Source organism: Streptomyces broussonetiae, from assembly GCF_009796285.1.
In the GTDB taxonomy this organism is placed as follows: Bacteria; Actinomycetota; Actinomycetes; order Streptomycetales; family Streptomycetaceae; genus Streptomyces; species Streptomyces broussonetiae.
Genome location: NZ_CP047020.1, coordinates 5,906,177 through 6,020,766, shown reverse-complemented (window position 1 = coordinate 6,020,766; position 114,590 = coordinate 5,906,177). Strand labels below are relative to the sequence as shown.

At 70.5% G+C, this 114,590-nt stretch carries 101 protein-coding genes and 3 pseudogenes (2 of these 104 running past the window's edge); 38 read left to right on the top strand and 66 right to left on the bottom strand.

The window, feature by feature from the left end:
• From GQF42_RS27935 to GQF42_RS27855, 17 genes are all read right to left on the bottom strand, one after another.
• Nucleotides 1-5,458 carry the 5' portion of a non-ribosomal peptide synthetase gene (locus GQF42_RS27935; RefSeq protein ID WP_158924332.1) on the bottom strand. 6,533 nt of this gene lie to the left of the window's left edge, so 5,458 of the gene's 11,991 nt are visible here — the first part of the coding sequence; it begins with the start codon at nucleotides 5,456-5,458; the stop codon falls past the left edge of the window.
• Nucleotides 5,455-10,107 (bottom strand): non-ribosomal peptide synthetase, encoded by a 4,653-nt coding sequence (locus GQF42_RS27930; RefSeq protein ID WP_158924330.1) that lies wholly within the window; start codon nucleotides 10,105-10,107, stop codon nucleotides 5,455-5,457. The genes GQF42_RS27935 and GQF42_RS27930 overlap by 4 nt, the downstream gene beginning before the upstream one ends.
• Nucleotides 10,108-10,337: 230 nt before the next feature.
• Complete coding sequence (locus GQF42_RS27925; RefSeq protein WP_158924328.1) at nucleotides 10,338-11,330, bottom strand: hotdog family protein; 993 nt, start codon at nucleotides 11,328-11,330, stop codon at nucleotides 10,338-10,340.
• Nucleotides 11,327-12,067: a 3-oxoacyl-[acyl-carrier-protein] reductase gene (gene fabG / locus GQF42_RS27920; protein WP_158924326.1), complete on the bottom strand. Its 741-nt coding sequence runs from the start codon at nucleotides 12,065-12,067 to the stop codon at nucleotides 11,327-11,329. The genes GQF42_RS27925 and fabG overlap by 4 nt, the downstream gene beginning before the upstream one ends.
• Nucleotides 12,068-12,158: 91 nt before the next feature.
• Nucleotides 12,159-12,320, bottom strand: a complete 162-nt coding sequence (locus GQF42_RS27915; RefSeq protein WP_158924324.1) for a hypothetical protein — start codon at nucleotides 12,318-12,320, stop codon at nucleotides 12,159-12,161.
• A 6-nt stretch (nucleotides 12,321-12,326) separates the two neighbouring features.
• The gene (locus GQF42_RS27910; protein ID WP_158924322.1) at nucleotides 12,327-12,509 is read right to left on the bottom strand and encodes a hypothetical protein; all 183 of its coding nucleotides are present in this window, start codon (nucleotides 12,507-12,509) and stop codon (nucleotides 12,327-12,329) included.
• A 3-nt stretch (nucleotides 12,510-12,512) separates the two neighbouring features.
• Nucleotides 12,513-13,151 (bottom strand): 2-hydroxychromene-2-carboxylate isomerase, encoded by a 639-nt coding sequence (locus tag GQF42_RS27905; RefSeq protein ID WP_158924320.1) that lies wholly within the window; start codon nucleotides 13,149-13,151, stop codon nucleotides 12,513-12,515.
• Nucleotides 13,148-14,968 carry an alpha/beta fold hydrolase gene (locus GQF42_RS27900; protein WP_158924318.1) on the bottom strand — a complete coding sequence of 607 codons (1,821 nt, stop codon included), beginning with the start codon at nucleotides 14,966-14,968 and terminating at the stop codon, nucleotides 13,148-13,150. Before GQF42_RS27900 ends, GQF42_RS27905 begins: the two co-directional genes overlap by 4 nt.
• Entirely contained in the window at nucleotides 14,965-15,828 is an 864-nt protein-coding gene (locus GQF42_RS27895) for a beta-ketoacyl synthase N-terminal-like domain-containing protein (RefSeq protein ID WP_158924316.1), read from the bottom strand. Before GQF42_RS27895 ends, GQF42_RS27900 begins: the two co-directional genes overlap by 4 nt.
• Entirely contained in the window at nucleotides 15,821-16,954 is a 1,134-nt protein-coding gene (locus GQF42_RS27890) for a beta-ketoacyl synthase N-terminal-like domain-containing protein (protein WP_158924314.1), read from the bottom strand. Before GQF42_RS27890 ends, GQF42_RS27895 begins: the two co-directional genes overlap by 8 nt.
• Nucleotides 16,932-18,104, bottom strand: coding sequence for a beta-ketoacyl synthase N-terminal-like domain-containing protein (locus GQF42_RS27885; protein WP_158924312.1), 1,173 nt, complete (start codon nucleotides 18,102-18,104; stop codon nucleotides 16,932-16,934). Before GQF42_RS27885 ends, GQF42_RS27890 begins: the two co-directional genes overlap by 23 nt.
• Nucleotides 18,101-19,306: a beta-ketoacyl-[acyl-carrier-protein] synthase family protein gene (locus GQF42_RS27880; protein WP_158924310.1), complete on the bottom strand. Its 1,206-nt coding sequence runs from the start codon at nucleotides 19,304-19,306 to the stop codon at nucleotides 18,101-18,103. Before GQF42_RS27880 ends, GQF42_RS27885 begins: the two co-directional genes overlap by 4 nt.
• Nucleotides 19,307-19,310: 4 nt before the next feature.
• A complete protein-coding gene (locus tag GQF42_RS27875; protein ID WP_158924308.1) occupies nucleotides 19,311-19,571 on the bottom strand; it encodes an acyl carrier protein in 261 nt (86 codons plus the stop codon).
• A gap of 229 nt (nucleotides 19,572-19,800) precedes the next feature.
• Entirely contained in the window at nucleotides 19,801-20,289 is a 489-nt protein-coding gene (locus GQF42_RS27870; RefSeq protein WP_158924306.1) for a 3-hydroxyacyl-ACP dehydratase FabZ family protein, read from the bottom strand.
• Nucleotides 20,290-20,338: 49 nt separating this feature from the next.
• Nucleotides 20,339-20,713 carry a 3-hydroxyacyl-ACP dehydratase FabZ family protein gene (locus GQF42_RS27865; protein ID WP_158924304.1) on the bottom strand — a complete coding sequence of 125 codons (375 nt, stop codon included), beginning with the start codon at nucleotides 20,711-20,713 and terminating at the stop codon, nucleotides 20,339-20,341.
• Nucleotides 20,714-20,805: 92 nt separating this feature from the next.
• Nucleotides 20,806-21,690: a recombinase family protein gene (locus tag GQF42_RS27860; protein ID WP_158924302.1), complete on the bottom strand. Its 885-nt coding sequence runs from the start codon at nucleotides 21,688-21,690 to the stop codon at nucleotides 20,806-20,808.
• A 355-nt stretch (nucleotides 21,691-22,045) separates the two neighbouring features.
• Nucleotides 22,046-22,297, bottom strand: coding sequence for a LysR family transcriptional regulator (locus GQF42_RS27855; RefSeq protein ID WP_158924300.1), 252 nt, complete (start codon nucleotides 22,295-22,297; stop codon nucleotides 22,046-22,048).
• 357 nt (nucleotides 22,298-22,654) lie between these two features.
• Here GQF42_RS27855 and GQF42_RS27850 point away from each other — a divergent pair, with 357 nt between their 5' ends.
• The 3 genes from GQF42_RS27850 to GQF42_RS27840 are packed head-to-tail and all read left to right on the top strand — an operon-like array spanning nucleotide 22,655 to nucleotide 24,993.
• Nucleotides 22,655-23,638 carry an ABC transporter ATP-binding protein gene (locus GQF42_RS27850; RefSeq protein ID WP_158924298.1) on the top strand — a complete coding sequence of 328 codons (984 nt, stop codon included), beginning with the start codon at nucleotides 22,655-22,657 and terminating at the stop codon, nucleotides 23,636-23,638.
• Nucleotides 23,635-24,423, top strand: coding sequence for an ABC transporter permease (locus GQF42_RS27845; RefSeq protein ID WP_158924296.1), 789 nt, complete (start codon nucleotides 23,635-23,637; stop codon nucleotides 24,421-24,423). Before GQF42_RS27850 ends, GQF42_RS27845 begins: the two co-directional genes overlap by 4 nt.
• Nucleotides 24,424-24,459: 36 nt before the next feature.
• Entirely contained in the window at nucleotides 24,460-24,993 is a 534-nt protein-coding gene (locus tag GQF42_RS27840; protein WP_158924294.1) for a hypothetical protein, read from the top strand.
• A 54-nt stretch (nucleotides 24,994-25,047) separates the two neighbouring features.
• Here the strand turns inward: GQF42_RS27840 and GQF42_RS27835 are convergent, their stop codons facing one another.
• Genes GQF42_RS27835 through GQF42_RS27825 form a run of 3 tightly spaced genes read right to left on the bottom strand, consistent with a single transcriptional unit; the run spans nucleotide 25,048 to nucleotide 29,292 of the window.
• Entirely contained in the window at nucleotides 25,048-25,467 is a 420-nt protein-coding gene (locus GQF42_RS27835) for a nuclear transport factor 2 family protein (RefSeq protein ID WP_233273489.1), read from the bottom strand.
• Between the two features lie 4 nt (nucleotides 25,468-25,471).
• Complete coding sequence (locus GQF42_RS27830; protein WP_233273488.1) at nucleotides 25,472-26,449, bottom strand: NAD-dependent epimerase/dehydratase family protein; 978 nt, start codon at nucleotides 26,447-26,449, stop codon at nucleotides 25,472-25,474.
• A 44-nt stretch (nucleotides 26,450-26,493) separates the two neighbouring features.
• Nucleotides 26,494-29,292, bottom strand: coding sequence for a non-ribosomal peptide synthetase (locus GQF42_RS27825; protein WP_158924292.1), 2,799 nt, complete (start codon nucleotides 29,290-29,292; stop codon nucleotides 26,494-26,496).
• 761 nt (nucleotides 29,293-30,053) lie between these two features.
• Between GQF42_RS27825 and GQF42_RS27820 the strand changes: the two genes are divergently transcribed.
• Nucleotides 30,054-30,824 (top strand): helix-turn-helix transcriptional regulator, encoded by a 771-nt coding sequence (locus GQF42_RS27820; protein ID WP_158924290.1) that lies wholly within the window; start codon nucleotides 30,054-30,056, stop codon nucleotides 30,822-30,824.
• 79 nt (nucleotides 30,825-30,903) lie between these two features.
• Nucleotides 30,904-31,692, top strand: a complete 789-nt coding sequence (locus tag GQF42_RS27815; RefSeq protein WP_158924288.1) for a helix-turn-helix domain-containing protein — start codon at nucleotides 30,904-30,906, stop codon at nucleotides 31,690-31,692.
• Nucleotides 31,693-31,781: 89 nt separating this feature from the next.
• Here GQF42_RS27815 and GQF42_RS27810 read toward each other — a convergent pair whose 3' ends face one another.
• The 5 genes from GQF42_RS27810 to GQF42_RS27790 form a co-directional block, all read right to left on the bottom strand.
• A complete protein-coding gene (locus GQF42_RS27810; protein WP_158924286.1) occupies nucleotides 31,782-32,000 on the bottom strand; it encodes an MbtH family protein in 219 nt (72 codons plus the stop codon).
• Between the two features lie 21 nt (nucleotides 32,001-32,021).
• The gene (gene sbnA, locus GQF42_RS27805; RefSeq protein ID WP_158924284.1) at nucleotides 32,022-33,008 is read right to left on the bottom strand and encodes a 2,3-diaminopropionate biosynthesis protein SbnA; all 987 of its coding nucleotides are present in this window, start codon (nucleotides 33,006-33,008) and stop codon (nucleotides 32,022-32,024) included.
• A 4-nt stretch (nucleotides 33,009-33,012) separates the two neighbouring features.
• The gene (gene sbnB / locus GQF42_RS27800; RefSeq protein ID WP_158924281.1) at nucleotides 33,013-34,050 is read right to left on the bottom strand and encodes a 2,3-diaminopropionate biosynthesis protein SbnB; all 1,038 of its coding nucleotides are present in this window, start codon (nucleotides 34,048-34,050) and stop codon (nucleotides 33,013-33,015) included.
• Nucleotides 34,051-34,317: 267 nt separating this feature from the next.
• On the bottom strand, nucleotides 34,318-34,851 hold the full coding sequence (locus tag GQF42_RS27795) for a hypothetical protein (RefSeq protein ID WP_158924280.1): 534 nt from the start codon (nucleotides 34,849-34,851) through the stop codon (nucleotides 34,318-34,320).
• A gap of 198 nt (nucleotides 34,852-35,049) precedes the next feature.
• Nucleotides 35,050-36,087 (bottom strand): polyprenyl synthetase family protein, encoded by a 1,038-nt coding sequence (locus GQF42_RS27790; protein WP_158924278.1) that lies wholly within the window; start codon nucleotides 36,085-36,087, stop codon nucleotides 35,050-35,052.
• Nucleotides 36,088-36,506: 419 nt separating this feature from the next.
• Here GQF42_RS27790 and GQF42_RS27785 point away from each other — a divergent pair, with 419 nt between their 5' ends.
• The 4 genes from GQF42_RS27785 (at nucleotide 36,507) to GQF42_RS27770 (ending at nucleotide 44,006) form a co-directional block, all read left to right on the top strand.
• Nucleotides 36,507-38,681 carry an MMPL family transporter gene (locus GQF42_RS27785; protein WP_158924276.1) on the top strand — a complete coding sequence of 725 codons (2,175 nt, stop codon included), beginning with the start codon at nucleotides 36,507-36,509 and terminating at the stop codon, nucleotides 38,679-38,681.
• Nucleotides 38,682-39,438: 757 nt separating this feature from the next.
• A complete protein-coding gene (locus tag GQF42_RS27780) occupies nucleotides 39,439-40,161 on the top strand; it encodes a helix-turn-helix transcriptional regulator (protein ID WP_158924274.1) in 723 nt (240 codons plus the stop codon).
• Nucleotides 40,162-40,240: 79 nt separating this feature from the next.
• Nucleotides 40,241-41,053, top strand: coding sequence for a DUF3800 domain-containing protein (locus GQF42_RS47725; RefSeq protein ID WP_407699500.1), 813 nt, complete (start codon nucleotides 40,241-40,243; stop codon nucleotides 41,051-41,053).
• 79 nt (nucleotides 41,054-41,132) lie between these two features.
• Nucleotides 41,133-44,006 carry a helicase-associated domain-containing protein gene (locus tag GQF42_RS27770; protein ID WP_158924270.1) on the top strand — a complete coding sequence of 958 codons (2,874 nt, stop codon included), beginning with the start codon at nucleotides 41,133-41,135 and terminating at the stop codon, nucleotides 44,004-44,006.
• A gap of 114 nt (nucleotides 44,007-44,120) precedes the next feature.
• Here GQF42_RS27770 and GQF42_RS27765 read toward each other — a convergent pair whose 3' ends face one another.
• The 3 genes from GQF42_RS27765 to ychF all read right to left on the bottom strand — a co-directional run bounded on the left by GQF42_RS27765 (nucleotide 44,121) and on the right by ychF (nucleotide 46,215).
• Nucleotides 44,121-44,534: a DNA-binding protein gene (locus GQF42_RS27765; protein ID WP_158924268.1), complete on the bottom strand. Its 414-nt coding sequence runs from the start codon at nucleotides 44,532-44,534 to the stop codon at nucleotides 44,121-44,123.
• The gene (locus tag GQF42_RS27760) at nucleotides 44,516-44,800 is read right to left on the bottom strand and encodes a hypothetical protein (protein WP_006138089.1); all 285 of its coding nucleotides are present in this window, start codon (nucleotides 44,798-44,800) and stop codon (nucleotides 44,516-44,518) included. The genes GQF42_RS27765 and GQF42_RS27760 overlap by 19 nt, the downstream gene beginning before the upstream one ends.
• A 326-nt stretch (nucleotides 44,801-45,126) precedes the next feature.
• A complete protein-coding gene (gene ychF / locus GQF42_RS27755; RefSeq protein WP_158924266.1) occupies nucleotides 45,127-46,215 on the bottom strand; it encodes a redox-regulated ATPase YchF in 1,089 nt (362 codons plus the stop codon).
• 312 nt (nucleotides 46,216-46,527) lie between these two features.
• Here ychF and GQF42_RS27750 point away from each other — a divergent pair, with 312 nt between their 5' ends.
• The gene (locus GQF42_RS27750) at nucleotides 46,528-46,953 is read left to right on the top strand and encodes a DUF6542 domain-containing protein (protein ID WP_158924264.1); all 426 of its coding nucleotides are present in this window, start codon (nucleotides 46,528-46,530) and stop codon (nucleotides 46,951-46,953) included.
• A gap of 26 nt (nucleotides 46,954-46,979) precedes the next feature.
• Here GQF42_RS27750 and ppgK read toward each other — a convergent pair whose 3' ends face one another.
• Both ppgK and GQF42_RS27740 read right to left on the bottom strand, forming a co-directional pair.
• Entirely contained in the window at nucleotides 46,980-47,729 is a 750-nt protein-coding gene (gene ppgK / locus GQF42_RS27745; RefSeq protein ID WP_158924262.1) for a polyphosphate--glucose phosphotransferase, read from the bottom strand.
• 29 nt (nucleotides 47,730-47,758) lie between these two features.
• The gene (locus GQF42_RS27740; RefSeq protein WP_158924260.1) at nucleotides 47,759-48,784 is read right to left on the bottom strand and encodes a 4-hydroxy-3-methylbut-2-enyl diphosphate reductase; all 1,026 of its coding nucleotides are present in this window, start codon (nucleotides 48,782-48,784) and stop codon (nucleotides 47,759-47,761) included.
• Between the two features lie 75 nt (nucleotides 48,785-48,859).
• Between GQF42_RS27740 and GQF42_RS27735 the strand changes: the two genes are divergently transcribed.
• From GQF42_RS27735 to GQF42_RS27720, 4 genes are all read left to right on the top strand, one after another.
• The gene (locus GQF42_RS27735) at nucleotides 48,860-50,230 is read left to right on the top strand and encodes an APC family permease (protein WP_158924258.1); all 1,371 of its coding nucleotides are present in this window, start codon (nucleotides 48,860-48,862) and stop codon (nucleotides 50,228-50,230) included.
• A gap of 38 nt (nucleotides 50,231-50,268) precedes the next feature.
• On the top strand, nucleotides 50,269-51,477 hold the full coding sequence (xseA, locus tag GQF42_RS27730) for an exodeoxyribonuclease VII large subunit (RefSeq protein ID WP_158924256.1): 1,209 nt from the start codon (nucleotides 50,269-50,271) through the stop codon (nucleotides 51,475-51,477).
• A 10-nt stretch (nucleotides 51,478-51,487) separates the two neighbouring features.
• Nucleotides 51,488-51,718, top strand: a complete 231-nt coding sequence (locus tag GQF42_RS27725) for an exodeoxyribonuclease VII small subunit (RefSeq protein ID WP_158924254.1) — start codon at nucleotides 51,488-51,490, stop codon at nucleotides 51,716-51,718.
• A gap of 134 nt (nucleotides 51,719-51,852) precedes the next feature.
• Complete coding sequence (locus tag GQF42_RS27720) at nucleotides 51,853-52,443, top strand: malonic semialdehyde reductase (RefSeq protein WP_158924252.1); 591 nt, start codon at nucleotides 51,853-51,855, stop codon at nucleotides 52,441-52,443.
• 60 nt (nucleotides 52,444-52,503) lie between these two features.
• Here the strand turns inward: GQF42_RS27720 and GQF42_RS27715 are convergent, their stop codons facing one another.
• Complete coding sequence (locus GQF42_RS27715) at nucleotides 52,504-53,028, bottom strand: DUF4245 domain-containing protein (RefSeq protein WP_158924250.1); 525 nt, start codon at nucleotides 53,026-53,028, stop codon at nucleotides 52,504-52,506.
• Nucleotides 53,029-53,155: 127 nt separating this feature from the next.
• On the opposite strand from GQF42_RS27715, the gene glpX reads away from it, so the two are divergent.
• The gene (gene glpX / locus GQF42_RS27710; RefSeq protein ID WP_158924248.1) at nucleotides 53,156-54,190 is read left to right on the top strand and encodes a class II fructose-bisphosphatase; all 1,035 of its coding nucleotides are present in this window, start codon (nucleotides 53,156-53,158) and stop codon (nucleotides 54,188-54,190) included.
• 137 nt (nucleotides 54,191-54,327) lie between these two features.
• Here the strand turns inward: glpX and GQF42_RS27705 are convergent, their stop codons facing one another.
• Entirely contained in the window at nucleotides 54,328-54,705 is a 378-nt protein-coding gene (locus tag GQF42_RS27705; protein ID WP_158924246.1) for a WhiB family transcriptional regulator, read from the bottom strand.
• 174 nt (nucleotides 54,706-54,879) lie between these two features.
• Nucleotides 54,880-55,599, bottom strand: a complete 720-nt coding sequence (locus GQF42_RS27700) for a DUF1707 SHOCT-like domain-containing protein (protein ID WP_158924244.1) — start codon at nucleotides 55,597-55,599, stop codon at nucleotides 54,880-54,882.
• 168 nt (nucleotides 55,600-55,767) lie between these two features.
• Between GQF42_RS27700 and GQF42_RS27695 the strand changes: the two genes are divergently transcribed.
• The 4 genes from GQF42_RS27695 (at nucleotide 55,768) to GQF42_RS27680 (ending at nucleotide 60,934) form a co-directional block, all read left to right on the top strand.
• On the top strand, nucleotides 55,768-57,441 hold the full coding sequence (locus GQF42_RS27695) for a fumarate hydratase (RefSeq protein ID WP_158924242.1): 1,674 nt from the start codon (nucleotides 55,768-55,770) through the stop codon (nucleotides 57,439-57,441).
• Between the two features lie 464 nt (nucleotides 57,442-57,905).
• Complete coding sequence (locus GQF42_RS27690; protein WP_158924240.1) at nucleotides 57,906-58,574, top strand: hypothetical protein; 669 nt, start codon at nucleotides 57,906-57,908, stop codon at nucleotides 58,572-58,574.
• Between the two features lie 21 nt (nucleotides 58,575-58,595).
• Complete coding sequence (locus tag GQF42_RS27685; RefSeq protein WP_199272822.1) at nucleotides 58,596-60,185, top strand: hypothetical protein; 1,590 nt, start codon at nucleotides 58,596-58,598, stop codon at nucleotides 60,183-60,185.
• Nucleotides 60,182-60,934 (top strand): TIR domain-containing protein, encoded by a 753-nt coding sequence (locus GQF42_RS27680; RefSeq protein ID WP_158924238.1) that lies wholly within the window; start codon nucleotides 60,182-60,184, stop codon nucleotides 60,932-60,934. Before GQF42_RS27685 ends, GQF42_RS27680 begins: the two co-directional genes overlap by 4 nt.
• Nucleotides 60,935-61,003: 69 nt before the next feature.
• On the opposite strand, the gene GQF42_RS27675 is transcribed toward GQF42_RS27680, so the two are convergent.
• On the bottom strand, nucleotides 61,004-61,948 hold the full coding sequence (locus GQF42_RS27675) for a macro domain-containing protein (RefSeq protein WP_233273486.1): 945 nt from the start codon (nucleotides 61,946-61,948) through the stop codon (nucleotides 61,004-61,006).
• A 140-nt stretch (nucleotides 61,949-62,088) separates the two neighbouring features.
• On the opposite strand from GQF42_RS27675, the gene GQF42_RS27670 reads away from it, so the two are divergent.
• The 4 genes from GQF42_RS27670 (at nucleotide 62,089) to GQF42_RS27655 (ending at nucleotide 68,171) form a co-directional block, all read left to right on the top strand.
• The gene (locus GQF42_RS27670; protein WP_233273485.1) at nucleotides 62,089-63,450 is read left to right on the top strand and encodes a macro domain-containing protein; all 1,362 of its coding nucleotides are present in this window, start codon (nucleotides 62,089-62,091) and stop codon (nucleotides 63,448-63,450) included.
• A gap of 133 nt (nucleotides 63,451-63,583) precedes the next feature.
• Nucleotides 63,584-64,969 (top strand): class II fumarate hydratase, encoded by a 1,386-nt coding sequence (locus GQF42_RS27665; protein WP_158924236.1) that lies wholly within the window; start codon nucleotides 63,584-63,586, stop codon nucleotides 64,967-64,969.
• Nucleotides 64,970-65,053: 84 nt separating this feature from the next.
• On the top strand, nucleotides 65,054-65,743 hold the full coding sequence (gene fomD / locus GQF42_RS27660; protein ID WP_199272821.1) for a cytidylyl-2-hydroxypropylphosphonate hydrolase: 690 nt from the start codon (nucleotides 65,054-65,056) through the stop codon (nucleotides 65,741-65,743).
• 283 nt (nucleotides 65,744-66,026) lie between these two features.
• The gene (locus tag GQF42_RS27655) at nucleotides 66,027-68,171 is read left to right on the top strand and encodes an ATP-binding SpoIIE family protein phosphatase (RefSeq protein ID WP_158924234.1); all 2,145 of its coding nucleotides are present in this window, start codon (nucleotides 66,027-66,029) and stop codon (nucleotides 68,169-68,171) included.
• 69 nt (nucleotides 68,172-68,240) lie between these two features.
• On the opposite strand, the gene GQF42_RS27650 is transcribed toward GQF42_RS27655, so the two are convergent.
• Complete coding sequence (locus tag GQF42_RS27650; protein WP_158924233.1) at nucleotides 68,241-70,589, bottom strand: transglycosylase domain-containing protein; 2,349 nt, start codon at nucleotides 70,587-70,589, stop codon at nucleotides 68,241-68,243.
• A gap of 300 nt (nucleotides 70,590-70,889) precedes the next feature.
• Here GQF42_RS27650 and GQF42_RS27645 point away from each other — a divergent pair, with 300 nt between their 5' ends.
• The 3 genes from GQF42_RS27645 (at nucleotide 70,890) to GQF42_RS27635 (ending at nucleotide 74,469) form a co-directional block, all read left to right on the top strand.
• Nucleotides 70,890-71,414: a PadR family transcriptional regulator gene (locus tag GQF42_RS27645; RefSeq protein WP_158924232.1), complete on the top strand. Its 525-nt coding sequence runs from the start codon at nucleotides 70,890-70,892 to the stop codon at nucleotides 71,412-71,414.
• Nucleotides 71,411-72,100 (top strand): ABC transporter ATP-binding protein, encoded by a 690-nt coding sequence (locus GQF42_RS27640; protein WP_158924231.1) that lies wholly within the window; start codon nucleotides 71,411-71,413, stop codon nucleotides 72,098-72,100. Before GQF42_RS27645 ends, GQF42_RS27640 begins: the two co-directional genes overlap by 4 nt.
• Nucleotides 72,101-72,168: 68 nt before the next feature.
• The gene (locus GQF42_RS27635; RefSeq protein WP_158924230.1) at nucleotides 72,169-74,469 is read left to right on the top strand and encodes an ABC transporter permease; all 2,301 of its coding nucleotides are present in this window, start codon (nucleotides 72,169-72,171) and stop codon (nucleotides 74,467-74,469) included.
• 99 nt (nucleotides 74,470-74,568) lie between these two features.
• Here GQF42_RS27635 and GQF42_RS27630 read toward each other — a convergent pair whose 3' ends face one another.
• A complete protein-coding gene (locus GQF42_RS27630) occupies nucleotides 74,569-75,519 on the bottom strand; it encodes a LysR substrate-binding domain-containing protein (RefSeq protein ID WP_158924229.1) in 951 nt (316 codons plus the stop codon).
• 135 nt (nucleotides 75,520-75,654) lie between these two features.
• Between GQF42_RS27630 and GQF42_RS27625 the strand changes: the two genes are divergently transcribed.
• Nucleotides 75,655-76,209, top strand: coding sequence for a peroxiredoxin (locus GQF42_RS27625; RefSeq protein WP_158924228.1), 555 nt, complete (start codon nucleotides 75,655-75,657; stop codon nucleotides 76,207-76,209).
• A gap of 3 nt (nucleotides 76,210-76,212) precedes the next feature.
• Nucleotides 76,213-76,746 carry an alkyl hydroperoxide reductase gene (locus tag GQF42_RS27620; protein WP_158924227.1) on the top strand — a complete coding sequence of 178 codons (534 nt, stop codon included), beginning with the start codon at nucleotides 76,213-76,215 and terminating at the stop codon, nucleotides 76,744-76,746.
• 22 nt (nucleotides 76,747-76,768) lie between these two features.
• On the opposite strand, the gene GQF42_RS27615 is transcribed toward GQF42_RS27620, so the two are convergent.
• The 6 genes and pseudogenes from GQF42_RS27615 to GQF42_RS27590 form a co-directional block, all read right to left on the bottom strand.
• Nucleotides 76,769-78,133, bottom strand: coding sequence for an AI-2E family transporter (locus GQF42_RS27615; protein ID WP_158924226.1), 1,365 nt, complete (start codon nucleotides 78,131-78,133; stop codon nucleotides 76,769-76,771).
• 139 nt (nucleotides 78,134-78,272) lie between these two features.
• Nucleotides 78,273-78,971 (bottom strand): aggregation-promoting factor C-terminal-like domain-containing protein, encoded by a 699-nt coding sequence (locus GQF42_RS27610; protein ID WP_199272820.1) that lies wholly within the window; start codon nucleotides 78,969-78,971, stop codon nucleotides 78,273-78,275.
• 407 nt (nucleotides 78,972-79,378) lie between these two features.
• Nucleotides 79,379-80,704: a PhoH family protein gene (locus GQF42_RS27605; protein WP_158924224.1), complete on the bottom strand. Its 1,326-nt coding sequence runs from the start codon at nucleotides 80,702-80,704 to the stop codon at nucleotides 79,379-79,381.
• Between the two features lie 348 nt (nucleotides 80,705-81,052).
• Nucleotides 81,053-81,826 carry an isoprenyl transferase gene (locus tag GQF42_RS27600; RefSeq protein WP_158924223.1) on the bottom strand — a complete coding sequence of 258 codons (774 nt, stop codon included), beginning with the start codon at nucleotides 81,824-81,826 and terminating at the stop codon, nucleotides 81,053-81,055.
• 821 nt (nucleotides 81,827-82,647) lie between these two features.
• Nucleotides 82,648-83,439 carry a methyltransferase domain-containing protein gene (locus tag GQF42_RS27595; RefSeq protein WP_158930664.1) on the bottom strand — a complete coding sequence of 264 codons (792 nt, stop codon included), beginning with the start codon at nucleotides 83,437-83,439 and terminating at the stop codon, nucleotides 82,648-82,650.
• Between the two features lie 78 nt (nucleotides 83,440-83,517).
• A pseudogene (locus GQF42_RS27590) lies at nucleotides 83,518-84,074 on the bottom strand (LLM class flavin-dependent oxidoreductase); the annotation flags it as partial.
• A gap of 81 nt (nucleotides 84,075-84,155) precedes the next feature.
• On the opposite strand from GQF42_RS27590, the gene GQF42_RS27585 reads away from it, so the two are divergent.
• Nucleotides 84,156-84,563 carry a DUF192 domain-containing protein gene (locus GQF42_RS27585; RefSeq protein ID WP_158924222.1) on the top strand — a complete coding sequence of 136 codons (408 nt, stop codon included), beginning with the start codon at nucleotides 84,156-84,158 and terminating at the stop codon, nucleotides 84,561-84,563.
• 5 nt (nucleotides 84,564-84,568) lie between these two features.
• Here the strand turns inward: GQF42_RS27585 and GQF42_RS27580 are convergent, their stop codons facing one another.
• The 14 genes from GQF42_RS27580 to GQF42_RS27515 form a co-directional block, all read right to left on the bottom strand.
• Nucleotides 84,569-85,180 (bottom strand): OmpA family protein, encoded by a 612-nt coding sequence (locus tag GQF42_RS27580; RefSeq protein ID WP_158924220.1) that lies wholly within the window; start codon nucleotides 85,178-85,180, stop codon nucleotides 84,569-84,571.
• Between the two features lie 7 nt (nucleotides 85,181-85,187).
• Nucleotides 85,188-85,769, bottom strand: coding sequence for a hypothetical protein (locus tag GQF42_RS27575; RefSeq protein WP_158924219.1), 582 nt, complete (start codon nucleotides 85,767-85,769; stop codon nucleotides 85,188-85,190).
• Nucleotides 85,770-85,812: 43 nt separating this feature from the next.
• A complete protein-coding gene (locus GQF42_RS27570; RefSeq protein ID WP_158930662.1) occupies nucleotides 85,813-86,403 on the bottom strand; it encodes a pilus assembly protein TadG-related protein in 591 nt (196 codons plus the stop codon).
• A complete protein-coding gene (locus tag GQF42_RS27565) occupies nucleotides 86,400-86,597 on the bottom strand; it encodes a Flp family type IVb pilin (protein WP_158924218.1) in 198 nt (65 codons plus the stop codon). Before GQF42_RS27565 ends, GQF42_RS27570 begins: the two co-directional genes overlap by 4 nt.
• A 134-nt stretch (nucleotides 86,598-86,731) precedes the next feature.
• On the bottom strand, nucleotides 86,732-87,472 hold the full coding sequence (locus tag GQF42_RS27560; RefSeq protein ID WP_158924217.1) for a response regulator: 741 nt from the start codon (nucleotides 87,470-87,472) through the stop codon (nucleotides 86,732-86,734).
• A complete protein-coding gene (locus GQF42_RS27555) occupies nucleotides 87,469-88,749 on the bottom strand; it encodes a sensor histidine kinase (protein ID WP_233273483.1) in 1,281 nt (426 codons plus the stop codon). The genes GQF42_RS27560 and GQF42_RS27555 overlap by 4 nt, the downstream gene beginning before the upstream one ends.
• 319 nt (nucleotides 88,750-89,068) lie before the next feature.
• Entirely contained in the window at nucleotides 89,069-89,956 is an 888-nt protein-coding gene (locus tag GQF42_RS27550; protein WP_158924216.1) for a DUF5936 domain-containing protein, read from the bottom strand.
• Between the two features lie 16 nt (nucleotides 89,957-89,972).
• Nucleotides 89,973-90,917, bottom strand: coding sequence for a type II secretion system F family protein (locus GQF42_RS27545; RefSeq protein ID WP_158924215.1), 945 nt, complete (start codon nucleotides 90,915-90,917; stop codon nucleotides 89,973-89,975).
• Between the two features lie 10 nt (nucleotides 90,918-90,927).
• Complete coding sequence (locus tag GQF42_RS27540; RefSeq protein WP_158924214.1) at nucleotides 90,928-92,265, bottom strand: CpaF family protein; 1,338 nt, start codon at nucleotides 92,263-92,265, stop codon at nucleotides 90,928-90,930.
• Between the two features lie 10 nt (nucleotides 92,266-92,275).
• A complete protein-coding gene (locus GQF42_RS27535; RefSeq protein WP_158930658.1) occupies nucleotides 92,276-92,623 on the bottom strand; it encodes a TadE/TadG family type IV pilus assembly protein in 348 nt (115 codons plus the stop codon).
• Between the two features lie 19 nt (nucleotides 92,624-92,642).
• Entirely contained in the window at nucleotides 92,643-93,026 is a 384-nt protein-coding gene (locus tag GQF42_RS27530) for a TadE/TadG family type IV pilus assembly protein (RefSeq protein ID WP_158924213.1), read from the bottom strand.
• 7 nt (nucleotides 93,027-93,033) lie between these two features.
• Nucleotides 93,034-94,266, bottom strand: a complete 1,233-nt coding sequence (locus GQF42_RS27525; RefSeq protein ID WP_158924212.1) for an AAA family ATPase — start codon at nucleotides 94,264-94,266, stop codon at nucleotides 93,034-93,036.
• A 12-nt stretch (nucleotides 94,267-94,278) separates the two neighbouring features.
• The gene (cpaB, locus tag GQF42_RS27520) at nucleotides 94,279-94,986 is read right to left on the bottom strand and encodes a Flp pilus assembly protein CpaB (protein ID WP_158924211.1); all 708 of its coding nucleotides are present in this window, start codon (nucleotides 94,984-94,986) and stop codon (nucleotides 94,279-94,281) included.
• Nucleotides 94,987-95,052: 66 nt separating this feature from the next.
• Nucleotides 95,053-95,880 (bottom strand): hypothetical protein, encoded by an 828-nt coding sequence (locus GQF42_RS27515; protein WP_233273807.1) that lies wholly within the window; start codon nucleotides 95,878-95,880, stop codon nucleotides 95,053-95,055.
• Between the two features lie 404 nt (nucleotides 95,881-96,284).
• Here GQF42_RS27515 and GQF42_RS27505 point away from each other — a divergent pair, with 404 nt between their 5' ends.
• A complete protein-coding gene (locus GQF42_RS27505; RefSeq protein WP_158924209.1) occupies nucleotides 96,285-98,021 on the top strand; it encodes a chitinase in 1,737 nt (578 codons plus the stop codon).
• Between the two features lie 193 nt (nucleotides 98,022-98,214).
• Here the strand turns inward: GQF42_RS27505 and GQF42_RS27500 are convergent, their stop codons facing one another.
• The 5 genes from GQF42_RS27500 to GQF42_RS27480 all read right to left on the bottom strand — a co-directional run bounded on the left by GQF42_RS27500 (nucleotide 98,215) and on the right by GQF42_RS27480 (nucleotide 102,700).
• Complete coding sequence (locus GQF42_RS27500) at nucleotides 98,215-98,793, bottom strand: hypothetical protein (RefSeq protein ID WP_158924208.1); 579 nt, start codon at nucleotides 98,791-98,793, stop codon at nucleotides 98,215-98,217.
• 73 nt (nucleotides 98,794-98,866) lie between these two features.
• Nucleotides 98,867-100,348 (bottom strand): GntP family permease, encoded by a 1,482-nt coding sequence (locus GQF42_RS27495; RefSeq protein ID WP_158924206.1) that lies wholly within the window; start codon nucleotides 100,346-100,348, stop codon nucleotides 98,867-98,869.
• A 114-nt stretch (nucleotides 100,349-100,462) separates the two neighbouring features.
• Nucleotides 100,463-100,873, bottom strand: a complete 411-nt coding sequence (locus GQF42_RS27490; protein ID WP_158924204.1) for a RidA family protein — start codon at nucleotides 100,871-100,873, stop codon at nucleotides 100,463-100,465.
• Nucleotides 100,874-100,919: 46 nt separating this feature from the next.
• On the bottom strand, nucleotides 100,920-101,693 hold the full coding sequence (locus GQF42_RS27485; protein WP_158924202.1) for an IclR family transcriptional regulator: 774 nt from the start codon (nucleotides 101,691-101,693) through the stop codon (nucleotides 100,920-100,922).
• A complete protein-coding gene (locus tag GQF42_RS27480) occupies nucleotides 101,690-102,700 on the bottom strand; it encodes a sugar kinase (RefSeq protein WP_158924200.1) in 1,011 nt (336 codons plus the stop codon). Before GQF42_RS27480 ends, GQF42_RS27485 begins: the two co-directional genes overlap by 4 nt.
• 201 nt (nucleotides 102,701-102,901) lie before the next feature.
• Between GQF42_RS27480 and GQF42_RS27475 the strand changes: the two genes are divergently transcribed.
• The gene (locus tag GQF42_RS27475) at nucleotides 102,902-104,176 is read left to right on the top strand and encodes an amino acid deaminase (protein WP_158924198.1); all 1,275 of its coding nucleotides are present in this window, start codon (nucleotides 102,902-102,904) and stop codon (nucleotides 104,174-104,176) included.
• 24 nt (nucleotides 104,177-104,200) lie between these two features.
• A complete protein-coding gene (locus GQF42_RS27470) occupies nucleotides 104,201-105,811 on the top strand; it encodes an N-acyl-D-amino-acid deacylase family protein (protein ID WP_158924196.1) in 1,611 nt (536 codons plus the stop codon).
• A 15-nt stretch (nucleotides 105,812-105,826) separates the two neighbouring features.
• On the opposite strand, the gene GQF42_RS27465 is transcribed toward GQF42_RS27470, so the two are convergent.
• From GQF42_RS27465 to GQF42_RS27455, 4 genes are all read right to left on the bottom strand, one after another.
• Nucleotides 105,827-106,660: a trypsin-like peptidase domain-containing protein gene (locus tag GQF42_RS27465; RefSeq protein ID WP_158924194.1), complete on the bottom strand. Its 834-nt coding sequence runs from the start codon at nucleotides 106,658-106,660 to the stop codon at nucleotides 105,827-105,829.
• A gap of 69 nt (nucleotides 106,661-106,729) precedes the next feature.
• Nucleotides 106,730-107,122 (bottom strand): hypothetical protein, encoded by a 393-nt coding sequence (locus GQF42_RS45035; RefSeq protein WP_199272817.1) that lies wholly within the window; start codon nucleotides 107,120-107,122, stop codon nucleotides 106,730-106,732.
• Nucleotides 107,123-107,174: 52 nt separating this feature from the next.
• Nucleotides 107,175-107,483, bottom strand: coding sequence for a DUF1707 SHOCT-like domain-containing protein (locus GQF42_RS45030; protein ID WP_199272816.1), 309 nt, complete (start codon nucleotides 107,481-107,483; stop codon nucleotides 107,175-107,177).
• Between the two features lie 117 nt (nucleotides 107,484-107,600).
• Entirely contained in the window at nucleotides 107,601-108,296 is a 696-nt protein-coding gene (locus tag GQF42_RS27455) for a hypothetical protein (protein WP_233273482.1), read from the bottom strand.
• Nucleotides 108,297-108,422: 126 nt separating this feature from the next.
• Between GQF42_RS27455 and GQF42_RS27450 the strand changes: the two genes are divergently transcribed.
• From GQF42_RS27450 to GQF42_RS27435, 4 genes and pseudogenes are all read left to right on the top strand, one after another.
• Nucleotides 108,423-109,634, top strand: a complete 1,212-nt coding sequence (locus tag GQF42_RS27450) for a pyridoxal phosphate-dependent aminotransferase (protein WP_158924192.1) — start codon at nucleotides 108,423-108,425, stop codon at nucleotides 109,632-109,634.
• Nucleotides 109,635-109,723: 89 nt separating this feature from the next.
• Nucleotides 109,724-110,143, top strand: coding sequence for an SCO4983 family protein (locus tag GQF42_RS27445; RefSeq protein WP_158924190.1), 420 nt, complete (start codon nucleotides 109,724-109,726; stop codon nucleotides 110,141-110,143).
• Nucleotides 110,144-110,270: 127 nt separating this feature from the next.
• Nucleotides 110,271-110,699 (top strand): annotated as a pseudogene (locus GQF42_RS46110) (hypothetical protein); the annotation flags it as partial.
• A gap of 2 nt (nucleotides 110,700-110,701) precedes the next feature.
• Nucleotides 110,702-110,956 (top strand): annotated as a pseudogene (locus GQF42_RS27435) (hypothetical protein); the annotation flags it as partial.
• A 113-nt stretch (nucleotides 110,957-111,069) separates the two neighbouring features.
• Here GQF42_RS27435 and GQF42_RS27430 read toward each other — a convergent pair.
• Nucleotides 111,070-112,887, bottom strand: a complete 1,818-nt coding sequence (locus GQF42_RS27430; protein ID WP_158924188.1) for a phosphoenolpyruvate carboxykinase (GTP) — start codon at nucleotides 112,885-112,887, stop codon at nucleotides 111,070-111,072.
• Nucleotides 112,888-113,194: 307 nt separating this feature from the next.
• Here GQF42_RS27430 and trhA point away from each other — a divergent pair, with 307 nt between their 5' ends.
• Together trhA and GQF42_RS27420 are read left to right on the top strand one after the other, a co-directional pair.
• Nucleotides 113,195-113,908 carry a PAQR family membrane homeostasis protein TrhA gene (gene trhA, locus GQF42_RS27425; protein ID WP_158924186.1) on the top strand — a complete coding sequence of 238 codons (714 nt, stop codon included), beginning with the start codon at nucleotides 113,195-113,197 and terminating at the stop codon, nucleotides 113,906-113,908.
• Between the two features lie 117 nt (nucleotides 113,909-114,025).
• A protein-coding gene (locus tag GQF42_RS27420) for an MFS transporter (RefSeq protein WP_158924184.1) crosses the window boundary here: on the top strand, nucleotides 114,026-114,590 show its 5' portion. Its footprint extends 980 nt past the window's final position; the window shows 565 of its 1,545 coding nt (coding positions 1-565); the start codon lies at nucleotides 114,026-114,028; the stop codon falls past the right edge of the window.

Here is a 114,590-nt window from a genome sequence, read left to right as displayed (position 1 = left end):
GGAACTCGGTGCAGTTGACCGTGGCTTCGGTGGGACCGTACACGTTGCTGACGACGGCGTCGGGGTGCTGCGCACGCCACTTGTGCAATGCCTCGCTGTGCAGGGCTTCACCGCCGAGCAGCAGGTGCCCGGACGGCGAGTAGTCCGAGGGCAGGTTCTCCAGCAGCGGCAGGTGGCTCGGCGTCGCCTTGAGGAAGGTGTTGGGCGTCTCGCTGAGAAGCGCCGCCGTCTCGGTGTCCTCGTCCTCGAGGCCGGCCAGGACGATCCGGCCCCCGGACACCAGCGGGGTGTAGAGCGCCGTCACGGTCAGGTCGAAGGCGACCGGGGAGTGCACCAGCGCGACGCCCTCGGCAGCGGGGTAGGTCTTGCGGGTGTAGGAGAGGTAGTCCACCACGCTGCGGTGCTCGATGACGACGCCCTTGGGGCGGCCGGTCGAGCCGGAGGTGTAGATGACGTAGACCGGGTGCTGCTCGCGAAGGGAGGCACTGCGTTCGTCGTCCGTGACGTCCGCTGCCGGCTGCTCGGCCACCTGCCGGACCACCGCGGGATCGTCCAGGACCACGACGTCGGTCCCGCCGGCTTCGCCCACGTCCACGCCTTCCAGCGTCAGCAGCGCCACGGGCGCCGCGTCAGCCATCATGAACGCGATCCGCTCGGCGGGGTATTCGGGATCAACCGGCACGTACGCGCCACCGGCCTTGGCCACCGCGAGCAGGGCCACCACCAGCTCCACCGACCGGGGCATCTCGACGGCCACGAAGCGCTCCGGGCCCACGCCACGCCCGATCAGGAACCGCGCCAGGCGATTCGCCCGCTCGTTCAGCTCCGCATACGACAACTCGACGCCACCGGCGACCACCGCTACGGCGTCCGGCGTCAACTCCACCTGTTTCTGGATGAGTTCGGGCAGCGTGGCCGGCTCGACCACCGCCCCCGTCTCGTTCCACTCCACCAGGACGCGGTGACGCTCCGCCTCACCCAGTACCTCGATGCTGCTCATGCGGGCCGTCGGGTCGGTGACCATCGCCTTGAGCACGAGCAGCAGCCGCTGGGCGAGCGCCTCGACCGTGGCCCGGTCGAACAGGTCCAGGCTGAACTGGAGGTGCCCGTTCAGGGTGACGGAGTCATCGGCGGCGCGCGACTCGGAGAAGGTCCACGCGAGGTCGTACTTGATCGAGCTGGACTCGACCGCCTCCATCACGCTGCGTACACCGGGCAGGTCGATGCCGGCCTCGGGGACGTTCTGGAAGACCAGCATGGTCTGGAAGAGGGGGTGGCGGGACAGGGAGCGGTCCGGGTTGAGGACCTCCACCAGCCGCTCGAAGGGCACGTCCTGGTTGGCATAGGCCGCCAGGTCGCTCTCCCGGACCCGGCCGATCAGCTCGGCCACCTCAGGATCACCCGACAGATCGGCACGCAGCACCAGAGTGTTGATGAAGAAACCGATCAGCCGGTCCAGCGCCTCATCCGTACGACCGGCCACAGCCGTGCCCAGCACGATGTCCTCACCCGCACCCAGACGGCTGAGCAGCATCGACAGACCGGCCTGGACCACCATGAACACACTGGCCTGCGACCGACGCGCCAGCTCACCCAGACCCCGGTACAACTCGGCATCCACCGTGAACGTCACCGCGTCACCACGGTAACTCGACACCACCGGACGCGAACGATCCACCGGCAACGCCAACTCCTGCGGCACGCCCGCCAGCTGCTCACGCCAGTACGCAAGCTGAGCGGCGATCGGGCTCTGCGGATCCTCCTCCCGGCCAAGGACCTCACGCTGCCACAACGTGTAGTCGGCGTACTGCACCGGCAACGGCTCCCAGCCCGGAACCCGCCCCTCGGCCCGCGCCCGATACGCCTGCGAGAAATCAGCAGCCAACGGCGCCACCGACCACCCGTCCCCGGCAATGTGATGCAGCACGAACAACAACACGAACTCATCACCCGGCAGATCGAACAACACCGCACGCAACGGCGCCTCCACCGACAGATCAAAACCACGACCCGCCTCGACCGCCATCGAGGCGTACAGGGCCTCCATGTCGGCCACGGGCACGACCGGTACGACCGGCGCCGCGGCGTCCACGTCGATCAGGATCTGGCAGGGTTCACCGTCGCCGGCCTCGGCGAAAACCGTCCGCAGGCTCTCATGACGACCCACCACATCCGCCAGCGCAGCCCGAACAACCCCCACATCCACCACACCCGACAAACGCAGCGCACCAGGAATGTTGTACGCCGCCGACTCCGGCTCCATCCGGTTCAAGAACCACAACCTGCGCTGAGCAAAGGACAACGGCACCACACCCGGCCGCTCCACCACCCCCAACGCCCGACGCGCACCCGGCGAACCCGACAACCGCACCGCCAGCTCCGCCACCGTAGGCGCCTCGAACAACGCCCGAATCGCCAACTCCGCCCCGAACGAAGACCGCACCCGCGACACCAAACGCGTCGCCAGCAACGAATGCCCACCCAGATCGAAGAAGTTGTCCTCCACCCCCACCGAATCCAGACCCAACACCTCAGCAAACAAACCACACAGGATCTCCTCCTGCGGACTACGCACCCCACGCCCACCACCCGACAACCCACCAGCCGAGAAATCCGGCACCGGAAGCGCACGCCGGTCCAACTTCCCATTCGGCGTCAACGGCAACCCGTCAAGCACCACCACAGCCGACGGCACCATGTAACCCGGCAGCGAACGACCCACAAACGCACGCACCCCACCACCATCAACACCACCGGCGGAACCAACCACATAACCCACCAGCCGCTTGTCCCCCGGCCGGTCCTCACGCACCACCACCACCGCCTGCCCCACACCAGGAGCAGCCAGCAACGCCGACTCGACCTCACCCAACTCGATCCGGAAACCACGCACCTTCACCTGATCATCAACCCGGCCCACAAACACCAGATTCCCATCAGGCAACCACCGCACCAGATCACCCGTGCGATACATACGCTCACCCGGACCACCGAACGGACACGCCACAAACCGCTCAGCCGTCAGACCAGCCCGACCCCAATACCCCCGAGCCAAACCAGCACCAGCCACATACAACTCACCCACCACACCCACAGCCACCGGCCGCAAACCACCATCCAACACAAACACCCGCGTCCCCACCACCGGACGACCGATCGGCACCACACCACCACCAGCCAACGGACCACTCATCGACACACACACCGTCGACTCCGTCGGCCCATACGCATTCACCATCCGACGACCCACCGACCAACGCTCCACCACCTCGGCGCTGGTGGCCTCGCCGCCGACGACGAGGCTGCGGAACGCGGGGAGTTCGGCCGACGGGACGCTGGCGAGTGCCATGGGAGAGATCAGCGCGTGGGTGATCCGGGCCTCGGCGAGGAGGGCGCCCAGTTCCTCGCCCGCCAGGACGTCGGTCGTGGGGACGACGAGTGCAGCGCCCGCCAGGAGACTCATGCACACCTCGAGCACCGAGGCGTCGAAGCTCGGTGACGAGAACTGGAGGACGCGGCTGGAGGCGTCCACGTCGAAGCGGTCGATCTCGGAGACGGTCAGGTGGGCGATGCCGTGGTGGGTGACGACGACACCCTTGGGACGACCCGTCGAACCGGACGTGTAGATGACGTACGCCGGGTGCTCCACCCTGAGAGCCCCACCCCGCTCACCATCCACGACATCCGCCGCCGACAGCCCCGCCACCTGCCCCACCACCGCGGGATCATCCACGACCACCACGTCGACACCACCGACGTCACCCACGTCCACACCGTCCAACGTCAGCACCACCACCGGCGCCGCATCAGCCACCATGAACGCCATCCGCTCAGCCGGATACCCCGGATCAACCGGCACGTACGCACCACCGGCCTTCACCACCGCCAACAGAGCCACCACCAGCTCCACCGACCGCGGCATCACCACAGCAACAAACCGCTCCGCACCCACACCACGCCCGACCAGCAACCGCGCCAGACGATTCGCCCGCTCATTCACCTCCGCATACGACAACTCCACACCACCGCACACCAACGCCACAGCATCCGGAGTCAGACCCACCTGACGCTCGAACAACCCGGGCAACGTGCACGGCTCAACCCCCGCCCCCGTCTCGTTCCACTCCACCAGAACACGGTGACGCTCCGCCCCACCCAGCACCTCGACGGCCGCGACGGGCTGTGCCGGGTCACGGATGATCGAGGTGATGACCCTGATGAGGCGGTCCGCGACGGCCTCCACCTCACCCTGGTCCAGGGCACCCGACTGGTAGTTGAACCGCAGGGTGAGCCGCGGGCCGGGGGCCATCACCAGGGCCAGGGGGTAGTGCGTGGCGTCGTGCGGCTCCACCCCGGCCAGGCGCAGCTCGGTGCCGGGGATCGCCGAGTCCAGCTCGTGCGGGAAGTTCTCGAAGACCACCAGGGAGTCGAAGAGTTCGCCCAGGCCGGCGGTGCGCTGGATGTCGGCGAGACCGACGTACTGGTGTCGCGCCATGCGCAGGCTCTGCTGCTGGAGGCGTTCGAGCAGCGACAGCACCTTCTCGTCCGGACGGATCCGTGCGCGTACCGGGACGGTGTTGATGAACAGGCCGACCATGGACTCGGCGCCGGGGACCTCGGCGGGGCGGCCCGCGAGAGTGGTGCCGAACAGGACGTCGTCGCGGCCGGTGTGGTGGGCCAGCAGGAGGGACCAGGCGCCCTGCACCACCGTGTTGGCAGTCAGGCCGTGCGATCGGGCGAACGTGGTGAGTTCTTCGGTGAGTTCGGCCGGGAGCTGGGCGACGTGGTTGCGCGGGGTCTTGTCGGCGTCCGCGGGGACGTCGGGCGCCAGCAGGGTCGCCTCCGTCACGCCGTCGAGGAGTTCGCCCCAGGCCGCCTTGTGCGCCGCCGCGTCCTCGCGCATCAGCCAGGCCAGGTAGCCGCGGTGCGGGACGGGGACCGGCAGGTCGCGGCCGTCGGGGTCGGCGTACAGACGCAGGAGGTCCTCGATGAGCAGGGGCATCGACCACCCGTCGAGGAGGATGTGGTGGTTGGTGAGCAGCAGGACGTGGCTGTCGTCGGTCAGGCGGATCAGGGTGAACCGCAGGAGCGGCGGGACGGCCGGGTCGAAGCGGCAGGCGCGGTCCTCGGCGACCAGGCGCTCCTGCTCCCGGGGGCGGTCCGCCGGGTCCAGGGCACGCAGGTCGTGCTCGGCAAAGGTCAGCGGGACGGTGCGGTGCACCACCTGGACGGGCTCGCCGTCACGGCGGGCTCGGAAGCCGGCTCGCAGGCTGGGGTGGCGCTCCAGCAGCCGGGCCGCGGCCCCGCGCAGGGCGGGAACGTCGAGCGGGCCGCTCAGCGAGAGGGCGAACTGCACGGTGTAGACGTCGGGAGCGGTCTCGTCGTACTGCGCGTGGAAGAGCAGGCCGGCCTGCAGGGGCGAGAGCGGAAGGACGTCTTCGATGCGCGACTGCTTCACTGGGCAATCTCCCATTCTCGGGCCAACTCGTCTTCAAGTGCGTCGAGTTCGTTCTGGCTGAGGGTGTTCAAGGTGAGGTCCGACGGAGTCTGAACGGCCTTGTCCGACTGCTCCGCGCTGGTGATGAGCGCTTCCAGGCAGCGCTTCCAGAGGTCGGTGAGGCGGGTGGCCGCTTCCTCGGTGATGAGGGCCTTGGGCCAGGTCCATCGCGTGATCAGGCGGCGGCCGTCCGCTCCGTCCCGCACCATGACGTTGATGTCCAGCTGGTACGCGGCGGGCATGGCGGGTTCGGTGATCTCGCCGAGGGCCTCGCCGGGCGCGAGGCCCCAGCTGTGCGGGTCGGTGGCGGCGGCGTCGAAGCGGCCGAGGTAGTTGAAGCCCACGTCGGGTCCGGGACGTTCCGCCAGTTCGGCGGCGGTGTCCGGGTTGTGGTGACGCAGCAGTCCGTATCCGATGCCGTCGCCGGGGACGGTGCGGAGCTGCTCCTTGATCTGCTTGAGAGCGTCGTCCGCGGCGGCGCCCCCGTGGTTCGCGGCCCGCGCGACGGCCGGGTCGAGGCCGAGCGTGACCGGGTAAAGCGAGGTGAACCAGCCCACGGTCCGGGACAGGTCGTGCGTCTCGCTGATCGGTACGCGGCCGTGGCCTTCCAGGGCGACGGTGAGCCGTCCGTCCCCGGGCTCGCCCGCGCCGCGCCACTGCGGGACCGCCATCATCAGTGCGGTCAGCAGGACGTCGGTGACGGCTCCGTTGATCCTGGACGGCACCGTGGTCAGGAGCGGTTCGGTCAGGTGCGGCTCGAGTGCGGTGTCGAGGGAGACGAGTTGGGCCACGGTGTCCCGGCCCGGATCGAGCCGGTCACCGGCCGGCAGCAGCGGCGCGGGGCGGGCGAGCTGGGCGGTCCAGGCCGCGAGTTCGGCGACCCGCCGGGGGGAGCGGGCCTCGTCCGCGAGCCCAAGGGCCCAGCCGCGGAAGGAGGTGCCGCGCGCGCCGAGGTCGGGGGTGCGGCCGGCCGCCACGGCGCGGTAGGCGCTCTCGAGGTCGTCGAGCAGGAGACGCCAGGAGACGCCGTCGACCACCAGGTGGTGCAGGACGAGCAGCAACCTGCCGGGGCGTGCGCTTCCGGCGTCGAACCAGACCGCCTGGACCATCACGCCGTCGTCCGGCCTCAGGCGGCCCGCCGCGGCTTCCCTGTGGGTGGCGATGGTGGCGGCCAGGGCTTCCTCGTCGAGGTCCGCGACCTGGACGACGTCGACGACTTCGGCGGGATCAGCGGCATCGGCGGCGTCGGGGACGTGGAGTCGCCATGACGGGGAGCGGTCCAGTCGGGCCCGCAGGACGTCGTGGTGGGTGCGCAGGGCGCGCAGCGCGGTGCCTAGATGGTCTGCACGGACTCCGGCCGGGGTCTGCACGAGGGCGAACTGGCCGAAGCGGTCGATGAGTTCACCACGGTCGCGCAGCCATTCCATGATCGGAGTGGCGGGGACGTCCCCCACCGGAGCCGCCTCGTCGTCGCCGCCCGTCCCGATGGCCGTGGCACACGGCGCGAGCGCCTCGACGGTCTTGCACGCGAAGACGTCCTCGGCGGTGAGGAGCAGGCCGTGGGCGCGGGCCCGGGAGACGAGGCGCATCGCGACGATGCTGTCGCCGCCGAGGTCGAAGAAGTTGTCGGTGACGCCGACGGTCTCCAGGCCGAGCACCTCGGCGAAGGCCCGGCACAGGATCTCCTCGGCCTCGTTGCGGGCGGCGGCCTTCGCGGTGAGGCCGGCGTAGTCCGGTGCGGGCAGGGCACGGCGGTCCAGCTTGCCGTTGGCGGTGGTCGGCAGGTCGGTCATGACCACCACGGCGGCCGGGATCATGTACTCCGGCAGCCGGTCCACCAGCGCGCGGCGCAGGCCGGCGGGGTGTGCCTCGGTGCCGGGTCGCAGGGTCACGTAGCCGACGAGCTGGCTGCCGCCCGGGCCGTCCGGTCGCAGGATCACCGCCGCCTGCGTCACCTCGTCGAGGTCGGAGAGGGCCGCCTCGATCTCGCCGAGTTCAACGCGGAAACCACGGATCTTGACCTGGTCGTCGGAGCGCCCCAGGAAGATCAGGTTGCCGTCGTCCCGCCACCGGGCCAGGTCGCCGGTCCGGTACATCCGTTCGCCGTCGCGGAAGGGATCGGCGACGAACCGCTCGCCCGTCAGCGCGCTGCGGTGGAGATATCCGCGGGCCAGTTGGACTCCGGAGAGGTACAGCTCGCCCGGTACACCCGCCGGCACGGGGCGCAGCGCCGCGTCGAGGACGTAGGCGCGGGTGTTCCACACGGGCGCGCCGATCGGCACGCTGTCGCCCTCGTCGTCCGGCGCGCAACTCCAGGCGGTGACGTCGACGGACGCCTCGGTCGGGCCGTACAGGTTGTGCAGCTCCACCTCCGGGAGTGCGGCGAAGAACTGGCGCTGGGTCTCGCGGGGCAGCGCCTCGCCGCTGCAGACGACCCGGCGCAGGGCGGGGAAGGGCTCGACGAACGGGGCGCGGGCCAGGAACGCCTGGAGCATGGAGGGGACGAAGTGCAGGGTGGAGATCCGCTGTTCCCGGATGATCTCCGCGAGGTACCCGGGGTCCTTGTGCCCGTCGGGCCGTGCCACCACCAGGGTGGCCCCCTCGACCAGCGGCCAGAAGAACTCCCAGACGGACACGTCGAAGCCCGAGGGGGTCTTCTGCAGGATGCGGTCCTCGCCGCCGAGGCGGTACTGCCCCTGCATCCACTGGATCCGGTTGAAGATTCCGGCGTGCGGGACGACGACGCCCTTGGGGCGGCCGGTGGAGCCGGAGGTGTAGATGAGGTACGCCGGGTGGCTCGAACGGAGCGCGGTGGTGCGGTCCCGGTCGGTGGGGTCCGTGCCGGGGTACCGGTCGAGGTCCGTGCGGGTGCCGGGGTCGTCGAGGCACAGCCGCGGGCAGTCGGTCGCGGGCAGGTGCGCGGCGGTGCCCGTGGTGGTGAGGACCGCCACCGGCTGCGCGTCGTCGAGGACGTACTCGATCCGGTCCCGGGGGTGGCCGGGGTCGACGGGCACGTAGGCTGCGCCGGACTTGAGCGTGGCGAGCAGCGCCACGACCAGGTCCACCGAGCGGTTCAGCGCGACGGCGACGCGGTCCTCCGGGCCGATGCCCAGGTCGATGAGCCGGTGCGCGAGGCGGTTGGCGCGGGTGTGCAGCTCCCGGTAGGTCAGCGTCTCGTCGTCGAAGGCGAGGGCTTCGGCCTCGGGGGTGCGGGTCGTCTGGGCCTCGAGGAGGGCGGTCAGGGTAGCGAGATCGCGGCCGGTGTCGTTCAGGCCGTGGACGAGGCTGTCGCGTTCCGCGGGTGTCGCCACCTCGATGCGGCCGAGGGAGCGCTCCGGCGCCGAGCGTGCCAGCTCGGCCAGGAGGTGCTCGAACCGGGCGCCGTGCCGGTCCACGTCCCCGGGCTCGTAGACGTCGCCGTTGGCGTGCAGGTCGATCGCGAGGCCGTGGCGGCCCGGTCGGCCGTCGACCACGAACGTCATGTCGTCGTTGGGGCCGACGGTGAGGCTGTGCGAGACCGTCTCGCAGCCGGGGAGGGAGAAGTCGGTGTCGAACATCAGGAAGTTGACCTGCGGACCGACGAGCCGGCGGTCGTCGCCGAGAAGCTTCAGGTCACGGCGCAGGTCCTCGTAGCGGTAGTGCTGGTGACGCACCGCGCCGTGCATCGCCTCGGCGGCCGCCTCGACCAGCTCGGCCACCGTGCCCGTGGCCGGTACCGGGACGCGCAGCGGCAGGACGTTGGAGACCATGCCCGGGATGCGGCGGGCGGTTCCGGAGCGGCGGGCGGCGACCGGCAGGCCGAGGACGACGTCCGTGGTGTTGGTCATCTTCGCCATGTACAGCGCGATGGCGGCGGCGGTGACGACCGGCCAACTCGCGTTCGTCTCCCTGGCGAGGCGGTGCAGCCCGTCGGTGACCTGGTCCGGGAGGTGGCCGGTGCGCCGGTGGAACGAGGAGGGCATCGTCGGCTGGCCGCCCGAGAGACTGGCGGGCTCCGGGCGGTCCCCGAAGCGGTCGAGCCAGTACTCCCGGTCGGCCGCGAAGCGGTCCGACGCACGGTAGGCCGTCTCGGCCGCGACGAGTTCGGTGAGACTGCCCAACGCCTGCTGGGGGGCGGGGTCCTGGCCGCCGGTCAGTTCCCGGTAGACCTCGGCGACGCGGGTGGCGATCAGGCCGCCGCTGAATCCGTCGAGGACGAGATGGTGGGCGCGGTAGTACCACTGGAGCCGCTTGCCGCCGAGGTCGATGAGGGCGAACAGGTACAGCGGATCCCGGGCGGGGTCCACCGCGGTGCGGGCATCGGCCAGCATCCAGTCGAGGGCGGCCGCCTCCGGGTCCGGTTCGGCGCTCACGTCGACCGTGCGGACCTGGGCGGGCGGGTCCGGGTGCACGCTCTGCACCGGCTCGCCGTCGTGCTCCTCGAACGTGGTCCGCAGCGCCTCGGCCTCGATCAGGACCTGGCGCAGCGCCTCGACGAACGCGACCCGGTCGAGCGGGCCGCGGATGTCGACGTATTCGGCGATGTTGTAGATGGCGTTGTCCGGGTCCAACCGCTGAGCGAACCACATGCCGCGCTGCGCCGCAGTGAGATCAATGGCTTCAGCAGGCACTGCTGACATTGGTGTTCCCCTCCGTTGGTTTCCCGACGCCGGTTTCCGAGGTGTCCTGCTGCACTGGTCCGGGCAAAGTCGAAACCACGGTGGAATTTCTCATCGAAAATACGACGTTCGCCTTTTCCGGCACTCAGCAACACATTCAGATTTCACTGAAAATCATAGATTTCGGCAGCACAGTGAGAATATGCGCTGAGCGCGCGGGGGTCGCGGTTGCTTTCAATACTTCAAAACAGCTCGCCCGAGGGGCGGAGCACGGCGAGGGCCTCGCCGATCTCGGCGACCAGTTCGTCTCCCCGGTGCGTCTGACCGCTCATGATGACGCCGGCGGCCGTGTACTGGTCGATCCGGACGGTGTGCCGCAGCGTGTCACCGGGGTGGACGCCCCGGTGGAAGGTGATGCCGCGCACGGCGGCCAGGATGGGGGCGGTGCCGCCCGGCTGCCCCTTGGCCCGCTCGCGCCGCAGCCACAGCAGGGCACCACCCTGTCCCCAGGACTCGATCAGCAGGGACGGCGGATAGCGCAGGGCGCGCGCTCCCGCGTCGGGCGCCAGCCGCGCGTAGCAGGATTCGCTGCCCGTGATCGCCTTGCTGGTGACGATACGGTCGTAGGGGTCGAGGTCCAGCACCCGGTCGACGAGCAGCATGGGATGGGCGTGCGGGATCGTGCCACGGATCTCGGCGTGTTCGAGCAGCGCCGTCTCAGGGCCGCCCGAACCGGCCCCCGCGCCGGCGCCGTTTCCGTCGCTGACCGCGCCGGTGTCGGTACCGGAGGTGAGCCGGAAGCTCATCGAGACCTTCGCGGCCCGGACGTCCCCCCTGCGGCAGTCGGCGGTGACCTCCAGTTCCTGCGTCCCGTCCGCACCGACGGCCTTGGCCACGCAGTGGATGTCGAGCCGGTCGCCGGGGCGCAGCGCCGCGAGGAAGCGGACGGAGGTGATCCGTGCCGGTTCCGCGAAGACATGCGTGCCGTGGTTCTCCCACACCAGGTGCAGCACCGCCTGGTACACGGATTCGATGACGAACGCGCCCGGATAGATGGTGAAGTCCGGGTAATGGCCCTCCATGTACGGGTCGTCGGCGCGGATGAGCTTGTGGGCGGTGACCTCCGTGGCCGACAGGACGGTGCAGGAGTCGACGGCAGGAAGCGGGACCGCCCGCGCCCGGCGGCCGGCCTCGATGGCAGCGCTGGGCACGGGCGGCGGGGCGACGAGGGTCACAGCACGACTCCGCCGTCCACCCGGATGATCTCGCCGGTGATGTAGCCGGCCCTCTCGGAGAGCAGGAACGAGACGAGGTCGGCGACCTCGTCCGCGCTGCCGTAGCGGCGCATCGGAATGCTCTTCAGCGCCTGGGCACGCACCTTCTCCGAGAGCGCGTCGGTCATGTCGGTCTCGATGAAGCCGGGGGCGACCACATTGACCCGCACGCCGTAGCCGGCCAGTTCCTTGGCGAGCGAGATGCTCATGCCCTGGATGCCGGCCTTGGAGGCGGAGTAGTTCGTCTGCGTGGCGTTGCCGTCGATGCCCGCGACGGAGGACATGTTGACGATCGCGCCCTCCTTGCGCTTCATGAACCCGAAGACCACCGCGCGGCAGAAGTTGAACGTGCCGTCGAGGTTGGTGCCGATGACGGCCTGCCAGTCCTTCGGGTCCATCAGGACCATCGGGTTGTCGCGGACGATGCCGGCGGAATTGACGAGGGCACGGACCGGGCCGACCGCCTTCTCCGCCGCGGCGACGAACTCCTGTACGGCGTCGAAGTCGGACACGTCGCAGGGGGCGTGGTACACCCGCACGCCCGCCTCACGGATCAGCTTCTCGGTCTCCTCGGCCGCCTCCACGCCCGAGCGGTAGCAGAAGGCGATGTTGCGGCCCTCCTGTGCGAGGCGGACGGCCACCGCGCGTCCGATTCCCCTGGAACCGCCCGTGACGACGGTGCATCCCTCTTCGGTCACTGCTCTCTCCTTAGCCGGTACGGCACAACTCACTCCGGCCGGGACCGGCGCTCGGCCGGTCCGGCCGGAGACGGAACATCGGGACGGCTCCTCAGCCGCAGCCGCCGGCGGTGTCAAGGTCCAGGACGGCGACTCGGTCGACGATCTCCTTCGGGACGCCCGCCAGCGGGTCCTCGCCCCACTCCTCGTCCACCAGCGGGTAGACGGCGCCCGACTGACGCGGACCGTCCTGCAGTGCGGTGTTCGTACTCATTGCTCATCACCTTTCCGTGATCTTGACGGTGGCCAGCTGCTGTTCCAGCGCGGCGAGGAACACGCCGAAGGGGTCGTCCAGTTCCCTCGGGACGCTCGCCAGCGGGTCCTCACGCCGTGCCTCGCCCCTCGGCGGGTAGCCGGTGCGCGGCTTGCGCGCACCGTTGGCGCGCGGGGTGCCCACGCCCATGGCTCACTCCTTCGCGGCGGTGACCGCCAGCTGCTGCTCGAGCGCGGTCACGAAGTCGTCGAGGCGGTCCAGACCCCAGAAGCGGTGCCTGCCGAGCCTGAAGTACGGAACGCCGAACACGTCGTCCTCGTACACGTCCATGAGCGCCTGAACGCCCTGCTCCCGGATGGCCGGGTCCTCGGGGGCGGAGACCAGCACGTCGCCGTCCAGGCCCGCCTCGTTGCAGACGCGGCGCAGTTGCTCGCGGTCGCAGATGTCCTCGCCACGCTCCCAACGGGCGGCCATCACCGCGCGGTAGTACTCGCGGTGGACACCGAGTTCACGCGCTTTGAGCCAGCCGAGGTGCGGCAGCTCCCACCACTCGGCGCCGGTGTCGATCGGCCACTTCATCGCGAAGCCGTGCTTCGCGGCCAGGCGCTTGGTGTCGCTGAGGATGTACAGGTGCTTGGCCTTGCTCATGGCGACGTAGTGGAACTCGCCGCCGCGCGCCTTCAGTTCGGTGAGGCTCTGCTCGTCCGGCTCGGTGAACGGCACGTACTCGATGAGCCGGTCCGCGTCGGGCAGGCGCTCCTCCAGCAGGCGCACGGCCATCCAGCTGAACGGGCTGCGCAGCGAGAAGTACAGGCGGGGCGGCCTTCTCATGCCTGCCCCCCGAGCAGTGCCGCCTTCACGTCCTCGTCGAAGAGCGCGACCGTGCCGGCCTTCTCACCCCTGCTGATGGCGTAACCGTGCATGATCGTCGCCGTCGCGGCCAGCTCCAGGCTGTCGTCACGGCGCACGTAGCAGTCCATGCGGGCTGTGTAGACGGTGTCCTTGATGACGTCCTCGACGGTGAAGACCGTGTGCACGGTCTCCTCCATGAAGATGTCGGAGAGGACCTGCACGCGCGCGCGGGAGACGACCGGGATCCAGGCCCGCTCCTCGAGCAGCTTGCCGATGGCGAGGCCCCGGTCGTGCAGGAACCGGTCGACGACCTCCTCGAGCGTGCGCACATAGGCCGAGTGCTGCAGCCGGTCGGAGAAGTGGCAGTAGTAGTACGGGGCCCGCCAGGACCACAGGTGCGCGCCGGAGCCCTCGGGGACGAGGACGTCGGCGACCTCCTGGCCGGGGCCGATGGGCAGGGTCGCGGACTTGGCGTTGGCGAGTGCCGCCACCTCGGGCACCACGAAGGGCTCGAGGATCGCGGGCACCGGCTCCGTCCCCGAGCCGTCCTTGACGGCGACGAGGGCGACCCGCAGCTTGCCCTTGAGAACGGTGACGGACTCGCCGTCGCGTTCCACCGTCAGCGTGACGGTGAACGGCGCGCCCTGCTCCGGCTTGGGCGTGGCCGAGACCACCGTGGCGTAGACGCGGTCGTCGACGAAGAGCGTCGCGGGCAGCTGCACCGAGGAGTCGACGATCTCCAGGCCGAGCCCGTAGCGGTGGTACATGTCACGGGCCCCGACACCACGCTCGCGGAAGTACTCCAGTACGGCCTCCTCGGCCAGGTACATGAAGTGCTTGAACCCGATCCAGGTGCGGATGTTGGCGCCCTCGTAGCGGGGCATGCCGACATAGGTCGTGGGGGCGCCGTCAAGCAGATTCGTCACAGTGCCTTCTTCTTCGAGATCGGATGCGGGTACACATTCACGTGCGGGTGCGGATACGGGTTCGGCGGCGGGGACGGGCGGAACGGACAGGGTTCGGCGCAGGAACGCGTCCGCTTCCCCGGCCAGCTCCCGCGCCTGCATCACATGGCAGAAGTGTCCGTACACCCCGCGCAGCCGCACCGTGGCCGCGGGCATGGCGCGGTCGAGCGCGGCGGCCCGCATCGGGGTGAGCGACTCGTCGTCCACCCCAGCGAGAACCAGGGTGGGGACCTTGATGCCGGACAGGTCGAGCCTTCCGGACGCCTCGAACTCCCGGTGGAAGACGGGCAGTCCGCCGACGACGGCTCGATCGCTCGCCTTCGTGGTCATCGCGGCGATGATCTCCGGATCGATCCGGGCCGCGCGGGGGCCGAGCGCGAGGGTGACTCCCTGACGGATCACCTTGCGCAGCGCGCCCTCCGACCGCAACCGGATCGCGGGGGACACGGCGAAGCCGGCCGGGCGGTAGAACGGCGCTGCGAGCACCGCCGCGTCGATGCCTGGATCGCCCTCGTGCCTGGCCAGGTACTCCAGTACGGCGTTGGCCCCGAACGAGTGGCCCACCAGGGCGGCGGGCCGCTCGGGCACCAGGTCGAGGGCGCGGCGCAGCCACTCGCCCGGCGAGCCCTCGGCCCGCCAGGCGTAGGAGTTACCGCCGTGCCAGGGCAGTTGGAGTGCGTACAGGCGGTAGCCGGACAGCTGCTCCGCGACGTCACGCCAGATGCCCCAGGAGTCCTCGATGCCGTGGGCCGCGACGAGCACGGGGCCCTGCCCCGGGCCGCGCCGCACCTCGAGGCCGTCGGCCCGGGCCACCGTGTCCCACCCGGTCATGCCATGCTGCCGATCGGTTCGAACCGCCTTGCGGTCACGCCGGCCCAGGAGTCCTCGCGGTCGCCGCAGGCCACCGTGAGCGGGCCCGCCACCTGCCCGCCGGCGAGCCGCTCGGCCGCGACCGCGAGGCCGATGACACCGTCGGCGCCGTAGCGGCTGCCCACACCGGGCTCCGCGGTGGCGGGCCGTTCGCCGTGCCGCTCGACGGAGCCGATCGTGACCGCCGCGCGGCCCGGCCATGCGCCGGGCACGCCGAGCAGGACACAGCCGGCCCCCTCGGTCAAGGCGCCGCCGTCCGGGCGCAGTGCCTCAAGGCCGCGCGCCACCGGGTCCGCGGGCTCGACGCCCACGACGACGGCCCGCCGAGCCCGGCCCGCGCGCAGCAGCCGGGTGGCGAGCTGCACTGCGTCCAGTCCGGCGGTGGCGCCGCTGCACACCGCGAGGTTCGGGCCCGTGAAGCCGTAGCGGATCGCGATGCTGCTGGCGATGATGTTGCTGGAGGCGTTGGGCGCGTCCAGGACGCTCACCGCGGCGCCGCCGCCCTCACGCATGTCCGAGACCATCGCGCAGACGGTCTCGGCATTGCCGAGGTTCGAGGCGACGACGACGGCGGTGCCGGCCGCCTGATCCACCGCACCGGGGGCCCGGCCCGCGGGCAGGCCGAGCGCCCGGTGCACCGCGCACAGGGCAAGCCGGGTGGCCGGCTCCTTGCCGAGCAGTCCCTTGCGGCCGAGGACGAGCTTGGCGTCGGCCGCGGAACAGGCGGGCTCCTGCGGGGAGCCGGGCAGCTCGGCGGCCGTCCTGCCGGGCACGTGAACGGCCCAGCCGGCCAGTACGACCTGCGGGTCGCGGTCAGCCATCACTCGCCTCCACAATCGTCACCGCGTTGACCCCGCCGAAACCGAAGGCGTTGATCTGCGCGTGGCGCGGGCTCGCCTGGAGCGGGGCGCCGTGCACGAGGTTGAGCCTGTCGGCCTCGGGCATCGGCGAGCGCAGTCCCACCACCGGCGGGACGGTCCCGGCACGCATGGCGGTGAGCGCGATGAGCACGCTCATCAGCGCCGAGCCGCCCGACGTGTGGCCGATGGCGCCCTTGATGGCCGTGACCGGCGGCCCGTCGGGCCCGAACACGTCGAGCAGGGCCGCCCCTTCGGTGGGGTCGTTGAGGCCGGTGGACGTGCCGTGCGCCACGACCAGGCCGATGTCGTCCGCCGTTATCCCGGCCCGCTCGTGCGCCTGCCGCATGGCCGCGACGATCCCGACCTGGTCGGGCGCGGTCTCGTGGTACGCGTCGCAGGTGAGGCCGACGCCCCGGAGCACGCCGAGGGTGGACCGCCCGTCGGCGACCTCCTCGGGGCGCTCGAGCACCACGGCTGCCGCGCCCTCGCCGAGCAGGACGCCCGGGCGGTCCTCGTCGAAGGGGCGGACCATGTCCGAGGCGCCGGCCGTGACCTTGCCGATGACGGTGAGCATGCTCTCCGTCATCGTGTCGCAGCCCGCAGCGACCACCACGTCGGCGTCGCCCAGTTCGAGGATGTCCGCGCCGAGCGCGAGCGCGTAGCCGGAGGCCGCGCACGCGTTGGCGATGGTGTGCACCTCGGTGACCTCGGGCACCGCCGCCCGCACGGCCTCCCTGAAGTGCAGCTGCGCCAGGCGCAGTGGGGCACCGTCGGCGTGCCACTGCTCGACGCCGCGCAGCTCGCGCAGGCCGGTGCCCACGACCACCGCCACCCGGCGCCGGGCGGGGTCGACCCCGGCGGCGCGCAGGGCCTGGGCCACGCAGTCGGCGAGCCGGCCGCCCGCCAGGCGCAGCTGCGGCCCCGGCCGACCGTCCTGGATCTCGTAGCCGTGGGTGACGCCGAGCTTGTCGGGGTCACCGAGGCGCAGCGGGGCGACCCCGCTGCGCCCTTCCAGGAGGGCCAGATAGGTGGCCTCCAGGTCACCGAGGCAGGTGACCATGGAGCTACCCGTGATGGCCGCCGGCACGGCTCCACCCCCTGATGACCGCCACCCCGGCGGCGCCCTCCGCGGAGCGGGTGGTGATGACCGAGATCTCGCCGTCGCGGCCCGGCTCGGCACGGTGCCGGGCAAGCAGTGCGGCGATCTGGAAGGCCCCGGTGGCGCTGAACGCCTCGCCGGTGGCCTGCGTGACCCGCAGCCGGGGCACGTCCGCGCCGAGCACGGCTGTGACGGCGTCCTCTTCGGCGTCGTCGAGGCGTGGCATGCCGCTCCAGGCCGTGGCCACGGTGGCGACCTCGCCGGGCGCCACCCCGGCGCGGTCCAGGGCGCGCCGCAGACAGGTCTCCAGGCCCGCGGCGAACGCCCCGTCCGGGCCGGGGGGATCGAAGACACCCGCCTCGACGGCCAGCACTTCGGCGTCCATCGCGCGCCCCGCCGCGCGCACCTCCTCGGCGCGCTCGACCACGAACACCGCGGCGCCCTCCCCGGCGGGCAGGTCACCGCCCTCGACGGACTGTGTGAAGTGCGCGGCCCACGCCGTGTGCGGGCTGAACTCCTCCACGGATCCGACGAGCAGGGCGTCCGCGTAGTGGCAGTTGATGAGGTTGCGGCCGTAGCGAAGGGCATTGTGCATCGCCATGTGGCCGCCGGCCACCGTGGCGTTGGGGCCCTTGAGGCCGAACCAGATGCCCGCCTGCCCTGCCGTGCAGTTCATCACGGCGTTGGGGAACAGCAGCGGGTTGACCAGGTAGGGACGGTCCTGCGTGAAGGTGTCCCGGCTGTAGTCGCTGGTCGACTTGGCACTGCCGGTGGTGGTGCCCAGGGTGATGCCGATGCGGTCACGGTTGCCGTCGTCGACCTCCAGGTCGGAGTCGGCGAGCGCGGCCTTGCAGGTGACCAGGCCGAGGGCGGTGGCGCGGTCGAAGAACGAGGTGCCCTTGCGGCCGAGGTGATCGCGGACCTTGAAGTCCACGAGCGCGTGGGCCTCGGGGCGCGGCAGCGGCTCCTCGTACATCTCGGAGGCGTCGCTGGGTTTCGGGTCCGCGAGCGCCGCCGCGAGGGCCTCCGCTCCCAGTCCCGCGCCCGAGAGCACGCCGAAACCGGTGATGGCCAGGGTGCCGGTGGCGGCCGTACCGGGTGTGGTGGCGGCCGCGGCGGTGCCGGTGGCGGTCGTCATGACATCCTCCCGAGGACGACGATGGCGTTGTTGCCGCCGAAGGCGAATCCGTTCACCTGGGCGATCCGGACGTCCGCGTCACGGGCCTGGTTGGGTACCGGGTCGATCGGCGGCAGCTCCGGGTCCGGGGTGCTGAAGTTGATGGTCGGCGGCAGGAAGGAACCGGTGATGCCCAGCACCGAGGCGATCGCGCCGAGGCCGCTCGCGGCCCCCATCGCGTGTCCCAGCATCGACTTGGTCGAGCTGATCGGCGGCGGGTTGTCACCGAAGACGTCGACCACCGCGCTCGCCTCGGTGTAGTCGTTGGCCGGGGTGCCGGTGCCGTGGGCGCAGATGTAGTCCACGTCCTCGGGCCTGATGCCGGCGTTCTTGTGCGCGAGCCGCATGCACGCGGCGATGCTCGCCCGGTCCGGCGCGACCATGTGGCTGGCGTCGCAGTTGAGGCCGTAGCCGAGGACCTCGGCGTGGATGCACGCGCCACGGGCGAGAGCCGAGTCCAGGCTCTCCAGGAACATGGCGGCGCCGCCCTCACCGGTGATGATGCCCGAACGGCCCTTGTCGAAGGGCGAGCACGCCTTCTCGGTGAGCGCGCCGAGCCGGTAGAAGCCGGCGTGCGACCATCGGTGCACCGAGTCCGCGCCACCGGCGATCATGTAGTCCATCTCTCCCGAGCGGATCATGTCGCTGGCGAAGCCGAGGGCGTAGTTGCTGGCCGAGCACGCCGTGGACAGCGTCACCGCGTCGCCGGTGAGGCGCAGTTCGCGGTTGACGGCCTGCGACAGCCGCGCGCTGGACACCTGTCGCACCAGGCGGGCGTCCAGGCCGGCGGGACCGCCGGCGAGGGAGTCGGCGGTGAGCCGCTCCAGGATCTGCGTCTCACCTCCGGTGGTTCCCATGGTGGAACCGGCCCGCGAGGACGCGAGGACGTTCTCGTCGATGCCGGCGTCCGCCACCGCGAGACGGGCGGCGGACGCGGCGAAGAGGCTGGTGCGGCCCCACTCTTCGACAGACAGCCGACGGACCATGTCCTCCGGCCGAAAGTCGTGCACCTCTCCGGCCATGTAGTAAGGGAAACCCGTGGTGTCGAAGCACTCGATGGGCGAGACGCCGTTGACACCTTGTCGCAGCGCCTGCTCGTAGGCGGCTGCTCCGATCCCGATACTCGAGACAGGCCCCAGGCCCGTGATGACTACCCGTCGCATGTGATCAGTCCAGCCAGCCGGCGCGCTCGGCGAGGATCTCGTACACCGCGGTCAGGTTCTCCATCTTCGGGAGGTCCGACTGCGGGATCTCGACCTTGTACTTCTTCTCCAGACGGGCGAGGATCTCGATCGCGCGGAGCGAGTCGGCCTCGTGGTCGTTGGCGAAGTTGCTGGTCTCGGTAATCTCCTCGGGTTCGACCTCGAGCACCTCGGCAACGATCTCGCGGATCTCTTCGAGCTGCTCCTGCTTCATTGCGGTAGGCATTCTCATCCCAATCTTCCAGAAAGGCGAATCTCGCCTTCGATCAATTAGATTAGCGTGTCCCGATCCGGCGCATCCAGCGTTTATAGGGGTTCAGAATTGCGCGGATTCCTGGCCGGAAATCGGTACGCGAAACACGCGGGCGGCGCTTTTTGAAAACGCCCGCGAATTCTTTTGTTTCGATTGACCGGCCGGATCGGCCGGAGCCTGGTACGAAGGTGGACCCGCCGGATCAGCGAGCGGCCGCGGCCTCCAGGGTGTGGGCCGGCTTCACCAGGGTCACAGCCTGGCCGACCGTGAGGACGGGCTCGCCGCCGACCGACGCGCCGCCTTCGAAGAACGTCGCGCCCGCGGTCTGCTGCACCAGCCTCACCTCGTGGCGCACCACGTCACCGGGGTACGCCTGCCCGTGGACCGCCACCTTGGACATGCCGCCGAACAGGACGACGTCCCCCTGCCCCGCACTGCCCTGATCGGTGCAGGCGGCGAGAAGGGCGGCACTCTGGCACCAGGACTCGATCAGCAGGGCGGTGGGATAGGCGTACGCACCGTCCTGCGCACCCTCCGGGATGTCCTGGTACCAGGGTTCGTTGCACGTCACGGCCTTGACGGTGGAGATGCTGTGGCCCGCCACGACCTCGAGCACCCGGTCCACGAGCAGGATCGGGTAGCGGTGCGGAATGAGCGACTTCGCCGTTCCGGGCCCGAACGTAGCGGACATGTGCGGACTGCCTTTCCCATGCGGTTGGTCGGTTGGCGGGCGGGAGCGGTCACGGCTCGCGGTAGCGCAGACGGAAGGTGGCCGCCTTTTCGCCGTCGGCCGTGCAGCGTCCGCTCACCGTCCACAGTGCGTCCTCGCCCGCCGCGAGGGTGCAGTCGACGGTGACCTCGGCGCCCGGGGTGACCGGGTTGAGGAAGCGTGCCGACAAGACGGACTCCAGGCTCAGACGGTGCCCGTGCTCGGCGGCGAAACGGTGCACCGCGCGCTGCGTCAGATCGAGCAGGAACACCCCGGGCAGCAGCGGGAAATGGGGGTAGTGCCCGGCGAACACCGGCGCCTCGGGGTCGACCGCCACGCTCAGAGTGACTCCGGTGTCGTCCAGGCGCCGCAGGATCTCCCCCGGCAGCAGGGTGACAGCGGACATCGTTGCTCCTTCTTCCCGGGCTCTTCCCGGGCTCTTCGGTGTTCTCGGGTGTCTTGGGATCGGGGCGCGCGCAGCCGCTGCACGCCCACGGGTCACAGCCGCAGCGCACCGCTCAGGGGCTTGCCCTCGGCGCCGACGGCGGCCTTCACCCGCAAGGTGCGCGAGGTGTCCGTGTAGGTCATGTGCAGTCCCAGGGAGCGGAACAGCGCGGCGTGCTCCTCACCAGGGACGTCGGGCAACGCGCGCAGTCCGCGGCCGACTTCGTGAACCGCGGCGCGCACGCCCCGCAGCCAGGCCAGCACCGCACCGACGGCCGCCTGCTCCCGCAAGTACACGTTGCGCGGGTGCTCGTCCCGGCCGGAGGCCGGCGCGGAGGCTCCGAGGCGGCAGCGGTAGTAGGACTCGCCGTTGTTGTGGGTGCCCTGCATCAGCCGGTGGCACCAGGTGCAGCGAACCAGACCGCGCAGGACGTAGGTCCGGCCGGACGGCAGGGGCCGGCCCGAGCCCGCCCGGCGGGCCGCGAACAGTTCGGTGACGCGTTCCGCCACCGCGGCCGGCACGATCGGCTGGAAGGCGGCGGAGGGACCGCCCGCGTAGCGCGGGTTCACAAGGATCGACCGCACGGTCCCCTTGGACCAGGCCGCCCCCGAAGCCGGACCGGCCGAGTGGCCGGCTGATTCACCAACCGACTGATGGGCATGGGTACTTGGGCTGCAGATGCCGTCGGCCGTCAGCCCCTCGGCGATGTCCTGGAAGCCCTTGCCGCCGACATACTCGGAAAAGATCCGGCAGACGACGCTCGCGGCGGCCTCGTCGGGAACGACCACGAGCGCCGACCGGTCCGCGCCGGTGGTGACGCGGTAGCCGTAGGGAGGGCGGCCGCGCCAGCCCGCCACCCGTGCGGCCGGGAACGTGGCCCTGGGCGCACACCGCTCCCGTGCCCGTTCCGGCCGTACTGAATGGGTCAGCGTGCCCATACCGTCCTCCCTTTGCCGCGGTCGAGGTCGCCGAGCGCGCCAACGTTAGGCCGGGGTACCCGGCTCAGTCCGATGTCGTGTCCAGAAGGTGCCATCGCGGGTGGTGCCCCGGTCGGCGGCGGGCCGACGGAGCCTGGGGTTTGCCACTCTCCGGGCACCGCGCAACTGAGCGGCGGCGAGCACTCGTTGCTCCCCGAGGGAGCCCGGGCCCGCTCCGCCGAGAGCAGTCTGGACGCCTTCGCGGGCCGTGGGCCACTCCAGTTTCAAAGCCTGAAAGCGCTGCTGACCGCATACGTGGGCCATGACGACACTGGCAAGGCGAGCGCGACAGCTGCCCGCCCGGGCCAGGCCACGGTCAGGCAGCGACGCTCTTGATGCTCTCGAACAGGCTGAGCATGGCGCGCGCCGAGGGCAGGATCATGCGCCCTTCGCGGGTGAGCCGGGCTCCGGTCGAGTCCCGTACGAACAACTTGGTGCCCAGAGCCTGCTCCAGGCACTTGATCTGGTAACTGACGGCAGGCTGGGAATAGCCCAGGCACTTGGCGGCCTGGTCCATCCTGCCTGTTTCCGCGATCGAGACGAAGGCGCGGAGCTCTCGCTCGTGCATGACCAACTCTCCTCAGACAATTCGCTGTCGGGGGACGAGAAAGACTCCGTCCACCGTGTCGACGCCATTTTCACGCCCGAGTGCGCCGGAGGGGCGGTTCGCTGCAGGAACGTGTAGAGATGCTTTCGGCGCGGCCGGAGGGTGCTATAAGCGCGCCCCCGCCACGCCATATCGAAGTATTCACAGTGGATTGGAGAGCGGAGGGCCCACTGCGTACCGTCATGGCCGCCCGCCGACTCGTCGCCGGTGAGGCGTGACCGTCACGGACGGCGTCGATCCGCCGGCTCCGCAACAGCGGACGGACCGCCGCTGGTGTGCGAACGGATCCGGGTCGTTGCATCGATCGAGGAGGCTGGCGTGGAGTACGCCATAGAGACCCACGACCTTTCCAAGAGCTACGAACGTCACAAAGCCCTCGACGGGCTCAACCTCTCCGTGCCGCCGGGGACGGTCCTCGGCCTGCTGGGTCCGAACGGCTCCGGCAAGACCACCACGGTCCGGATCCTGACGACCCTGCTCAGGCCCGACTCCGGCAGTTGCCGCATCGTCGGCCTCGACGTCGTCAGGCAGGCCAAGGAGGTCCGGCGCAACATCGGCCTCGCCGGCCAGTACGCGGCGGTCGACGAGCGGCTGACCGGCCTGGAGAACCTCCGGCTCATCGGGACGCTCTACCACCTCGGCCGCAGCAAGGTGCACGGCCGGGTCGACGACCTGCTGGAGCGGTTCGGCCTGACCGGCGTGGCGGACCGTCAGGTCAAGACGTACTCCGGCGGTATGCGCCGGCGCCTGGACCTGGCGGCCAGCCTGCTCGCCGACCCGCCCGTGGTGTTCCTCGACGAGCCGACGACGGGCCTGGACCTGATCAACCGCATCGCCATGTGGGAGTTGGTCCGCGAACAGACCGCCCAGGGGACGACGGTGCTCCTGACCACCCAGTACCTCGAGGAGGCGGACCAGCTGGCCGACCGTGTCGTCGTCCTCAAGAACGGCCGGACGATCGCCGACGGCACCCCCGACGAGCTGAAGGTCGGCGTCGGCGGACAGCGCCTGGAAGTGACCCTTGCCGATCCTGCGCAGGCCCAGGACGCCGCGCGAGCGCTGCGCGAGTGGGGCGTCGGCACAGGGACCGTCGGAGAGGGCGGCCGACGGGTGACCGTGCCCGTCGACGGCGGCATCGACTCGGTCGCGACCGCTGTCACCGCGCTCAAGGGCGAGGGCGCGCACATCGTCGACTTCAGCCTGCGCAAGCCGTCACTCGACGATGTTTTTCTCAGCCTGACTGGGCACGGAACACCGGCCCAGGACTCGGAGCCGGACGCACAAGCGGGGAACGTGACATGAGCGAGGTAATCGTTGACGGCGTGGCCCTGGTCGGGCGGCACATCAAACACATCCGCCGGGTCCCACAGAAGCTGCTCTCCGTCACCGTGATGCCGGTGACCATGGTCCTTGCCTTCGGATACATCCTGGGCAGCGCCATGGACGTGCCGGGCGTCGAATACCGCAAGTACTTCATGGCCGGCGTGTTCGCCCAGGTCATGGTTGCGGGGATGACCACAACCGGCGTGGGCGTGTGCGAGGACCTCAACAACGGCCTCATGGACCGCTTCCGATCCCTGCCCATGTCCCGCTCCGCCGTCCTGATCGGGCGGACGGTGTCGGACCTGGTGCTCTCGGCGATCGCCTGTGTCGTGATGTCCGTGGTCGGCTTCGCGATCGGCTGGCGTATTCACGGTGGATTCTGGTCCGCCCTCGCCGGGTTCGGCCTGATTCTGCTGCTCGGATTCGTGGCCATCTGGGGTGGAGCGCTCCTGGGTCTGGCGCTGCGCAGTGCAGAGGCGGTGGGCTCGCTCGGGTTCGTGATCGTCATGCCGTTCATGTTCCTCTCGAGCGCCTTCATCCCGCTGAACGGGCTCCCGGGCTGGCTGCGCGCCATCGCCCAGTGGAATCCGCTGACCGCAGTCACCGACCAGTGCCGGCGGCTGTGGGGCAACTCGACCACCGCCCACGGCCACGGGTTCGCCGCTGACCACCCCGGCCTCGTGTCCCTCGTGTCCCTGGCGGTCCTGTTCGTGGTGATCGTCCCGGCCACGGTGCGCAGCTTCGGCCGAGCCGCGGCCCGCTGAATGTCCGCCGAGCAGGGTTACGGGAGCGGTTCCGAGGTGAGCCCCGGGGCTCGTCTGAACGAAGTGATGCCGCAGTGGCACTTCCGCAAGCGCCCGCACCGCGTTCGGATCGACGGGCCGGGCGAGGCGGTCCTCCGGGCGGTCACGGAGGTCACGTGGTCGGAGGTGCCGCTGTTCAGCTCACTGCTGCGGGTCTCGTCGTTCGGCCGCGTGCGCCGTGATCCGGCCCGCGCGGTCCTCGACGAGTTCCTCTCCAGTGGCTTCACGGTGCTCACGCGCACCGACCGGGAGCTGGTGCTCGCCGCTGTGTCGGGCGGTGAACCGTTCCCACCGGAGGACGCGGGCGGGGCACGTGTGGCCTGGTTCCGCGCCTATGCCGAGCCCGCGTCGACCAAGGTGGCCTTCGACTTCCGGTTCGTCGACGGCGTCCTGAGTACGGAGACCCGGGTCCTCGGCGCCGACGAGGCGGCCAGGAACAGCTTCCGCCGGTACTGGACTCTCATCCGGCTGCCCGCCGGGCTCGTCCGCAGGGAGATCCTGAACGCCGTCCGCCGCCGGGTCCAGCCGTGACAGCACGGTCCCGCGGGTCCACCACAAGGACACAGCATGCTGGGAGGGTCCGGATCAGCTCTCGATGAGCCGGTGGAAGAGGACGGTGTCGAAGATGTCCTCCATCCTGACGGCACGGCCGTCCCGGAGTGTCCAGGAGTGCACGAACTTCAGCCGCTGGGTCCGCCCGCTCACCGACGTGACGTCGCGGACGCCGAAGACCACGACGCGGTCGCCGGACTCCACGAACTCCTGTGGATGCAGCCGCATCCCGGCGACGACCGCGGGTACCCGGGCCAGAAACCCCATGACTCCCTGGTGGCCGGTACGGGTGCCGCCGAGGCCGTAGTCGGCCATGCCGTCGGGGTGCACCCACTGGACCTCCGGGTCGAGGATGTCCAGGAGGGCGGCGACATCACGGGCGTGGAACGCCTCGTAGGCCGCCTGGACCAGGATGCGTTGAGGCGAGCGCTCCAGCTCGGCGTCGGGGTTCACGGGATCAGGCTCCTCGGTTGTGGGCGGGCACGCGGACGTGGTCGGGGAAGTGGTCCTGCAGGGTGCGGCGGATGCCGTCCCGCCAGCGAACCGTGCAGGGTCCGGTCAGCGCCCGGCGCAGGGTGGGGTCGAACTGGTAGGTCTCCCTGGTGACCTCGCTGGGTACGAGCTTCGCCTCGACGCCCGTCAGCTTCTCCATGAAGCGGACGCAGTCGGTGATGCCGACCGCTTCGTCGCCGCCCCAGTTGACCAGCCGTGCTGGGACCTCGGCGGCCCGCCACAGCCGGGGGACCTGGGCAACCAGGTCGTCGCTGTGCAGCAGGGAGCACCAGTTCTGCCCCTTGGGGGGCACGGCGATGGGCTCGCCCGCCAGCATGCGCTTGAAGTACAGCATCGGGACGCCGCCGTAACCTCCGGGCCCATAGGCGATGTTCAGCCGGGCGATGGTGGTGGGCAGGCCGAGGACCTGGGCGAAGGCGCGAACCGCTCCCTCGGCCGCGAGCTTCGCCACCGGATAGGCGGGCAGCCAGTCGGCGACGCCGTCGACGGGATCGGTCTCGGTGTAGCGGTGGTCCAGGGTCTGCCGGGCGTACACGGCGCCTGTCGACACGTACAGGAAGGCCTCGGCGTCGCGGCAGTGGGTCATGAGCCGGCCCGCCGCCGCCGAGTTGACCTCGATGGCCGCGTTGAAGTCGCCGTCCTCGCCCCGACGTACGGCTGAGTGCAGGACGTGGGTGAAGTCGTCCGGGACGTCGGCGAGCGCCTTCCCGGACGAGTCCGCCATGTCCCAGTACCGGGTGGTGATGGAACGCGCGTTGAGCACGCGTTCGACGCCGGGGGTGCCGAACCGCCCCAGGCACCACACCTCGTTGTGCTCCGCCAGCGCCTCGGCCACCGGCCGGGCCACCTGGCCGGTGCCACCGGTCACCAGGATCTTCTTGCCTCTCAACGCCGCTGTCCGGTCCTTTTGATGCATGGGCATCGTGTCCCCCCGATGTGCTTCGCGGTCGGTTTCCCGATCGTGGTTCATTGACTGTCCTGAGGTCGACGCGCGGCTCTTTCGGCGGCGGCGCCGTCGGCCTCCTCCAGGGCCCGGTCGAGTTCCCGGCGCAGGATCCCCTGGAAGGCGGCGACGTGCCGGGGTCCCATCAGGGTGTAGTGCTCGCCAGGCACGTCGATGTAGCGGTTCGGCCCGGTCGCGTACTCGTCCCACCGGCGCAGCTCGTCGCGGACCCAGTCCTCCTTCGTGCCACGCAGCGGCGTCGCGCAGAAGACGCTGACCGAGGGCACCTTGCCGCTCGGCTCGTAACCGCGGCCGAGGTCGGTGAGGGAGTCGGCCAGCTCCGCCCAGTTCCCGAACTTCTCCTCGTCCAGCTGGAGGGAGGCGAGGCGCTGTGGGGACGCCACGTCCAGGAGGCGGGCCAGTTGCTCGTCCACCGGCAGGCCGCGCAACCGGGCGGGCAGCTCCAGGGACTGCCGCTTGTCGATGAGCCCGAGGAAGAAGGCCAGGTTGACGGCGGTCTCGGCGAAGTCCAGTTCCTCCATGCGGTACTTGATGTGCGGCGGCAGGTTGAAGCTGCCGACGAAGTCGACCCGCTCCCCCTGGGACGTGAGCCTCTTGGCGATCTCGAAGGCGACGGCGGCGCCGAAGGAGTAGCCGGCGACGGCGTAGGGGCCCTGCGGCTGCCGGTCCCGGATGGCCCGCGTGTAGCAGTCGACCATCTCGTCGAAGGTGACGAAGGGTTTCTCGCCCGCGCCGAAACCGCGGGCGCGCAGCGCGTAGAACGGCCGGTCGCCCACGAAGTACTGGGCAAGACCGACAAACACCAGGACCTCGCCGACGCCAGGGTGCACGCAGAACAGCGGGGTCCTGGTCCCGCCGGTGTGCAGCGGCACGAGGGGGTCGTACTCGGCAGGACCGGGCAGCTCCCGCTCGGTGAGGCCGGCGGCGAGGGCGCGGACCGTCGGGGCCTTGAGGACGCTGACGACTTCCGGGCGGGCACCGCCGAACCGCTCGGCGAGTCTGCTGCACAGACGCAGGATGTCCAGCGACGTCCCGCCCAGGTCGAAGAAGTTGGCGGTGGCGCCGACGGCGCCGGGTTCGATGCCGAACAGCTCCGCGTAGACCTCCGCGACGGCCTGCTCGGCCGGCCCCTCGGGCGTGATGTGGTGGCCGAGCATGCGCGTGGAGAGTTCGGCGACGGCGCGCCGAGCTGCGTCGTACGCGCCGGATGCGAGCCGGTCGCGCATGAGGGCACGCTGGATCTTGCCGAGGCTGGTCTTGGGGAAGGCGTCCTTGGGCAGCGGCAGGACGAGTGCGGGTCTGAACCCCCAGTGGCCGACCACACCGGCGCGTACGGCTGTCAGTACCCGGTGCAGGGCCGCGTCGTCGCCGTCCGGGACCTCCGGATGGAAAGCGACCACCAACTGCTCGGTGTCGCTGCCCTCCGGGCGGACGGGGAAGGCCGCGCAATACGATCCCGCCACGCCCTCCAGGGTCTCCAGGACGCTCTCCAGGTCGTGGCTGAAGTAGTTGACTCCATTGACGATGACGCTGTCCTTGCTGCGCCCCACGAGCGCGAGCCGCCCCTCGTCGATCCGCCCGAGGTCACCGCTGCGCAGCCAGCCGTCGGCGGTGAACGCGTCCTGGGTGGCCTGCTCGTTGTTGTAGTAGCCAGGGGTGATCACGGGTCCGGACAGCTGGAGTTCGCCCACCTGGCCCGGGGGCAGCGCGCGGTCGTCGGGGTCGGCGATCCGGATGTGTACACCCGTGATCGGTGTGCCCAGGCCGGCGAACTCGCGGCCGCGGTCCACGTCGGGCAGGGCCACCCGGGAGTAGATGCTGCCCGCACAGGTCTCGGTCATGCCGAAGGCGGGCCACAGGGCGTCGCGGGCGAGGCCGTGCGGCGCGTACGCGTCGAGGAACGCCTCGGCGGTGGTGCGAACGACGGCCTCGCCACCGCTGATGATCTGGCGCACCGGCGACAGGTCGAGGTGTTCGCCGGTCCGGCTCAGCCGTGGTGCGGCCGCGTTGAGGAGACCCAGCAGGAAGTTGGGAGCGAAGCTCATCGTCACGCCGTGGCGTGCGATGAGCCGGAGGAACTCCAGCGGCTCCCCGAGGACGATCGGCGCCGCCACGTGCAGTTGCCGACTGCCGGTGGAAAGGGGCAGCAGGTGGCACTCGAGAAGCGCCGCCACGTGGTCGAAGGAGACCCAGTTCAGCGTGGTGTCGGCGGCGGTGAGCCGGTGGGTCTCGTTCTTGCCCGCCATCGATGCCAGCAGGTTGGCATGGCTGAGGACGACGGCCTTGGCCGCGCCCGTCGACGCCGACGTCAGCATGAGGACAGCGGGGTCCTGGGGCCGCGCCGTGCACGGGGTGGCGGGCGGCACCTCGGCCGGAAGATCGGACGAGAGGGTCAAGAGCCGTTCCATCGGCGGCAGCTCGACAGCGAGTGCCTCGCTGGTGACGACCAAGGGGTGGTCAAGAAGCCGGTCCACGTGGGCGAGCTGGGCGGCCCAGCGGTCGGGGTCGCCGCGCAGCGGCACCACGGGGCAGGGCACGAAGCCGCCCAGGACGGCGGCCCAGAACGCGGTGAGGAAATCCTGCGGCTCCTCAAGGATCAGTACGACCTTGTCCTGAGCCCGCATGCCCTGCGCGCGCAGCGTGCCGAGCAGCCGCAGGGCGTCGTCGAGCAGTTCGGCATAATTCTGGTCACGGTATTCGGCGACCGAGCCGCCCAGGCAGTAGCGGATACCCGAGTCGGGGTGCTGCCGTGCGGCATGCAGAAGCAGGTCAGCGACATTCTGCGGTGCTGCGGTGCTCAAGGGGTTTCTCCGATTCCTCGGGATGCGGCAAGGCGTGCGGGCCCGGCCGACGTCGAAGGATGGAAAGCGCACAACTTCGATGGAACTGCAACTTCGAATGCGCCGCTTTGACGCAATGATGACCGTCAGGGTTCAACGGTTATCACTCAGGAAATTCTCCGTGAACTGAGTCACGCCGACCCCGGGACTCCGATTTCCATCCGGGCGGTTTGCCGCACAGCGACCGTAACGTCCTGTATCGCCTCCCCATTCGGACGCATGGGCTCCGCCGACACCCGCCGAAAGCTGGACAGAAGGAGCCGTTGCGCTCGGCAAGGGACTCATCAACACGTGGGCACCGTAGACAGGAAGGTGCCGCCGAGGGGCACCACTTGACCCCTAGTGGACATCCGTACAGCAGCAGGTAATGCGGCGATTACGATACGTAACGGAACTGGTAATCCGGTCTGCCGATTCCAGGATTCCAGTGCAGCTTGATGACAGCGACCGACAAGTCCTGACGCCATCGACATGAGTCCCTGTTGAGTCACCGCACATCAGAGGCCCGTCAGTTGTAAGTTGACTGAATCCGATCGCCCGTTCTAGTGTCTGTCCTGTTCGAGCTGAATACTGCCCGCCTAGCGGCGTCCGCGATCCAACTCATTTAATCTGCAACTGGTTTGAGGGCGCCGGAGCGCCCCCGGACGATGTCGAACTGCAGGTAACGCGGAGCGGAAAGCAGCAGGCAGGGTCTGAACACACGGGGGATACACGAATTGGACGTGATAGTTGAACCGTCGGCCCTGAGTACGACGGGCGGCTGGGCCGGAGGCCACGCCGCCCACCTGGAGCAGGCGCTGCTCCAAGCCAGGGCCCTGATCGAATCCACGGTCTCGATGCACCGTGAGCGCGAAGAACTTCCCAGTCCCGTCGCACGCAACGACGTCGCCCATCTCGGCGACGCCATGAAGCAGCTCATCGGCCGCGCCCGGTACTCCGTCGCCGTCGCCCTGACCGGTCCCGGCGAGTTCACGGAATCCGCTCTTCGGCTCTTCGCCGACAGCCCGGCCCGGGCGACCGTCCGGGTACTGTGCACCGCCGATGCCGCGCAGGTCTACGCGGACCGGCTCCGCCGGCTACCGGAAACACGGCTCGACGCACGCGTCACCGACAGCGAACTGCGCAGGGTCCTTGTGGTCGACGGCACGGTCGCGCTCGTCCAGGCGCCCGGTCACGCGGCCGAGGGACAGTTCGCCGTCGTCCACGACGCCGCCGCCGTCCGGGCCCTGGAACTGCTCTTCGCCGGCGCCTGGTCCGCCAGCCGCGGCCTCGCGGACCATCTGCGGCTCAGCCCCCGCCTGCGCAGCGAACTCGTCCAGAACATCCTGGAGCGGCTACGCACGGGCCACACCGACGAGGCGGCCGCCCGCGAGATCAATGTGTCCCTGCGCACCTATCGGCGCTACGTCGCCGAGATCATGCGGGAACTCGACGCCAACTCCCGCTTCCAGGCGGGAGTCCGCGCGGTGGAGTACGGCCTGCTGCCAGCCTGACCAGACGGAGTCAACTCCGGGTGGGCGCCCCTGCGCGGGTGCCCACCCGGATCACGGGGAACGGGGAGAACGAGAAGACGTGTCCCATCGGCGCGAGGACGAACTGGAACAAGCGCTGCTCGAGGTACGGGCGCTCATTGAGTCGTCTGTGGCCATCCACCGCGACCGCAGTGCGCAGGAGCAGCTGATCACCACCGTGGAGAACGACTATGCCGCCGTCCTCGACACCGCCGGCACCCTGATCAAGGGGGCCTCCCGGAGCATCGAGATTGTCCACGCGCGGCAGCCGAGCGCGGCGGACCGGGCCGCGCGCCACTCGGATCGGGCCGAGCGGGATCTGCTCCACAACGCGGCCGAGCGGGTGGCGGTACGCCTGCTCACCATTCCTCCCCTGCTCGACGAGGAGTTCGTACGCGAGCAGTTCGGCAGGGAACGGCCGGTGGCGGTCCGCGTGTCGCGGCTGCCTCCGCTGCAGGCGCTCATCGTCGACGGCAGCGCCGCACTCGTAGTGGCCGACTCCTCCGTCGGCCGCCGCTCCTCGGTGATCCGGGTGCCGGAGGTGCTGCACGCCCTGCGCACCTTCTTCCAGAACGTGTGGAGCGACGCCGTACCCGCGGGCGAGACCATCGTCTTCGACGACCGCGACCGTGCCGCCCTGGCCCAGCGGATCCTGGGCTCCCTGCAAGCCGGGGTCACCGACGAGGTCGCCGCCCGTGAACTGACCGTCTCGGTGCGGACCTACCGCCGTTACGTGGCGGAGATCATGTCGCTGCTCGGCGCCAGCTCCCGCTTCCAGGCCGGGGTGCGGGCCGCCGAACTGGGCCTGATCTCGGCCCCGAGGTCGGCCGGAGCCCGCGGCCGCTGTTGAAATCGGACCGTTGAAGCCGCGATGGACGCCGGGCCGGCAGCCCGGCGTCCATCTTCACGTGGTGCTCGCGTGGCGGGCCGGACGCTCCGTCAGCCCGACTGCTGTGCCATCGCGGCGACCAGGCTCTTGGGACGCATGTCGGTCCAGTTCCGCTCGATGAAGTCCAGGCAGGCCTGCCGGGCGTCCAGCCCGTGCACGGCGGTCCATCCCTGCGGGACGTCGACAAAAGCCGGCCACAGGGAATGCTGGCCCTCGTCGTTCACCAGAACGTAGTAGCTTCCGTCCTTGTTCTCAAAGGGGTTCGTCATGGTCGTTCCGCTCCGTTCTGGTCAGTGCGTGTACTGCTCGTGGTGGGCAAGGCCGTTCACAACGTCCGGCCCATAGAATTCCCGCACCCAATTGGTGTGATAAAGCGTGTCGAGATAGCGCTCGCCGAAATCGGGGGCGATTGCCACCGCGGTGAGTTCGCCCCCGGGCCGGTGCTCCGCGAGCCAGCGGCTCGCGCCGGCGATGACGGTTCCCGTCGAGCCGCCGAACAGGAACCCGGTCCGGGCGAGCCGATGGCAGACCCGAACCGTGTCCGCCTCCGGCACGTGCACGACGTGGTCCACGAAGGACTCGTCGAGCAGCTTCGGCCGAACGCCGGCGCCCAGGCCAGGAATCATCCGCAGGCCCGGCGGCGTGCCGAAGGTGACGGAGCCGACGCTGTCCACCGCCACGATGGTCACCCGGGGGTTGACCTGGCGGAAGTACCGGGCACAGCCCATCAGGGTGCCGGTCGTGCCCGCCCCGATGAACAGCACGTCCAGTTCCGGGAAGCGCTCCGCTATCGCGGGTGCGGTCCTGCGGTAGTGCGCCTTCCAGTTGTTCGGGTTGGCGTGCTGGTTCAGCCAGACGTACCGCGGGTCGGCCTCGCACTGCTTGGCCACGTAGTCCAGGCGGGCACCGAGCAGACCACGCTCCGGGTCCTCTTCGGTGATCACCTTCACACGGCTTCCCATGGCTTCCATCAGGAGCCGGGTGGCCAGGTTGCACCGGGCGTCGGTCACGCACTCGAAGGCGTAGCCGCGGCTCGCGGCGATCATGCTGAGAGCCACGCCCAGGTTGCCGGACGAGGACTCGATCAGAATCGAGTCGGAGTCGAGAAGCCTCTCGCGCTCGGCGGCGTCCACCATCTCGGTGGCCGCCTTGATCTTGATCGATCCCGCGAAGTTGAGGCCTTCGCACTTGAGGTAGACCGGCAGGTCCAGAGTCGCGCGCAGGTCGAGGTACAGATCTTCCTCGTTGAACTGCTCAGGAACGCTGACGATGGGCAAGCCCTCAGCCCCTAGACCCGTAGCGGCTGAGCTCGTGGAAGAAGCCTGGCACCACCGCCAGCTCGCCGGCGGCGGCCACCTGGTCGTAGACGTGCTTGCCAAGCGTGAGGTCCAGGACGCCGAGGCCGAACGGCGAGAACACCAGCGGCCTGCTTCCGTCGTGCCCGGGCGCCCGCCCCGTCAGGACGTCGTACAGGGTGCCGTCGAGGAAGTCACGGTTGCCGGCGAACTGTTCGGCCAGGTGAGGTGAGGTGTTGGCCTTGAGGCAGTGCTCGACGTCGTCGACGATGTTGGTGGAGGCCAGCACGATCTGCGGGGACAGGTCACGCAGCGAGACATGCAGGACCAGCGGGTTGTGGGCGAACCACGCGGGGTCGGTGACGTGCGGGGCACCGGCCACGGTCGCGAACACCACCAGGTCCGACTGCCGGATCAGGTCCTCTGCCCGGTCGTGGATCGTGACCTTCTCGCAGCCGCCGGCGCCGAGGTAGTCGGCGAACCCGGCGGCGTGCTCGGGCGCCAGGTCGTGCACGCCTACCTCGTCGAACGTCCAGCCGTTCGCGGCGAGGTAGGTGTGCACGTACCGCGCGATCAGACCCACGCCGAAGAAGCCGACCCGGCGCGGGCGGCCATGCTCCCGGGTGAGGACGTCGGCCGCCAGGGCCGCCGAGGCGGCGGTACGCGCGGCGCTGATGATGGATGATTCGAGGCAGGCGATCGGGTATCCGGTGTCCTGGTCGTTGAGCAGCAGCACCGCCGAGGCCCGAGGTATCCCGGCCGCCACGTTCTCCGGAAAGCTGGAGATCCACTTCAGGCCGTCCACCCGGGTCTCGCCGCCGATCGACGCGGGCAGCGCGATGATGCGCGCGCTCGGGCGGTCCGGAAAACGCAGAAAGTAGGACGGGGGATTCACCGTGTCGCCCTGGCCATGTGTCCGGTAGGCGGCCTCGATCAGCTCCGTCACCTGCCGCTCGTGCCCGGTGAGCACTCCGTCCACTTGAGCGCCGGAAATCACCGCGAACGGCGGCACGTTTCCTTGCATGGATTCCACTCCATCCTCGCGGGGGCGGTCCGGTCCGTAGCCGACCCGGCAATGGGGATTTCGGACCGGGCCACTGTCATCAGTGCCAGCGATTTCGGTCGACCGAATCGCTTGTCGCCACCGCGGAGTTGAAGTTTGGACCCCGTTCGGTCGACATGGGTCAAACCCTAGATATCAACCGGCCGGAGCGCCCCCGTCCATTGAATACCTCTATACACATGTCAAGGAACTCGTGGAGATCCGCCCGCGTCGGAGGGCCGCCGCCGCTCAGCCGTGCTCAAGTGCCCCTTCCGGAACGAGAGCCGCCACCGTGCGCCGCCGCCGGTGGTACGCGATCGCCGACACGGCGAGAAGTGGGGCCCAGGCGAGCAGCGGGGTGTAGCAGACGACGAGGAGGACCGACTGGGCTCTGCTGTGCGTGAGCACACCGTCCGCCAGGTTGCGGCCCTGGACGAAGCCGACCACAAGGCTCAGGACGAACAGCAGGAACGCCCCGACCAGCGCCGGGACCACCGCCGCGAGCGGGCGCACCGGGCGGCCGCCGATCAGCGGGATCCAGCGCGGCACGACCTCGCCCCACGGCTGCACCAGGCCGAGTGTCAGCAGGGCGAGCCCCTCCGTGACGGCGGTCAGGGTCAGGACATAAGCCACGCCCCAGCCCGTGCGCAGCGGCTCCGATGCCACCGGGAGCCCGGCGGCCAGAGCGAGCCGCCACAGGCCCGAGGGTAACGTGACCAGCGGTACGGCGTAGGCGGCGCGGACCGCCCAGCGCGGCGCGTCCGAAGATGCGTTCCTCAGCATGTGCTCCACTTTCGTCGCTTCCGTACCGCAGCGCCTCAGTCCGTGGGATGATCCATCGCCCCCGCTCGCAGTAGACGGACCGATGTCCCAGGACGACCACATCGGCTGGATTCCGCGCGAGGAGCAGCCAGTGCGCCGCTGACGGCCCTATTGACGGGACCATCAATTCACTGCCGTTGCACAGCCGTCCGAAATCGGCTACGCCGCGCGATGGGCCACCACATCGCACAGCGCGTCCAGAGCCCGTTTCGGCGGCCCGGAGGGCAACCGGTTCAGGGCCGAACGGGCACGCTCAAGACGCCCGTTCATGAGCGCGCGGGCCTGTGCCATGGCCGGGGACCGCCGCAGCAGTTCAAGGGCCCGGTGGTGCGCATCACCCGCCACCCCCGCGGGGGCGTCCAACAGGGCCCGCAGTTCGTCGTCGCGGGGATCCTCACCGGCGCGAGCGAGCAGAACGGGCAGGCAGGACACGCCGACCGCGAGGTCCTTCCCCTGTTCCTTGCCGCTCAAGGCGGACGACGAGGTGATGTCGAGCAGGTCGTCGGCGATCTGGAACACCACGCCGAGGTGTTCGCCGTAGTCCTCGAGTGCGTCGGCCACGGCTGCGGGTGCCCCGGACTGGAGTGCGCCGAGCCGCAGCGCGAGGGAGATCAGTGCCGCCGACTTGTCGGAGACCACGCTGAAGTAGTGGTCCAGCGGGTCGTCGTCCGCGCGCGGGCCGAGCAGCTCCGCCATCTGACCCCGCACCAGCCGCTGGCAGGCCTCGGCGTGCAGCGGAAGGATCTCTGCCACCAGGTCGGCGGAGAGCCGGGCGGAGATCGCGAGCAGCCAGTTGCCCCCCATGACGGCGACGGGGTTGCCCCAGCGCGCGTTGACGCTGGGCACCCCGTGCCGGATGCGGGCCTGGTCCATCACGTCGTCGTGGTAGAGCGAGGCGGCGTGGACCAGCTCGGAGATCGCGGCGGCGTCCACGACGCCCGGAGCCCCGGGGTCCCCGAACTCGGCGGCCACGAGCGTGAGCAACGGGCGCAGCCGCTTGCCGCCCGCCGCCACGAGGTAGCCGACCACCTCGGCCACGCGCGGGTCGGCGGCCCCCGCAGCACACTCCCGGAGCCGCTCCTCCACCCGCCCGAGACCGGCGGCCAGGCTGGATTCCAGTCTGCGCTCCCGTGCGGCGATCCGGGAGAGCACCGAACGGCCGCGCGCCTTCGCGACCAGCGTGGCCACCTGCGACATCTACCCCTCCTCCGGGGCGCGTCTGCGTCGTCACGGCCCACCACGCCGAACCGTAGGAAGGCGGCACCTGGCCGGAACAGGAAATCCACCTCGGCTGTCCGCAAGAGGACAGCAAGGGAACATCCGGCCGACGTACGGCCCTCGGCTCGGGCGATATTCCACCGGAAGTTCCGCTCCGACTGTCAACAACGTGTCGACCAGCCCGCTCGGAGCCTGTGATTCCGGGACGGCGCGGGAGACTTGGCGGGCAGCGCTCGAACCCCGGCCACGACTCGAGCGGCGTGCCCACGTGCCGCTGGGGCCGTGCGCTGCCTCCCACCCCGCGTTGTGTCGCCGCCGTCCGGGCACCGGGCGGCCATAGGTGCTGCCATGCCGCAGACCTGCAGCCGCGCACCACCATCCCTTTCCAAAGGAGCACCATGTTCGGACGGATAGGACGGTTCACCGTCAACCGGCCCTGGCTGGTCATCGTGGCCTGGATCGTTGCCACGGTCGCACTGGCCACCCTGGCTCCCGGACTCAAGTCCAGTACGGACCAGGCCGACTTCCTGCCCTCCCGGTACGAGTCCGCCCAGGTCACGAAGATCCAGGAGAAGGCGTTCCCGCAGCAGGAGACCCCCGCTGCCGTGGTGGTCTTCAAGCGGGCCGACGGCGGCGAGCTGACGACCGCCGACAAGGCCACCGTCACCAAGGTGGCCAAGGAGTTCCAGGCGAAGCGGTACAAGACCTTCGACAAGGTGCTGACCTCGCCCGAGGCGGTGTCCAAGGACGGCAGGATGGCGCTCGCGAGCGTCGTCTCCACCGAGAAGGACCCGACCACCGAGGCGGGCCAGGACTCGGTCCGCAAGCTCCGCGAGGACGGCAAGGACCAACTGCGGGGAACCGGGCTGAAGATGGGGGTCACCGGCCCCACGGCCCTGGCGCTCGACACCAAGGACGCGGCCGGCAACACCGACGCCATGATCATGATGGCCACACTGCTCCTGATCATCGTGCTGCTCGGAGTCATCTTCCGCAGCCCGCTCATCGCGCTGATGCCGGTCCTCACCATCGCGCTGATGTTCATCGTGGCCAACGGCCTGATCGCCACCGCCAGCAATCTCTTCGGCCTCGAGGCGGACAGCAGCAACTCCGCGATCCTGATCGTGGTTCTCTTCGGTGTCGGGACCGACTACATCCTGTTCCTGCTGTTCCGCTACCGGGAGCACCTGCGCGAGGGGCGTGCGCCCAAGCAGGCCCTCATCGACTCCGTCTCGCGGGTCGGTGAGACCATCGCCTCCGCCGCGAGCGCCGTGATCGTCGCCTTCCTGGCCCTGCTGTTCTCCACCATGGGCAACCTGCGCGCGATGGGCCCGTCCCTCGCGATCTCCGTCGCCGTCACCCTCGTCGCGGCGCTCACCCTGGTGCCCGCGGTCTTCTCGCTCCTCGGTACGAAGGCGTTCTGGCCGTCCAAGGCATGGCAGCGGGCCCCGAGGAACCGTCTGGCCGGCAGGGTCGGCACCTTCGCCTCCCGGCGCCCCGGCCTGGTCGCCGCCGCCTCCACGGGCCTGCTCGCCGTGCTCGCCATCGGGGCGTTCGGCTTCAAGCCCGGCTTCGACCAGGAGAGTTCGCTTCCCAAGTCCCTGGAGTCGATCCAGGCCAACGCGGATCTGCAGAAGAGCTTCTCGGCGGGCGAGACCGACCCGAGCCTGGTGTTCGTCACGTCCCCCCAGGGCACGCCGCTCGACAAGACCGCCCTCGACTCCTTCCGGCAGTCCGTCGCCAAGGTGTCCGGCGTCGGCGAGGTCTCCCCGGCCCGCCTCAGCGCCAAGGGCGACGTCGCCCAGTACGACGTGGTGCTGAAGTTCCGGCCCTCCTCCGACCAGGCCATCAACCTGGTCGCCGGTGACCTCAGGGACGCGGTGCACCACAACGCGCCCAAGGGTACGAAGGCGCTGGTGGGCGGAAAGACCGCGGTCCTCGCCGACATCGAGGACGCCGTCAACCACGACTACAGGCTGGTCTTCCCGATCGCCGCGTTCGCCATCCTGCTCATCCTTGGGCTGCTGCTGCGCAGCGTCGTCGCCCCGCTCTACCTGATGCTCGCCGTCGGCCTCGGCTTCGCCGCCACGCTGGGCTCGTCGGTCTGGCTCTTCCAGAACGTCAAGGGCGAGGACGGGCTGCTGTTCTCGCTGCCCATCGTGGTGTACCTCTTCGTGGTCGCCATCGGCACCGACTACAACATCCTCATGGTGGCGCGGCTGCGCGAGGAGGTGCTCAGCGGCAAGTCGACGGCCGAGTCCGTACGTCTCGCCGTCTCCCAGTCGGCCCCGACGATCGGCTCCGCCGCCGTCATCCTGGCGGGCACCTTCGGCGTCCTGATGCTGGCGGACAACTCGATGCTGCAGGAGATGGGCTTCGCGGTGGCGTTCGGCATCCTGCTGACCGCGTTCGTCATGGCGCTGCTCCTGGTGCCGACGCTGACCGGGCTGATCGGCCCGAAGGCGTGGTGGCCCCGGCACCGGTCCGGGCAGCACCCCGGCCACCCGGGGCAGCCCCTCGCCGGGCCTCGCCAGGAAGGTCAGGAGCCGGTGACCACCGGCAGCCACTCCTGAGCCGGCGCACGAAGAGCCGGGCGCACGAAGGGCCGGGCGCACGAAGGGCCGGGCGGCAGCACCACCCCTCGAGGGAGCGCTGCCCGTCCCCGCGCCGTCCACGCGGCGTGCCGTACCACCCGCCACAGGCGCATCTTGCTGCCACAGAAGGACTACTGGTCCGGCTCGGTGGCTAACCTCCCCGTGGCTTCGGCTCCTCGATGCAGGGCTGTCGAGAGCTGACCGCATCGCTCTCGACAGTTCCCGCAGTGTTACTGACAGACAGTGGCCGACAGGCTGTGGTCAGCGTGACAACGAAAGGAAGTGATGAGAGCAGTGGACCACCGGTGGGTGCCGTCCGGCCCCCCATTCCAGGCAAGGCCCACGGATCGTCATGCCTCCTCCGGAAGTTCGGACGGCGTGGAGCTGCCGGGCGGCGGCGAGGTGGTCATGACCCTGGAGGGCAGTGCCGCGTTCGTCCCCGCCCACGGCCCCGCTGCGGTGCGCGTTCGCGAGTCCCTGTGCGGCGCGGGGCTCACCGCCGGCGCCGGGCCCCGGACGATGTGCCTCTCCTGGCGTACCCACCGACGGCAAGTGGCCGAGGCGGTGGGGACGTTGGAGTCAGGCGTCAGGGCCGTCGAGCCGGGGCTGACGCCCTGGTGTGGGTGATGCGCTCGTGGACATCGATGCATCGGAAGTACGCACGGGGCATGCGTGGGCCGCAGGTCCTACGGGCTCCCGGGCCGTGAAGGACGAGATCGACCGGACCCTCCTCGTGGTGAGTTCTCTGATCGACAACGCCGTGGCCCTGCACAGGGACACGGAAGCCGAGGTGCCGTTGGCGATCCCCGTGGAACCGGACGAGGCGTCGATCACGGCGGCCATCGCGGAACAGATCTGCCAGGCACGGCAGTCGGTGGACATCTGCTTCGCCGAGCACACCACCCGTGCTCGCCGGGTCATAGAGATCCTGCGGGCACGGAACGAAACGGTCCGGGTACGCATCGCCCGCTCCGAGCCCGGCCGGCACAGGGTCCCGGAGCACTGGGAGGACCTCGCGGCGAGCGAGCACATCGAGCTGCGGATCGCCCGCGTACCGCTGATCGACTGCGTCATCGTGGACGGCCGGAGCGCCGTGCTGATCGCCGACTCGGCCCTCGGGCCACAGGCATCCCTCACCCGGTCCGACGGTGTGGCCGACGCACTGCACGCCTTGTTCGCCGCCGTGTGGTGCAGCGCCACCCCGGTGCCGGTCCGGATCGACTGGGACGGTCACGCCCGCGCCACGTTCGTGAAACAGGTCCTCGGCTGTCTGAACTCCGGGATGACGGACGAGCAGGCGGCCGATGAGCTGTCGGTGTCCATGCGCACATACCGGCGCCACGTGGCAAGGATCATGGCGACCCTGGGCGCGAACTCCCGTTTCCAGGCGGGCCTGCGCGCAGCCGAACTCGGCCTGCTGCCCTCCCCGGTGCCGCGAGCGGCGCCGCCGGAGAGTTAGCCGGGGTCCCGCCACTCCGCCAGGCATTACTGGCATCTTCCTGCGAGCAGGCTGGGCCTGCAGGACGAGGCCGCCCAGAATGATCACGGGATTGCGACCCGCCGGTCAGCTGACTGACCGATCCCTCGCGGAGCATTCCTCTCAGGTCGGCCGCGGCACCCCCCGAGGCGGCCGACCGAGCGCGAGTCGGGGACCCGGCACCCTCACTGTGGCCGGGCCCTCGACCTCGCCCACAGTGACGACTGGGTCAGACGTTGAAGCGGAACTCCACGCCAAGGAAGGTGACATGGTGCGCGCCGGGACCGGTGTCTACGGTGACGCGCTCAAGGCGATCGGTGCGCATGACGTGCAGATCATCATCAGGGGTCTGAACCTGGAGCGGTACCCGTCTCGGGCGGAACTGACTGTGCCGCCCCACCAGCGAGTTCTGAAAGATCTGCTGAGCCGCGTCAACGATCGGGCGCGGGCCTACGGGCAGTGGACGCTGATCATCGCCGACGAGATCGACGGGGCGGCCGAGCACCAACCGCACTTCCGCCTCTACCAGCGCGACGGCAGCGACGGGACAGGGTGCGACCGGCTCCCGGAGATCGTCGACACGATCCACTTCGCCCCGTCCCGCGCAAGCCGCCTTCTCCAGGCTGCAGACCTCGTCGCCCACCTGTACCGCAGGCTCGCTTCTGGCCAGGGCTCCGGCCCGCGGGCGCGGCAGACGAGTGAGCGGCCAGCACGGCCCCGGCCCGGCGGCAGTGCGTGTCCCCTCGGCTTTCGGGGGCGCGGCGGCAGGCTGCGACGAGCGTGGGAACCGCGTCTGAGCCGTCGGCCAGGGTGGGCCGGTACAGCAGAGGTGACCCTGTCGGGTGAGAACTTCGTACCGGATCTCATGGAATGAAATCCGGTAGTTTACCAACCCACCCCGCCCCCTACATCCCGCATGGGTAGAGCGATGCGGCTGCCACTAGGCTCGCCGGATGTCTGGGAGTTCTGGGATTGCCTCTGTCGCCGCCCTTGAGCAATGGCTGGCCGGGCTTGCGCCCGAGCGGCTGACGACTTTGCTGGAGGAGCGCGAGCTGCCGCGCGCCGCCGGCTATGAGAGGATCACCGGCTTCGGCGTACTCGCCGCACATCTGCTCACTGATCCGTCGGTTGCGGCCGGGATGCTGTCCCTCGACGCGGCCCATTGGGATCTCCTTGAGGCCGTCGGCACACGCGCCATGGAACAGTACGGGCCACCCCGCAGACCGCCCGCGCAGAACACCTATGCGCCGATGAACACGTATCCGCGGTTCGGCGACGGCGATGAGCGAAGCGGCGGCATCGAGCCGTACGACCGGCTCGTCCCCGAGGATGACCTGCTCAACTGGCTTCAGGAGGGCGGGGCTTCACTTTCCTGGCTGAAGTCGGGGCTCGCGCGGCTGCGGGAGCAAGCCCTGCTGCTGCCCGCCCCGGACGGGCAACTCGCGGTGCCCGCACGCGTACACCGGCTCGCCGCGGGCCAGGTCCACGGGCGTCGCGTGGACGAACTGCTCACCGGCGCCTTCAACGCCCCCGAGGTACGGCGCATCGCGGCCACGCTCGGCCTCGGCGACAAACTCTCACGCGGCGCCGCACAGGAAGGCATCACCGCCGTTCTGGGTGATCCGCAGCGGGTCCGCGCCCTGGTCGAGCAGGCCCCCCGGGAGGCGCACGATCTCCTGGAGCACCTCGTGCCGGGACCGCCCCTGATGCACACCCACTGCTTCGTCTCCCGATACGAGTCCATGGGCATCGCCTCGAACGCCTACGGCAGCACTCGGCGGTGGCATCCCGGCGACAAATTCACCTTCCGTGACGGCGGCAGCGGCGATGCGGGCACGGACTGGCTCGCCGCGCGTGGCATGGTCGTACCCGTCGGCCCCGACCTCGTCGAACTCTGCTACGAAGTGGGACACGCCCTGCGCGGTCCGCAGCCGTCTCCCACCATGCGGACCACTCCGCCACCTCTGACCGCGACGCCGGCGCTGCCCTCGTCCTGGCAGGACGAGGGCAGCATCGCCGCCGGGGCCGCGGCCTGGCGCGCCGAACTCGTCCTGCGGGAACTGGCGACGGCCCCCGTCGCCATCCGCAAGACGGGCGGTATCGCCGTACGGGAGACGCGGCGCCTGGCGAAGGCGGCGGGCGCGAGCGAGGTCGACACCAGGCTCTGGCTCGACCTCGCGGTGAACGCGGGCCTCGCCGCCCCCAAGGCGGACGAGGAAGCGCCCGCGGCACGCGGCCGCGGCCGCCGCACCGCTTCCCGTACGAAACCGTCCGCACGACTGCTGCCCACGTCCGCGTACGACACCTGGGCACGCGCCACACCGGCCGGGAAACTGCTGCCCCTGGTGGCCGCCTGGGCGGTAGTCCCGGAGGTGCTGACGTGCTGGCCGGACGCGGACGAGCCGCCCGTCGCACTCGTCTCCCCGAGCGACGGTTACGCGGTACCGCTGCGTCGCGGCCTGCTCGCCGCCCTCGCCGCACTCCCCGACGGACACGGGACCCAGGCCACGGGGGAGGCACGGCGCGCGCTGCTGGAGTGCGCGGCCTGGTTCCAGCCCGCTCTGTACGACCTCATGACGACGCCGGACGAGCCCGACGCACCGGAGGCGGACGGTCCGTACGGCGCCGGTGACCTGCTCGCCGACCTGACGGACCCGGAGCCACTGGAACAACTCGCCCTGCGCGCCGACGAGAACGGCGTGCCGCTCGGTGACCTCGCCGCGTTCCTGGAGCTCGCGCGGGAGCGCTTCACCACCGACGGGCAAAGTGAGACGCCTGCGGTCGCTGGCGCTGATGAGCACTCGCCCCTGGAGCAGCTCATCACGCTCGCGAAGACGGCCGGCCTGGGCAAGGTCGCCGACCTGCTCGCAGGTCTCGACCTCGACTACGTGGACACCGGAGACGACCACGACACCACCCATGCCCTCCTGCAGCGGCTGCGCGCCACCCTCGACGAGGCCGAACTGCTCGGGCTCATCGCGCACGGAGCACTCACCGACGCGGGCCGCGCCGTACACGCGCTCCTCGAAGCGGGAGCCCACCGGCACTACCCGTCCGTCCCCGGCGCACACGCAGACCCCGCGAGCGAAGGGACCGGCGCCGCGGCCGTCGGCGCCGACCTGGCCGGGCATCCCCACCTGGCCGCGGCCGTGGCCGGCCTCCGCGACAGCCTGCGCGCGACGCTGCCCGAGCCCAGCACCACCGCCCACTTCCAGGCCGACGCCACCGCGACCGTCACCGGAGCACCCGCCACCGAACTGGCCGAACTCCTCACCGCCGTCGGCGACATCGAATCCGAAGGGCACGCCGTGGTCTGGCGCATCACCCCCGCCTCGCTGCGCCGCGCCCTCGACACCGGATGGAGTGCCGACGACATCCTCGAACGCCTCCAAGCCGTGTGCGCGAACGGCACCCGGCTGCCCCAGCCGCTCACGTACACGATCAAGGACACGGCACGCACGCACGGCCGGCTCCGCGTCGTACGCAGCGCCTGCTGCATCCGCTCCGACGACACCGCGCTGATCACCGAAATCACCCGGGCCAAAAGCCTCGCCGCACTCGCACTGCGACGCATCGCACCCACCGTGGCCATCTCCACGGCCCCGCCGGAGACGACGCTCAGCGCACTGCGCCAGGCCGGATACGCCCCCGTACTCGAAGCGGAAACCGGCACCACGGTGATCGAACGCGCACCCGCGGACCGCGCCACCAGCACCGTGCCCACGCTCGACCAGGCACATCCCCAATACGGGCAGCGCACGAAAGGGCTGCCGTCCAGCGCGGCAGAGCTCGCCCAGCAGCTCATCAAGGCCAAGGCACGGCGCTGACACAAGTGCGCAGCCATCGGCGGGACCTTGCAGCCGCGGTTGTCGCCGGACAGTCGGCGCACGAGCCCCTCGCGCGGCAGCCGGTCCGCCCAGTCGGCAGCAGACCAGGGGAAATCACACCGCCACGAGCCGGACCCGATCGCCGCAGAGCTTGGCCATGTCGTCGATATCGGAAGTCAGCATGACCACGGGGCGGTGCTGTCGCAGCGCTGCCTCGGCGACCGCCGCATCGATCGCGTACTTGTGCCCGTGCAAACCGGCATTCATCAGCAACCCCGAGGCTGCCCTCGCCTCCTCGTCGCCCACTGCGACTACGCGCAGCCCGGAGATCATCCAGTTCAGGCGGGACTTGTTCGTGCGCGCGTGCACGGCCTCGATAAGGGTGAGCGCACTGATCACGACCTCCATGCCGCGCGAGCGCGCCTCGGCGATCAGAGCCACCACCTGCTCGTCGTCGGCGAGCAGCTTCGAGAGTCCCTCGCTGTCGAGGACCAGCGTCCCTTCGTGGCTCAGCCTGCGGCGGGCCACTCGGCCTCCTCGGCGAACACCTCGTCGAAGACCTGCCGTGCCCGCTGACGAGCAGGCTCGGAGACCGGTCCCTTGCGGCTCTCGTAGTCCGCCAGGTACTCGTCCAGGACCTGCCCACGCAGCTCACGCTCGACCGCCTCGGCGATGAACGCGGAGAACTCCCGCTTCCCCACCCGCGCCCGGATCGCCTCCGCGGTCCCCTCCGGCAGCGACAGGCTCACCCGCGTCGCCGGGCCTTCCCCGATGCTGTATGTCGTCTCAGCCATGTCCTCGATTGTGTCAAACGAGTAGGAAAGGCGCCACGTATCGAATCTGCACGGCCCCAGGTGGTGAAGAAGTCGTACGGATTGAGCCCCACCCGCCCCCACCTGCGCACCGGGAGATCGCTGCCAGAAACCCAGCACGGGCCTCTCATCCCATCCCGGCACGATCCCAGCACGGTACGGATGACCAGGGATGACGACGGATCACGAGGGGTCAGCCATCCCAGCACCATCCCAGCACGGGAAAAACCAAGGGCCCGACCCCGAAGAGCCGGACCCTCCCTGACCTGCATGTTTACCAGATCAGCGACGTGGTGATACGTCAGCCGCTACACGTTGAAGCGGAACTCCACCACGTCCCCGTCCTGCATCACATAGTCCTTGCCCTCCATGCGGGCCTTGCCCTTGGCGCGGGCCTCGGCCACCGAGCCGGTGTCGACCAGGTCGTCGAAGGAGATGACCTCGGCCTTGATGAAGCCCTTCTGGAAGTCGGTGTGGATCACACCGGCCGCCTCGGGGGCCGTGGCGCCCTTCTTGATCGTCCAGGCGCGGGACTCCTTGGGGCCGGCCGTGAGGTAGGTCTGCAGGCCGAGGGTGTTGAAACCTACGCGGGCGAGGGTGGCCAGGCCGGGCTCCTCGGCGCCGACCGACTCCAGCAGCTCCAGCGCGTCCTCCTCGTCCAGCTCGGCGAGGTCCGCCTCCAGCTTGGCGTTGAGGAAGATCGCCTCGGCGGGGGCGACCAGGGCACGCTGCTCGTTCTTGAAGTCCTCGTCGACCAGCTCGTCCTCGTCGACGTTGAAGACGTAGAGGAAGGGCTTCGTCGTGAGCAGGTGCAGGTCGTGCAGCAGTTCGTTGCGCTCGGTGCCCTGGACGATGCCGTGCGCGAAGAGCGTGTCGCCCTTCTCCAGGATCTCCTTGGCCTCCTCGACGGCCTGGACCTTCGGCGCGACGTCCTTCTTGATCCGGGACTCCTTCTGGAGCCGCGGCAGGACCTTCTCGATCGTCTGCAGGTCGGCGAGGATCAGCTCGGTGTTGATCGTCTCGATGTCGTCCTTCGGCGAGACCTTGCCGTCGACGTGGACGACGTTCTCGTCCTTGAAGGCACGGATGACCTGGCAGATCGCGTCGGACTCGCGGATGTTCGCAAGGAACTTGTTCCCGAGGCCCTCGCCCTCGGAGGCGCCGCGTACGATGCCGGCGATGTCCACGAAGTCGACCGTGGCCGGAAGGATGCGCTCGGAGGAGAAGATCGACGCAAGCTTGGCCAGACGGCCGTCGGGGACGCCCACCACGCCGACGTTCGGCTCGATCGTGGCGAACGGGTAGTTGGCCGCCAGCACGTCGTTCTTGGTCAGGGCGTTGAACAGGGTCGACTTGCCGACATTGGGCAGGCCGACGATTCCGATCGTGAGCGACACGTTGCGACTTCCCGTAGATGAGGTGGGCCAGGGGGTGGGTGCCAGGGGCCGGAGACCGACACTGACCGATCCCCCAGTTTACGGCGTCCCGACCCAGCGGCTCACAGGAGCTTCGAACGTCCGGCCAAGCTCTGCTCACCGGCGTGTCTGATGGGTGATTCGGCACATAAGCAGACCTAAGTTGGACCAGTGGAGCAACACAGATCGCGACCCCCGAACGACGGACCGCGACGCGGCACACCACCGTCCGCGCAGCTGCCCCCGCAGGCCCGGCACCGGCCGGGCGCGGGCCGGCGCGGACCCGGAGCGGGGGTGCGGCGGTCCGGGGGGCAGGGACGGGTATCGCTGGGGCCGCGGCTGCCGAACCCCCGCCTCACCGGGCTCGGCAGCGGGCTGTTCTGCATCGTCGTGATGTTCCTGCTCGGCTGCCTGGACGGGCTGCTGTTCGGCGGGTCCATGACGGCGTACGGCGTGCTGTTCCTGCCGGTGAGCGTGCTGAGCGCGCTGTGGGTGCGCGACGGGGACCTGCTGACCGCGCCCGTGGTGCTGCCGATGGCGTTCATAGGCGGGCTGTTTCCCGTCGCCGACGGCAAGGCAGGGCTGCTCGGGCGGCTGATGGGGGTGTTCACCGGGCTCGCCACCCAGGCCGGCTGGCTGTACGGCGGGACGCTCGTCGCGGGGGTGATCGTGCTCGTACGCCGGGTGCGGTGGGTGCGGCGGCGCCGGCGCCGGGCCTGAGCCCATGAGGCGCCGGGCCCCGGCCGCTACCGCTGCTGTTCGGCCGCACTCATCGCCGCTCCGACGATCCCTGCGTCGTTCTGCAGCTGCGCGGGCACGATCTCGGCTCTGATGCCCTCGATGAAGTGCAGGAACTTGTCCGCCTTGCGGCTGACCCCGCCGCCGATGATGAACAGCTCGGGCGAGAAGAGCATCTCCACGTGGGCGAGGTACTTCTGGACCCGGCGCGCCCAGTGCTCCCAGGTCAGGTCGTGGTCCTCCTTGGCCTTGCTGGAGGCGCGGGTCTCGGCGTCGTGGCCACTCAGCTCGAGGTGGCCCAGCTCCGTGTTCGGCAGCAGGACGCCGTCGACGAAGACGGCGCTGCCGATGCCCGTGCCGAAGGTGAGCAGGATGACCGTGCCCCCGCGGTCGCGGCCCGCGCCGAAGCGCATCTCGGCCACGCCCGCGGCGTCCGCGTCGTTGAGCACCGTCACCGGCAGCCCGCCGAGTCTGCCGCCGAACAGCGCACCCGCGTCCGTGTCGACCCAACTCTTGTCGACATTCGCGGCCGTCCGCACCATGGCGCCGCCGGTGACCACCCCGGGGAAGGTCAGGCCGACCGGGCCGGTCCAGCCGAAGTGGTCCACGACCTGCTTGACCCCGTCGGCCACGCCGTCCGGTGTCGCGGGATGCGGGGTGAGTACCTTGCAGCGCTCCTGGGCCAGGGCGCCCCTGTCCAGGTCCACAGGAGCACCCTTGATCCCGGATCCGCCGATGTCCACGCCGAAGATCTGCATGGCACTACGTTACGACGGACGACTGACAGTCACTCCCCGGCGCTGTCCACCGCGCCGGAACCGCCGCGCTCGGCGACCAGCGCGGCCGCCTCTTCGCGCAGGTCACGGCGGAGTTCCTTGGGCAGCGAGAAGATGATGGACTCCTCCACCGCCTTGACCAGCTCCACGTCGCCGTAGCCGCGCTCGGCGAGCCAGTCCAGCACCTCCTCGACCAGGACCTCCGGCACGGAGGCGCCGGAGGTGACGCCGACGGTCCGCACGCCCTCCAGCCAGGCCTCGTCGATCTCGGAGGCGAAGTCGACCAGGTAGGCCTCGCGGGAGCCGGCCAGCTTGGCGACCTCCACCAGCCGCTTGGAGTTGGAGGAGTTGTGCGAGCCGACGACGATGACCAGCTCGGCCTCGGCACCCATCTGCTTCACGGCGAGCTGGCGGTTCTGCGTGGCATAGCAGATGTCGTCGCTGGGCGGCGAGACGAGTCCCGGGAACTTGGTCTTCAGGGCGTCGACCGTCTCCATGGTCTCGTCCACGGAGAGGGTGGTCTGCGACAGCCAGACGACCTTCGACGGGTCGCGGACCTCGATCTTGGCGACGTCCTCGGGACCGTCGACGAGCTGGATGTGGTCGGGGGCCTCACCGGAGGTGCCGATGACCTCCTCGTGGCCCTCGTGACCGATCAGGAGGATGTCGTAGTCCTCGCTCGCGAACCGGACGGCTTCCTTGTGGACCTTGGTGACCAGGGGGCAGGTGGCGTCGATGGTGGCGAGCCGGCCCTGCTTGGCCTCCTCGTGCACGACCGGGGCGACGCCGTGGGCCGAGAACATCACGATGCTGCCCGGCGGCACCTCCTCCGTCCGCTCGACGAAGACGGCGCCCTTCTTGCGCAGGGTCTGCATGACGTACTTGTTGTGGACGATCTCGTGCCGGACGTAGATCGGGGCCCCGTACTGTTCGAGGGCCTTCTCGACGGCGGTCACGGCGCGGTCCACACCCGCGCAGTAGCCCCGGGGAGCGGCGAGCAGGACACGGCGGCCAGTCGAAGAGGTCATGCGTCCCATCGTAAGGCCGCGTTCGGCTGCTTTCGGCCGCGCAGAGATCGCGTGCTCGGTGCCCCACGGGGAAGACTGGTTGCCATGTCCGACACCGGTACGGCGGCTTGCGCGACCGACGAGCGGCACCGGCTGCGGCGCAGCCTCGGTTTCCGGGACCTCGTGGTCTACGGACTGCTGTTCATCGCGCCGATGGCGCCGGTGGGTGTGTTCGGCACGCTGGACGCCCGGTCGCACGGCGCGGTGGCACTGGTGTACGTGGTGGCCACGGTCGCGATGGCGTTCACCGCGTTCAGCTATGCGCAGATGGTGCGGGTCGTGCCGCAGGCCGGGTCGGTGTTCGCCTACGCGCGCGCGGGGCTCGGCGCAGGGGCCGGGTTCGTCGCGGGCTGGATGGCGATGCTGGACTACGTCCTCATTCCGGCCGTCGCCTATCTCTTCTCCGGCATCGCCATGAACGCGCTGGTCCCTCAGGTGTCCCGCTGGGTGTGGACGGCACTCGCGGTCGTGGTCACGACCCTGCTGAACCTGTGGGGCGTACGGGCTGCCGCGCGCGTGGGCTTTCTCGTGCTGGCCCTGGAGGTCGCCGTCCTGCTGGTCTTCGTGGCGGCGGCGATCGTCGTCCTGGCGTGGGACGGAGCGGCACGGGGGCTGCTGTCACCGCTGTCGGACGACGGCACGCAGGGCGCGTTCGCCCTCTCGGCGGTGCTCGGAGCGGTGTCGGTGGCCGTCCTGTCGTATCTGGGTTTCGACGCGATCGCGACGTTCGCCGAGGAGGTCACCGGGGGCTCGGCGAAGGTGGCGCGGGCGCTGTTGTTCTGCCTGGCGCTGGCCGGCGTGCTGTTCGTCGCGCAGACGTATCTGGTGGCGCTGCTGGAGCCGACGACGTCCGCGCAGCTGGCGGCCGATCCGGCCCGGCAGGGGGCCGCCTTCTACGACGCCGTGGACGCCTCCGTCGGGCGCCGGCTGCACGACCTGGTGGCCGCGAGCAAGGCGATCGGGGCGGCGTTCGCCGCGCTGGCGGGGCAGGCGGCGGCCGGGCGCCTGCTGTTCGCGATGAGCAGGGACCGGCGCCTGCCCCGTGCCCTGTCCCGGACGGACGCCGGGGTGCCGCGGGTCGCGCTGCTGTGTGCCGCGGTGGTCACGCTGCTCGCCGCGGGATGGGCGGCGCGCCGCGCCGACGGGCTGGACAAGCTGGTCTCGGTGGTCGACATCGGCGCGCTCACGGCGTTCACGCTGCTGCACGCGAGCGTGGTGGGGTACTTCGCGGTGCGCCGACCGGGGCGGGAGCCGGTGAGCTGGTGGCGGCATGTGCTGGTACCGGTGGCCGGGGCGGCGATCACGGTGGCGGTGATCGTGGCGGCGAGCGGGGCGGCGCAGGTGGTGGGAGCGGTGTGGCTGGTGATCGGGTTGGTGGTGCTGGTGGGGCAGCGGGGGCGCGTCCCGAACGGCTGACGGCTGCGCTGTCAGTACCCCCCGTTACTCTCGACCGCATGGCTGTGAACACCTCCCCCGAGGCACCGCTCCCCGTCGGCGAGGTCTCCCGGATGATCGGGGGCTGGATCGACCGGCTCGGCGCGGTGTGGGTCGAGGGGCAGATCACGCAGTTGTCCCGGCGGCCCGGTGCCGGGGTCGTGTTCCTGACGTTGCGGGATCCGTCGTACGACATCTCCGTGAGCGTGACCTGTTACCGGCAGGTGTTCGACGCCGTCGCCGACGTCGTCGGGGAGGGCGCCCGGGTCGTCGTGCTCGCCAAGCCGGAGTGGTACGCACCCCGGGGGCAGCTGTCCCTGCGCGCCGCCGAGATCAGGCCCGTCGGCGTCGGTGAGCTGCTGGCCCGGCTGGAGCAGCTGAAGAAGGCGCTGGCGGCAGAGGGCCTGTTCGCTGCGGAGCGGAAGAAGCCGCTGCCGTTCCTGCCGCAGCTGATCGGGCTGGTGTGCGGGCGGGCCTCGGCCGCGGAGCGGGACGTGCTGGAGAACGCCCGGCACCGCTGGCCGGCCGTCCGCTTCGAGGTGCGCAACGTCCCCGTGCAGGGTGTGCACGCGGTCCCCCAGGTCGTGCAGGCGGTGAAGGAGCTGGACGCGCTCGAGGAGGTGGACGTGATCATCGTCGCGCGCGGCGGCGGCAGCGTGGAGGACCTGCTGCCCTTCTCCGACGAGCAGCTCGTGCGGGCCGTCGCCGAGTGCCGTACGCCCGTCGTCTCCGCCATCGGGCACGAACCCGACACCCCGCTGCTGGACTACGTCGCCGATCTGCGCGCCTCCACCCCGACCGACGCGGCCAAGAAGGTCGTACCGGACGTGGGCGAGGAGTCCGAGCGGGTGCGGATGCTGCGCGACCGGGCCCGGCGCTGTGTGCACGCGTTCGTGGAGCGGGAGGAGCGGGGGCTGGCGCACGCGCTGGCCCGGCCGGCGATAGAGGATCCGCACCGGATGATCGACGAGCGCGCCGACCATGTGACCTCCCTCGTCGAGCGCAGCCGGCGCACCCTCGGCCACCTCCTGGACCGCGCGGACTCGGAGCTGACGCACACGCACGCGCGCGTGGTCGCCCTCTCCCCCGCGGCCACGCTCAAGCGCGGGTATGCGGTGCTGCAGAAGGCGGACGGGCACGTGGTGCGGGATCCGGCCGAGGTGACCGGCGGCGAGGCGCTGCGCGCGCGGGTCGCCGAGGGCGAGCTGACGGTTCGAGTCGACGACTAGGGTTGGGTGGATGACCGGCAAGGTGGACGAGGCGCTCTCCTACGAGCAGGCGCGGGACGAGTTGATCGAGGTCGTACGGCGCCTGGAGGCGGGTGGTACGACGCTGGAGGAGTCCCTGGCGCTGTGGGAGCGCGGCGAGGAGCTGGCCAGGGTGTGCCGGCGCTGGCTGGAGGGGGCGCGGGCCCGGCTGGACGCGGCGCTCGCGGAGGAAGAGGAAGACCCGGAGGACGAGGACGAATAGCAAGAGCCGTGCGCTGTGAAGCGGATCACCATGCCCCGATTTTCGTTGAAGCTTAAACCTCATCTGGCGTATGGTCGGTCGCGTCAGCCGGTCCGGCACCCCAGGACCGGACACGCACGTGAGGAAGTCCACGCATGTCTCTCGTTCTTGACCCCGCCGCCCAGGACCTGCTCTTCCGCGAGGCCCGCACCGCGAACACCTTCACCGACGAGCCGGTGACCGACGAGCAGGTCCAGGCGATCTACGACCTGGTCAAGTACGGCCCGACCGCCTTCAACCAGTCGCCGCTGCGCATCACCCTGGTCCGCTCCGCCGAGGCCCGCGAGCGCCTGGTGCAGCACATGGCCGAGGGCAACCAGCCCAAGACGGCCGCCGCCCCGCTGGTCGCGATCCTCTCCGCGGACAACGAGTTCCACGAGGAGCTGCCGACCCTCTTCCCGCACTTCCCGCAGGCCAAGGACGTCTTCTTCGCCGAGCGTCCGGCCCGCGAGGGTGCCGCCGCCCTGAACGCCGCCCTGCAGGCCGCGTACTTCATCATCGGCGTCCGCGCCGCCGGCCTCGCCGCCGGCCCGATGACCGGTCTCGACTTCGCGGGCGTCCAGAAGGAGTTCCTGGACGACGACCACACCCCGCTGATGGTCGTCAACATCGGCAAGCCGGGTGAGGACGCCTGGTTCCCGCGCTCGCCGCGCCTGGCGTACGAGGACGTCATCACGACCGTCTGAGCCATCGCAGACATGACACAGGCCCCCGGCACCGCCGGGGGCCTGTGCTGCATGCGCAGGTCACTTGGTCTTGAGCGCCGCCGCCATCTTCGTCAGGTCGTCGAAGGACGCCGTGCCTGCCACCACCGTCGTGGAGCCGTGCGTGCCGTTCAGGACGAGGGCGTCGTAACGGCCGCCGGTGTAGCGGGTCCAGGTGCGGCCGCCGATCGACTCGGTCCTGCTCGTCGCCGAGGCGCCCTGGCTGGCGTCGTCGACGAAGTCGGCCGGCTTCTGCGTGGACTGCTCGAGCTGTACGTACTGGCCGTCCGGGGTCTGGTAGCCCAGGTGCCAGCGCTGGTACTCGCCGTCGTAGGTCACGGAGGTCGCCTTCCAGGCGCTCGGCAGACCTTCGGGGGCCGCGACCGGGTAACTCGCGGCGCGCCGGGCCGTGATCAGCTCGACCCGGTAGTCGACCCGCTTGAGGTCAGGGGCGTGATCGTCGTGCGGGATCGTCAGGAAGTAGACGATCACCGCCGCGATACCCACCACGCCCAGGGAGAGGATCATGTCCCGGGCGGTCTTCTGCTTGCCTTTGGAACCTGCCACGCCTCCTATCGTCGCAGGTGCCCCAGGCGCTCATCCGTGGGGTCCCCTGCTCATTTTGTCTGCCTAACGATAGAGTCGGGGCCAACACCCTCATCCGGCCGTCGTCGTATCAGAAAGGTGCGCTCCGATGACCGAAAATCATCACCTTCCGTCCGAGCTCGATGTTCCCGCCGAGGCTCCCGACCGCAACCTCGCCCTGGAACTCGTCCGGGTGACCGAGGCCGCCGCCATGGCCGCGGGCCGCTGGGTGGGGCGTGGCGACAAGATCGGCGCCGACGGTGCCGCGGTACGCGCCATGCGCACCCTCGTCTCCACCGTGTCGATGAACGGCGTCGTCGTCATCGGGGAGGGCGAGAAGGACGAAGCCCCGATGCTCTTCAACGGCGAGCGCGTGGGCGACGGCACCGGTCCCGAGGTCGACATCGCCGTCGACCCGATCGACGGCACCACGCTGACGGCCAAGGGCATGCCGAACGCGATCGCCGTCCTGGCCGCCGCCGAGCGCGGCGCCATGTTCGACCCGTCCGCCGTGTTCTACATGGACAAGCTCGTGACCGGCCCCGAGGCCGCCGACTTCGTCGACATCGACGCACCCGTCGCCGTGAACATCCGGCGCATCGCCAAGGCCAAGCGGTCCGCGCCGGAGGACGTCACCGTCGTCATCCTCGACCGGCCCCGGCACGAGGGCCTGATCCAGGAGGTCCGGGAGGCGGGCGCGCGCATCAAGCTGATCTCCGACGGCGACGTCGCCGGCTCGGTGTACGCGCTGCGCGAGGGCACCGGTGTCGACCTGCTGCTCGGCATCGGCGGCACGCCCGAGGGCATCATCTCGGCCTGCGCCGTGAAGTGCCTGGGCGGCACGATCCAGGGCAAGCTGTGGCCCAAGGACGACGCGGAGCGGCAGCGGGCGATCGACGCCGGGCACGATCTGGACCGTGTGCTGACCACCGACGACCTGGTCTCGGGCGAGAACGTGTTCTTCGTCGCCACCGGGATCACCGACGGTGAGCTGCTGCGCGGTGTCCAGTACCGGTCGGAGAAGGCGCTGACCGAGTCGATCGTGATGCGGTCCAAGTCGGGCACCGTGCGCCGGATCGACTCCGAGCACCGGCTGAGCAAGCTGCGGGCCTACAGCGCGGTCGACTTCGACAGGGCCAAGTAGGCCCCGCGGCCGTCGGCGTCCGTTCAGCCGTCAGCCTCTGGCCAAGGGGAGCTGCGCGTCCGCGTCCAAAGGGAGCTGCGCGTCCGCCGGCGAGTGCGGATCGCCCAAGGCCGGCCGCGCAGTTCCCCCCGCCCCTGCTAGCCCGCCATCCTGTTCGCCGCCGTTGCCCGCGCCGCCTTCTTGAGTTCCATCTCCCTGCGGCGGCGCCTGGCCAGGACCACGCGGCGCTCCGCCGCGGTGAGGCCGCCCCAGACGCCGTAGGGCTCGGGCTGGAGGAGGGCGTGTTCGCGGCACTCGACCATCACCGGGCAGCGGGCGCAGACACGCTTGGCCGCCTCCTCGCGGGACAGCCGGGCGGCGGTCGGCTCCTTCGAGGGGGCGAAGAACAGGCCGGCCTCGTCGCGCCGGCACACCGCCTCGGTGTGCCAGGGCGCGTCTTGATCCCTGTCTCGCACTGGCACCCGCTGGGCCGGAACGGCAGCGACCTGCAGGGACGAATGCGGCGGTTGCAGCACGGTCTACTCCTGACGACGGCTTCGCGAGCGAGAGACGATGCAGCAAGGCCTACCCGCTGTGCGCGCGCCTATGCACTGCGTTCCCAACCGCGGGCGCACGACGGCTCGTTCACGCCCCCGAGTGCGCCTCGCAGGAGGACCGAACCCCTCCGGTCGCCGGTGGATTCGCGACTGTCAACGGTCCAGGTGTTTGCGCATCTTCCGGTCGACCTTGTCCTGGACCCGCTCCAGCTTGCGGTCGACCCTGCTCTGGACCCGGTCCAGGATGTCGCCTATGCGCTTGCCGCGCTTGGGCCGCGCCTCCACGTTGCCGAGAACGGCCCAGCCGTCGACGTAGACGACCGGGGCGTCGGACTCCACCGAGTCCAGCGTGTCCACCTCGAAGTTGCCGAGGACGCCGCCGCCGGTGCCACGCAGTGACACGTTCTCCGGCACGCGGATCTGGACGTCACCGAAGACCGAGACGGCCTTGATCACGACCTGCTGGTACTCGAAGATCGCCTCGCTGAGGTCGATCTCGATGCTGCCGAAGACGGAGTACGCGTGCAGCCGGCGCCCGGCGCGCCAGCGGCCGCGGCGCACGGCGCTGCTGAAGACGGCGACCACGTTGGCGTCCGCCTCGTGCGGGATCGCGCCCGGCGTGGGGCGGGGCGGGACAGGGGTGTAGGCGGGGCCGGCCGACTGCTGGTGGGCGGCGGGCAGGTCCCGTATGAAGACCTCCAGCTCGCCCACCGTCTTGGCGGCGAGGACGCCCTCGACCCGCTCGGCGTGCTCGTCGGCGGTCAGGCGCCCCTCGGCAAGGGCCTCGCGGAGGATCTCGGCGATGCGATCACGGTCGGCGTCCGAGGCACGCAGTTCGGAGACGGGTGCTTCGGTGTGCTTCTGAAGGTCCACGACAGCAGCGTACCGAAACGCGATAGATCGCGACTAGGGGTGTGGACAAGTCCGGGCGTGTCGAACTGAGCCTTACCTCACAGGTTCCGTGTCGGCGGCAGGTTCTACGCTGGTGAGGCCCGCCAGCGTCGGCGGGCAGCCGTCCGTCACAGTGAGGAATGGGCTGAGATGCCTGAGTTCGCGTACACCGATCTGCTCCCCCAGGGCGAGGACACCACTCCGTACCGGCTGGTGACCTCCGAGGGCGTGTCCACCGTCGAGGGACCGGACGGGCGGACGTTCCTCACGGTGGAGCCGGAGGCGCTGCGCAAGCTGGCCGAGGAGGCCATCCACGACATCCAGCACTACCTGCGCCCGGCCCACCTCGCCCAGCTCCGCCGGATCATCGACGACCCGGAGGCGTCGGGCAACGACAAGTTCGTCGCGCTGGACCTGCTGAAGAACGCGAACATCGCGGCGGCCGGCGTACTGCCCATGTGCCAGGACACCGGCACGGCGATCGTCATGGGCAAGCGCGGACAGAACGTGCTGACGCAGGGCGGCGACGAGGCGGCGCTGAGCCGCGGCATCTACGACGCCTACACCAAGCTCAACCTGCGCTACTCGCAGATGGCTCCGCTCACCATGTGGGAGGAGAAGAACACCGGCTCCAACCTGCCCGCGCAGATCGAGCTGTACGCGGCCGACGGCGGCGCCTACAAGTTCCTGTTCATGGCGAAGGGCGGCGGAAGCGCCAACAAGAGCTTCCTCTACCAGGAGACCAAGGCGGTCCTGAACGAGGCCTCCATGATGAAGTTCCTGGAGGAGAAGATCCGTTCGCTCGGTACGGCCGCCTGCCCGCCGTACCACCTGGCGATCGTCGTCGGCGGCACCAGCGCCGAGTACGCCCTCAAGACCGCGAAGTACGCCTCCGCGCACTACCTGGACGAGATCCCGGCGGAGGGCTCGGAGCTGGGCCACGGCTTCCGGGACAAGGAACTGGAGCAGAAGGTCTTCGAGCTGACCCAGAAGATCGGCATCGGCGCGCAGTTCGGCGGCAAGTACTTCTGCCACGACGTCCGCGTGGTCCGCCTGCCCCGGCACGGCGCGTCCTGCCCGGTCGCGATCGCCGTCTCCTGCTCGGCCGACCGCCAGGCGGTCGCGAAGATCACGGCCGAGGGTGTCTTCCTGGAGCAGCTGGAGACCGACCCGGCGCGCTTCCTGCCGGAGACGACCGACGAGCACCTGGAGTCGGACGGTGACGTCGTCAGGATCGACCTCAACCAGCCGATGGACACGATCCTCGCGGAGCTGACCAAGTACCCGGTCAAGACCCGGCTGTCCCTCACCGGCCCGCTCGTCGTGGCCCGGGACATCGCGCACGCCAAGATCAAGGAGCGGCTGGACGCGGGCGAGGAGATGCCGCAGTACCTGAAGGACCACCCGGTGTACTACGCGGGTCCGGCGAAGACCCCCGAGGGCTACGCCTCCGGTTCCTTCGGTCCCACGACGGCCGGCCGCATGGACTCCTACGTGGAGCAGTTCCAGGCCGCGGGCGGCTCCAAGGTGATGCTCGCCAAGGGCAACCGCAGCAAGCAGGTCACGGACGCGTGCGACGCCCACGGCGGCTTCTACCTCGGCTCCATCGGCGGCCCCGCCGCCCGCCTCGCCCAGGACTGCATCAAGAAGGTCGAGGTCCTCGAGTACGAGGAGCTGGGCATGGAGGCCGTCTGGAAGATCGAGGTCGAGGACTTCCCGGCGTTCGTCGTGGTGGACGACAAGGGCAATGACTTCTTCACTTCGCGGGAACCTGAGCAGCCGACGTTCACCAGCATCCCGGTGCGGGGCCCCGGCCTGTCCTGAGCCACCCCCAAGCGCCTCACAGACCCCCCGGCGTCGCCGGGGGGTCTGCTGCCGTCCCGTGGGTGGCACTATGAGCCCCCCGCTCCCGTGGCTTGAAGCGCACCCTTGACGCCAGCACGGCAGGATCGGGGGGCCGTGCGTAGAAGTCCGTGCAATCCGCGTGGCCCGGGAGGCTGCTGTGTCGCGTCGGCCCGCTCGTTGAACCAACGGTCCGGAGTCCCGGTCCGGCCTGACCTCTGACCCCGTGAGGCACCACAGGAGCCCCCGGCCGCCGGCCGGGGGCTTCGGCGCGTCCGGGGGCGCTCCGTCGGCACGGGCCGCGCGGTCCGGTCGTCCGGCCCGGATCGGAAGCGGTTCGGAAGCGGTGAAACCGCCTCCAGCCGGGTGGTTGTCGGGCAAGGTAACTCCGTTCGTACCTAAGAGACGAGCGAGACCCGGCGGTCTGCCGGGAACTGCGAGGACCCATGAACCACACCTACAAGCCGCCGAGCTTGTTACCCGCCGCCGGCCAGGAACGCACGTACGCGTTGATCATCGCCGGTGTTCCTCTGCTGCTGATCCTGCTGACCGGTGTCCTGCCCCAGCTGCACTCCGGCAGCGGTGGATCCACGGGCGCGGCCGTGAGCGGCAACGGCGGCTACTCCTACCAGCCGTCCCTCACCGATCCGGCGACGCCGGACACCTCCACACCGGACACCTCCGCATCGGACATCTCCACGCCGGACACCTCCACGACGTACGGCACGGCCCCGCAGACGCCCACCTCGGGCAGCGACGCCACCGGCCTCTCCCCCGGCCCGGCCGGCTCACCGGCCACGGACGGTGCGACCGGCACGGACGGGGCGACCGATCCCGCCTCGACGGTCAAGGGTTACTTCGCGGCCATCAACAGCCGTGATTTCCACGCCGCCTGGGACCTCGGCGGCAAGAACCTCGACTCGTCCTACTCCTCCTTCGTCGCGGGCTTCGAGGGCACCGAACACGACGACGTGACCGTCGAGTCCGTCGACGGCACGACCGTCTCGGTGAGCCTCGTCGCCCGGCAGAGCGACGGCACACAGAAGTCGTACAGCGGCCGGTACACGGTGGCGGACGGAACCATCACCAGCGCCTCGATAACCCCTGCCGGCTGAGCAGAGCGGAGCAGCGAAGACATGGCCAACGACATCCTCTCCCGCTCCGCTCCACCGCCGGAGCCGACCGGGCCCGCCCCGGGCCGCCTGCCCGGGGACGCCACGAGCAACGCCACCCGGCTGCTGTGCGCCGGGACCTACCTCGACCCGGTCTACCGGGCCACCGTCATCCGCGAGCTGCTGACCCACCGGTTCCGGGTCGTGGCACCGTCGTACGGCTACGACGCGGTTCCCGTGCTCGCGCACGCCCTGGCGGCGCGCCGGCTGCACCGCGCCCGGCTGGCCGTCCTCGGCGCGGGCCTCGCCGTGACGTTCGTCCTCATGGGCGCCGGCGTCCTGAACGCGTACGCCGGGTGGCTGACGGCGCTGTGGCTGGTGTGGGTCACCGCGTATCTACGGCGGGTCGTCACCCTGCAGACCCTGATGTCCCGGCTGCGCCGCCGTACCGACCCGGCGGCCCCGGCGAGCGCCTTCGACGGCTCCTACCCCGAGCACCCCCGGCTGACGGCCGAACTGGTGGCCAAGATCGACCGGGAGCAGACGGCGGACGGCAGCCTGGTCCGCTACGGCGGCTACAAGCCGTTCGTCGGCGCGGGCGAGCCGGTGCGGCGGTGGTCGACCGCCGAGCTGCTGACCGGGGCGCCGGCCCCGGTGTTCGAGCAGCACCAGCGTTTCCCGGGCGCGCCCCCGGCTCCCACCGGGAACGGCCAGGAGCCCCGGCGGCAGGAGGTCATCGCCTTCACCGCCGACGAGATCACCGCCTATGTCGCCGAGCGCATGACCGCGGACCTGCGCGACCGGGCACGCGAGCCGGAGCGGATCACCGGACTCGCCGTCGAGCGCAGCACGTTCACCACGGCCGTCACCACGCGGCTCGGCATGTGGCAGCCGGACCCGGCGAAGGCCGACGGCGGCTGGGAGGACGCCTACGGCTCGCAACGCGCGTATCTGTGCGTGCGGGTGGGCACGTGGAACCAGGAGCTGGTCACCACCGCGTTCGTCGGCTTCGACCTCAAGGGGAACACCCTGCACACCGAGTTCTACTCGTATGTGCTGGCGCCGATCCAGGCGAGCTTCCACCTGGTGGACCGGCTCCCCGCCGCGCTGGACGGCCGGCTGCTGCTCAAGGTCGCGTGGCACACGCTGCGGGCCACACCCGAGGCCGCGCTGCGGCCCGCACTCTCCCGGCTGCGCGCCCTGTTGCCGCGCCTGCTGCCCTGGCGGTGGGGAAAGACCCGGATCCTGGTGCTGCAGCCGCCCGACACCAGTGAGTTCCGCCTCGGCCGCTACGCGGACACCGTGCTGAACCGCGGGGCGCTCACCAGCATCCGGGAGATGGCGACCAGCGACGACTTCCACGTCTTCTTCCAGGAGACGGACACGATCAAGTACACGCAGATCGTGGAGCGTCAACTGCTGCAGGTCGTGCGCGACTTCCTGCACGCGCACAACGTGGACCTGGCGGAGCACGAGGCCCGCCAGACGAACATCCTCAACAGCTACGGGGACAACAACAACTTCGTGAACAACAACAACGGCGGCACCGTCAACTCCGGGACACAGAACTTCCATCGGGGTTCCGAGGGCGGGCAGGGGGCGGGTACCTCATGACCAGCAGTCCCGAAGCGGGGCACCACAGCAACTACGTGAGCAACAACAACGGCGGCATCGTCAACTCGGGGACGCAGACCTTCCACGGCGGCACCGCAGGGGCCGCCGCACCGGCCCGGTCGGGTCCCGGCCACGACCCCGGCCACGGCCCAGGCCACGGCCCAGGCACCCGCCCCGGTCCTTCACCGGACCGCAGTCGCAACGTCTTCGTCGTCCACGGGCGGGACGAGGAGGCGCGGCTGAAGGTGTTCGACCTGCTGCGCCTGCTCGATCTGCGTCCGCTGGAGTGGGAGGACCTGGTCAGAGCCACCGGCAGGACGGCGCCGTTCCTCGGCGAGGTCGTCGCGCAGGCACCCGCGCAGGCCCAGGCGGCGCTGGTGCTGCTCACCCCGGACGACGTCGTCCAGCTGCACCCGGACCTGCGGGGCCCGAACGAGCCGCCGTACGAGAGCGAGCCGACCGGTCAGCCCCGGCCGAACGTGCTGATCGAACTGGGCATGGTGCTGATGGCCTACCCGGAGCGCACGCTGCTGGTGGAGATCGGCGGGCTGCGCACGATCTCCGACATCGCGGGCATGAACGTCATCCGCTTCGACGGCTCGGCGACCGCCCTCGGCAAGGTCGTCGAGCGGCTGAAGCTGGCGGGCTGCAAGGTCAACGACACCGGCTCGGACTGGCGCCAGACCTGGCCGTACGCCCATCTGTCGGCGTACGGCCGCTCGGGGCGGACGGTGCCGCCGGTCCGCTGAGCCGCGGTACGGGCCCGATGACAGGGGGAGGGGCCCGTACCGCACCCGCCTCGCGGCGGGTGCCCGGTGTCAGGAGTGACGCCGGGCGCCCGCCGCGAGGCCTGCCAGGAACGCGCCGGCCTCCGGCAGGTCGATCCGCCCCAGTTCACCGGGGCGGACCACCACGTGCAGCTCCCGGCAGACCGTCCGCTCCCACGAGTGCGTGACGAACGACAGCAGGATCAGCCGCAGCAGACTGTCCTCGTCGAGGTCGTGCAGCCGGGCGAGGCCCGCCCCGGTCAGCGGCATGGTGACCCGCTCCAGCTGGGCGTGCCGGTGGACGGCGTCCCACAGCCGGTCCAGGCCGAACCAGAGGTCGTGCACGCTGGAGGAGGCGACACAGTCGTTGCCCATCCGGCTGTAGGCGACGGCGAAGACCAGCCGGGGCCGGTTGCCGAGGGTGGCGACGGTCCCGATCGGATACCGCGCCCGCTTGCCCCGCGGCTTGTCGCGCTCACTCTCCCGCGCCGTCGGGGCCACCCCGTCCAGCGCGGCGGCCAGCTCCGTGTCCAGCCGCGGGGCGTCGCCCGCGTAGCGGCGGGCGAGCAACTGCCCCTGCACACTTGCATCGTTGATGACGACCCCGTCGTCCACAAGGGTGTCGAACGTGTCGGTGAACCCCACGACCAGATGACCGGGCTGGTCGAAGAGGTCGCCCTCCTCGACCACCACCGTCATCCCGGGGCGGCCGAACTCCTGCCGTACCACGGACTGCGGGCGCGCCCGGGCGAGTCCCCAGGCCAGGCACAGGGCGACGGAGGCGGCCAGGACCGGCCCGGGGCGGGCCACGGCACCGGGGAAGAGCTGCCCGACGAACTGCACGACCGCCGAGACGGCGCCGAAGGCCGCGAGCACGCTGCCCGCGAACATCCGCCGCCCGCGCCGCGATCCGGGAAGCCTCGGCCGTAGCCGTAGCCGTAGCCGCAGCCGCAGCCGCAGCCGCAGCCGCAGCCAGGGTCCCGGTCGCGGTCGCACGGGACGGAACGACGGCCGCGAAACGGCCCATCGCAAACCGGACAATCGCATGATTCCCTCCAGGTCCCCTTGGTACGCTGACGCACAGTCACGCGGCAGAGGGGGCGAGGCGCGTGCAGACCCGCACATCGTGTGTACGCGTGAACGTCCTGGGTCCCGTGCGGCTGGAAGTGAACGGCGCTGCGGTGCGCCTCACCCCGCTGACGGCCCGCCTGCTGGTCCGCCTGGTCGCGGCCGACGGCGAGGCCGTGACCGCGCGCCGGCTCTACCGGGACGTCTGGCAGCAGACCGTCGAACTGCCGCGTCAGGAGCTGCGCAACCGCAACGAGGTGCAGAAGCGGATCCTGGAGCTGCGGCGCGCGTTCGACCTCGCCGGGCCGGGCCACGGCGCCCGGATCATCCGTACGGGACAGCTGCCGTCCGGGCGCGGCACGCAGAGCACCTACCAGCTGAATCTGGCCGAGGACGAGCTGGACAGCGCGGAGTTCACCCATCTGGTCGGCGAGGCGCTGCGGGCGGCGCCGGCCTCGGCGGTCCGGCTGCTCGCGGACGCGCTGCGGCTCTGGCGCGGCCGGCCGCTGACCGAGGTGCACGACGAGGAGTTCGCGCTCGTCCCGGTACGGCGGCTGGTCCAGCTGCGGGAGACCGCGCGGCGGGAGCTGGTCGGCGGGCACACCGCGCTGGGCCGCTACGACCTCGCCCTGCCGGTGGCCGAACAGACCGCCCGGGAACGGCCGGGCGACCTCGAGGCCGCCGCCGTCCTCGCGCGGGTCAACGCCCGGCTGCGCGAACGGCACGGCGCCGAGCTGCTGCGCCACACCCTGCGCGGGCTTCGGGTGGACGTCGTCGTGGTGCGCGGCGACCTGTTCGACCAGACGGACGCCAACCTGGTCGTGGGGTTCTCCGACACGTTCGACACCTCCGCCGACGACGTCGTGATCAGCCGGGAGAGCGTCCAGGGCCAGCTGGTGGAACGCCTCTTCGCGGGCCGGCACCGGCTCCTGGACGACAAACTGCGCCGTGGCCTCGGGGAGTTCACCCCGCTGGCCACGGAGAGCGTCCGGGCGAAACGGCGCGGCCGGCGCGTACGTTATCCCATCGGCACGGTGGTGGCGGTGCCCGTCGGCAGGCGCCGCGTCTTCGCCCTGGCCTACTCCCGCCTCGGCAACGATCTGCGGGCCCGCTCCGGACCGGCGGACCTGCGGCTGAGCCTGGAACGGCTGTGGCCGGCGGTCGCCCGGCACGGGCTGTTCAAACCGGTGGCGATACCACTGATCGGCATGGGCCTGTCCCGGATCGTCGAACTCGACCGGACCCAGCTCCTGCTGCTGATCGTCGAGACCTTCACCCAGAGCCTCGGGCAGGATCCCGCCGTCTCTCCCGAGCTGCGCATCGTCATCCGCGCCGACGACCTCGGGCGGACCGATCTGTCGGTCGTCGAGACGTTTTTGCGCGGTGCCGACGAGCGGGGACCCGCGTCCCCGCCCGCCACGGTGTCGTGAACTCCTCACTCCCCCAGCAAAGGCCCGCCCCCGCTTCCGCCGACAGCCGTCACCCGCTTCCGGAACGCTTCCGGTGACCACCCGCCCGGCCCAAGCCCGGAACATCCCCGCCCTCTCGACCGCTATACCGGGCATGAGCGAATACCGCATCGAGCACGACTCCATGGGTGAGGTCAAAGTCCCGGCGCATGCCAAGTGGCGGGCGCAGACGCAGCGGGCCGTGGAGAACTTTCCCGTTTCCGGGCAGCGGATCGAGCGGGCGCACATCGAGGCCCTGGCGCGGATCAAGGCGGCGGCGGCGAAGGTGAACGCCGGACTCGGAGTGCTGGACAAGGACGTGGCCGAGGCCATCCAGGAGGCGGCCGGGGAGGTCGCGGACGGGAAGTGGGACGAGCAGTTCCCCGTCGACGTGTTCCAGACCGGGTCCGGGACGTCGTCCAACATGAACACCAACGAGGTGATCGCGACGCTGGCCGGTGAGCGGCTCGGGCGGGAGGTGCATCCCAACGATCATGTCAACGCCTCGCAGTCGTCCAACGACGTGTTCCCGTCCTCCATCCACATCGCCGCCACCGCCGCCGTCACCCGCGACCTGATCCCGGCGCTGGAGCACCTCGCCGCATCCCTGACCCGTAAGTCCGAGGAGTTCGCCGATGTCGTGAAGTCGGGGCGGACGCACCTGATGGACGCCACGCCGGTCACGCTGGGGCAGGAGTTCGGCGGGTACGCCGCCCAGGTGCGGCACGGCGTCGAGCGCCTGAGGGCCTCCCTGCCGCGCCTCGCCGAGCTGCCGCTGGGCGGGACCGCGGTCGGGACCGGGATCAACACCCCGCCCGGGTTCTCCGCCGCCGTGATCAAGGAGGTCGCACGGGTCACCGGGCTGCCGCTCACCGAGGCGCGCGACCACTTCGAGGCGCAGGGTGCCCGGGACGGGATCGTGGAGACCAGCGGGCAGCTGCGGACCATCGCCGTCGGGCTGACCAAGATCGCCAACGATCTGCGCTGGATGTCCTCCGGACCGCGCACCGGCCTCGCCGAGATCCACCTGCCCGACCTCCAGCCGGGGTCGTCCATCATGCCGGGCAAGGTCAACCCGGTGGTGCCGGAGGCCGTGCTGATGGTCGCCGCCCAGGTGATCGGCAACGACGCCACCATCACCACCGCGGGCGCCGCCGGGAACTTCGAGCTGAACGTCATGCTCCCGGTCATCGCCAAGAACGTGCTGGAGTCCGTCCGGCTGCTCGCCAACGTCTCGCGGCTGCTCGCCGACCGCACGATCGACGGCATCACCGCCGACCGGGAGCGGGCCCGCGAGTACGCCGAGTCCTCCCCGTCCGTGGTCACCCCGCTCAACAAGTACATCGGCTACGAGGAGGCCGCGAAGGTCGCCAAGAAGTCGCTCGCCGAGCGGAAGACCATCCGGCAGGTCGTCATCGAGGGCGGGTACGTCGAGCGGGGCGATCTGACGCTGGAACAGCTCGACGAGGCGCTGGATGTCCTCGGGATGACGCGCCCGTAACCGCGAGCGAACCTTTCCGGCCACCGGCGCGCAACCGTGACGCGCACCGCAGCGTCGTATGCCTACGGCACCTAATATCTGTCCATGACGGACGGCGGAGCGATGACGAGCACGGCAACGGGACCTGCGAGCCACTGGGCTCCCGGGACGCAGATCCTGTGGCGCTACCGGGAGAACGCGGGCGAGCACGTCCACATCGCCCGGCCCGTCACCGTGGTCCGCGACGACGCCGAGTTGCTCGCCGTGTGGCTGGCTCCCGGCACCGAGTGCGTGAAGCCGGTCCTGGCCGACGGCACGCCCGTGCACACGGAACCGCTCGAGTCCCGCTACACCAAGCCGCGCACGGTGCAGCGGGACCGCTGGTTCGGCACGGGCGTGCTCAAGCTGGCCCAGCCCGGCCGGCCCTGGTCGGTGTGGCTGTTCTGGGAGCCGGGCTGGCGGTTCAAGAACTGGTACGTCAACCTCGAGCAGCCGCTGGTCCGTTGGGCGGGCGGCGTCGACTCCGAGGACTACTTCCTGGACATCTCCGTAAACCCGGACCGCAGCTGGCACTGGCGCGACGAGGACGAGTTCGCACAGGCCCAGCGGGACGGACTGATGGACGCGGCGACCGCCGAGCGGGCAGGTGCGGCCGGGCGGGACGCGGTCGAGGTCATCACCGCCTGGGGGGCGCCGTTCTCGCAGGGCTGGCAGCACTGGCGCCCTGATCCGTCCTGGGCGGTACCTTCTCTCCCCGAGGACTGGGACCGTACGCCCGCGCACGTGTCCTCATGAGACCCTTGATGCGCCCCCGGGCAAGAAACGTAGGATCGTCCTCCGCAAGGGCGCATCAGAGCAACTTCCGGCGCATGGACCGGGTCTGACCGAACGTCACCGAGGGGCGGCAGGACGTGAGCGAGGGGTACGACGGCGTAACCACCGCGACCGGTGGCGGCGCAGGAACCATCGGTGAGCACGCAGCAATTCCGTTCCTGGGACACGTATTGCGGGTATCGGGATTCCTGCGGGACCAACTGCGCGCCCGGCGCGCAGCCCCGGACGGATGGATGCGACACGCGTGACGGAGCAGCCCACCTCCTTCGAGCGCCCCCAGGGCGCCGACCCCGCGGAGGCCCGCGGGGCGCTCCTGCGTACCCCGAAGCCGACAGCCACCCCGGCCTTACCGGTACAGGCCCGGGCGGAGGAAGCGCCCTCCGGACCGGGTACGGCCACGCCCTGTGGCCAGGGAAAGGACGGCAAGGGGAAGGAGCCCCCAGTCAACGGCCCCGAGCACTCCCAGCCCGCAGCCGACGAGCCCGTGGGGACACCTCCCGCGCACGGGGGTCCCCCCGCGCGGGCCAAGCCGAGCGTGGGGGAACACCGCCCCCGCCCGGCGCCGGAGGGCATTCCGGCACAGCCCGGTGCCGAGCAGGAACGCACGTCCGGCGGTCAGGAACGCCGTACCGGACGCGGACTGCCGCCCGGCCGGCCGATGCCGATGCGGCGCGACGGGGACCGGCTGAGGTTCGTGGGCGCGGCCACCCGGCGGATCGCGCGCGGCCTCGACCTGGACGAGATCGTGATGGGCCTGTGCCGGGCCACCGTGCCGACGTTCTCGGACGCGATCCTGGTCTATCTGCGTGATCCGCTGCCGGTCGGCGACGAGCGGCCCACCGGTCCGGTGGTGCTGCGGCTGCGCCGCAGCGACCGGATACCGGAGGAGCGGGACACCGACGGTGTGCTGCTGTCCTCGGCCTTCGATCCGGAGCCGGAGCCGAGCGTGCTGGCCGAGCTGTCCTCGCTCACCACCGAGCTGTGCGAGGTACGGCCCGGCGGTGCGCTGAACGAGGTGCTGCGCGGGGTGCGTCCGGTGTTCGCCGACGCGCCCGCCGCCCGGGCCGCGCTGCCGGAACTGCTCGGCGACGGCAGCGAGACGCTCGTACCGTCCGGGCAGCACGCGATTCTCGCCCCGCTGCGCGGCCGGCGCCGGGTGATCGGCGCGGCCCTGTTCCTGCGCCGCCCGGAGCGGCTCGCGTTCGAGGCGGACGACCTGCTGGTCGCGGCCCAGCTGGCCACACACAGCGCGCTCGGCATCGACAAGGCGGTGCTGTACGGCCGGGAGGCCTACATCGCCGACGAGCTGCAGCGCACCATGCTGCCCGAGACCCTGCCCCGCCCGACCGGCGTGCGGCTGGCCTCGCGCTATCTGCCGGCCGCCGAGACCGCCCGGGTGGGCGGCGACTGGTACGACGCGATCCCGCTGCCCGGCAGCCGGGTCGCGCTCGTCGTCGGCGATGTCATGGGCCACTCCATGACCTCGGCGGCGATCATGGGTCAGCTGCGTACGACCGCGCAGACGCTGGCCGGGCTCGACCTGCCGCCGCAGGAGGTGCTGCACCACCTGGACGAGCAGGCGCAGCGGCTGGGCACGGACCGCATGGCGACCTGTCTGTACGCCGTCTACGACCCGGTCACGCACCGCATCACCATCGCCAACGCCGGCCATCCGCCGCCCGTGCTGCTGCATCTGGGCGGCCGGGCCGAGGTGCTGCGGGTGCCGCCGGGCGCGCCCATCGGGGTCGGCGGAGTCGACTTCGAGGCCGTCGAACTGGACGCGCCCGCCGGGGCCACGCTGCTCCTCTACACCGACGGCCTGGTGGAGTCCCGGCTTCGGGACGTGTGGACCGGTATCGAGCAGCTGCGGGAGAAGCTCGCGGCGACGGCCCGGTTGACCGGCCCGGACCATCCGCCGCCCCTCGAGGCGCTGTGCGACGAGGTGCTGGACATGCTCGGGCCGGGCGACCGGGACGACGACATCGCGCTGCTCGCGGCCCGCTTCGACGGAATCGCGCCGAGCGATGTCGCGTACTGGCGGCTGGAGCCGGAGGAGACGGCTCCCGGCCAGGCCCGCCGGCTGGCCCGCCGCGCGCTCGCCCGCTGGGACCTGGAGGACCTGACGGACTCGGTGGAGCTGCTGGTCAGCGAGGTCGTGACGAACGCCGTACGGTACGCGTCCCGGCCCGTGACGCTGCGGCTGCTGCGCACGGACGTGCTGCGCTGCGAGGTCGGCGACGATGTGCCGCAGCTGCCGCGCCTCAGGCAGGCCCGGGCCACGGACGAGGGCGGGCGCGGCCTGTACCTGGTCAACAGGCTGGCCCGGCGCTGGGGCGCGACCCGGCTGTCCACCGGCAAGGTGGTCTGGTTCGAGCTGAACCGGGGCTGAGGCACCCGGCAGGACGAAGGGCGCCCGGGGTCTCCCCGGGCGCCCTTCGTCCTGCGCGCTCCTGCCGGCCTACTGACCGAAGCCCTGGCCGCTGCTTGCGCCCGGATCGAGCGGGTTGTTCGTGATGCCGCCCGTCGGCGTCTGCGTCGGCGTCTGCGTGGGGGTCTGCGTCGGCGTCTGCGTGGGGGTCTGGGTCGGCGTCTGCGTCGGCGTGTGCGACGGAGGCGTGGACGTCGGCGGCTTGCTGCTCGGCGTGTGCGACGGGGTGTTGGACGGCGTCGAGGGGGTCGTCGGCGTGTAGGTCGGCTGGACCGCCGCACCCTGCGTGGTGTCCAGGTCGAACTTGCTGACGTCGCCCATCGCCCCGAAGGTGTACGCGGCCCAGATCTTCGCCGGGTAGCTGCCGCCGTTGATACGCCCGCCGCCCGTGGTGATCAGGCCCGTGGCGCCCGTCAGCGGCACCTGTGCGTGGGTCTTGGCGGACTCGCCGAACAGGCCGACCGAGGTGACCAGGCCGGGCGTGTAGCCGGTGAACCAGGCCGACTTGTTGTTGTCGGACGTACCCGTCTTGCCGGCCACCTGCTGGCCGTTGCGCTCCGGGTTGCTCGCCACCGACTGGTTGGCCGTACCGTCGTCGACCACGCCGGTGAGCACCGAGGTGACCGTGTCGGCCGCGGTCCGGCTGATCACCTGGTCGCCGATCGGGTCCGGCAGGGAGACCGTACTGTCCTTGTGCTGGGCCGACTTGATGATCGCCGGGGTGACCTTCTTGCCGTGGTTGTCGAGGGTCGCGTAGATGCCGGCCATCTCCATCGGGCTCGCGCCCATGGAGCCCAGCGTCTGCGCGGGCACCGCCTCCATGCCCTTGGTGTCCATGCCGAGCTTGCCGGCCGTGGCCATCACCTTGTCCATGCCCACGTCGACACCCATCTGCGCGAAGACGGAGTTGACGGACTGGTTCATCGCCGTCTGGACGGTGATGTTGCCGTAGTCCTGGTCGTCCTCGTTCGGCGGGCCGAAGCCGACCTTGCTGCCGTGGTCGACGACCTGACGGCCGCTCGTGCCGTCGTAGATCGTGCTCGCGCCGATCGCCCGGCCGTCCTGCGTCTGGGCGCCCTCGTCCACGGCGGCGGCGAGGATCACCGGCTTGAAGGTGGAGGCGGGCTGGTAGTCGCGGCGGGTCGCGTTGTTGGTGAAGTGCTTGAAGTAATCCGTGCCGCCGTACATGGCGAGGACCTTGCCCGTCGCCGGGTCGACGGACACGGCACCGGGCTGGACGTCTCCGTCGACCGAGCGCTTCTTCGCGTTCAGCTTGCTGGTCAGCTGGTCCGTGACGGCCTGCTCCAGCCGGCGCTGCTTCTTCTTGTCGATGTTGAGCGTGATGGTCCAGCCGCCCTTCTTCACCAGCGCCTCGGCGTCGCCGATGCTGGCGGCGCTGCCCTGGGCGACCAGTTGCTTCTCCAGGGACGCGTTGGCCGCGTCCACCAGGTAGCCGGTCTGCCCCTTCATGTCGGGGGCCGCCTTGGGTGCCTTGGGCGTCGGGAAGGTCATGGCCTGGCGCTTGCCCGCGTCCAGCCAGTGCTGCTTGACCATGTTGTCCAGGACGTAGTTCCAGCGGGCCACCGCCAGCTTCTTGCCCGTGTCGGTGGCGAGCGCCCAGTCGTACTGGTTCGGCGCCTGCAGCAGCGCCGCGAGGTAGGCGCCCTCCTGGACCGTGAGGTTCTTGGCGTCCTTGTGGTAGTACGCCTGCGCCGCGGCCTGGATGCCGTAGGCGCCGCGGCCGTAGTAGCTGGTGTTGATGTAGCCCGCGAGGATGTAGTCCTTGGACTTCTGGCGGTCCAGCTTGAGCGAGATGACCAGTTCCTTCAGCTTGCGCGTGACGGTCTGGTTCTGGTCCAGGTAGTAGTTCTTGACGTACTGCTGGGTGATCGTCGAACCGCCCTGCGTGCCGCGCCCCATGAGGGTGTTGAGGATGCCGCGGCCGGTGCCCCTGAGGTCGACGCCGGCGTCCTGGTAGAAGGTCTTGTTCTCGGCCGCCACGAAGGTGCGCTGGACGTCCTTGGGGACTTCGGCGAGGTCGACGCTCTCCCGGTTGAGTTCGCCGGTGCGGGCGAGCATCGTGCCGTCGCTGTACTTGTAGATGTTGCTCTGCAGCTGGGCGGTGGCGTTGCCGGCCGGGATGTCGATCGTCATGTACAGCGCGACGAAGGCGCCGATGACGAGCACCACGAGACCGAGGAACGTGCCGAGGATCTTCTTCCAGGTGAAGAGCCGGCGTATTCGGCCCTTGGGACGCTTGCCGGCCGCCGGCGCGGACGGCGAGCCGGTGGCGGTCGCCGTGGGCTGCGAGCGGCGACGCCTGGGCGCCGCGCGGTGGCCGCCGCGCTGTCGCGCTCGTCTCTCTTCCGCTCGTCCCATGCGTCCCTACACTCCGCTTCCGTCTCGGGGTCAGCTCCGAAAGCTAACACCCGCCTATATGACAAAGGGCGTCCGATCCGCTCTTTTACGGACGTGACAATCAGCACCCGCCCCAAGGGAACCGACGAGTAACGAGGCCACAGGGTTGCTTCGGGGAGCCGGGCAATGAACTGCAATCGGCCGGTCCGCCCGTTTCAGAACCGTGACAATCGGCTCCCACCTGCGCCGCCGTACCCCGCGCCATGATCTGCACACTCCGCGTATACATACTGCGTATACACCGTGTGTAGAGTGCTCTGCATGTCCATCGGTCACACCCTGCTGGGGCTCCTGGAGTCCGGCCCGCGTCACGGCTACGACCTGAAGCGGGCCTTTGACGAGAAGTTCGGTCACGACCGGCCGCTGCACTACGGCCAGGTCTATTCCACGATGTCCCGACTGCTGAAGCACGGCCTCGTGGAAGTCGACGGGATCGAGGCGGGCGGCGGCCCCGAACGCAAGCGGTACGCCATCACCGAAGCCGGCATCACCGACGTGGAGAAGTGGCTGGCGACCCCGGAGAAGCCGGAGGAGTACCTCCAGTCGACCCTGTACACCAAGGTCGTCCTCGCCCTGCTGACCCACCGCGACGCGGCCGACATCCTCGACACCCAGCGCGCCGAGCACCTGCGCAGCATGCGGATCCTGACCGACCGCAAGCGCAAGGGCGACCTCGCGGACCAGCTGATCTGCGACCACGCGCTGTTCCATCTGGAGGCCGACCTGCGGTGGCTGGAGCTGACCGCGGCGCGTCTGGACAAGCTCCGTGCGGCGGTGACCCGATGACCGCACCCGCCGGCTCCCTGCTCGCCGCCGAGAACCTGCACAAGGTCTACGGCCCCACGGTCGCGCTCGACGGCGCCGAGTTCTCCATCCACCCCGGCGAGGTCGTCGCCGTCATGGGCCCCTCCGGCTCCGGCAAGTCGACACTGCTGCACTGCCTCGCCGGCATCGTCCCGCCGGACTCCGGCTCCATCCTCTACGACGGCCGGGAACTGGCCGGGATGAGCGATGCCGAGCGCAGTGCCCTCAGGCGCTCGGAGTTCGGGTTCGTCTTCCAGTTCGGCCAGCTGGTGCCCGAGTTGACCTGCGTCGAGAACGTGGCCCTGCCGCTGCGGCTGAACGGCACCTCGCGCAAGCAGGCCGAGAAGGCCGCGCTGAGCTGGATGGAGCGGCTCGAGGTGGACGACCTCAGGGGCAAGCGGCCCGGTGAGGTCTCCGGCGGCCAGGGCCAGCGCGTCGCGGTGGCGCGGTCGCTGGTCACCGGGCCCCGGGTGGTCTTCGCCGACGAGCCGACCGGCGCGCTGGACTCCCTCAACGGCGAGCGTGTGATGGAGCTGCTGACCGACGCGGCCCGCTCCTCCAATGCGGCCGTCGTCCTCGTCACGCACGAGGCCCGGGTGGCCGCCTACTCCGACCGCGAGATCGTCGTACGCGACGGCAAGTCCCGGGACATGGAGCGCGCCCTGTGAGCGCCCGTCGGGGGAACCGCCCGGCTCGGGCGGGGTCGAGAGCCTGGGGGAGGTCCCGGGATCTGGGTATGGGGGTCCGGTTCGCGTTCACCGGTGGGCGCGAGGGCTGGATCCGGGTGCTGCTGACGGCGGTCGGCGTCGGTCTGGGCGTGGCCCTGCTGCTGCTGACGACCGCGATCCCGAACGCACTCGGGGTACGGCACAGCCGCGACGACGCCCGCCTCGACTACACCTACGGTCCGAAGCGGCCGAAGGCCGCGAACACCCTGCTGATCTCCGACTCCGACACCACGTACCACGGCGACGACGTCCGTGGCCGGCTGGTGGAGCCCGAGGGTCCCAAGGCGCCGCTCGCCCCTGGTCTGTCGAAGTACCCGGCGCCGGGCGAGATGGTCGTCTCCCCCGCGCTGAAGAAGCTGCTCGACTCCGGTGACGGCAGACTGCTGCGCGAGCGGCTGCCGTACCGGATCGTCGGGACGATCGGCGAGAGCGGGCTCATCGGCTCACAGGAACTGGCCTACTACGCCGGTGCGAAGAGCCTCGCCCCGCGCATCGACGGATACCGGACGGCCCGGATCACCGAGTTCGGGCGTCCGACCGCGTCGTCGAACACGATGGACCCGGTCCTGATCCTGCTGGTGCTGGTCGTCTTCGCGGTGCTGCTGACGCCGGTCGCCGTGTTCATCGCCACCGCCGTACGGTTCGGCGGCGAGCGGCGCGACCGCCGGCTGGCCGCGCTGCGGCTGGTGGGCTCCGACACCCGGATGACCCGGCGGATCGCGGCGGGCGAGGCGCTCGCCGGATCGCTGGTCGGGCTGGTCTTCGGCACCGTCTTCTTCCTGCTCGGCCGGCAGCTCGCGGGCTCGGTCGAGATCGTGGGCATCAGCGTTTTCCCCAGCTATCTCAATCCCACGCCCGCGCTGGCCGCCCTGGTCGCGGTCGCCGTCCCGGCGGCGGCGGTGCTGGTCACTCTGTTCGCGCTGCGCGGAGTGGTCATCGAGCCGCTGGGTGTGGTCCGCACCGCCAAGCCCACCCGCCGTCGGCTGTGGTGGCGGCTGTTGCTGCCGGTGGGCGGCCTCGCGCTGCTCGCCCCGATGATCGGGCAGGGCCGCGGGCACGGCGACTTCAACCCGTATCTGGTGATCGGCGGCGTCCTGCTGCTGCTCATCGGTGTGACCACCCTGCTGCCGTGGATCGTCGAAGCGGTGGTCGCCCGGCTCGGCCGGGGCGGGCTCGCCTGGCAACTGGCCGTACGACGGCTGCAGCTGAGCAGCGGTACGGCGGCGCGCATGGTCAACGGGATCGCGGTCGCGGTGGCCGGGGCGATCGCGATGCAGATGCTGTTCGCCGGCATCCAGAGCGAATACACCAAGAACACCGGGCACGACACCACTCGCGCCCAGATGCAGGTCAACCTGTCGCGGGGCGTGGACTTCCTCCCGACCGCCGCGAAGTTCTCCGCGACCAAGGGGGTACGCAAGGCGACCGCGCTCGGCAGCACCGACCTGGGCGACCAGGACTGGCGGCGCGGGCCCACCACCACCGTCCCGCTGACGGTCGGCACCTGCGACGCGCTGCGCGAGGAGGCCCGGGTGACCTCCTGCCACGACGGGGACGCCTTCGTGGCCAGGGGCGCAAGCAACGACGCCGACGTGGCCAAGCTCGTCCGGCCGGGCCGCACGCTCCACATCAACACCACCAACGGCATCGGCCCGGGCAACGACGCCCCCTGGACCGTACCGGGCCGTCTGAAGCCGGCCACCGCGATCACCGGCCCGACCGGAATGCGGATGAGTGGTGTGCTGCTGACCCCGGCGGCCATACCCGAGCGGCTGAGCCGTCTGCTGACCGGGGTGGTCTATGTCTCGGTGGACAGGTCGGTGCCGGACGCGCAGGAGCACATCCGCAACACCGCCGCACGGATCGACCCGTTGGCGGACACGATGCTGTGGTCGGCCACCGAGCGGTCGAAGCAGTTCGACTCCATCCGCACCGGTACGTTCGCCGGCGCCATCTGTGTGCTGGCCCTGATCGGCACGAGCCTGCTGGTCTCTCAGCTGGAGCAGTTGCGCGAGCGCAGGAAGCTGCTGTCGTCGCTGGTCGCCTTCGGCACCCGACGGCGCACCCTGAGCCTGTCGGTGCTGTGGCAGACGGCGATCCCGATCGGCCTGGGCCTGCTGCTCGCCACGGCCGTCGGGCTCACCCTGGGCGCGGTGCTGCTGCAGATGGCGGGCGTGTCGGTGGGCGTGGACTGGTCGAGCGTGCTGTCGATGACCGCCGTCGGCGCGGCGGTGGTCCTCACGGTGACCGCGCTGAGCCTGCCGCCGCTGATCCGGATGATGCGCCCGGAGGGGCTGCGCACGGAGTAGTCGCGCACGGAGTCGCCGGTCGGCGCTCCGGGAGGAGTGGCTGCGGGGTGTACGCGGCGCGGACCGGTGGGGCTGGACGCGCGGTGCCCCCGCAGCCCTTCAGGACGCGTCCAGCACCCGTACCGGCAGCGCACCCAGCGCCTCGCGCAACGCCGCGGCCAGCTCCTCGTACTCCGCCGAGCGCGCCGCCCCCGCCCGCATCGCGAGAGCGACCCGGCGGCTCGGGGCGGGCTCGGCGAAGTACCCGGTCAGGAGCTGGCTGCTGCGGGCGGTCTCCAGCTTGAGCGCGGTGCGCGGCAGCAACGTGCACCCGAGGCCGCCCGCCACCAGCTGGACCAGCGTCGAAAGCCCGGCGGCCGTCGTGGTGACCGGCGCGTCCTCGCGGCCGGCCTCCCGGCAGATGTCCAGGGCCTGGTCGCGCAGGCAGTGGCCCTCGTCCAGGAGCAGCAGATTCAGCTCCTTCAGCGCCTCGCGCGGGATGCCCTCGCGCCCGCCGAGCCAGTGGTCGAGCGGGGTGACGAGCGCGAAGTCCTCGTCGAACAGGGGGAGTTCGACGACTCCGGGCACACCGAGCGGGACCGCCAGCAACAGCAGGTCCAGACGGCCGGAGTGCAGGCCGTCGAGCAGGCTGGCGGTCTGCTCCTCGTGCACCTGGAGATCGAGCTGCGGATAGCGCTGGTGCACGAGGCGCAGCACGGTGGGCAACAGGTACGGCGCGACGGTCGGGATCACCCCGAGGCGCAGGACTCCCGTGAACGGCGCCCGGACCGCCTCGGCCTCCTCCAGCAGCGCGCCGACCGCCTCCAGCACCGCCTTCGCCCGTGCGGCCAGACGCTCCCCGGCGGGCGAGAGCAGCACCTTGCGCGTCGTACGCTCCAGAAGGGTCACCCCGAGGGTCTCCTCCAGCGCCGAGACCGCACCCGACAGGGCGGGCTGGCTCATCCCGATCGCGGCGGCCGCGTCGCGGAAGTGCAGATGCTCGGCGACGGCCGCGAAGGCACGCAGCTGGGCGAGGCTCGGCTGCCTGCGCTTGCCGTTACTGATGGTCACTGATAGGTACCTCCGATCAACGAGACCGAGTGTAGCTATTTCACTAATCAATGCACCCTGTGCCACGATCAACGGCGTCCAACCCATACGGGAAGCACCCTCAAAAGGGGTGCTTCTTCGCTGCAAGGAGAGCATGTGCTCACTGTCGGTGACAAGTTCCCCGAGTTCGAACTGACCGCCTGCGTCTCGCTGGAGAAGGGCAAGGAGTTCGAGCAGATCCACCACAAGTCCCACGAGGGCAAGTGGCTGGTCGTGTTCGCATGGCCGAAGGACTTCACCTTCGTCTGCCCGACCGAGATCGCCGCGTTCGGGAAGCTGAACGACGAGTTCGCCGACCGTGACGCCCAGATCCTCGGCTTCTCCGGTGACTCCGAGTTCGTCCACCACGCCTGGCGCAAGGACCACCCGGACCTGACCGACCTGCCGTTCCCGATGATGGCCGACTCCAAGCACGAGCTGATGCGCGACCTGGGCATCGAGGGCGAGGACGGCTTCGCGCAGCGCGCCGTCTTCATCGTCGACCCGAACCGCGAGATCCAGTTCACCATGGTCACCGCCGGTTCCGTGGGCCGTAACCCCAAGGAGGTCCTGCGGGTCCTGGACGCCCTGCAGACCGACGAGCTGTGCCCCTGCAACTGGAGCAAGGGTGAGAACACCCTGGACCCGGTCGCGCTGCTGGCTGGTGAGTGACCCATGTCTCTCGACTCGCTCAAGTCCCGCGTCCCGGACTACGCCAAGGACCTGAAGCTCAACCTGGGCTCGGTCATCGGCAACTCCGGCCTGCCGGAGCAGCAGCTGTGGGGCGCGGTGCTGGCGACCGCCATCGCCTCCCGTTCCCCGATCGTGCTGCGTGAGCTGGAGCCGGAGGCGAAGGCGAACCTCAAGCCGGAGGCGTACCAGGCCGCCAAGTCGGCCGCCGCCATCATGGCGATGAACAACGTCTTCTACCGCACGCGCCACCTGCTGTCCGACCACGAGTACGGCACCCTGCGCGCGGGTCTGCGGATGAACGTCATCGGCAACCCCGGCGTGGACAAGGTCGACTTCGAGCTGTGGTCGTTCGCGGTCTCCGCGATCAACGGCTGTGGCATGTGCCTGGACTCGCACGAGCAGGTGCTGCGCAAGGCCGGTGTGGAGCGCGAGGTGATCCAGGAGGCGTTCAAGATCGCTTCCGTGGTGCAGGCTGTGGCCGTCACGCTGGAGGCCGAGGCGGTTCTCGCCGAGTAGGGCCGTTGTCCGAGGGCCCCGTTCACTCCGCGTGGACGGGGTCTTCGGTGTTCTCCGGCTCGGATGCGGGTGCGGGCGGGGCGGGAGCCTTCTGCTGTTGCAGCTCTTCCGAGTACTGCTTCAGATATCCGACCACCGTGTTCGTCACCGCCACCAGCGGTACGGCCACCACCGCGCCGCCGATGCCGGCCACCATGCCGCCGGCCGCGACGGTGAGGACGACCGCCAGCGGGTGGACGCGCACCGCGCGGCCGAGGATGAACGGCTGGAGCACATGGCCCTCGATCTGCTGGACGGCGAGGACCACGACGAGCGTCATGACGGCCGTGAACACGCCCTGGGTGACCAGCGCCACGATCACGGCGAGCGCGCCGGAGGCGACGGCGCCGACGAGCGGGATGAACGAGAACAGGAAGATGAAGACGGCCAGCGGGACGGCCATGGGCACGTTCAGGAAGTAGATGCCGACGCCGATGAAGGTGGCGTCTATCAGGGCGACCAGGACCGTGCCTCGGACGTAGGCGGTCAGGGTGCGCCAGGCGCGCGGGCCGGCGCCGGCCACGCCCGGGCGGGCCGCGGCCGGCACCAGCTTCAGGAACCACTCCCAGATGCGTTTGCCGTCGTAGAGCAGGAACAGCGTCGAGAAGAACACCAGCAGCAGGCCGGTGAGGAAGTCGACGATGACCTGAACGCCCTCCAGACCGGCGGACGTTATCTGGTCGGTGTTGGCGCCGATCGCCTCACGGAGGTTCTTGGCGATCTGGTTGATCTGCTTGTCGGTGACGTGGAACGGGCTCTTGAGCAGCCAGTTGCGCAGGTCGTCGATGCCGGACTGGATCTGGGTGGAGAGCGTGTCGATGTTCTCCATGACCTGCCAGGTCACGAACCAGCCCATCAGCCCTATGACGACGAAGCCGCTGATGGCGGTGAGCGCGGTGGCGATGCCGCGCGGCACCCCGCGGCGGGTGAGCCGGGCGACGGTCGGCTGGAGCAGCGCGGTGACGAGCAGGGCGATGACGAAGGCGAACACCACCAGCTGGACCGAGCTGATGACCCGCATCAGGACCCAGACCGTGCCGGCGAGCACCAGCAGCCGCCAGCCCGCCTCGGCGGCGACCCGCACGCCCCAGGGCACGGCCTCGGCGGGGTCGGGGCGGGGGGCGGCCGACGGTGCGGACCGCCGGGTGGCAGGCGGGGTCTCACGGACGGGGGGCGGGGGCTCGACAGGGGTGTCCGGCCTCTCGGCGGCGGGGGCCGGGGTGGGAGGTGCGGGCGCGGCGAGCGGGTCGCTGCTCTGCTCGACCTCCACGCGCCGCTCGTCCAGGCGCTCGCTCATCTCGGTGAGACCGGCGCCCAGTCGGCCGAGCCATCCTGGCACTCGCGACATGATTCGTCCTCTTCCCCCGCGTCCCCGCGTGCTCGCCACCTCTCCTCCCCCTGGAGGTATGCCGGGTACGACCGTACAGGGCGCAGCCCCTCCCCCAAGGACGGGGAGGGGCTGCGCAAGGTTGAGAACCGTGGACGGCTCAGTAGTTGCCGTTCGCCTGCCAGTACGACCACGCGTCACAGGGGCTGCCGTACCGCTGGTTCATGTAGTTCAGGCCCCACTTGATCTGGGTGGCCGGGTTGGTCTGCCAGTCGGCACCCGCGGACGCCATCTTGCCGGCGGGCAGGGCCTGGACAAGGCCGTAGGCGCCGGAGGAGGCGTTGACCGCCTGGTAGTTCCACGTGGACTCGTGGTCCACGATGTTGCTGAAGCACTGGAACTGGCCGGCCGGCACGATCTGTCGCGCGATGGCCTGGACCTGCGCCACCGTGTACGAGGACTGCACCGGGAAGGTGGCGTCGCTGCTGTCGCCGCTGCGGCTGGCCGCCGCCTTCGTCTCGGCGCGCTGCTTGGCCTCCTCCGCCGCCTTCTGGGCGGCTTCCTTCTTCGCGTACGCGGTCTCGGCGGCTGCCTTGCGGGCCGCCTCCTCGGCATCCTTCTTGGCGCTCGCGTCCGCGGCGATGGCCTGGGCGTCGGCCTGCTGCGTCAGCGACGCGGACTGGACCTGTGCCTGCTGACCCGCGGGTATGTCTGCGAGGAGCGTGGTGTCGGCTGCCGTCGCCTCGGCGTCGTTGTTGTTCTGCGCGACGCTGCCCGAGGCAACTCCGACGACGCTCCCGACGGCGGTGACCGCGGTGGCCGAAGCCACTGCGAATCCCCGGACCGAAATCCGGCTCACACGGTTTCCTTCCAGCATCGCCCGCTTCGGTGACCCTGGCGGACGCAATCGTGCCCCTGGCACTGGCCTCCCAACTGCGGGGTCACGGGAGGCACGGGCCCGGTGGGCAACTCCCCTCAAGGGAGCGCCGCGTGATGCTCGGGCGGCATACGACGGACGTTATGGAGTTGGTGGTACCTCTGTGGTGCCGTACCGCTGGGGGTACAGGTGTGTCGTATGCGGGGCCTGACAGGACTGAGACTCTGCCGCAACCGGACGCCGGGTGGCAATTCTGCGCCGAGTGTGAAAGCTCACATCCCGTTTGGCTCAGGGGATTTACGGAAAGCTCCACATGCCGAGGCGCCGCCCGGCTAGGCTCTTGGCCTTTGCCGGACGACGCCAATAGGGCTGGGATCAGCGCAGATTTATCAGACGTGGCCCTCTTCGAGCATTTCGGTCACAAGGGCGGCGATCTGGGACCTCTCGGACCGGGTCAGCGTGACGTGGGCGAAGAGCGGATGCCCCTTCAGCTTCTCCACGACGGCCACCACGCCGTCGTAACGGCCGACCCGCAGATTGTCCCTTTGCGCCACATCATGGGTCAGAACGACCCGCGAATTGGCGCCGATCCGGGACAGAACGGTCAGCAGGACGTTCCGTTCCAGCGACTGCGCCTCGTCCACGATCACGAACGCGTCGTGCAGCGAGCGGCCTCGGATGTGGGTGAGCGGCAGCACCTCGAGCATGCCGCGCGCGGTGACCTCCTCGATGACGTCGCGGCTGGTGACCGCCGAGAGCGTGTCGAAGACGGCCTGTGCCCACGGGCTCATCTTCTCCGCCTCGGTGCCGGGCAGATAGCCCAACTCCTGCCCGCCGACGGCGTACAGCGGCCGGAAGACCATCACCTTCTGGTGCTGGCGGCGCTCCAGGACCGCCTCCAGGCCCGCGCACAGCGCCAGCGCCGACTTGCCGGTGCCGGCCCGGCCGCCCATCGAGACGATGCCCACGTCCGGGTCGAGCAGCAGATCGAGCGCGATGCGCTGCTCGGCGCTGCGGCCCTTGATGCCGAACGCCTCCCGATCGCCGCGCACCAGACGGACGTTGCCCTCCGCGGTGACCCGGCCGAGCGCCTTGCCGCGCTCGGACTGGATGGTCAGGCCAGTGTGCACCGGAAGGCCGGAGACCTCCGGTACGTACACGTGTCCTTCCTCGAAGAGGACGTCCACCTGCTCGCCCGGCAGGGTGACATCGGTCATCCCGGTCCAGCCGGAGTTCTCCGTGATGGCGAGTTCGGCCCGGTACTCCTCGGCGAGCAGCCCGACCGAGGACGCCTTGATCCGCAGCGGCAGGTCCTTCGACACGACGGTGACGTCGTACCCCTCGGCCTGCAGGTTGCGGGCCACCGCGAGGATGCGTGAGTCGTTGTCCCCCAGGCGGTAGCCGGTGGGCAGCACGCTGGGGTCCGAGTGGTTGAGCTCGACCCGGACCGTCCCGCCCAGTTCCCCGATCGGGATGGGGGCGTCGAGGCGACCGTGCTTCACCCGGTAGTCGTCCAGCAGGCGCAGGGCCTGGCGGGCGAAGTAGCCGAGTTCGGGATGGTGCCGCTTGGCCTCCAACTCCGTGACCACGACGATCGGAAGCACGACCTCGTGCTCGTCGAAGCGGGTCAGGGCGTTCGGGTCGGCCAGCAGGACGCTGGTGTCGAGAACATAGGTGCGCCGGTCTGGCTTGTGGCGCTTTGTGCTGGTCACCACGGAAGGACGTACCCCCTCGGATGAGGTCGGGGAGCGACGAGGTTGAACTGGACCGGTCGACGGCCCCCGCGCACGGCGGGCCGAGAACCGGCCCTCCGCGGCTGCTTCCGTGCAGAGACCGCACGGTCGGGCTGGTGCAAAGGGCCTCCCGGGCGGACGGCCCCGTGCCGCCCGCTGAGATCCGACGCCCGTGGTTCGGGTGTCGACCTGTCTGGCTTATGCCCTCGAACATGCGCCGCCATGCAAATGCGGCCAACAGCGCGCCGGTGAACTCCTCGTTACGTCCTCACGAACCGCCGCACATGACGACGCCCCGTCACCGGGCGGCGACGGGGCGTGCGACGGGGATCAGCCGCCGTAGCGGCGGTGACGTGCGGCGTAGTCGCGCAGCGCACGCAGGAAGTCGACCTTGCGGAACGCCGGCCAGAACACCTCGCAGAAGTAGTACTCCGAGTGCGCGGTCTGCCAGAGCATGAATCCGGACAGCCGCTGTTCGCCGCTGGTGCGGATGACGAGGTCCGGGTCGGGCTGGGCGCTGGTGTAGAGGTGACGGCCGATCATGTCGACGTCGACGGAGTCGGCGAGGTCCTCCATCGACACACCCCGGTCGTGCGCGTCGAGCATCATGGAGCGCACGGCGTCGGCGATCTCCTGCCGGCCGCCGTATCCGATGGCCACGTTGACCACTATTCCGTCGACGTGGGCGGTGGCCTCCTCGGCCTCCTTCAGTGCCATCCTCATCGGGCCCGGCAGCAGGTCGGGCGTGCCGACGTGGTGCACACGCCAGCGGCCGTCGGCGGCGAGGGTGCGGACCACGTCCTCGATGATGCCGAGCAGGGGGACGAGTTCGTCCTGGGGACGGTCGAAGTTGTCCGTGGACAGCAGCCACAGAGTGACGACCTCGACGTCCGTCTCCGTGCACCAGCCGAGGAACTCCTCGATCTTCTCGGCACCGACGCGGTGGCCGTGGACGGTGGTGGAGCCGGACGCCTTCGCCCAGCGGCGGTTGCCGTCCATGATGACGCCGATGTGCTTGGGCACCTGAGTGTGGTCCAGGTGACCTTCCACCCGGCGTGCGTAGAGCCTGACGAGCAGGCTGCGCAGGTTGTCGCGCAGGTTCACGTGGCCCTCCGGGGGATTGGCGGGGGATAGACGAGTGCCGGAGACGTTGAGCCTACCGTTGCTCGAGGCTTGCTATCGGCCCCGGGGTTTGGGGGGGGTGGGGGGTTCGTTCTGCTTCGTCGGCGGGTGCGATGTCGGATGCGATTGCGGGTGCGGGCATGTGCGGCCGGTCGCGGCCACGCGGCGGAGCCGCAAGTCGGGCACGGCCCCGCGCCCCCCCCTCTCACAGGTCGGGACGACGGCCCCTCGCCGGGAGGTTCCGCGGCCCGGGCAGAAAAACGGGCCGGTCCGTGGGGGGGAGACGGACCGGCCCGAGGGGGGTTTCCACCATAACCCTTCGTAAGGGTTCGTGGGTGCATCGGCGTGCCACAACTACTCTCCGAAGTCACCCGGCGACGCCCCGATGGACCCGGAGGGTTGGATTCAGGGGTGATTCCTGGCTGGTTCACAGCGGAATCCCAGGGAAAACCAGCCGGATACGAAGGGATTCGGAAGACTCCGGGCGGTTTGCTCCATATGGGGACTTTTTAGCGACTCGCCCCGGAGGTCCCCCCGACGGGCTACCCGACCGGCGAACGGTGACTTGACGGTTCCGCTACGGGGCCGCACGGGAGTCGAAGGGGTTCACAGCACCGCGCAGCCCCCTCCACTGCGCGGTACCGGTCGCGCAGCTTTGCTCACGCGAATTACCTTGGTCTGAACTTACGTGACAGGTGGGGCCGATGTGAACCAGAGTCGATAACAATGCGGAAACCACGGGTGAACCGCGGCCGAACCGCGCCCGCTTCCTTCCGGTCCACCCGATATGTCGACGCCTCGCTTCACGCTCCGCGCACCGGCTTACGGACATCGAAGAGGTGCCGGGCGCTGTGCGCGACGAAGGGGCCCTCCTGTTCGATCCGCTCGTGCAGCGCGCGGAGTTGGGGCTCGTACGCCTGCACCGTGAAGTCCGGGACCATCCACACCACCTTGCGCAGGAAATGGACAACGGCGGCGATGTCGTGGAACTCCATCCGCAGCCGCTGCGCCCGCAGCGCGACGATCTCCAGGCCCGCCGCCTCGGCCTCGGCCCGCTCGCGCCCGGGATCCCGGCCGGAGCGCACCTCGGCCGGCTGCGGTCCGAGGAAGTACTCGACCAGTTCGAAGACGCTGGCCGGCCCGACGTGCTGGGCGAAATACGTGCCGCCGGGGCACAGCACCCGGGCGATCTCGTCCCAGTAGGGGCGCACCGGATGGCGGCTGAGCACCAGGTCGAAGGCCCCGTCCGAGAAGGGCAGCGGCGCATCGTCCGCAGCGGTGACGACCACGACCCCGCGCGACCGCAGCAGGGCGGTGGCCCTGGCCGCGTTCGGCGGCCAGCCCTCCGTCGCGGCGGTGGACACCGGGCGGGCCGGCTCGGCCCTGCCCAGTGCGAAGTCCAGCACCTCACCGCCGCCGGTCTGGATGTCGAGCGCCGCCCGGGCCCGGGCCAGCCGCTCCCCCGCGGACACGGCGTACCCCCACGACGGCCGCTCCTCGGTGGCCCGCCCCTCGAACCACGAGAAGTCCCACCCCTCGGTCGGTACGGCGACACCCTCGGCCACGAGGTCCTCGAAGGAACGGTTCCCTGTCATGCCCTCGATGATCGCAGGATGCGGCCGCCCGGGCCTGCGGTTTTCCGTCCGGCCGTGTCCGGCCGGACCGGGAGGGAGCACACCGTCCGGGGAGGTGGCCGCGGTGAGGACGGTGCCGTCGGCCCGGGCGCCGGACAGGCGCAGGGTGCGCGGCCCGGTGGCGCCGGGCAGGACGGGCCCGGCCGACTTCGGCGGCCAGTCGAGGGCGACGTCGTCCAGGGTCACGTACCGCCCGCGCACGGTGAGCCGTTCGCCCCGAAGGAGCGCGCGCAGGGCGTCGAGGTGCTCGGCGAGCGGGGTCAGGGGGGATGCGGGGCGGGTGCCGACCTGCCCCATCCACCCCTGCACACCGTGCCCGACGACGAGGGTGGCGCGGCCCGGGAACATCCGGTGCAGGGAGGCCGTCTCCATCGCGGTGAGGGCCACGTTCCTGAGCGGGACGGGCAGCAACCCGACGCCGACGCGCACCCGCTCCGTCCAGGCGAGCGCGGCGGCGGCCGTGGAGATGCCGCCCTCCTGGAAACAGTCCTCCACAGCCACAGTTCCTCGAGCCCCGCCTCGTCCGCGGCACGGGCGACGGCCCGCAGGCGCCCGGGGGGAAGTTCGGGGCGGAACACGACACCGAGTCCAGTCATGTCCGCCTTCCTGGTGGGGAGGAAGGGAAACGGCAACGATTTTACGGATCAGGCGTGTTGAGCGGGAGGGCGGGCCGGGCGATGGGACGAGGGCGCTGGCGGGACGGACGGGGCAGGCTGGTCGTGGGGGCGGGCTCCGGCGAGCCGGTCACGACCGTCCCTTTGGAGATCGCGGCCTCGTACCGGGCCCGGACGAAGGGGCTGCTGGGCCGGGACGCGTTGGACGGGGCGATGCTGCTGACACCGGCGAGCGGGGTGCACACCTTCGGGATGCGCATGCCGATCGACGTCGCCTATCTGAACCGCCGGCTGACCGTCGTCACCGTGCGCACGATGAAGCCCGGCCGCCTGGGCCTGCCCCGGCTGCGTGCCCGGCACGTCCTGGAGGCGGCCGCGGGGACGATGACCGAGTGGGGGCTGCGGGCGGGAGTGCGGGTGGCCGTGGAGCGGGAGGGCGGGGAGGGTGCCGGGGGCGACGGGGCTGCCTAGCCGGGTCACCCCTGGGTGCGGGGGAAGGTGACCTCGACGCGCCGGTTCTTCCTGCGCCCCTCTTCGGTGGAGTTGTCGGCGATCGGGAACTGCTCGCCGTAGCCACGGACCTCGAAGGTGACGTTCGGGTCGTTCAGGTCCTGGTCCAGGACGGCCTGGACGGCGTCGGCGCGCTGTTTGGACAGGATGATGCCGTGCCCGGACGAGCCGAGGTTGTCGGTGAAGCCGAAGACGCGGATCTGGGTCGCGTTCTGCTTCCTGATCTCGTCGGCGATGGTGGCGATGCGGGCCTTGGCGTCGTCGCTCAGTTTCGCGCTGTCCTTGCTGAACAGCACCTCGGCCTGGAGGGCGAAGGTCACGTCCGCGTTGGTGTCCTCGCGGCGTTCGTCCCCGCTCTGGTCCTCCACGACCGACTTGATGTCCAGCACCTTGGGCGCGGCGAGAGTGGCACCTTCGGGGAGCTTGAGATCCGGGTCGGTGGGGTCGATCTTCACGGAGGCACCGGCGGAGGGTGCCGTGTCGGGGGGTTGGGTGGGGTTGTCGTCGGCGTGGGCCTGGGTGGTGGCGAGCAGGAGCGTGACGGCGGTGAGGCCGAGCGCGAGGCGGGAGACGGTCACGGCTGCCTCACCCGGAGATCCGGAGGGTGGCCGAAGAGAACGTCGGCAGCTGGAATTCCACCTGGCCCGTGTTCGCGGGAGGTGCCGGGAACTGCATGAAGACCGCCAGGGTGTCGCCGGCCTTGAGCGTGGAGAAGCCGGTGGTGGTCAGGGGCCTTCCCTCGGTGTCCCGCAGCACGTAGTACCGCTTCTTGCCCTGCGGATCGACGAGCGTGGCCCCGCCCAGGGACTTGCCGTTCTTGATGATCTCGGTCTCGTTGCCACTCAGGGCGGAGGGGATGACCAAGGTCTGCGCGCCGTCGTTCTTCATGATGCCGTTGACGGTGACGAATCCGCCCGAGTCCCGTTGGGCGGAAGTGACCTGGAGGAGCAGGCCGTCCGACCCTCTCAGCTCGGCCAGAGGCTGGTCCGACTGCCCTTCCTGGGCGCTCGGGCCGGAGCCGCTCACCTTGGATGCGGACGGTGAGCTGTCCGGCTTCTTGGTGTCACCGCCGCTTCCCCCGCACCCGGCCGCGCCGAGGGCGAGACCAGCCGCAAGAGCCAAGGCGACCATCCCCCTGCGGGCTTTCGCAGTGAACCGAATGCTCATCGCTCCGCTTCCTTCGTCATTCGTCGTTCGCTTGTCAATCGGCTCAGTCGGCCAGGTGGACGTCGAAGAGGTCTTCGGGCTTCGGCAGCCCCGACGGATCGTCCGGCTTCACCTGCCAGACCTTCCCCTTGCAGGTGAGTTGCGGCAGATCGGCGCCTTTGGCGCCCACGTCTGGGAGCTTGAACTTGCAGAGAGGTTCGATCTCGGCGGTGGCAGACGCCTTCGACTTGACGTTCTCCGTCCCGGGTACGACAGACCGGCCGACGGACTTGTTCGTCTCCACATCGGCCCGGTACTTCAACAACTCCGGTGAAAAACAGGCGCTCAGCCGGGCGTCGTTCTGCCTGGCGAGCTGGACGGCACGCCAGCACGGGTCGTTGATCACCGTCCTGCCGTCGAAGACGTCCTGCCATTTCGTAGGGTCCTGCAGGACTTTCACCCACGCACCCGTGAGCTGGTCACGGGTGTTCTGGGCCGCGGCGAGGGCCGCGGCGTCCGCGGCCGTCTGGGCACCGCTGCGGTTCACCGAGGCCTGGCCGACGGCGAGGTAGGCGAGAGCGAGAAAGAGCAGGCCCGCCACCACCGTGATGTAGATGGGGAAGGCCTGCCCTGCGTCGCTGTGCGGAGAGATCAGCCGCCGGTGACCTGGGAGATCTTGGTCGTGATCGCATCGAAGATCGTCTGCCCGATACTCGTCCCGGTGATCGCCAACACGATCGCCACGACCACCGCGATGATGCCGAGGTACTCCACCGCGGTCTGCCCCCGGTCGCTGCGGGCGGCGCGGGTCTGCAGATACGCGACGGTGGTGTTGAACCATTTGCTCACGGTTTTCCCCTCCAGCTTCGCCTCCGATCCGGGCACCGTACGGCCGGACGCGGCGCTCACCCAAGGGCCCCAGGGCCCAACTCCAGGCCCATTCAGCGGCTTTCCCGCCCCGGCCGTCCCCCCGCGCGCCCACCTCAGGCCACCCCCAGCCATTTCGCGGCCGCCTGGGATCTGGACGTGCTGTGGAGTTTGGCGAAGATGCGGTTGATGTGGTTCTTGACCGTCTTCTCGGAGATGAAGCAGGCGGCGGCGATCTGCTGGTTGGTCATACCGGACGCGATGAGGTCCATGATCTCCGCCTCCCTCGTACTCAGTCGGTACCGGGACCGGGACGACTGTCCCATAGATGATTGCATATGCGAAAGAGGTTGGGGCTTGCTTTCCCCTAAAATAGGCGGCCGTTGGTCGTCGACGTGTGCAGATGCACTTGACTGGAGGGTTTCCAGCAACGCCTTCGCCGCCCCCGGCGTCACATGCGGCCGGCCCTCCCGTACGTCCCGCACGGCGCGCACCAACTGCTCCGTGGTGAACTCGCCGTGCACCAGGTATCCGCCCGCCCCCAGCCGCAGCGCCTCCCGTACGGTCTCCGTCTCGTGGCTGTAGGTGAGCATCATGACCGGGGCCAGCCGTACCAGGTGCGGCAATACCGAGATTCCGTCGACTCCCGGCATACGGACGTCGAGCAGGATGACGTCGGGCCGGTGCCGTAGCGCCGCCTCGTAGGCCTCGTGGCCGTCCGTCGCCTCTGCCACCACCGTGGTGTCCGCACGTCCGGACAACAGGGCCGTCAGACCGGCCCGGACCACCGGGTTGTCGTCGGCCACCAGCAGCCGCAGCGGCGGGGCGGCGGGTCCGTGCGACGGGAAGCGGGTCATCGGTGCCTCTTTTCGGGCTCCCTGAGTGCGGGGGCGGGGTCCGGGGTGACGGCGGGATGGTCCATGGAGGCAAGCCGGAGTTCCACGCGTACCTCCGTGCCGTGTTCCTGGCTCCCCCGCCCGATGCGGATGCGGGCGCCCGCCTGGGCCGCCCGTTCGACCATGCCGAGCAGTCCGAAGTGGCCGGACGCGCGGAGCCGGTCCAGTGTGGTGCCGGGCGGCAGGCCGCGGCCGTCGTCGTGGACCGACAGGCGCAGCAGGCCGCCGTGGACCGCCGCGCGGACCTCCACGTGGGTCGCGCAGGCATGCCGGTGTGCGTTCTCCAGCGCCTCCGCCGTGATGGAGAGGAGGGCACGGGCCTGCGCGGCGGGGAGGGCCGGGGTGTCCGGCGGCGCGAGCGGCGAACACGTGACCCGAAGTGCGGTACGGGCGGTGAAGTCACCCAACTGCGCTTGTAGTTCGTGCCAGAAGTCCGGGTCCGCCGTGCCGTCCGGTGCCGTCTCGCGGCGCAGGTCCCGCAGCAGTTCCCGGGATTCGGCCGCCGCTCTGCGTGCCGAGCGGGAGACCAGGTCGGCCTGGTCCCTGATCCGGGCCGGATCGGGGGCGTCCGCCGAGGCGGTGGCCGCCAGGCCGTCCGCGGCCAGGGCCACGCCGTAGAGGGTCTTGGCCACGGAATCGTGCATCTCGCGGGCCAGCCGGGCGCGTTCCGCGCTCACCGCCTCCGCCGCCGCGAGGCGCGCCTGGACCGACGTCAGGGCCTGGGTCGCGGAACCGAAGCGGAGCATCAGGCCCCGCAGCGTCGACCCCATGGCGCCGGCGATGACGCACAGGCCGGGCAGGAGGAGGGCCTCGGCGACCGGTGCGTGCCGGTCGGCCTTCAGGGTGGCGTGGACCAGCAGCAGGATCAGGGCCTGGAGCGAGGCGAAGCAGGCCGCGCCCCGCCAGCTGTAGACCAGTCCCGCGAGGAGCGGGGTGCAGACGCTGACGTAGGCGAGGGTGGTGTCGGGGCCGGCCGAGACCAGCAGGAGGGAGCCGACGAGGGTGTCGGCGGCGAGGAGGCTGGGGTGGCGCAGCAGGAGGGGACCGAAACGCTCCCAGTCGCGGAACAGGACGTAGGACACCATGAAGGTGACGACCACGGCCACGCCGACCAGGCGGACACCCAGCCCGGGGGCCGCGTGGAGCAGGGCCGCGGGGGCCGCCAGGGCGATCATCGCCAGCCGGAAGCCGAAGACCTGCCGGCACATCGCCTGCAATGCGCTGACCTGGATCTTCATGGAGGGCGCCGCACCGTCGGACGCCTCCGCGGCACCATCGGCCGCCTCCCCCGCCCCGGCGTCCCTCGCCCCCGTCAGCCGTACGACCCGCCCGGCAGTCCCCGTCAGCCACCCACCGAACCGGCCGACGACCCACGTCAGCCACCCACCGAACCGGCCGGCCGCCCCCGTCAGCCACCCACCAACCCCCGTCAGCCACCGCCCGAACCAGCCACCGGCCCCCCGCAGCCGAGCACCGGCCCCCTTCAGCCGCTCTGCGAACCCCCCGCCGGCGGACCCCCCGCTCCGCCCCGTCACCCCGGCCACCGTCACTCCCGCCTCACTTCCCCGTGAGGGAGCCGAAGTCCACCCCGGAGCCCAGCAGGAGGCCCGCGGCCAGCAGGAGCATCGTCGCCGGGACCATGAACGTGGTGATCATCAGCGTGGCCTTGGGCACCGCGCGGGCTGCCTTGCGGCGGGCGTTCTGGGCGTCGGTGCGGCGCATGTCCTTCGCCAGCGAGACCAGCGTGTCCACGATGGGGGCGCCCAGTTCCTCGCCCTGCTGCAAAGCCGTCACGAACATCGCCACCTGCTCGGAGTCGTTGCGCCGGCGCAGTTCCGCGAAGGCCTGGCGGCGGCTCATGCCGAGGTCCATCTGGCGCAGGGTGATGCGCAGTTCGTCGGCCCACGGGCCCTCGTAGTGGGAGGCCACCCGGTCCAGCGCCTGGCGGAAGCCGAGCCCGGCGCTGACCACCACGGCCAGTACGTCCAGGAAGTCCGGCAGGGTGCGCTCGATGACGTCCTTGCGGACGCGGATCGCCGACCAGATGCCGACCTCGGTCCAGAACGCGCCGAACAGCAGGAGCAGGACGGCCACGAACCACTGTCCGCGCAGCAGGAACACCAGGAAGCCCACACCGCCCAGCGCGCCGTAGACCGCCCGGCGGGCCGCGTAGCGGTCTATGGTCAGGCCGCCGGGGTTGCCGGCGAGGTCGATCCTGCGGCGGTACTTGGCGACCAGGCGCGGGCCCATGAGGCGCAGCACGGCAGGGGCGTAGCGCATGCCCATGCGGTCGATGACCGAGCCGACCGCGCCGGTACGGGTGGCGCCGACCTCCAGGGCCACGGCGAGGTCGCCGGGGAGTCTGGCGTCCGCGCGGTACATGTGGATGCCCGCGAAGGCGCCCCAGACGCCGAGGCCCATCAGCAGGGCGAGCAACAATGCCATCGGGTCCGAGCCCTCCTCACACGTCGATCCGGCTCAGGCGCCGGATGAGGACGAAGCCGACCGCGTACAGCGCGAACGCGATGATCACGCAGGCCTGGCCGACCGGTGAGCCGGTCATCCGGGCCAGCGCACCGTCCTTGACGGCGTTCATGAGGAAGAGCGCGCCGACGCCGAGGACGGGGACGGCGAACGACGTCATGGTCACCTGCGAGAGCTGGGTGCGGATCTCGCGCCGGGTCTCCTTGCGTTCCTCCAGGGTCTCGGTCAGGTTCCGCAACGCGGAGACCACCTGGCCGCCGGCCCGGTTGGCGAGGACCAACGTCGTGACCAGGACGACCAGTTCACGTGAGGGCAGGCGGGTGGCGAGTTCGCCGAGTGCGTCGTCCAGGGAGTGGCCGATCGCCAACTGGTCCGCGACCTTGGCCAGTTCCTCGCCCGCCGGTGCCTCCAGCTCCTCTGCGGCCATGCCGATCGCGGTACGCAGGGCGAGTCCGGCCCGGGTGGCGTTGGCCAGGATCCGTGCCAGTTCGGGGAGTTGGTTGATGAAGCGTTCGATGCGTTTCTGGCGCTGCCAGTTGAGGAACTGCAGCGCGGCCCAGACCCCGAGGAGCCCGGCGAGGGGGCCGAAGAAGGGAGCCAGGGTGGCCTGGCCGATCAGCCAGAGCGCGGCCACCGCGGCGAGCATGTAGACGAAGAACTCTCCCGCGGTGACGTCCAGCCCGGTCACGGTCAGCCGCAGGTCCAGCCAGCGGCCGAAGCGGGTACGGCGCAGCCGCCGGTCGAGGTCGCGAAAGCGGCGCCGGCGGCCGGCCGCCGGGAGCGGGCCGGTGTGGGTCAGCCGGTCCACGAGGACGGCGCGCTGGGCCCGGCCCGAGGCGTAGGCGTGCAGTCCGGCCACCGCCAGGACGCAGGCCAGCAGCGTCACGCCGGTGGTGAGCTGGACGAGGGTGTGGAGTTCCATGGTCCTGGTCCTACCTGGCTTCTCGGGTGGTGAGCTGGGCCGCCGTGTGGGCGACGCCGAAGGCCTGTGGGAGGGGCTGGCTCGCCATGTAGAGGCGGTCGGCGGTGCGGCGCGGGAGCGGGAAGTACTGGAAGCTGCCGTGGACGCGGCCGTCGGCGGTCATGGGCTGGGCGTCGAACCGGGCCACGGTCGCGAGCCGGTACGGCTCCCCGCCGTGGCTGTCGAGGAGCGCGATCTCGGTGATACGGCGGGCGCCGTCGGCGAACCGGGTGAGCTGGACGATGACGTCGACGGCGCTGTTGATCTGGTCGTGCAGCGCGACGAAGGGGACCTCCACGTCGGACATCGACGCCAGGGTCTGGAGCCTGGTGAGCGCGTCCTCGGCACTGTTCGCGTGCACGGTGGCGAGGGAGCCGTCGTGGCCGGTGGACATGGCCTGGAGCATGTCGAGGGACTCGCCGCCGCGGACCTCGCCGACCACGATCCGGTCGGGCCGCATGCGCAGCGAGTTGCGGACCAGGTCGCGGATGGTGATCTGGCCCTTGCCCTCGACGTTCGGCGGGCGCGACTCCAGGCGGACCACGTGCGTCTGCTGGAGCTGGAGTTCGGCGGAGTCCTCGATGGTGATGATGCGCTCGTGGGAGGGGATGAGTCCGGAGAGTGCGTTGAGCAGGGTCGTCTTGCCGGTGCCGGTGGCGCCCGAGACGATGATGTTGAACTTCGCCTGCACCAGGCCCGCGAGCAGGTACACCATGTGCTCGTCCAGCGAGCCGAAGGAGATCAGCTCCTGCAGGGTGAAGGAGCGCGGGAAGCGGCGGATGGTGAGGATCGGGCCGGTCAGCGACAGCGGCGGGATGATGACGTTGACGCGCTCGCCGGAGGGGAGGCGGGCGTCCACCATCGGGTTGGACTCGTCGACCCTTCTGTTCACGGTCGACACGATCCGCTCGATGGTCTGCATGAGCTGGTCGGCGGAGGCGAACCGCAGGGGCAACTGCTCGACGCGTCCGCCCCGTTCGACGAAGATCGCGTCGGGTCCGTTCACCATGATCTCGGTGATCGACGCGTCCTCCAGCAGCGGCTCCAGGATGCCGAGCCCGAGCGCCTCGTCCACGACCCGGCGGATCAGCTGCGCGCGCTCCACCGTCGAGAGCACCGGGCCCTCGCGGCTGATGATGTGCCCGAGCACCCGCTCGAGCCGGGCCCGGCGCTCGGCCGCCGCGAGCGAACCCATCTCCGCGAGGTCGATCTCCTCCAGCAGTTTGGCCCGGTAGGAGGCGACCAGATGTCCGTCCTCGCCCCGGCTGCCGTGCTCCTCCGGAGTGCTGATGCGTGCCCGCAGACTCATGGCTCCTCGCTTAGTGGTCGAGCGGCATGGTGGCGGTCCTGGAGGCGGTCCCCAAGTCCCAGACGATCTTCGGGATGTGGACCGTGGCGGTGACGGTCACGGAGTCGCCGCCACCGCCAAAGGCGCAGCTCACCGTGATCCCTGCGCTGACCGCCTGTGCGCACGCCTGCTGGGCGTCCTGCCGCAGGGACGCGGCCCGGGCCCCGGCCCGGGCCGCCGTACCGGCCTGCTCGGCGGCGTAGACGACGGCGCCGATCTGGATGCCGGCCAGGGCGACGATCAGCAGGACGGGAATGAACCCCAGGTACTCGATGGCGACCTGGCCGCGGTCTCGGCCGCGACGGCGGCGGTACGGCAACGCACGGGGAAGCGGCATCTCAGTGCTTCACCTCCTCCACGGCGCCGGCGTGGCCGGTCACCGTGGCCGGGAAGTCGATCAGGCCGGGGAAGAGGACGGGAACGTGCAGCCTGACGTCGGCCGTCACATAGCCGCTGCCCCCGCACGTCACGTCGGCACTCCCCTTCCACGCCTTCGACAGGTGCTTCAGCCCCGCCGCCGAGCAGGCCGCCTGCCGGGCATCGCCCGGGGCCGCCGCCGTACCCGCCCGTACCGCCTCGTCGGCAGCATTCCCGGCGAGCGTGAAGGTGTACCCCACGAGTACGGCCTGCCACACCAGCACCAGGGTCAGGACGATCAGCGGGGTCATCCCGAGGAACTCGATGCTGACCTGCCCCCGGTCACGGTCTGCCTGCGGCCTCATCGCCCGTTCACTCCTTCCGCCGCCGGAATCCGACCGGGCCGCGCCCGCCCCCGCGGTGGGTCCCCTCGGCCGCCTTCGCCAGCCCCAGTTCCCCGGCGAGCGCCCACAGCGCCTGTTTCACCGTGCTCCTGCTGTCGAGTTCATGCACCCGGCCGGCGTCCACGACCGCCTGCAGCTCCTTGAAGTGGGCGGGCACGGTGGTCCGCGCGAGCGCCGTACCGGTGATGCGCTGCACCAGCGCCGGCTGGATCTCGGCGCTGCGGGTGTGGCGGTTGACGACGACCGTCGTCTCCTCGGCCTTGCGGATCTGCAGCCGGTCCCACATCCGTACCGTCCGCTTGGCGCCGCGGACGGCGATGACGTCGGGGGTGGTGAGGAGCAACGCGGTGTCGGCCATTTCCACCGCGGCGGCGCCCGCACCGCTCAACTGGGCGCCGCAGTCCACCACGACCACCTCGTAGCGCGAGCGCAGGGCACTGATGATCTGGCGGGCGGCGCGGTCGGTGACCTCCTCGCCGCGTTCGCCCTCGGCGGGGGCGAGCAGCAGGACCAGGCCGGAGTCGTGGCGGAAGACGGCGTCGGCGAGGACGCGCGGGGAGATGTCGGTGATGGCGGCGAGGTCGACGACGGACCGGCGGAACTGGATGTCCAGGTAGGAGGCGATGTCACCGGCCTGCAGGTCCAGGTCGACCAGGGCGGTGGGGCGGCCGGAGGCCTGTGCGGCGAGGGCGAGCTGAACGGCGGTGAGCGTGGCACCGACTCCCCCCTTGGCGCCGCTGACCGTGACGACCGTACCGCCGACGCCTCCGAACACGTCGGCACCGTGGCCGAGATGGCGGCGCACGCCGGTCGACCACTGGGCGACGGCCTGGACGCGGCTGGCGAGTTCCTCGTACGACAGCGGGAGCGCGACCAGGCCGCGGGCGCCGGAGTCCATGGCGGCGGCGAACAGGCCGGGGCTCGCGTCGGTGGTGACGAGGATGACGCCGACGGCGGGAAAGCGGAGCGCGACCTCGCGGATCAGCTCGAGGGCCGGTACGGGCCCGATCCGCTCATGGACGACGACGACTTCCGGCAGTTCGTCCACGGACTCCGCGGCCAGCCGGGCGAGCCCGTCGACCAGCTGGGTGGAGTCGGCCACCGGCGGCTGCGGTTCGGCGTCGGGGAGCTGGCTGAGGAGGGTGACGAGGGAGCGGACGGCGTCGGGGTCCGCTCCGGCCGGCAGGATCCTGGTGGGCATGCGGGCCGCCTCTCACTTGTCCGTCGCGAGTTCGTAGGTGCGGTCCTTGTCGGGGACACTGGTCTCGCCGCCGGGGGCCACCAGCGCGAGCCGGACGCGCTGGGCGAAGGACTCGGCGTAGGTGATGCGCTGGGCGTCGAGGGTGGACAGCGCGAACGTGATGGGGACGGCCTCGCTGGGCTGCTGCTGGTTCTTGCTGCTGTCGGGGTCGAGGGCGGTGATCCGGCCGACGTCGAGGACCCGGGCGTTGGTCACGATGATCTTCGACTGGTCGGGATCACCGTTGTTCTTCCCGGCGAAGGTGGCGTAGACATCGACCCGTGCCCCCGGAGTGATCTTGCCCGCTACCCCCGTCGCCGCGTCGATCATGATGGCGACCTCCTGCTGTCCGGGCTGCAGGGCGGGCTGGTCCACGACCATGTCGCTCTGCAGCAGGGAACCGGCGTGCAGGGTGGTGACGGCGATCTTGCCCTGGATCTGGCGGAGATCGGTGACGGCGTTGCCCGACAGCCACCGCCTGGGCATCTTGATCTTCTCGAACTGGCCGGTGTCCAGCGCCGTGTACGGCTTCACGTCGGACCTGACCCGGTAGGCGGTGACCTCCGGACCGACCTTGGAATTGACGTCGTGGACGACGGAGAGCACGCCGGCGAACGCGCCGAGAGCGCACAGGACCGACAGGATCAGCAGTATCACGCCGCGGCGCTGACGGGAGTTCATGAACCGTGCAACCTCATTGGGGGATCGGTCGGCGGGATGGGGACTTGTGGGTCGTGACGGGTCCGATCAGGCGGACGCCCCCTGTTCCAGGGCGCGGGGTGCGGAGGGTTCGTGGACGGGCGGGGTGGCCGAGCAGAAGACACAGCGGTCACCGATGACGTCCATGCCGCACCAGTGACAGCTGGTCTGCCGTACGGAGGTGACCAGTTGGTAGAGGACCGAGAGATCGGCGAGGTGGGCGCAGAACTCGATCATGCGGCCGGTGCCCCACCAGACGGGGGACTCGGCGGGCAGCGGGACCTCGCGCAGCCCGTGCACGCTCCACCGCCCGCCGAGTTCGCCGACCCACTCGCTGTGCATCTGCCCTTTGCCGACGAGCATCCAGGTGGTGAACTCGGGCCCCTTGAGAGTGGCCCCGGGTGCGATCTTGACGAGCTGCGGCTCCGGGTGGGCGAGCACGGCGAACTGGCTGCCCGGCACCCATGACCTGGCATGCGCCTTGAGCCCGACCGGCACCCGGTCCAGTCGCGCGACCGAGCCCAGCACCGCCCCGGCATGCAGGTAGTGGGTGAGCAGCCGCCCGGCGGAGGCGAGGACTCCCGGGCTCAGGTCGCAGGAGGCGAGCTGCCGCAGCTGCCGGGCGAGCACGGCGATGCCCAGGGGCGGCAGTTCGGGCCGGAAGAAGGCGATACGGTCGCTCTCGAGCAGCGCGCGCAGGGTGTACAGCCGCTGCAGGACGGGCTCCGGCGTGGCCCGGGAGCAGACGACCACCAGGTACCCGTGCTGCTCGAGCAGGGTGTGGAGTTCGGTGAGCGCGTGCTCCAGGGGCTTGTGCTCGAGGCCGCTCAGCACGACGGCCGGCACGGTCCGTTCGTCCTGGGCCGGCAGCGCCATGTCGGCACTGGTCACGGCAATGGCAGTTGGCACGCGCAGCTCCCCGCTCTTCACACCCGCCGACCGTCCGGGGTAACTCCCGTACGCCGGGACGACTTCACTGCGTGACTACCTGAGCACTGTATCCACGGCCGTATGGCCGGAGAACAGCGTTTGTGAAGCTCGCGTGGAACTCTCTGCGCGCAGGCCCCGAACAAGTCCCGCCAAAACAGGACAGGTTGAGCGACGGCACGCAGAGGATTTTGGTCTGGACCTCTTGACACCCGAATTGGTCTGGACCAACTTGTACGGCACAGCGATGGCCACCATCCCTCTCCGTCCTCCCCCTTTTCCCTCTCCCCTTCTTCCCCCCTCCCCATTCCGCAACGGCATGCTCGCCGAACTCCCCTTCCCCGGAGGCCCCAGTGGACCGCGCACCAGACGCAGGCATACCCAGACACCGGCCCGGCAGACGGCGCATCACCCTGTGGTCGGCCGCCACGGCCCTGGCCCTCTCGGTGGCGGGCCTCACGGCGGCGGCCGCCCCCGCCTCCGCGGCGGACGTGAACAACGTCAAGAACGCGGGCTTCGAGTCGGGCCTGGCCGACTGGACGTGCACGGCGGGCAGCGGCACGACCGTCTCCTCCCCGGTCCACGGCGGCGCGTCGGCACTCAGGGCGACCCCTGCCGGCCAGGACGACGCCCAGTGCACCCAGACGGTCGCTGTCCAGCCCAACTCGACGTACACGCTGAGCGCATGGGTGCAGGGCGGCTACTCCTACCTGGGCGTGACGGGCACCGGTACGACGGACGTGTCGACCTGGACGCCGGACACGTCCGCCTGGAAACAGCTGTCGACGACGTTCACGACGGGCGCGTCGACGACGTCGGTCACGGTGTACACCCACGGGTGGTACGGCCAGGCCGCGTACTACGCCGACGACGTCTCGGTCTACGGACCCGACGGCGGCGGAGGCGGCGACCCGGTGCCCACGGTCCCGGCGACCCCGACGGGCCTCGCCGTGTCGGCCACGACGTCCTCCTCGGCCTCCCTGTCCTGGTCCCCGGCGTCGGGCGCGACGGGCTACAACGTCTACCAGGACGGCACGAAGGTCACGGCGGTGACGGGAACCTCGGCGACCCTGACCGGCCTGTCGGCCTCCACCTCCTACTCCTACCAGGTGACGGCGACGAACGCGGCGGGCGAGTCGGCGAAGTCGACGGCGGTGACGGCGACGACGTCCTCCGGCTCGAGCGGCGGCGGCACCGGCGGAGCGCTGCCCAAGCACGCGGTGACCGGCTACTGGCAGAACTTCAACAACGGCGCCGCGGTGCAGAAGCTGTCGGACGTCCCGTCGTCGTACGACATCATCGCGGTGGCGTTCGCGGACGCGACCTCGACGCCGGGCGCGGTGACCTTCAACCTGGACTCGGCCGGACTGAACGGATACACGGTCGACCAGTTCAAGGCGGACATCAAGGCGAAGCAGGCGGCCGGCAAGAAGGTCGTCGTCTCGATCGGCGGCCAGAACGGCACCATCTCGGTGAGCGACTCGGCGTCGGCGACGAACTTCGCCGACTCCGTCTACTCCCTGATGCAGACATACGGCTTCGACGGCGTCGACATCGACCTGGAGAACGGCCTCAACGCGACGTACATGACGCAGGCGCTGCGCGCGCTGTCGGCCAAGGCGGGCTCCTCCCTGATCATCACGATGGCCCCGCAGACGATCGACATGCAGTCGACGTCGAACTCCTACTTCCAGACGGCGCTGAACGTGAAGGACATCCTGACCGTCGTCAACATGCAGTACTACAACAGCGGTTCCATGCTGGGCTGCGACGGCAAGGTCTACAGCCAGGGCTCGGTCGACTTCCTCACGGCGCTGGCCTGCATCCAGCTCCAGGGCGGCCTCTCCCCCTCCCAGGTGGGCCTCGGCCTGCCGGCCTCGACGAGCGCGGCGGGCAGCGGCTACGTCTCCCCCACCGTGGTGAACAACGCCCTGGACTGCCTGACGGCCGGCACGAACTGCGGCTCCTTCAAGCCGTCGAAGACGTATCCGGACCTCAGGGGCGCGATGACCTGGTCGACCAACTGGGACGCGTCGGCGGGCAACGCGTGGTCGAACTCGGTGGGGGCGCATGTGCATGCGCTGCCGTGAGGTGAGACGCGGCCGATGACCGAGTGACACGACGCCCGGACCCTGGGGGTCCGGGCGTCGTCGTCAGTGGGGTAGGCGGGGGTCGAGCCACCCTCGCCTGTGCCGTCGCCGCCTTCGGGCCCTTCCTCGACGCCCTCAAGGGTGCGCATGTGCAAGGGATCCGCGCCCGGTAGGGGTCCGCCGCCCGCCTCGCTCACTCGGCTTGCGTCCCGGCTTCCTTCGCGGTTTCTTCCGCGCCTTCCTCGAAGTACGCGTCCAGCACCGCGTCCAGCTGCTCGTCCCACTCCTTGAAGCGGGCCTTCGTCGTGGCCTCGATCTCGATCGGGTACCAGCGGCGGTCGGGCGTGTGGACCGTGATCGTGAAACGCCTGCCGAAGCGGGGGGACTCCGTCTCGACCGCCGCGATCTCGTCCCAGCGGAACTCGCAGGACTCCTCGTCCAGGCGAAGGCGGACGCCCTTGCGGTCGGCCACGATCTTCGCGCGGCGGTCGGACGCCTCGAAGACGGGGCCGTCCTCCTGCGCACCCTCGTCCGCGTCTTCGGCCTCCGCGGGCTCCTCGGGCCGTACCGACGCCTCGGCCTCCTCCACCTCCTCCGGCTCCGCCGCTTCCCGCTCGGCGGACGCCGGCTCGGCGGAAGCGGACTCGTCGGACTTCGCCGGGGCCGTGAGCCCGGGGATGAAGGCCGGATCGAAACCGGCGCCCGTCACGGGCTCCGTCTTCAACGGCTCGGCCTTCGACGGCTTGCTGCTCGCTCCTGTGCGCTGCTCCACGGCGGAAGTATGGACGACTTCCCTGTGCCGGAACCAGTCAGCCCGCCCATCCCCGGTTTCACTCACGTCACGTTCACACGAACAAGCTCACCACCGCCGCCACCGCGAACCCCGCCACCGACAGCACCGACTCCAGGACCGTCCAGGTCCTGAGCGTGTCGCGTTCGCTGATGCCGAAGTACTTGGCCACCATCCAGAAGCCGCCGTCGTTCACGTGCGAGGCGAAGATGGAGCCCGCCGAGATCGCCATGATGACCAGGGCCACGAAGGCCTGGGAGTGGTGGCCGGCCGTCAGCAGCGGTGCCACGATGCCTGCCGTCGTCACGATCGCCACCGTCGCCGAGCCCTGCGCCACCCGCAGGACCAGCGAGATCAGGTAGGCGAGCACGATCACCGGGAGGCCCACGCCGTGGAACGTGTCCGACAGGGCCTGGGCCACCCCGCTCGCCTTCAGTACGGCGCCGAAGATCCCGCCCGCGCCGACGACCAGCAGGATGTTGCCGACCGGCTTCAGGGACGAGGTCGACACCGACTCCAGGGACTTGCGGGACCAGCCGCGGCGGATGCCGAGCAGGTAGTAGGCCATGAGCAGCGCGATCGTGAGGGCGACGAAGGGGCTGCCGAAGAACTGCAGGACCGAGCGGGTGGGCGACGGGTCCAGGGCGATCGAGGAGAAGGTCGCGGCGAGGATCAGGACCAGGGGCGTACCGATGATGCCCAGGACCGTGGCGAGCGGTACCGGACTCTCCTGCGGTGCCACGCCCTGCGCGCGCTGCTCCGCCACGACAGCCCGCTTGGCCTCCTCGGCCGCCTCGACCATGTCCTGCGGTACCGCGACGAAGATCCGCCGGCCGATCCAGGCGGAGAAGCCCCATGCGGCCAGGACGGCGGGGATGCCGCAGACGATGCCCATGAGGATGACCCAGCCGAGTTGGACGTGCAGCAGTGCGGCCGCGGCGACCGGGCCCGGGTGCGGCGGCAGGAAGGCGTGGGTCATGGAGAGGCCGGCGAGCAGGGGCAGGCAGTACAGGAGGATCGACCTGCCACCGCGCTTGGCCGCCGCGTAGACGAGCGGCGCCAGGACGAAGATGCCCACGTCGAAGAAGACCGGGATGCCGAAGATCAGGCCCGTCAGGCCCATCGCGAGAGGGGCGCGCTTCTCGCCGAACAGGGACAACAGCCGCGCGGCCAGTACCTCCGCGCCTCCGCTGACCTCCAGGATCGCGCCCAGCATGGTGCCGAGGCCGATGATGATCGAGACGTGGCCGAGGATGCCGCCCATGCCGGACTCGATGGTGGAGACGGCGCTGGAGCTCTGGACGGTGCCGAACAGTTCGGTGACCGAGAGGCCGGCCAGCAGGCCCACGGCGATGGATACGGCGAGGAGGGCCACGAAGGGCTGCAGCCTGACCTTGATGATCAGGAAGAGCAGCAGGGCTATGCCTATCCCGGCGATGGTGAGGAGTCCGGGGGTGCCGTCCAGGAGGAGGAGCAGGCCTCCGGTGTGGGGTGGTGGCGGTGGGGTGGTGGTGCTTGCGGCGGCGTAGAAGGACATACGGGGGTCCTCTTCTTAAATGCATCGTGCTTTCGGGCAGGGGGGATCACGGCACGGCACCCTTGAAGGTGCCGTGCCGTGACGGACGTACGGGGTGAGGAAGGTGAGGGGTCCTCAGCCGAGGACGGCGAGCGCGTCGATCTCGATGAGGAGGCCGGCCGGGAGACCGACGTAGACCGTGGTCCGGGCGGCGGGCGGCTGGGTGAGCCCCTGCTCCTCGAAGTAGCTGTTGTAGATCTCGTTCATCTCGGCGAAGTGGTCCACGTCCGTCAGATAGACGCGGATCATCATCACGTCGTCCCAGCTCGCGCCGCCCTCCACGAGGATCGCCCTGACGTTGGCGAGGGTCTGCAGGGTCTGCTCGCGCAGGGTGGGGCCGGCCGGCGTCGGGGGCTTGCCGTCCTCGGCGGGCAGGAAGCCGACCTGGCCGGCGACCTGGAGGATGTTGCCCTTCTTCACGCCGTGCGAGAACTTCGCGGGCGGGGTGGTGTGGGTCTTGGGGGTGAGGGCGATCTTCTCGGTCATACGGGATCCTTGTCGGTCCTTGTCGGTCATGATCGGTTGCGGCCGGTCATGACGGGTCCCTCGTGGGGTCCGTCACCGGCGTTCTTCCGGAGTACTCGCCGCTGATCGCGTCCGCGGTACGGCGGACCTGCGGGAGCAGGGTGAGGAGTTCCTCGGCGGTGACGACCACGTTCGGCGCGGACACCGACATCGCGGCGACCACCCGGCCGTCGGCGCCGCGGATGGGGGCGGCGACGCAGTTGATGGACTCCTCGTGGCCACCGAGGTCGGTGGCCCAGCCCTGTTCGCGCACCTGCTCCAACTCCCGCAGGAAGGCAGGGGCGTTGGGGGTCGAACGGGCCGTGTACAGGGGGTAGTCGAGCTGGTCCGCGAGGGTGCGGCGCTCGGGTTCGGGGAGGTCGGCGAGGAGGAGCTTGGCCACGGCCGCGACGGTGATGGCGACGGGCTTGCCGATCCTCGAGTACATGCGGACCGGGTAGCGGCTCTCCACCTTGTCGATGTAGAGGACCTCGTTCTCCTCGTGGACGGCGAGGTGCACGGTGTGGCCGCAGGCCTCGTTGAGCCGTACGAGGTGGGGGTGGGCGATCTCGCGGATGTCGAGGTTCTCCATCGCCTCCTGGGCGAGGGCGAAGAGGCGGGCGCCGAGGCGGTAGCGCTGGTCGGACTGGCGGTAGACCAGACCGTGCTCGTGCAGGGTGCGCAGGAGTCGTAGCGCCGTGGACTTGTGGACGCCCAGGCGGTCGGCGACCTGCCCGAGGTCGGCGGGGCCCTCGGCGAGCAGCGGCAGGATGCTCAGGGCGCGGTCGACGGTCTGACTCATGGGGTGTTCGCCTCCTCCTCGGCCACGTCGGCTTGCGTCCAGCCGGGGCCGAGTCGAAGTCTCCCCCATGCGGTGTCGTCGAGGGTGGTCAGGCGGTCGGCGTGGTCCCGGGCGGGGGGTGCGGCCAGGTCGCCGGGGGTGGTGAGGGCCGCCGCGGCGAAGAGGTGGCCGTGGCGGAGGCGGGACTTGAGGGGGAGGTCGCGCAGGGTGCCGGAGAGGAAGCCTGCGGCGAAGGCGTCTCCGGCACCGGTGGTGGCGACGACGTCCACGTCCAGGGCCGGTTCGAAGACGGGCGGCCGGCGCCCGTCGAAGGCCGTCGCGCCGCTCGCGCCCTGCTTCACCACCAGCACCGCCGGCTCCGGCAGCGCCTGCCGGACGGCCCGCGGACCCCCGGTGATGCCCCAGGCCTGGGCCGCCTCGTCCTCGCCCACGAAGACGACGTCCGCCCGCCGGGCGAGGTCCAGCAGCACCAGCGGGCCCTCGGCCGTCCGCCACAGACCCGGCCGGTGGTTCACGTCGAAGGACAGCAGCGGCCGGTCCGCACGAGGCGCCGTCAGCTCGCCCAGCAGCGCACGGCAGTCGGCGGACAGCGCGGCGGTGATCCCCGACAGATGCAGGACCCGCCCCGCCCGTACCGCCGCGAGGTCCACGTTCGCCGCGCTCATCGCCGACGCCGCCGAGCCCGCCCGGTAGTACGCCACCTCGTGCGCGCCCGTGCCCCGGTCGCCGGCCGTGCGGAAGTAGATGCCCGTCGGGCGGGCAGGATCGCGGCGTACGGACGTGACGTCGACGCCGTATGCGGCGATCCGCTCGACCAGGTGGTCGCCGAAGCCGTCCGCGCCGACCCGGCCGACCCAGCGGGCGGTGTGGCCGGCGGCGGCCAGGACGCAGGCCACGTTGGACTCGGCGCCGCCGATCGCGCGGTCGAAGGAGGGCACGTCCGCGAGGCGGCCCGGGCGGCCGGGCAGGAAGGTGACCATGGACTCGCCGAGTGTCACCACGTCCACGGCAGTCGCGCTGCCACCGACGTCCGCGATGTCCGCGCGGTCGTGCGCAACGGTCGAGGCGTAAGCAGCGTCGTTGATGATGACTCCTGTCCGATGCCCGGGTGACGGCTCCGTTGACCCGGTGTCGGCGAGATGTTAGACAGCAGTTAGCAATCCATGCAATGGCTGTTGCAGAGAATGCAACGGCGAGAGAGGGGCTCCATGAGCAGCAGCGAAGCGCTCGCCCGGCTGGCCGAGGAACGCGTCGACCACCGCTTCAAGGGCCTCCCGCCGGACGCCGACGGCCTCACCGTCGGCGAGCTGGCCGCCCAGCGCCGTAACCTCTTCGCCGAGGCCGACGGCTTCGCCTCGCCCGTCCTCGCGCTGTCCGCCGAGCGCCTGGAGCACAACCTGGCACTCATGGAGACGTACGCCGCCCGGCACGGACTCGCCTTCGCCCCGCACGGCAAGACCTCCATGGCCCCGCAGCTCTTCCACCGCCAGCTCGAGCACGGCGCCTGGGGCATCACGCTGGCGGTGCCCCACCAGGTGCGGGTCGCCCGGGCGTTCGGCGTCCAGCGGGTCTTCCTCGCCAACGAGCTGGTGGACGCCCCGGCCCTGCGCTGGATCGCGGGCGAACTGGCCGCCGACCCGGACTTCCGGTTCGTCTGCTACGTCGACTCCGTACGCGGCGTGCAGCTGATGGACGCGGCCCTGAACGGCTCCGCGCGGCCCGTGGACGTCGTCGTGGAGCTGGGCGCGGGCGACGGGGCCCGTACCGGCGTGCGCACGCAGGCCGACGCCCGCGCCGTCGCCGACGCGGTGGCCGCGGCAGCGACGCTGCGGCTCGTGGGTGTCGCCGGGTACGAGGGCGAGGTGCCGCAGGCCGATCCGGAGCGGGTGCACTCGTACCTGCACCGGCTGGTGGCGCTCGCCGTCGAGTTCGACAAGGACGGACGCTTCACGGACGCGCAGGAGATCGTGGTGAGCGCGGGCGGCAGCGCCTGGTTCGACGCGGTGGCCGATGTGTTCGCGCAGATCCCCGAACTCTCCCTGCCCGTGCTCAAGCTGCTGCGCTCGGGCGCGTACGTCTCGCACGACGACGGGCACTACCGCCGGATCACCCCCTTCACCCGGGTCCCCGAGGAGGGCGCCCTGGAGCCCGCCTTCCGGCTGTGGGCGCAGGTCGTCTCCCGGCCCACCCCCGAGCAGGCCTTCGCCAACGCGGGCAAGCGCGACGCCGCCTACGACCTGGACCTGCCGGACGCCCAGGTGGTACGCCGAGGCGGTGTCGAGCGCCCGGCCGACGGGATCACCGTGACCGGGCTGTCCGACCAGCACGCCTGGCTGCGCACGGAGCCGGGCGCCGACCTCGAGGTCGGTGACTGGATCGGCCTCGGTCTGTCCCACCCGTGCACGTCCTTCGACAAGTGGCAGCTGATCCCGGTCGCGGAGGCGGACGGGACGGTCGTCGACTACATCCGTACGTACTTCTAGGAGCCGGTGAAAGGGAGGCGGGACATGGAGGACCTGGTCATCCGGGACGCCGACGTCGTCGACGGCAGCGGTGAACCGTCGTACCGCGCCGACGTGGTGGTCGACGGGGGGCGGATCGTCTCGATCGTCAAGGAGGCCGCGGCGGCCGGCTGCCAGCGCCCGGGCGCCGTACGCGAACTGGACGCGGCGGGCCTGGTCCTCTCTCCCGGCTTCATCGACATGCACGCCCACTCCGACCTCGCCCTGCTGCGCGACCCCGACCACAGCGCCAAGGCCGCGCAGGGCGTCACACTGGAGGTCCTCGGCCAGGACGGACTGTCCTACGCCCCGGTGGACGACCGCACGCTGCAGGAGGTGCGGCGGGCGATCACCGGGTGGAACGGGTACGGCGACGACATCGAGTTCGACTGGCGGTCGGTCGGCGAGTACCTGGACCGGCTGGACCGAGGCATCGCCGTCAACGCGGCCTACCTGATCCCGCAGGGCACGGTCCGCGCGCTCGCCGTCGGCTGGGAGGACCGCGAGGCGACGCCCGAAGAGCTGGACCGGATGCGGCAGTTGGTGGCCGAGGGACTGGAGCAGGGCGCCGTCGGACTGTCCTCCGGACTGACGTACACGCCCGGCATGTACGCCCCGGACGCCGAACTGACGGAGCTGTGCCGGGTGGTGGCGTCGTACGGCGGCTACTACTGCCCGCACCACCGCTCCTACGGCGCCGGCGCCCTGGAGGCCTACGCCGAGATGGTGGAGCTGACCCGGGAGGCGGGCTGCCCGCTGCACCTGGCCCACGCGACGATGAACTTCGGCGTGAACAAGGGCCGGGCGCCCGAGCTGCTCGCCCTGCTCGACCGGGCCCTGGACGCGGGCGCGGACCTCACCCTGGACACCTACCCCTACACCCCCGGCTCCACCACGCTGGCCGCGCTGCTGCCGAGCTGGGCGAGCGCGGGCGGTCCGCAGGAGGTCCTGGCCCGGCTCGGCGACCCGGCGACGGCCGAACGGGTACGGCACGACCTGGAGGTGACCGGCGCGGACGGCTGCCACGGGGTGCCGGTGGAGTGGGAGACGATCGAGATCTCCGGCGTCGCCGACCCGGCGCTGGGCAGGTACGTGGGCCGTACGGTCCTTCAGGCGGCGCGGCTGCGCGACGAAGCCCCCTGGGACACCGCGCGGCACCTGCTCCTGGCGGACCGGCTCGGCACGACGATCCTCCAGCACGTCGGGCACGAGGAGAACGTCCGCGCGATCATGCGGCACCGCGCCCACACCGGCGGCTCGGACGGCATCCTCCAGGGCGCCAAGCCGCACCCCCGGGCCTACGGCACCTTCCCGCGCTATCTCGGCCACTACGTACGGGAGTTGGGGGTGCTGACGCTGGAGGAGTGCGTCGCGCGTCTGACCGCCCGGCCCGCGGCCCGGCTGCGCCTGCCGGACCGCGGTCTGGTGCGTGAGGGGTACCGGGCCGACCTGGTGCTGTTCGACCCGCGGACGGTGGCGCCGGGCGCCACCTTCGCCGAGCCCCGCAGGCTGCCCACGGGGATCCCGTACGTCCTGGTCGACGGCAGGTTCGTCATCGAGGACGGCAGGCGGACGGACGTGCTCGCGGGCCGGTCCGTCCGCCGTACCCCGGTGTGATCGCGGCCGGGCCCCTTACGGCTTGGGCAGGGCGCAGCCGGACGCGCTCAGGTCGAGCTTGTTGCCGGTGGTGAAGCAGGCCGGGATGATGTACGTCTCCTCGGCGTAGTTGATGCCCTGGTGGATGGTGACGTTGCCGTTCTCGTCCACCTCGCAGGGATTGTCCACCGTGCAGCGCTCACCGTTCTCGTTGCCGGTGTTGTTGACGGCGACGACCTTGCCGGTGGCGGTGTCGATCACCGGGGAGCCGGAGGTGCCGCCGATGGTGTTGCAGGCGGAGGTGTAACGGACGGAGTCCTTCCAGGTCCAGTCGCCCTCCTTCAGCTGGTACACGAAGCCGTCGACGTTGCAGCTGTAGATCGTCTTCCAGTAGCCGGAGACGACCTTGATGGCGGTGCCGGCGGTCGGGTGGGTGTCCTGCACGGTGAGCGGGCTGATGCCGTAGTTCTTCTTGATCGCCACGTACGTGGTGGTGGTGCGGTAGATCGTGATGTCCGTGTCCGTCATGGTCGAGTACACGACCTGGTTGGCGCGGAGGGTGGCGACCTTGCTGCCGGCCGAGTTCAGCAGGCCGAAGGTACGGCTGGAGGACTGGCCGGTGATGACCTGGCCCGGGTCCGGGAAGCCGGTCTCCAGGCAGTGGCCGTTGGTGAGGACGAGCGCCGGGTCGGTGTCCGCGGAGTTGGGGAAGCGGATCACGGAGCCGGAGCAGTTGCTGAGCGAGACGGTGCCGGCGAAGTCGACCGTCACCGCGGCCGCCTTGGCGGTGTGCGGTGCGGCGACGGCCGGGGTCGCGCCCAGCCCGGCCAGGGCCACGGAGGAAAGCACGGCAAGGAGAGGCTTGTTCATGTGGGGGTCCCCTCTTACGACTTGGGCGACCGGAGTGTTCCGGCCGCCCGCTCTTTGTCATGCGCATTCTCAATGCGAGAGGGGGGTGTGAACAAGAAGGCGGGACGGGCCATAGGGGTTTCCCTGTGCGGGACCCCCGAGGCAACTCGCCTGTGACGAGGGCGGGTTGACGGTCGAGGAGACCTGGTCGCGGAGGTGTTGCTTCCCGGCCTGCCAAGGCTTCGCGACGACGGCACCGAACAGCGCCAGACCCCTGATGACGACGCGCGGGGCACCGGGCCGCGCCGTTCCACGGCCGCCGCGCCTGCGGAACACGCCGAACAGACCGAGGCCCCTGACCTCGACGTCGATGTTGTCGGGGACGACAAACCCGGTGCCGCCCCAGAGCGCGACCGCCCAGATCCTGGTCTCCCGGGCGGCGAAGCGGGCCTCGGCGAGATCGACCCGGTCGCCACCCCACATCGACCCGACCGCCGCCCCACATCGACCAGGCGACGAACCGCTCCGGGACGACTCACCGGCCCTCGCGTGCGAACCCGCCGAACAGGCCCAGCGCGAAGCGGGAGGTGGGGGCCCGGTCCACGACCAGACAGTCCCGGGGCCCGGGTCCGGGCAGATCGCGCACGGCGACGGCCGGTTCGCCGAGCGTCCGGGCGCCGTGCACCCGTCCCAGCCGGCCGTCCAGCTCGCCGAGCGCCAGGCGGCCGTCCGCCACGGCGGCCCGCACCCGCTCGACGGCCCGGTCGCGGTCCTCGTCGGAGGCGAGCGTGCCTGCAGGGGGCACCGGTCGTCCGGCGGGGGCGGGCCATGGCTGTCGATTCATGCAGCAACTCTCACCCGGCGGGGCGACGGCACCACCCGTACGTCGGGCGAGCGGCGGGAAATCGCCGACGGCTGTCCTGAAGACACCGCCCGGCAGCCGGCGGCTCACCTCGGGCGGTCAGTGGCGATGCCTCCCGGCGCCGTGGCCATGGCTCTGGCCCTGCCCCCCGGGGAGGCCGGACGCGGAAGCCGTCGCGGTGGGTGCGGGTGCGCCGGATGTCGTGGGTGCGGGGGGCGTCGTGGGCGCCGCGGCCGAGGCGGTGACGGCCGGCGCGGCGGGCGCGTGCACCTGGGACGCGCCGACGGCCGGCGAGGCGGCCGAGGGGGACCCGACGGCACCCGCCTCGCCGGGCGCGGCCGGGGAGCCGGCGTCCGTGCGGGGGCTCGCCGTGGCGGAGCCCTCGACGGCGACGCGTCCACCGCCGGAGCCGGACTCGTCCGAGCCGCCCGCGAGCCCGGCGATCACGGCGACCACTCCTGCCACCCCGAGCGCCCCGGCGACGACGGCCGCCCCGCGACGGCCACCCGTGCGCCCGGCCCGACGCCGTGCGGCCCGCCCCTCATCCGCCGCGGGCCGGTCGACCGGCTCGGCCGGCCCGGGCACCGGGGGCAGCTCGCGGGTGTCGTCGTAGGCGTTCTGCCAGCCGTGGGCGACGGCGGGGTCGGCGTACGCGTCGTACGCCGGGGCCGGGGCCTGCGGCAGGTAGACGTTCGGCGACGGCTGCGCAGGGGGTGTGTCCGGCCGCTCGGTACGCCCGTCGTGCGGACCCTTCGTGCCGTACACCCCCGCCTCACCCTCCCATTCGGTGGCCATGGCAGCGGATTCTAGGGACGCAAGCGGCTCCTGAGACAGCCAACGGCGATACCCGGGCAAACTTCCGCGTCCCACGTGGTGGAAAACACGGCCGCGGAAGCGTTATCGGGCCGTAAGCTCACGGACATGCAGGTGATCCAGTCGACCAAGCTCGCCAACGTCTGTTACGAGATCCGGGGCCCGGTGCTCGAGGAGGCGATGCGGCTCGAGGCGGCAGGACATCGCATCCTCAAGCTGAACACCGGCAATCCGGCCGCCTTCGGCTTCGAGTGCCCGCCGGAGATCCTGGAGGACATCCTCCGCAACGTCTCGACGGCCCACGGGTACGGCGACGCCAAGGGCCTGCTGGCCGCCCGGCGTGCGGTCGTCATGCACAACCAGACCCTCGGCATCGAGACCGACGTCGAGCACGTCTTCATCGGCAACGGCGTCTCCGAGCTGATCGTGATGGCCATGCAGGGCCTGCTCGACGACGGCGACGAGGTCCTCGTGCCGGCCCCGGACTACCCGCTGTGGACCGCCGCCGTCTCCCTGGCCGGCGGCACCGCCGTGCACTACCGCTGCGACGAGCAGGCGGACTGGATGCCCGACCTCGCCGACATCGAGCGCAAGATCACCGACCGCACCAGGGCGATGGTCATCATCAACCCGAACAACCCCACGGGCGCCGTCTACGACGAGGCGATGCTCCGGGGGCTGACGGACATCGCCCGCCGGCACAACCTGCTGGTCTGCTCCGACGAGATCTACGACAAGATCCTCTACGACGGCGCCACGCACACCCCGACCGCGAAGATCGCCCCCGATCTGCTCACCCTCACCTTCAACGGCATGTCGAAGGCGTACCGGGTGGCCGGGTACCGGGTGGGCTGGATGGCCATCTCCGGGCCGCGCTCGCACGCGGACTCCTACATCGAGGGCCTGACCGTCCTGGCGAACATGCGCCTGTGCGCCAACATGCCGGGCCAGCACGGCGTGGTCGCCGCGCTCAGCGGACGCCAGTCGATCACCGACCTGGTGCTGCCGGGCGGCCGGCTGAAGGAGCAGGTGGACACCGCCTACGAACTGCTGACGCAGATCCCGGGCGTCAGCTGCGTACGGCCGAAGGGCGCGCTGTATCTCTTCCCGCGGCTCGACCCGCAGGTCTTCAAGATCAAGGACGACCGGCAGATGGTCCTGGACCTCCTGCGCCAGGAAAAGATCATGGTCGTCCAGGGGACGGGCTTCAACTGGCCCGAGCCGGATCACTTCCGCGTGGTGACGCTGCCGACGGTCGGCGACCTCAGGGACGCGGTCACCCGGATCGGGAACTTCCTGGACGGATACAGCCAGCCGTAGTCGACGGGCTTCATTCCGTGATACTGCTCAACTTTAGACGAAATCCAAGCTAGGATGGCTTCCTGTCAGAGCACAGGAGGCCATCCCCCATGTACGAACCGATCCGCAGCAAGTCGGTCCACAGCACGATGGCCGGCACCGCCTCCGACTTCCCCCACCGCTCGCGCGAGGAGGAGTTGGACATCCAGCTCGCCGGCCACCTCGCCGCGCTGCTCGCGGCCACCGACGAACTGCGCGGGCTGACACCCTCGGCCGACCTGGAGGACGCCGCCGAGCGGCTCGCCGAGCAGGTGGCCCGGCTCCGGGGCGGGCGCGCCCCGCTGCGGGCCCAGCCGTCCGCCACCGGTGACCCCGCCGCGCTGCACCGGCGCGCGCACACCCTCGCGGGCCGCGCGCTCGTCGTCGCCGCGTCGCGCGCCGACACGGCGGCGGCGATCCTGACGGCCGAGCGGATGGACGCGCACGCCGCCGCGCTCGCCGACCCCAAGGAACTCAGCGCCGCCCACTGACCCCACCCCGGGTCCCCCGATCGGCCCCGGCCCGCGCGCACCCGCAGCGACGCGCGGGCCGGGAGCCAACCACTGTGCGCAGTTCGGCGCTGGAGGGCGAGCCCGGATGAGACGACGTTGCGCCCTTTTCCCGTTCTCCTCGCTCGCCGCCACGGACTCCCGCACCCGTGCGGAGGTCCGCAGGCTCACCGAGGACCTGCGCACCGACACCGTGCAGAGACTCATCACCGACACCGCCCACCGTCGCCCGGTCGTCGCCTCCGTGGCGCCCGCGGCCGGCCTCGACACCGACCGGCGCCGTGAACTGCCCTTCCCCGGCAGCCAGTCGGTCGCCGATGGGCTGGTGCACGCCTACGAGAACAACGCCGGTGCCAGGGCCGGGGACTTCGACGGCTTCCACCGCTCGCTGACCGGGGCCCGGCGGGACACCCCCGTCTTCCCGATCCTCTTCGGCGACTCCTCCCGCACGGAGCTGCAGCACATCGCCGATCCGACCGCCGGGCGCCTCTTCGACGGCCGGCACGCCTCGCTGGACGGCGCCTTCGAGGAGATCCGGCCCTGGCCCAGGATCCGGAGGGCGTGCACGCCGTCTCGCGTGCGGTGCGGCAGGACATCCCGGAGGCCGTGGACACCTTCGTCCGCACCCGCTGGTGGACCCGGCCGGCCCCGGGCGCAGAGCCGCCCGGACGCCATCTGGAACGCCGGCTCGGCCTGCTCCGCGCGCAGGCCGAGCGCCTGGCCGCGGCCCTGCGGGACGCGGCGGCGCTGCGGCAGGAGTCGCACACCCGGTACCTGGAGGAGCGCGGCAAATGACACGGGTGCCCCGCACGCCGTTGTGCGGGGCACCCGGGGTCGTTCCACGGCCGGTCGTGACGATCGCTGGTCAGGGCACGGCGACCGGCCGTGGAGTCTGCGGGGCGCGGGTCTCAGCCCAGGCGCTCCACCAGCGCGCGGTACTGGTCCCACAGCTCCTTCGGGGTGTGGTCACCGAAGGTGTTGAGGTGCTCGGGGACCAGGGCGGCCTCCTCGCGCCAGACGTCCTTGTCGACCGTGAGCAGGAAGTCCAGGTCGGAGTCGGACAGTTCGAGACCGTCGGTGTCCAGCGCGCCCTTGGCGGGCAGCACGCCGATCGGGGTCTCGACGCCCTCGGCCCTGCCGTCGAGGCGCTCCACGATCCACTTGAGGACACGGGAGTTCTCGCCGAAGCCGGGCCAGACGAACTTGCCCTCGTCGTTCTTGCGGAACCAGTTGACGTAGTAGATCTTCGGGAGCTTCGCCTGGTCCTTGTCCTTGGCGACGTCCACCCAGTGACCCATGTAGTCACCCATGTTGTAGCCGCAGAACGGCAGCATCGCGAACGGGTCGCGGCGCAGCTCGCCGACCTTGCCCTCGGCCGCGGCGGTCTTCTCGGAGGCCACGTTGGCGCCGAGGAAGACGCCGTGGTTCCAGTCGAAGGACTCCGTCACCAGCGGCACCGCGGAGGCGCGCCGGCCGCCGAAGAGGATCGCCGAGATCGGCACGCCCTTGGGGTCCTCCCACTCGGGCGCGATGATCGGGCACTGCGAGGCGGGGACGGTGAAGCGGGCGTTGGGGTGGGCGGCCGGGGTCTGGGACGCCGGCGTCCAGTCGTTGCCCTTCCAGTCGGTCAGGTGGGCGGGCGCCTCCTCGGTCATGCCCTCCCACCACACGTCGCCGTCGTCGGTGAGCGCGACGTTGGTGAAGACCGCGTTGCCCCACAGGGTCTTCATCGCGTTGGCGTTGGTGTGCTCGCCGGTGCCGGGCGCGACGCCGAAGAAACCGGCCTCGGGGTTGATCGCGTACAGGCGGCCGTCCGCACCGAAGCGCATCCAGGCGATGTCGTCGCCGATGGTCTCCACCGTCCAGCCGGAGATCGTGGGCTCCAGCATGGCGAGGTTGGTCTTGCCGCAGGCGCTCGGGAAGGCGGCGGCGACGTACTTCGACTCGCCCTGCGGCGGGGTGAGCTTGAGGATCAGCATGTGCTCGGCCAGCCAGCCCTCGTCACGCGCCATGACCGAGGCGATACGCAGCGCGTAGCACTTCTTGCCGAGCAGGGCGTTGCCGCCGTAGCCGGAGCCGTAGGACCAGATCTCGCGGTCCTCGGGGAAGTGCGAGATGTACTTGGTGGAGTTGCACGGCCACGGAACGTCCTGCTGACCCTCCTCCAGCGGGGCGCCGAGCGTGTGCACGGCCTTCACGAAGAAGCCCTCGTCGCCCAGCTCGTCGAGGACGGCCTGGCCCATGCGCGTCATCGTGCGCATGGAGACGGCGACATAGGCGGAGTCGGTGATCTCCACGCCGAGCGCGGACAGCGGGGAGCCCAGCGGTCCCATGCAGAACGGGACGACGTACATGGTGCGGCCCCGCATGGAGCCGCGGAACAGGCCCTTCTCACCGGCGAAGATCTCCCGCATCTCGGCAGGGGCCTTCCAGTGGTTGGTGGGACCTGCGTCCTCCTCCTTCTCGGAGCAGATGAACGTCCGGTCCTCGACACGCGCGACATCGGTCGGGTCGGAGGCGGCGTAGTAGGAGTGCGGGCGCTTGATCGGGTCGAGCTTCTTGAACGTTCCCTTGGTGACCAGTTCTTCGGCCAGCCGCTCGTACTCGGCCTCGGATCCGTCGCACCAAACCACGCTGTCCGGCTGCGTCAGTTCGGCGATCTCGTTGACCCACGAGATCAGTTCCTGGTGGTTGGTGGGCAGGGGAGCCGCGTTGTCGCGCGCCACGATTGCTCCTAAGTGAGGGATTTTCCCCCTGGTGAGGGATTTTTTTCCTTGGGGCCCCGTGGGGGCTGCGACCCGGATGCTTCGTAGCCGCTCATCCGGTGCCGACCGCACTCATTTGATCATCCGTCGCCGATGCGCATCTGTCCAGGGGGAGTCACAGGTGAGCGGAGTGACCCATGCCACGATTTCCATGATTCTTTGCGTCCATGTTGGATTCAGCTGAAGGTTCTTTTGCGTTCGCCCCGATTTGCACGCTCACCAAGAGGCATTGACTAGCGACTTACGGTGCCGTAGGTACCATTCGCGCATGACTGCGTCCGCCTCCGACGCGCCCATGGACTCGCCGGTCGCCGACCGCGGTCCCGTCGCGCCCTCCGTGCTGCTTCCGGCCAAGCCCCGACTCCGCGGCTGGCTGCACCTCGGCATGTTCCCGGCCGCCCTCGTCGCGGGCCTCGTGCTCACCGCTCTCGCCGACTCGAGCAGAGGCCGTATCGCCTGCGGCATCTACGCCCTGACAGCTTGCCTGCTCTTCGGGGTCAGCGCCCTGTACCACCGGGGCAACTGGAGCCCGCGGATGGACGGCGTCCTGCGCCGCCTCGACCACGCCAACATCTTCCTCATCATCGCGGGCACCTACACCCCGCTGACCCTGCTGCTCCTGCCGGGCGCGAAGGGCGAGTGGCTGCTGTGGGGGATCTGGGCCGCCGCCTCGGCCGGCATCGTCTTCCGGGTCTTCTGGGTCGGCGCCCCGCGCTGGCTCTACACGCCCTGCTACATCGCGATGGGCTGGGCGGCCGTCTTCTTCCTGCCCGACTTCCTGCACACCGGCGGCATCGCCGTCCTGGTCCTGGTGATCGTCGGCGGCCTGCTCTACAGCGCCGGCGGCGTGATCTACGGCATCAAGCGGCCGAACCCCTCACCGCGCTGGTTCGGCTTCCACGAGGTCTTCCACTCCTTCACGCTCGCCGCGTTCGTCGTGCACTACGTCGGCATCTCACTGGTGGCGTACACGCACGGATAGCACACACCGCTCCCGCCGCTCCCACGGCCACGGCTCATCCGAGCCGTGGCCGTTTCCGTTCCCTCGGCAGTCGAATTCGATTGACAGCATCGGTATTTTGAGAGCTACTTTCATTTCATGGTTGATGTCACTGCGAACCCTCGGCGCTGGTGGGCCCTGGGGGCCCTGGTCGCGAGCATGCTCACGCTCGGCTTCGACATGACGATCCTCAATGTGGCGCTGCCGACGATGGCCGGCGAACTGGGCGCCACCACCGGCCAGCAGCAGTGGATGGCGGACGCCTACGTCGTCGTCTTCGCCGCCCTGATGCTCCCCGCCGGCCTGCTCGGCGACCGCTTCGGGCGGCGCAGGATGCTGATCACCGGGCTCGCCCTCTTCCTCGTCGGCTCGCTGATGGGCGCGCTCGCCTCGGACGTCAACTGGGTCATCGCGGCCCGGGCGTTCATGGGCATCGGCGGCGCGCTCGTCACCCCGCTCGCCCTGTCCGTGCTGCCCTCGCTCTTCGGTCCCGACGAGCGCACCAAGGCCGTAGGCATCATCTCCGCCGCCTCCGCGCTCGGCCTGCCGCTCGGCCCGATCATCGGCGGCTGGCTGCTGAACCACTACTGGTGGGGCTCGGTCTTCCTGATCAACGTCCCGATGGCCGCGATCGGCATCGCCGCCTGCGTCTTCCTGCTCCCCG

Bases quoted from the DNA above. Each gene is read 5' to 3' on its own strand.
- GQF42_RS27720 (WP_158924252.1), top strand. From the start codon at position 51,853: ATGTCTCTCGTTCTTGACCCCGCCGCCCAGGACCTGCTCTTCCGCGAG.
- glpX (WP_158924248.1), top strand. From the start codon at position 53,156: ATGACCGAAAATCATCACCTTCCGTCCGAGCTCGATGTTCCCGCCGAG.
- GQF42_RS27915 (WP_158924324.1), bottom strand. From the start codon at position 12,320: ATGAGTACGAACACCGCACTGCAGGACGGTCCGCGTCAGTCGGGCGCC.
- GQF42_RS27635 (WP_158924230.1), top strand. From the start codon at position 72,169: ATGGGGGTCCGGTTCGCGTTCACCGGTGGGCGCGAGGGCTGGATCCGG.
- GQF42_RS27770 (WP_158924270.1), top strand. From the start codon at position 41,133: ATGTCTGGGAGTTCTGGGATTGCCTCTGTCGCCGCCCTTGAGCAATGG.
- GQF42_RS27735 (WP_158924258.1), top strand. From the start codon at position 48,860: ATGTCCGACACCGGTACGGCGGCTTGCGCGACCGACGAGCGGCACCGG.
- GQF42_RS27725 (WP_158924254.1), top strand. From the start codon at position 51,488: ATGACCGGCAAGGTGGACGAGGCGCTCTCCTACGAGCAGGCGCGGGAC.
- GQF42_RS27575 (WP_158924219.1), bottom strand. From the start codon at position 85,769: ATGAGCATTCGGTTCACTGCGAAAGCCCGCAGGGGGATGGTCGCCTTG.
- GQF42_RS27790 (WP_158924278.1), bottom strand. From the start codon at position 36,087: ATGTCGCAGGTGGCCACGCTGGTCGCGAAGGCGCGCGGCCGTTCGGTG.
- GQF42_RS27690 (WP_158924240.1), top strand. From the start codon at position 57,906: ATGAACCACACCTACAAGCCGCCGAGCTTGTTACCCGCCGCCGGCCAG.
- fomD (WP_199272821.1), top strand. From the start codon at position 65,054: ATGACGGACGGCGGAGCGATGACGAGCACGGCAACGGGACCTGCGAGC.
- GQF42_RS27885 (WP_158924312.1), bottom strand. From the start codon at position 18,104: ATGACGACCGCCACCGGCACCGCCGCGGCCGCCACCACACCCGGTACG.
- GQF42_RS27740 (WP_158924260.1), bottom strand. From the start codon at position 48,784: ATGGGACGCATGACCTCTTCGACTGGCCGCCGTGTCCTGCTCGCCGCT.
- GQF42_RS27620 (WP_158924227.1), top strand. From the start codon at position 76,213: ATGTCTCTCGACTCGCTCAAGTCCCGCGTCCCGGACTACGCCAAGGAC.
- GQF42_RS27530 (WP_158924213.1), bottom strand. From the start codon at position 93,026: ATGAGGCCGCAGGCAGACCGTGACCGGGGGCAGGTCAGCATCGAGTTC.
- GQF42_RS47725 (WP_407699500.1), top strand. From the start codon at position 40,241: ATGATCACGGGATTGCGACCCGCCGGTCAGCTGACTGACCGATCCCTC.
- GQF42_RS27490 (WP_158924204.1), bottom strand. From the start codon at position 100,873: ATGACCGAGAAGATCGCCCTCACCCCCAAGACCCACACCACCCCGCCC.
- GQF42_RS27560 (WP_158924217.1), bottom strand. From the start codon at position 87,472: ATGACCCGCTTCCCGTCGCACGGACCCGCCGCCCCGCCGCTGCGGCTG.
- GQF42_RS27545 (WP_158924215.1), bottom strand. From the start codon at position 90,917: ATGGAACTCCACACCCTCGTCCAGCTCACCACCGGCGTGACGCTGCTG.
- GQF42_RS27895 (WP_158924316.1), bottom strand. From the start codon at position 15,828: ATGGCTGACCGCGACCCGCAGGTCGTACTGGCCGGCTGGGCCGTTCAC.
- GQF42_RS27445 (WP_158924190.1), top strand. From the start codon at position 109,724: ATGTACGAACCGATCCGCAGCAAGTCGGTCCACAGCACGATGGCCGGC.
- GQF42_RS27495 (WP_158924206.1), bottom strand. From the start codon at position 100,348: ATGTCCTTCTACGCCGCCGCAAGCACCACCACCCCACCGCCACCACCC.
- GQF42_RS27640 (WP_158924231.1), top strand. From the start codon at position 71,411: ATGACCGCACCCGCCGGCTCCCTGCTCGCCGCCGAGAACCTGCACAAG.
- GQF42_RS27650 (WP_158924233.1), bottom strand. From the start codon at position 70,589: ATGGGACGAGCGGAAGAGAGACGAGCGCGACAGCGCGGCGGCCACCGC.
- GQF42_RS27645 (WP_158924232.1), top strand. From the start codon at position 70,890: ATGTCCATCGGTCACACCCTGCTGGGGCTCCTGGAGTCCGGCCCGCGT.
- GQF42_RS27450 (WP_158924192.1), top strand. From the start codon at position 108,423: ATGCAGGTGATCCAGTCGACCAAGCTCGCCAACGTCTGTTACGAGATC.
- GQF42_RS27905 (WP_158924320.1), bottom strand. From the start codon at position 13,151: ATGAGAAGGCCGCCCCGCCTGTACTTCTCGCTGCGCAGCCCGTTCAGC.
- GQF42_RS27760 (WP_006138089.1), bottom strand. From the start codon at position 44,800: ATGGCTGAGACGACATACAGCATCGGGGAAGGCCCGGCGACGCGGGTG.
- GQF42_RS27615 (WP_158924226.1), bottom strand. From the start codon at position 78,133: ATGTCGCGAGTGCCAGGATGGCTCGGCCGACTGGGCGCCGGTCTCACC.
- GQF42_RS27880 (WP_158924310.1), bottom strand. From the start codon at position 19,306: ATGCGACGGGTAGTCATCACGGGCCTGGGGCCTGTCTCGAGTATCGGG.
- GQF42_RS27680 (WP_158924238.1), top strand. From the start codon at position 60,182: ATGACCAGCAGTCCCGAAGCGGGGCACCACAGCAACTACGTGAGCAAC.
- GQF42_RS27515 (WP_233273807.1), bottom strand. From the start codon at position 95,880: ATGGCGCTGCCGGCCCAGGACGAACGGACCGTGCCGGCCGTCGTGCTG.
- GQF42_RS27810 (WP_158924286.1), bottom strand. From the start codon at position 32,000: ATGACGAACCCCTTTGAGAACAAGGACGGAAGCTACTACGTTCTGGTG.
- GQF42_RS27910 (WP_158924322.1), bottom strand. From the start codon at position 12,509: ATGGGCGTGGGCACCCCGCGCGCCAACGGTGCGCGCAAGCCGCGCACC.
- GQF42_RS27695 (WP_158924242.1), top strand. From the start codon at position 55,768: ATGCCTGAGTTCGCGTACACCGATCTGCTCCCCCAGGGCGAGGACACC.
- GQF42_RS27455 (WP_233273482.1), bottom strand. From the start codon at position 108,296: ATGGCCACCGAATGGGAGGGTGAGGCGGGGGTGTACGGCACGAAGGGT.
- xseA (WP_158924256.1), top strand. From the start codon at position 50,269: ATGGCTGTGAACACCTCCCCCGAGGCACCGCTCCCCGTCGGCGAGGTC.
- GQF42_RS27540 (WP_158924214.1), bottom strand. From the start codon at position 92,265: ATGAGTCTGCGGGCACGCATCAGCACTCCGGAGGAGCACGGCAGCCGG.
- GQF42_RS27785 (WP_158924276.1), top strand. From the start codon at position 36,507: ATGTTCGGACGGATAGGACGGTTCACCGTCAACCGGCCCTGGCTGGTC.
- GQF42_RS27830 (WP_233273488.1), bottom strand. From the start codon at position 26,449: ATGCCCATGCATCAAAAGGACCGGACAGCGGCGTTGAGAGGCAAGAAG.
- GQF42_RS27465 (WP_158924194.1), bottom strand. From the start codon at position 106,660: ATGAACAAGCCTCTCCTTGCCGTGCTTTCCTCCGTGGCCCTGGCCGGG.
- ppgK (WP_158924262.1), bottom strand. From the start codon at position 47,729: ATGCAGATCTTCGGCGTGGACATCGGCGGATCCGGGATCAAGGGTGCT.
- cpaB (WP_158924211.1), bottom strand. From the start codon at position 94,986: ATGAACTCCCGTCAGCGCCGCGGCGTGATACTGCTGATCCTGTCGGTC.
- GQF42_RS27550 (WP_158924216.1), bottom strand. From the start codon at position 89,956: ATGGCATTGTTGCTCGCCCTGCTGATGGGCCTCGGCGTCTGGGGCGCC.
- GQF42_RS27685 (WP_199272822.1), top strand. From the start codon at position 58,596: ATGGCCAACGACATCCTCTCCCGCTCCGCTCCACCGCCGGAGCCGACC.
- GQF42_RS27865 (WP_158924304.1), bottom strand. From the start codon at position 20,713: ATGTCCGCTGTCACCCTGCTGCCGGGGGAGATCCTGCGGCGCCTGGAC.
- GQF42_RS27485 (WP_158924202.1), bottom strand. From the start codon at position 101,693: ATGAGTCAGACCGTCGACCGCGCCCTGAGCATCCTGCCGCTGCTCGCC.
- GQF42_RS27860 (WP_158924302.1), bottom strand. From the start codon at position 21,690: ATGGGCACGCTGACCCATTCAGTACGGCCGGAACGGGCACGGGAGCGG.
- GQF42_RS27795 (WP_158924280.1), bottom strand. From the start codon at position 34,851: ATGCTGAGGAACGCATCTTCGGACGCGCCGCGCTGGGCGGTCCGCGCC.
- GQF42_RS45035 (WP_199272817.1), bottom strand. From the start codon at position 107,122: ATGTGGGGTGGCGACCGGGTCGATCTCGCCGAGGCCCGCTTCGCCGCC.
- GQF42_RS27595 (WP_158930664.1), bottom strand. From the start codon at position 83,439: ATGACAGGGAACCGTTCCTTCGAGGACCTCGTGGCCGAGGGTGTCGCC.
- GQF42_RS27855 (WP_158924300.1), bottom strand. From the start codon at position 22,297: ATGCACGAGCGAGAGCTCCGCGCCTTCGTCTCGATCGCGGAAACAGGC.
- GQF42_RS27470 (WP_158924196.1), top strand. From the start codon at position 104,201: ATGGAGGACCTGGTCATCCGGGACGCCGACGTCGTCGACGGCAGCGGT.
- GQF42_RS27845 (WP_158924296.1), top strand. From the start codon at position 23,635: ATGAGCGAGGTAATCGTTGACGGCGTGGCCCTGGTCGGGCGGCACATC.
- GQF42_RS27900 (WP_158924318.1), bottom strand. From the start codon at position 14,968: ATGACCGGGTGGGACACGGTGGCCCGGGCCGACGGCCTCGAGGTGCGG.
- GQF42_RS27525 (WP_158924212.1), bottom strand. From the start codon at position 94,266: ATGCCCACCAGGATCCTGCCGGCCGGAGCGGACCCCGACGCCGTCCGC.
- GQF42_RS27870 (WP_158924306.1), bottom strand. From the start codon at position 20,289: ATGTCCGCTACGTTCGGGCCCGGAACGGCGAAGTCGCTCATTCCGCAC.
- GQF42_RS27555 (WP_233273483.1), bottom strand. From the start codon at position 88,749: ATGAAGATCCAGGTCAGCGCATTGCAGGCGATGTGCCGGCAGGTCTTC.
- GQF42_RS27875 (WP_158924308.1), bottom strand. From the start codon at position 19,571: ATGCCTACCGCAATGAAGCAGGAGCAGCTCGAAGAGATCCGCGAGATC.
- GQF42_RS27585 (WP_158924222.1), top strand. From the start codon at position 84,156: ATGGGACGAGGGCGCTGGCGGGACGGACGGGGCAGGCTGGTCGTGGGG.
- trhA (WP_158924186.1), top strand. From the start codon at position 113,195: ATGACTGCGTCCGCCTCCGACGCGCCCATGGACTCGCCGGTCGCCGAC.
- GQF42_RS45030 (WP_199272816.1), bottom strand. From the start codon at position 107,483: ATGAATCGACAGCCATGGCCCGCCCCCGCCGGACGACCGGTGCCCCCT.
- GQF42_RS27665 (WP_158924236.1), top strand. From the start codon at position 63,584: ATGAGCGAATACCGCATCGAGCACGACTCCATGGGTGAGGTCAAAGTC.
- sbnB (WP_158924281.1), bottom strand. From the start codon at position 34,050: ATGCAAGGAAACGTGCCGCCGTTCGCGGTGATTTCCGGCGCTCAAGTG.
- GQF42_RS27475 (WP_158924198.1), top strand. From the start codon at position 102,902: ATGAGCAGCAGCGAAGCGCTCGCCCGGCTGGCCGAGGAACGCGTCGAC.